Genomic DNA, 115,343 nt, shown 5'->3' with positions numbered 1-115,343 from the left:
TGATGCTCAACCATGATGATATGTCCCCTTTGTTATCCTGGTAGTCAATTATTTTATGCTAGCATTTGGCCAGATCCTAATGTTTATTTATAAATTTTTCAATGGCTTTCCTTTCGTGAGTTAAAACCTTGCTTAAATTTTATGTTGAGTTTTTAATAGCAGAGAGATTATGGATTATGCTTGCAAATCTTGCTTTCGCTATTAAAACGTATGAATTGATGGAAAAAAACAATGAAAATAGATTCTAACATTCAAAACCCTCATGAAGGTTCTGAAAATTCCGAAAATCAATCAAACCGCTTTTCAGAGCCCCCTTCTTACATCCCTAAAAAGAAGCAAAAAACCACAGCTATCGGTCTAAGCGTAGTGACATGTGTACTAATGGGGATTATTGGATTTGAAGTTATTCGAGGTGGTAAAATAAATCAGGAGCAACCTTCCCAATCCGATTTGTATATTCCCTCCCAAACAGCCATGTTAACTGCCGCAGAAAAAGAAAAGCTGGCGCGACAAAGTTTAATCATCCAGCAATTGCAAGAAGAGTCAAGCGATCGCCAATATCTGATTGCCAACCTCAACGAAGAAGTACAGGCCCTTTCATACGAACTATTGCACACAAAAGTCGACTTATTTGGTTATCAACCTAATCCTGAACAGCAACTAAAAATTGAAGCCTTACGAGCTCAAATTCAAGATGCGCGTCAATATCGAAAAGAGTTAGAAAACGCGTTGCAAGATAAACAACAGATTATTGTAAACCTACAACAAGATCTTGAAAAATCTAAAAATCTTTTGGAAGAAAAGAATCATGAAATCCTCGCGCTAAGCCAGATTCACGAAGCCTTACACACGCGCTTAGCAGCTGAAAAATTCCAAACACACAAATACTCGGATGAGCTGCTACAGTCAGACAACAAACTTCTAGAACTTGCAGATATCCAGCAAAGATTTGAATCTCTTGATAAAGAATTAGAAGCACGAGAGCTCGCATTGACATCAATGAAAGAAGAGTATGATCAACTGCTGAATTTATACACGCAAGCCCTGTCAGAAAATGAAAAATCGACACATTTTTTGCAGACAGAAATCCAAGCATTGCAACAGCACCACCAAGAGCAAACAGCTTTAATTAATCAGTTTTATACGGCATCTGAAGTAGAAGGTGCTCTTTTAGAAAATAAGTCTCAAGAACTGGAAAAGTTTCTGCGGGAAAAAAATGAATATGATCAAATTATCATTTCTCAGAATCAAGAAATTGAAAATCTTAAGACATTAGAGCTGTCTCTTCAAGAGAATATTGAAAATGAGCGCGCCCATTCTCAAACACTCGTCAAAGAATTATTTGCAACACTCTCCAATCTTGAAAATCTAGAAAAAGAACATACCAGTCATTTGCATTTGGCCGAAACATTGAAAAATGCCGAAGAAAAAATCGCCTTATTAGACGCAACTGTGCAAGCAGAAGAACAAGCAATAAAGCGTTTGCAAGAAGATTACCAATTGCAAATTGCTGCAAACGAAATGCTCAATCACCAATATCTCAAAAATGTAGATGAGCTCAATCAGCTCAGCACTCTACTAGCGGAAAAGCAAATGGGGATGGAAAATGTTGAGCAAGAAGTTGCACTGCTGCAAGGAAAATATCAAGACCTCCAAGAAAGCTATTTTGCAACATTGGAGACTAACGAAAATGCTTTAAGTCGCACTGCAGCACAATTAGAGATGGCTTTGATTTTACAAAAAGACAAAGAACTAGAGTCTCAGCAATTGCAAGCAGACCTTGAATCCTTAACAGCTGCCTTACAAGAAAAAGAAACATATGTCGGCCGCATAGAACAAGAATTGCAACTTTTGCATGAGCAATATCAAGAACTCCATACAGATTCTTTGCTAGCTGTTGCTCAGCACGAAGGTTTACAACAGGAATTATCAGCTCAAATTGACAGCACCCTTACCTTGCAAAAGGAAAAAGAAGCTGAGGCAATTCTTCTACAAGAAAAGTTAGAGCAATTAACTCTATCCTTGCATGAGAAAGAAACCAATAACGATCAGCTTGAACAAGAAATCCTACAATTAAAAGATGTCCTTGCTAGTCAAGAAATGTCACAGAAAGAATTTACTTTCCAAATGGAGCAAACTCTTACACGCCAACAAGAACAAGAGCAAGAAGCAAAGCTTCTTCAGGAAGAGTTCTCACACTTAACTTCCGTTTTGCAAGAAAAAGAACAAACGATTCAACTTTTGCAGGCTAAAAATGAAGAGCTTCAAAATAATTACCAGCTAATTGTATCAAAGCAAGAATCCTTACAGGTTGAATTACATCAACAAATTGAGAATAGTCTTGCGCTGCAAAAAGAGAAAGAAGCGCATGTAGCGGCTTTGAAAGATGATTTGCAATCCACAACACAATTACTCGAACAAAAAGAACTCTATGCTTTTAATGTAGAGCAAGAAGTCTTATTGCTTCAGCAAAAATATGGGGAATTACAGGATCACTACCTTGCAACTCGAGATCAACAGGAGAGTTTGCAAAAAGAATTAAGAAGTCAAATTGCGCAAGCCATCGCTCTGCATAAAGAGAAAGAGCAAGAAGCTTTTTTACTTCAGGAAGAATTTGAATATTTGGCTTCCGACCTCCAAACTAAAGAAGCCCACATCACTCATCTTGAGCAAGAAATGGATCTGCTCAAAACTTCTTATCAAGAGGTTTTGGCTGCTCAAGAAGAATCTAAACAAGAGCTTGCGCAAGCCATCGCTCTGCATAAAGAGAAAGAGCAAGAAGCTTTTTTACTTCAGGAAGAATTTGAATATTTGGCTTCCGACCTCCAAACTAAAGAAGCCCACATCACTCATCTTGAGCAAGAAATGGATCTGCTCAAAACTTCTTATCAAGAGGTTTTGGCTGCTCAAGAAGAATCTAAACAAGAGCTTGCGCAAGCCATCGCTCTACACAAAGAGAAAGAGCAAGAAGCTTTTTTACTTCAGGAAGAATTTGAGTATTTAGCTTCCGACCTCCAAACTAAAGAAGCCCACATCACTCATCTTGAGCAAGAAATAAACCTGATTCAAGAAACATACAAAGAAGCCTTGGCTGCTCAAGAAGAATCTAAACAAGAGCTCGTGAGTGTCTTGGCCCTCCAAAAAGATAAAGAGCAAGAGGCCCTACTGCTTCAGGAAGAATTTGAGTATTTAGCTTCCAATCTCCTAACAAAGGAAGCACACATTAGTCATCTTGAACAAGAGATCCTCCAGCTTAAAGAAAACTATCAAGAGATTCTGGCTTCACAAAAAGGCTCTGAGCAAGAGCTTATCCACGCTTTAGCTCTACAAAAAGAGAAAGAACAAGAAGCCGTTTTGCTTCAGGAAGAATTTGAGTATTTAGCCTCTGCTTTACAAGACAAAGAACATTTTATCCAAAACCTGCAGCAAGACTTAAACCATCTTAAAGATGATTATCAATTGGCGATGGCAGCACAAGAAAATCATCAACAGGATCTTGTCAAGGCTTCGGAACGCCAGAAAGATAAAGAGTTGGAGTTAAATCAAATTCAAGAAGAATTCGAATATTTGGCTTCCCTTTTGCAGGAAAAAGAAACGCTGATTAAAGATGCTGAGCAAGATATTCTATCCTTGCAAAATCAATATCAAGATCTGCAAGCAAGCTATCAATTGGCTTTAAATGCTCAGCAAGATTTTACTACACAACTTCAACAAACGATTGCTCAGCATGATCAAAAAGAACGAGAAGTCAAACAGCTTTCATTCTTATTACAGGATAAAGAGAGTTACATCAGCAATGTGGAAGAAGAAGTTCAGCTTTTGCAAGATAAACATCGTGAGTTGCTCAGCAGCTTCCATTCCGCTTTAGCTAGCCAGGAAGATCGAGAACAAGAAATACGTGCTTTAGATGGGGAATTGAAACACGTTTCTTCTATACTGCAAGGCAAAGAAACACACATTTCGCAAGTGGAAGATGAGGTTCAGCTTTTACAAGACAAACATCGTGAACTCCAAAGTAACTATTTGCTCGCCTTAGCTATTCACGAAAATGCGGAACTCGAGAAACACCAACAAACGAATATTCTTCAAAAAGAAATTGAACATCTCACGTCGCTGCTACAAGAACGAGAACTTAAAATTGCTTCAATGGAACACAACTATCAAAATCTAATGTCGCAAAAAGAAAGTGAAACGTTGTCATTGCAAGAAAAAATTGAAAAAATTGAACACGAATTTTCTGAAAAAAAACAAGAGCTGACAAATCTAATCAATCAGCTTGAAAGTAGCCATACAGCAACTATCGCTTCTGATGAATCTTAATTTTTAATTTTAGCCATATCTTCTCATGAAGAAGATATGGCTTTTATTAAGTTCGTTAGAGCATCATCTGCTTTCATTTTGTGAAAGCCATTATTTTTTGTTATGCCATAAACCCTCTCCTTAAGCTATTTTAAAAGCATTTTTTACTTTTTATTTTATAGAATAAAGCTTTATAGTCTTTCTTGTGGAAGCTGCGGCCTCCTTAGAAAATCCTCTTTAAATGAACTATGCATAAACCACAATCATGAGCAAGGCTATTACTAAAAAATTAAATTCATTAAAGGTACAACTTCTCAACAATGCCTCTTGTCCTCACTGCATCCTGAACAATAAAATAAGATGTTTTTAATTTTTAAAGTGGTTTAGGATTATTTTTTGTTTCTATTATTTCTCAACTCCTTTAAAAATAAGTAAAAGAGCTAATAATCCGAGTTTATAATGCCTATACTTGAAAATTTGAAAAAACAGTTCGATCAATTTGTAAATACTTCTAAAGACGATAACGAAGAAGATTTCATCCCTTGTACCGAACATCTCCAGATTTCGAATCCTCCTTATTTTCATGCCAATGCAGAAACGGTAGCAAAACAAACTTTAAGCCCAAATACACCTGTTCCATTTGCTGACATCTATAAAACAGCTTACACACATGGACTCGAAAAAACCTACGCGTTAGAAACCGTTAATGTAAATTCTATTCGAAAATTAAATACATCAACTCCAACTAAAATCTCTAGTTCTGTTTCAGAAACAGTTTCTGAAGTGACTATCCATGAAAAACAACAGCTAGAATTTGATTTTGGTCCCGGATTTCGCAATTGGATCTCTCCTATCTTTCTTGATGAACCTATCCATATTCTAGGGTTATCACAACATGCGGAGAAATGCTTAGAGAAAAATGGAAAATGCCTAATACAAGATCTTTTAAAAGCTGACACACAAGACCTCATTTTCTTGAAAGGCATGGGTCAAGGACATATTGATGAAATCCAACAAACCCTCAAAAAATATGTGAAAAACCGTTCAACTGAACGTGATTATTCTTTAGGGTGGGGTTCTTGGATCAAAAGTCTGGTAGGTGCTTATGATCGAAAAAAAAGCTATGTTTTCTTGGAGAAATTTGATCTTAACGAGCTTCTCTCGCTTTCCCCTGCTGAAAATGTGGAAGTGAGAAGATTAAATACTCAAAAAAAAGAAGAGTGGTACTTGGATGTAAAAAAATTTTGTACATCCCCTGCAAAAAGTGAAAGTGTTCATCAGCGCATGCAAGAAGTAGTGGAAGCATTTATCAAGCCTTGGATGCAAAATCGTTCGGGCATTGCAACTTTACAAGAATTGAAGGAGCGCTTTCAAAAGATCTCTTATTCATTCAAAATCGCTCATTCCGCTAGTAATTTCTTCAATGAACTTTTTTACGACAATCAATTTTGCTTGGCCACCTATCTACATGAAGTCGGTCAAGGTCTTTTTTGTGTGGATCAAAGGACTGCTGAGATCTATCTCCATTTAACAAAAAAAGCCCGCTCTTATTTCTATTCTCCTAAAACAAATTATAAACTAGATCACTTGATTCAGCTGCTTGAAAAAGAAGAGATGAAAGAGTGGAATCACTACGCCCGTCACGACATGCAAAAGATGTTAAGATTATCCCCTTTCTTTAGCGTAAGAAAAGGGATGTCACATCAATTGGAAATTCGTCTTAATTAACTTCTGATATAGAAAGAAATGCGTCTTGCCGCAATGTACAGGCATCGCATTGTTGACAAGGCTGTCCATTTGCAGTGGGATCATAACAGCTAGAAGTGAGTTCAAAAGGGACTTTTAAGCGATAACCTTCTTTTACAATCTCTTCTTTTGTCCACTTTAAAAGGGGTGTGACGATTTGAGGGGCTTTTCCTTCTACAGATTGCTTTGTTGCTTGATTAAAAAGTTCTTGCGCGGCTTCAAAATAGCCAGGACGACAATCTGGATAAGATAAAAAATCCATCGCATTAGACCCAAAATGGATCTGATCAGCCCCGTGCATTTCAGCTTTAGCCAAAGCATAAGCTAAAAAAAGGGTGTTGCGTGCAGGAACATAAGTGAAGGGAATGCTTTGCTTTAGAATATCCTCTTTGGACTTCCCTTTTTGGGGAGTTTCTGAAGATGTTAAGGCTGATCCACCCCGAAAAATTAAAGGATCGATTGGAATTACTTCATGTTCAATACCATAAAAATCCGCTATCTTTTTAGCAAATTCTAATTCAACACGATGTCGCTGACCATAATCAAAACTAATTGCAAGTGTTTCGATTTGTTGTTCGTGGAGACGAGCAAGCATCACAGCGGAATCTAATCCCCCACTTAATAACACAATAGCTTTCATATTAAACTCCACGAGTTGTTGCAGACCAAATAAATTTATGTAATTGCATGTTTAAACGCACTGGCAGTTTATCTTGCAAAACCCAATTCACTAGTTCTTTAGAATCCAACACATCAAATACTGGAGATAGTAAGACAGGAATTTTTCGTGAAAATAGCTGAAACTTTTCACAGACTTCTTTCGCATAAAGGTAATCTTGGTAGCCATTGATGACAAATTTGACTTCATCTTCCGGGCGTATAGCACTTAAATTTGGCCAAAAATTGCGATCACTCATGTTGCTATCTGGACATTTTATATCCAAGATAATATGTACTCGCGGATCGATTTCCTCAATAGACAAAGATCCTCCAGTCTCCACACTAACGATATAGTTTTTGTCGCAAAGTTGTGTCATCAAAGGATACACATTTTTTTGCAAAAGAGGTTCCCCACCTGTTACACAAACATTTCGACAGCCAAACTCATCGACTTTTTCCAAAATTTGAGGGAGCCCGAAAACATCCCCTCTTCCAAAAGAATAAGAGGTATCGCACCATGAGCAACGTAAATTGCAAGCCGCTAGCCGGATAAATGCCGTCGGTAGACCAGCGAAACTTGTTTCTCCTTGAACACTAGAAAAAATCTCAATGATATTTAATTGTTCTTTCGAAGCAAATGTGAGTGGTTGTGTCATCCCATTCCTTTTAAAGAGCGTTTAATCTATATCGTGCACTGAATAAGCATGAAAGGTGTGGATTATAACATTAATGAAGATTAAATTTGAAGAACGTAATTTTAAAAATGCAAAAAAATAAAGCTTTTTAAGGACGAACTTCAACATCCTTTCCCACTCAGGAAGAAATAAGGTGTTCATTTCTCCCTAAATCTCAAAAATTCTATCTTCTAAATGGGCTTCTCCGTCAACACATCTTGGTGAAAGCATCTTGCATTTGATCTGTTTCCTCTGACATTGATGTCTCGCCAGGTGTCACCATCAGGATCTTTTGCCGTTAATTGCTCTTCAATAACAACAAAACCCTCGGAAATTGCACATGTCAGTGCTGTTTGATCTCTATAACTCTTGACTTTGTCTATTGCTTCTTAACTCAAAAGCCGCGAACAATTCTTTATTTGGCTAATGATGACTGCCATCAGCGACGTATCTCTGAGAATTCCACCTTTTCCCATAAGTTGCCCATTTTAGAAGGATGTGTATCTTAACGGATCTTTAGGCCGTTTAAATCGATACTCAAGCGTGAAAGCATGCAATTTTTAATGATCGGTTCAAAATCAATTGGAATTTCTCCTCTCCATTCGAAGAAAGAAGTATGCCTAAGGCAATTTGTGTAAATTCTTTCATCCTCTAATTGAGATTTATTATTTAATAAATATTTCGAGTTAATTAATAAATTAAAAACATGTTTCAAGCTTCGAAAGTTTACGTTCTATATTTCATTATAAAAAATTTTCCATTAGAAATTAATGGAAAATATTTCGATTTAAATTACTATTTTTCTTTAATTTTAAAAATTCAAATTTTGATTTAATTCAAGATCATATCATCACGAAATACACCTCTTTTGCGGTAGTTAAATGATTCGAAATATTAGATGCTTTTTCGAGTTTATCAGCTGCTTTTTGTAAGCTTTCCGAAAAATTTCCCGGTTCAATTAATAAATAGCCATTCGTTGTTAATGTCATAAAATTCTTGTAATAGATGAACACAAAAAAATCAATAATTCAGCATCTCAATTATTTTAAAAAAAATTTAATGAATATTTAAATAATTTTATAGGCTTACTATCTGGCCTGAAAAATACAAATTAAAAATTAAATATATTCATTATAATTTCTTTCGGAATTTCTGCTGGCAATCGATATTTTTGAAATAACTTTTTTGAAATAATCACCGTTTCATCTTAATATGCAATCAAACGACCAGGAGGAATGCTATGTCGAAATCCATAAAGCGCATTGCGGTGACCGGAGGAGCAGGTCAAATTGCTTATAACCTACTATTCAGAATTGCAAGCGGAGAGATGTTGGGAAATGATCAACCAATTGCGTTACATATTTTAGAAATCCCTGAGGCCTTAAAAAGTTTAGAAGGGGTAAAAATGGAATTAGAGGATTGCGCTTTTCCTCTATTGAAACACATCCAGATTGGTTCCGATCCTTTTCAATTATTTGGTGAAATCGATTATGCCCTTTTAATTGGTTCTAAACCTCGTGGTCCGGGAATGGAACGTGGAGAACTACTCACAGAAAATGGGAAAATTTTTGTGGAACAAGGCAAAGCACTTAATGCATCTGCAAATCGAAATGCAAAAGTGTTTGTTGTGGGGAATCCTTGCAACACAAATTGCTTAATTGCCATGAAACATGCTCCCAACATTCCCCGCAAAAATTTTCATGCCATGACACGCCTGGATCAAAACCGTGCGGTTGCGGCTTTAGCAAAACATGCAAACACGGATGTTGAATCGGTTAGTCACATGACCATTTGGGGTAACCACTCCTCAACCCAAGTGCCTGATTTTTATCATGCGCGTATCCACAATAAGCCCTTGCTTGAAGTCATTAAAGATGAAGAATGGTTGAAAACCACCTTTATTAAAAATGTTCAACAACGAGGAGCTGCAATTATCGCTGCTCGCGGAAAATCTTCAGCTGCTTCTGCGGCAAACGCATTGATAGATGATGTAAAAGCATTGGTTTTTCCGACGCCTGAAGGTCAGTGGTTTTCTTCAGCTGTTTGTAGCGATGGAAATCCTTATGAAATCCAAGAAGATCTCATTTTTTCTTTCCCTTGCCGTTTAGATCAAAAAGGTGATTGGGAAATTGTCAAGGGATTAGAGCTCAATCCATTTTTAAAAGAAAAAATTCTCCTAACAGAGAAAGAGTTGATTGAAGAAAAGAATATCGTTATAAAACAATCCTAAAAGATCGATTGAGGAGAAAGTAAAAATGAGTAAGGTACTTTTTGAAATCACAGAAGATAATCTTGATACAGGTTTAAGAGGATATCCAGTCGGGTACTGCACGACATCAAATGTCGATCCCATCAAAGGTTTATTCTATCGCAATTATCCTGTTGCAGATATTGCTTACTGGGAACCTGAACGCGCCATCCATTTACTATATACAGGAAATGATGGTTCTAAAGGTGAAATTGAAGATTTTTCTAATTTACTTCAGCGGCATGCAATTTGTGCACCTAGAGTGATCGATCACATTCGGAAGCTTCCAAATGAAGGGCATCCGATGCAACTATTCTGTGCAGCGTTATTTACATGTGGAATGATTGAAGGGCAAAATGATTATCGAGCTGACTGCCTTGCATTAATTGCCAAAATTCCTGAAATTGCAGCTGCAGTCATCAACTACCACGCAGGTTGGGGAGAATCTAAACCTTCAAAACCTGAGCTTGGTTATATCGAAAATTTTGTGCATATGCTGAACGTTCCCAATGCTTCACCAGAAGAATTAATCGAAGTCTTTAAATTATTTAATGTTCTTCATCTTGACCATGGGGGTGGTAATCTATCTACCTTCGTAGGTAAAGCGGTTGCGTCTGGTCTACAAGATATGTATGGATCTATTGCTGCTGCGATGAGTGCATTGGCAGGACCGCGTCACGGTAGAGCCAATCAGGACTGCCTCGAATTTGTTGAAGAAATACAGAGTGAACTACAAAATGATGTCTCGCCTGAAACTGTAGAAGCTTTGATTCGTGATCGGCTAGCAAACAATCAACTCGTTTTTGGTTTCGGACATGCTGTTTTGCGTGTCGAAGATCCACGTGCTACCGTTCTTTATGCTTTGGCTGAAAAAAAGTATCCTGATAATCCACTTGTTAAATTAACACAGATTTTACGTACTATTGGACCTAAAGTCCTTGCAGAAAATCCTAAAATTTCTAATCCTTATCCCAATGTGGATGCAATTTCAGGCACAGTACTATCTGCCACTGGATTTCCTTACCCTGAATATTTCACCATTTTATTTGGCCTTGCGCGTACTGTAGGGATTGCTGTGCAAATTGTCCATGAAAGATGTATCGCACGAGAAGGCAAAGGCTTGCCTATTGTTCGCCCTAAATATTTATATAAATCATCCCCTACAACTTGATTTACAGACTTGCTGCTTTTAATGAGGACCTATGACCCTGAAAGATATCCAATTTATTTTTAATCGTGCTTTATCTTTGAGTTTTTGCAAAAAAAAATGGCTACTCACCTTTTGTGTTTTAGCATTGTGCGGAATTTTGGTCGTTTTTTTTCGGGGTCTCGCTTTAAATGCGGGTCAGTGGGTGGTGATGAGTCTCACTTTTCTTCCCATTTTTTTGTCAGCAGGAATTATCCTTTCATTGGGAATTTTTTTGACGCGCATTTATCACAACGAAATCAAGAAGAAAGAGATTAACTATGGGGAGGTATTCAATAAATCGTGGGAAGTGGTGATTGGCGCTTCCTATTTTTCTGTGCCCATTATTTTAAGTTATTTATTGCTCTGGGTTATTATGGGCATTTTTGTATTGCTCAATGACATCCCTGGTTTCGGAGATTTTTTTGGGGTCGTGCTTTCTTTTGCTCCTTTTCTCCTTAACTTGGGGTCATTAGTCCTTTGCCTATTGAGTCTTTCACTCCTATTTTTTATGGCCCCTTTGCTGGCACTCCGCGGCCTCAATCGATTTGAAATCTCTAAATTTCTCATTCACAGAGTGAAAGAAGATATTTTTTCCAATCTCCTTCTTGCCTTGGTGGCCTTGCTTCCAATTCTCTTTATCGTGGGTTTACTTGTTTTAGCAGCTGTTTTAACAGGAACATTGTGCGATTATTGCGATACGCCGACTTACACCATCTTGCAATGGTTTTTCATTATGATTCCTTTTACAGCGATCCTAGCCCCTGCCGTGATCTTCTTTTTCAATTTCGCTGCTGAAACACACGTTTTATTGCAAAAGGGATTGAGAGGAGAGGCTTGAATTTAATGTGCGTCTTCTTTGTAAGGCATAGGTTAAATTGTCCTACGCAACAACCAGCTCTAAATCATTTAGCTGGATCCTATCTCCACTCCATAATTTTATGCCAAAAAAAGACTCGTCTGAGTATTGAAGAGACGTTTTCAGTGCATTGCGTATTAAATTAAGCTCAGCTGTTAGGTCACACTTCGGGTGACGTGATAGATAATATTCTCCTTCCTTAAAGGCTAAGAGAGCATGTTGATTGAAGAGACAAGTACTTGGATTTTTATCGGCAAGAACATCTCCTCGGCACCCTAGCGTCAAATCTTTGAAAGGTTGACCTTCTGCTATTCCCTGCGGAATGACATGTTTTTTGCCCGATTTTGACTCAACGAGTATAAGCTGTGATGATCCCCTATTAAGAGGTCGTATATTAGATTTACTTTCTTTATGCTTAAGCGCTTCCTTTAAAGCCGGATAATTATCCGCTTCTTTATAAATACTGTTTTCTAGCCATTTCATGAAAACATTAGCAGCTTCAGTATTTCCCAAACGTTGGCAGATATGAATAAAGCATTCTTGCTGGTTGTTAACGACACAATTTCCAATTTTTTGAAATCCACGTGGAGGGAGGCTATAGTCTTCACATATTTGAGCATGTTCGAAGATTTCATAGAATTTATTAATTGCGCCTTCTTTTTCTTGTGTCACTGCTGCAAAAATAAGAACATTTTTAATGATTTCTTTAGCTGTTGCTTTGTCTGCTTTAAATGTTTTAATAACAATCCCCTTATCTATAGCAGCTATTCTCATTCCATTCGAATCTTGCTCAAATAGAGGCCGATGGATGTCGTTTGCTCCCTGACCAGCATTTGCAATGTGAAAGAGATAGTGATCACCTTCTCTAATAGCTTCGATGCTTATATAGTGTCCAGAATTTGGACTATCATACCAGCCGCCCCTGATCAGTTCACCAACCTCGCTATATTTGTCTATTTTTGCCAAGATTTTATCCGCTATGCTTTTTGCTTTCTCATCGATCTGTCTTTTTTCAATGCCTGCACATAAAGCCAAACACTTTAGAAAAGCAAATTCGTCATTATCCAGATCAATCTGATCTTGGATTCGATCCCGAATAGCCTCAAAAATTTCGCGATCCTTTTTATTAACTTCTGTTGTCAAAAACTGCTCAATCAGTGAATGCATTAATAAATGTCCTGGTTCACCATGATGCCCTTCATTTTTTGATTGTTTAATCTTTTGAATAAGTTCTTTTATTGTCGTTTCAGAATCGTAAGTCATATTTGTTGAATGATAAAAAAACAAAAACTCATTAATTTTTTCTGGCTGATAATCTTTTACCTTATGAGTGATTTCTAGGCCTTCCTTTATCGCTTTTAATTCAATTTCTAATGCACGAAAAGACACAGAACTTAACATACGAAGTGTTTGTGAATGACGTAAGTCTGAGAGTGCATAGCCACCATCTTTTGAGGTTTCATTTTCATCGAAAAATCCACTATTATTTTTAAGTAAAACCGTAATTTCATTACGTTTTAACTGTTCAAAATCCCATAAGGAGACAAATTTTTCTGAATGTTGATTCAACTTTTGTTTCAGAACAACAATGTTTTCTTCCATGTAAAGGCGAAATGTGTTTCCTTGTAAACCACGATATTCTGTGGTGACAATGAGTTCATCTATATTTTCAGATGCTGCAAATACGCATCTGACTTTTCCTTCTATCACTTCTAATTTTCCCTCTTTCGCTTCTAACTGTTGAAGCATTTTTTCTGTATCGGATAGAAAAGAGGAATTTTCAATGTGGTAGACATTCACTTTATGAGGAGAGTCTGCAGGAGTGCTTGCCTGAAAAGATAAATTCATGGCTTCTGAAGTACCGACTTGAATCATCAATACAGGTTCGGGAATCTTTAATACGCCTCTCCAGGCTGCAAGTGAACTCAATAATTCAATGGTAAATTGTTTAATTTTGAAGACAATTTTTCGAACAGGAAAATCTTTTTTGAGCTTTGTGTTTCCCAAAGCTTCTTGCATGTTTTTACGATGAGAAGATTTTTTGAGATGCTCGTATTGGCCTAGCTTTTGGTAGCTTTTTAATAATTTCAAAACAGCTTCTTGGGAAGAAATCGTTTTAAATTTAGTTGGATCTTGTTTCTTTTGTATTTTAACAAAGGAACCGCTGTAATTTTTTAATCCTTTTCTATATCGATCAAATTTTTGGCTGTGATATTGAAAGGTTTTCCCAAAATTTCCATTTCTATCAATAGAAGGGCTGGTCATCAAAACTCCAAAAAAAAATGTACTATCAATAAAAAAATTAATGAAAATTATAATAACGAAACTCAAAAAAATCAAATTAATTTACTATTAGGCACTTAATAATCAGCTATGGAAACCATTGAAAAATACAAAGGATAAAGGAATATATTTTTTTTCAAATTCCTTCTCGTTCTGAGAGCCTCCTTTATAAAGGGATTTTTCCTAAATCGACCAAATATTTTGATTATATTATCAAATAAAGAGGTCAAAATATGTTGGAATATCTTTTTGGGAATTCAATGATTGAAAAGGTTCTTTTCTATTTAATCGTAAATGCATCTTGCTATACTTCAGAAGGACTGTGAAAAAAAGACATAGATGCAATCTTGGTTTGAGAAGCTTTTGTGACAATCTATTCCGAAAATCGTTACCAAATTTTATGATTTAGACTACGTTACTTAAGAAGATATGAGGAAAGTAAAAAAAAAGCTCTCGGACAGCTTGGTTTTAGTGATTACGTTGTCCAGATTGATTGTCAATGGTTATGGAGTTTGTTTCTCCATCTGGTGCTAGAGGTAAAAAGTTGGTCAAAAATTTTAATAAACAAGAAAAATGTAAGATATTTATAAATGAATTTAAAGCTAGATTGAAAAAGATCTAAAGTTCTTTTGAGGCTAATAATTGAATATAGGCTATAAATTGACCTCCAAAAATTGTTGCCTTTATATGCGAAATCCAGGTTTCTTCTTTACAAATGATTCCATTGATTATCAGCTCCTCTAAAGCCATTGATTGAAAGATATCACCCATTGCATTGACATCTTTTTGAGATTTTTCATTAAATTTTCCACATGAAAAATCATATAAAAACTTCGTTTCATACTCTGAAAGATTGTCAAGACGATTCAAAAACTTTTCTTTCAAGGCAATGGGAAAACGGGAATCTCTGTCTTTGCATATGGTTTCTTCAAAAATACTTAAGATAAACCGAACTTTTTCTAATTCCCTAGCCTTTTGTCTTTCAAGTACTATTTTAGAAAAAAAGTCCCAAAATTCAGAGGTTTGCATATACTCCAAATCTAGTTTGGTTGTATCTATTTTTTTTAATCTTTCATCAAATTCCCTGAAGGTAATTTCTTTGCGTGCATTCTGATAACCTTCCCAAGCACCTATCAAAGGTCCCCCTACATATGGTATAGAAGAAATAAGTCCTTTTGCAGCTCCGCAAATGCCCCCCTTCATCTCTTCTTTGGTTAGTTCTTTATCAGCATCTATATTCAATTGTTCTAACATGTTAAATTCTTTTAAATTTGTGTGCGGCTTTGAAGAGTTTTTTTGCTAATTTGTTCTGCCTATTTCCACTCCAAGTTGCTTTGCATATAAAGCGTGATATAAAAGTCCCTTAGATCCCATCCCTGTGATGATCCACGTTTTTGCATCGATTTTTTCATAAAAAGGGAGATGATTTTTTGAAGCAATACGCACTCCGGCATATCCTTTCACAATTTTCATGGTTTGTATAGCAGGGAAAAAAGCAGCGGCTTTGGGAATGATCTCTTGGATAGCTTGTTCAAGATCTACTTGCAAATCAGTGAATTGCTTTTCAAAAGTCGACCCGACTAAACATGTTTTTCTATCTGGAGACATTGTTAAGTAAGCTTGCGAACTCAGAGGAAATGATAAAGGCGCTAATCCTTGAGGCCACTCTAATTCCAATAATTGCCCTTTAATTAATGTCAGAGAATAACGTGTCGCATCAATCAATTGCATGATCTCACCGCCTGCCGCTATAACCACACAATCAAACTGACTTACTTCATCCAAACGTTTGATTTCTTGCTGCAAAAATTCCGCACCTTTTCTTTTGCAGGCTTTCCATAAGCCTTGTAGATAAAGATCGGAATAAACAGCCATAGCGGTGTGAATAAAAATACCTGCTATCGCTTTGACTCCAGGAACATGTTGCTGACACTGCGCTTCAGAAAAAAATTGGACATCTGAATAACGAGTAGAACTGAGCGTAAAATCGCTCACCTGCTGGTCGTTCAAAGCTAAGCGAAGTAACCCGTTTCGATCTGCCACAGGCATACCTAATGCCTCTTCAGCGATTTCAATGAGATGGCAAGACTCTTCCCAACCTTCTTTTCCAAAACGATTAAGTTTGGCATGCGCGCCCGCATAAGGGTGCAGTAAACCGGCCGCCACACCTGAAGCTCCCCCTCCAATCCCTTTTTTGTCAAAAACTGTCACTTCAAAATGGGGCTGTTGCAAAAAATACCATGCAGCTGCGAGCCCACTAAATCCAGCACCAATGATCGCAATGCGCATCGTTTCTCTCACACTTTAAAATAGATGGCTGCTAATGCAATTGAATTAAAAGCAGCATGAAGGCCAAAAGGTGCCCAAATTGATTGCTGCCGTTCTTTTACATAGCCTAAAAAACAGGAAAGGACAAAAAGAGTCCCGATGAATTGAACATTTCGAATGCCTTGCTTATCTGCATAATGGAAAAAAGCAAAGATCAAAGAGGTTAAAACAATCCCTGAAAATCTTCCAAGTTTTTGCTTGATCCAGGTTTGCAAATAGCCTCGAAATAAAATTTCTTCAGCAAACGGAACAAGAAATAAAACGGACAAGCTTGTCACAAGGAAAAGAGAAGGATTATCTCTAATCGCAACAATTTTTTCCACCGGCACCTGTTCGATTGGTGGAATGTGAAAAATCTCAAATACGACTTCTAAGATTTCATTAAAAAAATTCACTAAGGGATAGCAAATCACAAGCGCTAGAACGCCCATTCCAAAATCACGCAGGCTGCGTTGGACTGAACTTAAGCCATTTTTTCCAGCTAAAGCGTCCCACATAGAGGGCCCCCAAAGATAGCTGTAAAAAAGGATACTTGCAACGCTACAAAAAATAAAGAGAAGATCCATCCAACCTAGAAAGGTAGGGCCCAACACTTCGTCAATAGCAATGTCTTTAAAAATGGGAATTCCCTTGTTGATCAAAAGATAGACTCGTACAAGCACCGTAATGACAGCGTTTATTCCTAAAAAAACCGCGAAAACGCCTAATAACTTTAAAAAAGAAAGAGAGGAATGGTCAGAAAAAAATGGATCGTCATCATAGGGTAGCTTATAAAATCCCCCTAGATAAGCGATCCAATTAATGATTACACCCGTCAGAAGAAAGAAGGTCATCACCCCCACATGGGGCAGAACAGCTTCTTGAATGATCCCTTCCACTTCTAACCTCGTTTAGTTTTGTTCTTTTTTGATGCTGATGATCTCAACAGTTTCTTTTGGGACATCTCCATGACCCGCATAAGAACCCGTTTTAACTTTGCGAATTTGATCTACAACATCCATGCCACTAATAACTTGCCCAAAAACACAGTATCCAAAATCACGTGGTGTTTCGCCATGGTGATCTAAAAAGGTGTTATCCGCAACATTAATGAAGAATTGCGCTGTTGCGCTGTTTGGTTCGGATGTGCGAGCCATCGCAATCGTCCCTTTTTTATTGGAAATATTATTTCCAGCTTCATTTTTTATAGGAGCTTTTGTTGGCTTTTGATCAAAATCTTTCGTAAAACCCCCACCCTGAATCATAAATCCATCAATGACACGGTGGAAAATGGTGTGATCATAAAATCCGGCTGCTACGTAATCTAAAAAGTTTTTCACAGTTACTGGAGCTTCTTTAGAAAATAACTCTAATTTAATTTCTCCAAGGGAAGTCTGCATGACAACCACATCTTTTTGTGCTTTATTTTCCATTGTTTTTAACTCCTCAGGTGTTGCGAAGCCTAATTGTGTGCAACAGATGAATAATGCCAAAGCGAATCGAAACAACTGCGTTTTCATAAAGGCTCCTATATGGTTTAATGGTTTGTTAGAAGACGTATTGTATTCAAATAGTGACATTTCTTTCCTCTAAAATATGGACTTGCAGCGAATTTTGACCTTCAAAATCAATGAAAAAAAAGTTATCCTCAACTTCTGGGTAAACAAGGAAGTAAAGCATGCCTAATTCAGATATTCCCTCTCTCGAAAATTTAATGGAGGAAAAACGTTTTTTCCCCCCATCACCAGAGTTTCAGAAAAAAGCCTGGATAAAGAATGCGAAAGAATATAAAGCGCTCTACCAAAGATCTTTAAAGGATCCCGATTCATTCTGGCTTGAGCAAGCAAAGTCTCTCACATGGTCAAAACAGCCAAAACATGCGGGAAAGCATATTTGGGATTCTGATCGCCGCCTGGTTGAGCATTCCTGGTTCGAAGATGGGAAACTTAACGTGAGTGTGAATTGCTTAGATCGACATTTGGAAACAGAGACGTCTGATAAAATAGCAATTCTTTGGCAAGGTGAAGCTGACGAGGAAGTTCGCCAAATCACCTACAAAGAGCTTCATCAAGAAGTTTGCCAATTTGCCTCTATTCTTAAACAAAAGGGTGTCCAAAAAGGTGATCGAGTTTGCCTGTATTTACCGATGATCCCAGAATTGGCTGTCGCCATGCTTGCATGCGCACGTATTGGAGCAATCCACTCTGTTATTTTTGGTGGATTTAGCGCAGAAGCGATTATCCACCGGATCAATGATGCCACATGTGAATGTGTTGTCACCTCAAATGTTTCCCTGCGAGGAGGCAAAGAAATTTTTCTGAAAAGTACCATGGATAAGGCTTTAGAGTTATGTCCAACTGTTAAGCAGGTCATTGTCGTGAAAAGAAATGAAACTGCTTGTGTCATGAAAGAAGGACGCGATAGCTGGTATCATGACGAAATGAGATCTGCTTCTGCTGATTGCCCTCCCGTAACTTTAAATGCAGAAGATCCTCTATTCATTTTATATACGTCTGGGTCTACTGGAAAGCCTAAAGGTGTGGTGCATACACAAGCAGGGTACCTCCTCTTTGCAGCTATGACACATCGTTATGTCTTTAATATTCACGAGGATGATGTCTACTGGTGCACAGCAGACATTGGTTGGGTGACAGGTCATAGCTATGTCGTGTATGGTCCACTAGCAAATGGATCTACATCGCTTATGTTCGAAGGAATCCCTACCTACCCGGATGCTGGCAGATTTTGGCAAGTGATTGATAAACATAAAGTGACTGTTTTTTACACCTCTCCGACGGCCATCCGTACTTTAATCAGTCACGGGCAAGAATTCCCTAAAAAATATTCATTGGCTTCTTTGCGTGTACTTGGAACTGTTGGGGAACCGATCAATCCAGAATCTTGGATGTGGTTTTACGAAAATATTGGCCGCGAAAAATGCCCCATCGAAGACACCTGGTGGCAGACCGAAACGGGAGGAGTCATGATTACCCCCTTTCCTGCATGTTTTAGCATAAAGCCGGGAAGTGCAGGACGCCCCTTTTTTGGGATTGATCCGATTATTCTGCGTCCCGACGGCACACCATGTGATAAACATGAGGGAGGGAGCTTGTGCATTCAAAAACCATGGCCGGGAATCATGCGAACCGCCTGGGGAAATCACGACCGTTTCATTAATACGTATTTTACGACTTTTAAAAATGTCTATTTTACTGGAGATGGCTGTCATATAGATTCGGATGGTGACTACTGGTTACTCGGCCGGCTAGATGACGTGGTGAACATATCAGGGCACCGGATTGGAACAGCAGAAGTAGAAAGTGCCCTCACAAGCTTTCCCTCTGTTGCCGAAGCTGCGGTGGTTCCATTTCCACATACGATTAAAGGTCAAGGTTTAGAAGCTTTTGTCACATTGGTTGAAGGAATCTCTCCTACAGATTCCCTTAAACAATTTCTGCGCGATCATGTCAAGCAAGTGATTGGGGCAATTGCAGTTCCGGAACGGATCCATTTTGCCAAAGCTCTTCCAAAAACACGCTCAGGAAAAATCATGCGACGCATCCTCCGCAAAATTGCGGAAAATGAATTGGATAGCTTAGGCGATATCTCAACACTATCAGATCCCCAAGTGATTCAAGATTTATTGAAGAATCGGGAGATCTAGCGCATGTCGATAGATGCTATATTCATGGATCGAGCCTTAGCACTGGCCACCCAGGCTCGATTGCTTTCTCCACCCAATCCTTGGGTCGGAGCTGTTATTGTTAAACAAGGAAAAATTGTGGGTGAAGGCTTTACGCAAGCCCCTGGAGAAGCACATGCTGAAATTATGGCTTTGCGGCAAGCTCTGCATCAGGCAGAAAATAGCACTCTTTATGTCACTCTTGAACCCTGTTCCCATTTTGGTAAAACTCCTCCCTGTGTAAACGCTATTATTCAAGCCAAAATCGCCCATGTTGTCATCGCTTTAGAAGATCCTGATCCACAAGTGAGCGGAAGAGGGATTCAAAAACTTAAAGAGGCGGGGATTTCAGTAACTGTGGGGGTTGAGCAGCAACGAGCCACGGAGCTTCTGGAGCCTTATCTTTTTCAACGCAAAACAGGTCGCCCGTTTTGCGTGGCGAAAGCAGCAATTAGTCTGGATGGACGTGTAGCCGCCTCCGATCATACGTCAAAATGGATTACAAATGAATTGTCACGGCAAGATGCACAAAGGCTTCGGGCAGAATCCCAAGCCATTTTGATCGGCAGTGGCACAGCAAAATATGATCACCCTCGTTTAACTGTTCGTTCTTTTTCCCCGCTTCCCTACCAAGCTCCCCTGCGCGTTGTTTTAGATAGTCGCGGCACCTTAACCGACCTATCTTCTCCTCTATTTAACACAAACTTAGCTCCGACATGCATTTTAACAACGGATCGCTGTTCGACAGAAATCCGAGATATGTGGCAATCCCATGGAATTGAATCGATCATTTTATCACAGGCAAAAAATGGAGAAGGGGTTGACTTAAATGAAGTAATGAAGACACTAGGAAAAAAAGGAATTCTTCAAGTATTAATTGAAGGTGGCGCAACTTTGTTGGGACAATTTATGCATGAACAACTCATTCAAACCCTCCATCTTTATATAGGACCTAAAGTTTTAGGCTGTGATGGGATTCCTCTATTCGGAAGCTTTTCTCCTCAAACCCTGATCAACGCTCCGCAATTCCAATTAAAAGAAACCAAACGTTTGGACGATTGCGTATATCTTCATTATCGGATTTAAGTTATGAAAATATTCTTTAATACGCCTCAGTTAGATGCTCAACTATTAAGAACCCTTTCCTACGCTTATTGCGAAGGCGCGGACATCGGAGAATGTTTGTCGACAGCTGAACGCATTAAAGAAAATGATTGGGATAGTTGGCACGAAAATTGGCTGCAAACTGCTCAGCGAGTTGAACAATCCGCAGAAGTTTCAAAGCAAGCTGGTAACGTTGTAAGCGCACGTCAAGCCTATCTACGCGCATCCAATTACTACCGCACAGCCTTTTTCTTCCTATTTGGTCAACCTATAGATCCTCGTTTAGTGCATGCCTATCAATCCCATACTGAAACATTTTCCAAAGCCGCAGAGTTATTTTCACATCCGGTTGAAGCTGTCCGTATCCCTTTTGAGGGGTCCTCTCTTCCTGGCTATTTTTACAAGGTGGATTCATCTGACGCAAAACGACCAGTTTTGATTGTAAATGGAGGCAACGATAGCACACAGCAAGAAAGCTATTTAGCTCTTGCCAATGCCGCTTTAAAAAGAGGATATCATGCCTTATGCTTTGACGGACCGGGTCAAGGAGAAGCCCTCATTAAAGAAAACCTCTATATGCGACCAGACTGGGAGAATGTCATCACTCCAGTTGTCGACTTTCTTATCAAACAACCTGAGGTCAAATCAGACGCCATTATTTTAGTTGGATTAAGCTGGGGTGGACTGATTACTTCACGTGCGGCAGCTTTTGAACATCGCCTAGCCGGATTGATTGCCAATCCAGGGCAGTTTGATGCTCTAGAAAATATTAAAAAAAGTTTCCCTGAAGTCACAACTTTGCTTGAACATGATGAAAATCGCTATCTTGAAAAATTTATGACTCAAGCTCTGACAAATCCTTTCATGGCTTTTAAATTCAAAAGCAAAATGTGGGTGCATGGAGCAGATTCCCCTGTAGAATTGTTACGTGCCTGGCAAGCCTATAATCTGGAAGGTATTTCTCAAGACATTCACTGCCCTTCCCTCATATTAAATGCGGAAAATGAACAATACTGTACGGGCCAAGCCAAAGAACTTTATCAAACATTGACATGTCCCAAAAATTACTTTTTATTTTCGAGTGCTGAAGGTGCAGGAGAGCACTGCGCTGCAGGAGCATTATCTACCTTTCATCAGAAAGCATTTGACTGGCTCGAACAACTCCTTGCTCCACATTGCCAGCTTCCTTCTCCTGATCATCTCTATTCTATGTGAAATTAGTTAAGTCTTTCTAAAATCAACTAATTGCAATCATTCCTCATTTATTTTAAATTATAACGTTTTAGTTTTTAAATAATATGATGAGAATGCAATGCAAGTTCCTGTAAATTTTTTCCCGCCTCAAAATATTTCTTCATTACCATCCCCTTTCCCAAATACCAATCCAATAACCATACATGCTACAGATAAATCATTCACTATCGACATTAAAACTTTGGAACTTTTTGGAATGTTCAAGAATGAATTATCTTACAAAAATTCGGACATCCTCTGTTCAAAAGAAGTGACTTTTACTTTCGATAGCGCAACGATTGAAGCGATATGTACTTATGTGAGTGATAAAGGAGGTTCTCTCTATTTAAGGGATTTATATAAAAGTTCAGATTTAATGCTTTTTATCAATTTATATAAATTTGCGCGTTGCTATTCCATGGATAATTTAGAAGAATCATTAAAGTGTTGCCTCTTTTCTGAAAAAAAATACATGGATTGGGAAGTTTTTTTTAATTTACTAGATGAAAATGCATTTAATTTCGATCAAAAAAAATTCATCTGCTTTTTTGGGCTTATAAGCTCAATAAACGAAAGTGAATCCATTATTGCGGATAAACTATTTAAGCATTTTCTTTTTGTACTGCATCACAATCAATTGGAAGAAGGGATTGATGAGTTATTTTCTTGGATGCCATATGAATCGACAAGTTACCATAATCCAACGTTTTTATCTATCTCTCTCAGTATTCTTTTTTTCATCCTTTCAGATGAAAAAATTGTAAATTCTAACAATGCGCTCGCAAAAATAATTTTTTCTTTAAGAAAACTTATCCCAAATATTTATGACAAAAAGCCAGAACATCTTTCTCGTATTCCTAGTGAAAAAATTGATCTTGCTTTTCCCATTTTACTCCACTTATTCCATATAGCGGGTAACATCAAAAATGCTGCACTTGCTAAACATCTTTTTGATGTTGTAAAGTCAACCGTCAATCGAAACCAATTATCCTTTAATAGTTTTAGTTTTCTGAGACCAAACAAAATCAAGTTCAAACTTCAAGAAAGTGTCGTTGCAACACTCATTCTACAAAAAATTTTACCTTTTGCATCTTCTATGCCTCTAGAAGAGTCTTTCCATGTCATCAAGGATTATATCGCCTGTATTCACTTTATTGAAATTAATGCTGTCATTCTTAACCCCAAACCTTCTGAAAATTTTTCTTCAACTGTTTTTTCGTTTGATCCTACATCTTTTCTATCTAATGCCATAGAAATTGTCCTCGAACTACCGATCTGTCAGGATCCCTCTATTAAAGCGATGATCCAAGAACGCTTTTCTTTTATCAAAAAACCTCAAGATTTTACTACAGATGCGGTGTCTGTAAGTGAGCGCATGGATGTCGCACACCAGGATTTTTTGGACTCTTTAAATCGTATAAATCTTAATCTAAATCAAGATGTCACCATACTACCCACTCTGATTGAGCCTAATCTAGGTAAAGCAAACCTAAAATCCCCCCCTTACTCTTATGATAGCGAGGCTATTCAACAGATTATTGCCTTTTTGCATGAAAAAAAAGCACATAAAGCAATGCGAGTCTTTCGCAAAGCGGAACAAAACACTCCCATAAACCTGCGTGAACAATGTCAACTTAATCTCATTCAAGAAATTTTAGCCATCAATCCAGACACTGGAATCCAACAAGCTTTTAAATTTATCCGATTGTTTGAAACAGAAGTGCGTAAAGTATTTTTAAAAGCTATCATGGAGCACGCTGAAAATAATCATAATTTTTTAGACATCTTTAAGTGTTTGCAAAAACAAAACGATAGCGAATTACTCAAACTTTTTTATGATGAATTGATTATTTACGCTTTAAACTTAGATGTTTCAGAAAAATTAATAATAGGGAAAACGTTTTTCACTATATTTAAAGAGAAAAATCAAGATATAAAAAAACTTCCTGAAAATCTTTCTAGCTTCTTAGATTCTCTCATTACCGATTCCCTGGATCTTGAAGTGATGCAATTTGTAGAAAGTTTTTTCCCTGTTTTGTTGATCACTAAAGATCCTAATTTTAAACGCAAAGAACTCTGTCATTTTACAAAGAAAATCAATCGATACAAACCCGCTATCTTTGCAGCAAAAATGATGCTAGGGAAAACCCATGAGATTCTTCATTACTTTGTAAAAACAAGGAGCTTTTTCAAAACTCTACGGCCTTTAAATAGAGCTATTCAATTATTGAGACACAATCCATCTTTTCACTTACCCGTGGAATCTTTTCATTCACTTAACGCATTTGTTTTAAAGCATGCTAAGTTTTGGGGAAACTGGGCAATAGCTCAATCAAATCAAATCACATTCAATCGTTTTTCTAAACAATCGATCGACATATTTAAATATTTAATTCATGAAAATTTAAAACAAGCAAAAGAGCTACAGAAAGAAAATCGGGATTATGAAAACTGCCTTATAACGGCAAAAATAATTCTCGATGAGGGAAGTTTCAATCAGTGGGATCTCCATCTTGACTATATCGAAACATTAGATGAATTCAACCTTGAACCAGAGGTGATAGAATGTATCTCAAACCTGTTTCCAAAATTTATTCAAGATGTGGAAGAGAAAAATTTGGCCCCTGAAAATCATATCAGAAAAATAGGTAGAATTTTAGGAAAGAGAAATCTTTTTAGCTTTATTTCAGATTTTTGTCACCATCTACTGACAGATACAAGCTACGTAGATGCTAAAAAAGTACGCAATCTACTTTTTATTTGTTTTTGTGTAAACATCCCTTACGGTCAACTTATGAGCCTTTTAAAGCTCTTTCCATTGAACTTTAATGTTCTCACGGCCATTGCTAATTCGAGAGCTGGAATACCTTCTTTATCTATAAACGAATTTTCAGATGCTATGAATTTTTAAAGGAAAGAGCTAGTAAAAGAATAGGAAAGCTTTTGGAAAAACCGAAGTCTGGAAATACCCTTTTAAGCCTATGTCGTGAATTACAAAAACATCCAAACAAGGATGTCAATGAGATCCGTATCTTCCTGTTTATTCACTTTTGTGCGAATTATCAAAAACCCGAAAAGTCTTTTAGATTAACTGGCTGTAACGAGAGCCTTGTCATTTGTTGACGAATCGGAATTGAGCTTCCTAAGCCCACGTTTACAATTACATAAAAATATAAGCACCCGCTGCAATGGCAGGTGCTTTGAATGTATCGACTTTAACTGATGAAAAGAAGCAGGCTTTTCAGATAGTCGCCTTCCGGATGAGCTAGATTGATCGGATGATCAGGAGCTAAATGGTGGCGTCCTATAATTTTTGCGCTTCTTTTTGCTTCTTCGCATGCCTGAAAGACCACTTTTTGAAATAAACTTTCGTCGACATAATAAGAGCATGAACTTGTCAACAACAACGAACCCTTAGGCATCTTTTGCATAGCTACGCGGTTGATGTCTTTGTAAGCTCTACAAGCAGAAATTTGATCACTTTTCTTTTTGGCAAACGCTGGAGGATCTAAAATCACTAAATCATAGTCAAGCGTAGAACTACGTAAAAATTCGAACACATCTTCACAATAAAATTCACTCTTGCACTGACTAGAATTGAGCTCCATATTGATTTTGGCTTCTTCAATCGCTTTTTCCGAAATATCCACTGAGTCAACACTTTCTGCTCCTCCGGCAACGGCGTATACGCTAAATCCGCCAGTGTAGCTAAAGCAATTAAGCACCCGTTTTTGAGCAGCTAATTGGCGAATTTCTTGTCGCATTTCCCTATGATCAAGAAAAAAGCCTGTCTTTTGCCCTTGAACAATTGATACTTTGAACCGAAGCCCGTTCTCAAAAATTTCGACTTCATCAGGAAGGTTCCCCATTAAAATATCTTGAAAAGGCTGAAGCCCCTCCTCTTTTCTAGAAGGAAGCAAAGATTTTTCATAGATTAACTGAGGTGCAAGAAGTCGGTTCAATTCTGAAACAATCAGTCCTTTTAATCTTTCCATGCCCATTGTTGAAATTTGAATGACCAAATAATCGGCATATTGATCCACAATTAATCCTGGAAGACTATCGCCCTCTCCATTCACTAAACGATAGGCCGTGGTATTCTTTCCATGAAACCAAGCTTTACGAAACTGGATGGCTTTCTCAAGATTTTCTCGAATCGTCTTTTCCGGATCCGACTCTCCAAAAGCAACCATTCGACCTGCAATAGATGATTGCCGATTAAAGTAAGCATGCCCTAATAACACATGATTGGAGGCATAGACTGGGAGTATTTCCCCATTTTCATAGGAAGGGCTCGAGGCTATTGCTCCAGAAAAGATCCAATGATGATGATGATGAACAGCCTTTTCTTTGCCTGGCTTTAAAATAACACGTTTTTGTTTCATACCCCTTTCCACACTCCTATCAAGAAAAATATCCAACCCACAAGGAATGTGATCCCGCCGATCGGCGTCACAGCCCCCCACCACTTTACTCCAGTGCATGCTAAAGCATACAAACTTCCACAAAAAAGCATCATTCCCAAGACAAAACACCAACCAGCTGTCATTAATGCTGCCTGAGGATAAAGCAAGCAAATAAGGGCCACTAAAACAAGCGCTAAAGCATGATACATTTGATAGCGCACACCGATTTCAAATGTCGTTAAAGCCTCGGTAGCTAAACGGTTTTTGAGATAATGCGCCCCAAACGACCCTATTGTCACGGCAGCTAAGGCAAACAAAGTCCCTAATACAAGCAAAATTTTTGGTGACGAAAAAAGATTCATGTCTGTTCCTCAAACCGGTGTTAGTAAATCGCAAAGTATACTTTTTCCTCTCAATATTCTCTACTTCATTTTCATCGATTTATAAATTTAATCTAGTAACAACAAAATCAAACAAATCATTAAACAATTGATTAAAAAGATAGTCTAAACATAAAATACAATGTATTTCCATATATAATGACACCGAAATTTACTATTTCAACCGAAAACTCAAAGGAAATTAAACATGAATTCTATTGGAAATTATCATACAACAAATCAATCCCAAATCAATCCACAATCTTCTTTTCAGATCCGTTTTTTATTTTATAAACTCGAAAATCTTTGTAAAAAAATCCCGCTTCATTCACCGGATGCAAAACAAAACATTTGCTCAAGAATTGTTGTCGATCTAACTAACCATTTTTCATCTTCTTTAAATATTCATTGTTTAGCTGTAGATAATCAGCCTATTACTCTAGAGTATACTGAACAGTCGAATCACAAAATCTTAACCATCGTAAATAAAAAATCTAAAGTCAGTTATAAACTTGATGCTGCAAAAGATCATCAAGTGAGGTTTCTATTGGCTGAAATGAGCAAGAAGATGATGAGTAAAAAGCATTGGAAACTTTCTGTATATTTTAAGTTGCAAAAATATCAAAAACGCGTACCAGTCTTTCTAGACCAATTTTCAAAAGGTAATTTTGAAAGCGTAACCTCTCTTGATTTGAGCTATACAGATTTACTAAGGCCCGAAGTTGAACTGTTAATGGAAAAGCTTCCTCACTTACACACTTTAATTTTAAAGGGTGCTAACCAAATTGATTGGGATAAATTAAAATTAACTAAAATCATAAAAAAATTAGATGTCAGTAAAACAAATATTTCTATGGACAAAATTGGGGAATTTTTCCAATCAACAGGAAAAGGGGAAATCATAGCAGATGACTGTAACAATTTTCCTCCAATTGTTTCAGTCATCACTCGATATACGTTTAAACTTCGTGAGAATCCTTGTTCGCCTGATTTATCTTTTATGAAAAAAAACTCAAAATACAATACCCCTGATTTCCTATCCAAATTTTTTAAACATGTGCTAAGCTTTCCTCAGAACCATAAGGATACGGTTTTTCGCTTGAATGGCTTTAATCTTAGTCCTGAAATCAAAGAAGAGTTAAAAAAAGCAAAACAATCGCAAAAAATTAAGGATTTTATTATAGATTAAAAATTTATCGCCCTCTAATTTTTTAGAGGGCTTGCTTCATTAATCAAGGCTTGTTAGAGTAGGTCTTTTATTCTAACAGGCCAATTATGGAAAAACCTCCCTTTCATCCTTTTACTGATATTCCCCAGGCCAAAATTGTTTACACAGGTAAACGATTTTCAGTCTATCACGCCGAAACGCCGAGCAAGAATGGAAAGCTAGCCAAGCGGGATGCAGTCATTCACCCTGGGGCTGTTGTAATTCTTCCCATTCTGGAAGATGGACAGGTGGTGATGATACGAAATGAACGGATTGTGGTAGGAAAAATCTTATGGGAGCTCCCCGCCGGAACTTTAGAACCAGAAGAACCCCCTTTAGAAACAGCCCATCGCGAACTGATCGAAGAAACCGGCTACCAAGCTTCAAATATGTCTTTTTTAGCCTCATTTTATACCTCTCCGGGTATTTGCGATGAAAAAATCTTCGCCTACATGGCATGCAATTTGAATTATCAAGGTCAGAAATTGGATGATACAGAAGATATCTCTGTGGAGATTCTCCCTTGGGCACAAATTCTGGCCTGGATCAAAGACGGTACTATTCAAGATGGAAAAACAATTTCAACACTTCTTTATTATCAAACTTACTTTCTTTAATCATCTTGAATCAAATGTATTCAACTTGATTTTTAAATAAAAATATGCTATTCTAATAATTGGAAAGGCCCTCAAGATTAAGGAGGAGCATATGTCAAGTTCTGTTAATAATGATAGTAATAATACTAGTTATCAAGCTTATATAGATCAGCTTTATCAACAAGATTTGCAAAGTGCTAATGATCCTAATAATCCTGATAATAACACAGATGATGGTCCTGATTTTGGTTTAAGCAGCACCACTGCAACGTCGACATCAAAATCTTCAAAAAATGTTGATCCTCAGGATGCGGCTGTTGAAGCTGCCATTGCTGGAATTAATGCAGCTCAAGTCAACTCGCAAAATAATTCGGTATCAAGTAACACAAAAAATGCAAGTGATTTAGCCTTAGCTAGTGAATTAGGCATTGACGTGACTCAAAATAATGTAACAGATACGCAAGTTCCAACTGTTTCGAATAATAATTCTACACAAGACCCTAATAGTTTGGCGGATACGGCAACAAGACCTCATAAACATACACGTTTTCTAGAGAATCAAGGAAAATGGATTTAGGGGGCTTCGGCTCTCTAATTGGCTACCAATTCTTTGTATGAAGGGTTGGTAGCCTCTCGTTTTTTTAATCAGATGAAAAAACATGAAAAGCTTGAGCAAAGCAATTTTTGATGGTTCGGCCTAACAAAGCTAGGGCACGATACATCAATGCTCCAGTAGTCATACCTATTAAAGCGTAAACGCCACCTTCTATCGTTAAACTCACGCCAAAAGTAAAGTTTTCTAGAGTCCCCTCTGCAATGCCCATATCGATCTGGGAAAAGAAGATAAAAGGACGACTTAAAGCTGTGCTTGTATAAAGATTACTGAGAGCAGTACTTAAGTAATGAAAACGCACCATTGCTTGCTGCATAAGCTCACCTTGGTGAACAAAATCCAAATCTCCACTCGTTAGAAACTTAGAAATTAACTGATCAATTGTTTTACCAGAAAATTGAGCAGCTTCTGCAAGAGTTGTAGCTTGAATTTTGAGCTCCGCCACATGCCCAGCTAAACGTTGGCTATATTGCTGAATAAATTGGGGAATTTGAGAGAATAAAAGGGCCCCACTTACCACACAAAGGCGATCAATAATTCCTCCAATCCATTTATGCATGTTTGCTTTTCCTTTTTATTGTCTCTTTCTAAGCAAAACGTAACAAAATTAGAAAAAAGAGAAAAGCTTAATTAGACATGCCCTTTGCAATTAGTCGTGACATAAAAGGTAAATTATGCTATATTCCAATCAAACAAAGGTCATCTCATGTTCAGCAATTTAATCAACAGCTTATCCTTTTTGCCTGTTGCATTTATTGCTCCTGTCGTGTTTGTCGTCGTGCCTTAGGGCACATATATTTTCTTTTTTTTACCTCCTATTTTTTATTTAATTGACATGTGAAAAAACCAAGCATGTTTATGCCCTTTAGGGATATGATTTTTGATTCACTCTTTCAAGACAGGATAATATGAATATTCTTTTCAGCCGAACAACCTGGATGACGGGATTGGCTATTTTTTCGATGTTTTTCGGAGCCGGAAACGTTGTTTTCCCCCTTGTTTTAGGACAAATGGCTGGTGACGAGATTTTTTCCGCTTTACCAGGCTTACTCTTAACTTCTATTGGTGGCCCTTTACTTGGCTTATTTGGAACAATTTTATATAAAGGCGATTATAAGGCCTTTTTCTCAAGGACCGGCAAAGTTCCCGGCTATTTACTCATGCTCGTGTGTGCTGGCTTGCTCGGACCGTTTGCTGTGATGCCTCGTTGCGTTGTTTTAACTTATGCGTCTTTTCATACCTATTTTCCAAACCTTTCCCTATTTAATTTTAGCCTTTTGTTTGGAATCGTTGCATTAGCTTGCATTGCTAAGCGGGATACCGTTTTACCTCTGCTTGGCTATTGGCTAAGTCCAGTCCTTTTGGGCTCTCTCACTTTAATTATCTACCTTGGAATGTCTTCTTCTGAAGGAAGTCTGCAGCCCTCTACCCAAAACTCCTTAGAAGCTTTTGGTAACGGTCTTTTAGTTGGATATGACACAATGGATCTGATTGCCTCCATTTTCTTCGCCTTCACTGTCTGGAAACTTTTGCGCGAACAATTTCAGGATGCAGAGATCAAAGACTCTCGCATTGTCAAGCAAACCACCATTGCAGCTGGATGTTTAGGTGGCATATTTTTAGGCTTAATTTATGTTGGACTTAGCTTAGTGGCAGCTTTACACAGTCCGGTGATTGATAATATTCCACCAGAATCGCTTTTGACAACACTATCCTTTCATTTGTTGGGTCCTCTTCAGGGAGGAATTGCAACAATCGCTGTTGCACTGGCTTGTTTAACAACAGTGATCAGTCTAGGAGTGACTTTTGCCGAGGTTCTGCAAAAAGAGCTATCTCGATTCCAAATGCCGTACTTTGTTGCGATCATTCTCGTGATGCTTTGCACAACTATTTTTGCTAACTTGGGATTCAGTCAGTTGATGTCCATTATTCATCCGATTGTGTCAATTTGTTATCCATCCATTATCGTTTTGACGCTTTGCAATATCATGCATGAGTTATATGGATGGAAAACGGTGAAGCTCCCTGTTTTTATCACGTTTGCTGCAACCCTAGCTCTTGACTTTTTCACTCGGCTAGGATAGGATACTAGGCTTGTATTTAATTTTTTAACACTAACTACAAGCCTACAGTTGAAGTTTTCACATTAATTTAAAAAAACTCGACGATAATCATAGCGCGCAATTGTCATGAAACTACAAAAAAAAGCCGTTGTAATTCACTCTGGGGGAATGGATTCAAGTATTTGCTTAGCCCTAGCGATTCGCACCTTTTCTGTAGAAAACGTGCTAAGTTTATCTTTTATCTACGACCAAAGACACTCTAGCGAATTGGAGCAAGCAAAGAAAATATGTCAATCTTGGAACGTCGATCACATTATTTTATCCATTCCTTGTTTAAAAGAAATCACGACAAACGCCTTAACAGACACTTCTTTACCCATTCAATGTGGGAATGGGGAGGCCCCAAATACTCTTGTTGTCGGAAGAAACGGCTTAATGGCACAATTAGGAGCTATTCATGCGCATGAGTTAGGAGCTCATTGTATATACATGGGAATTATTGGCGTTGAAGGAAACCATAGCGGTTACCGCGATTGCTCACGCGCTTATATGGATCTCAAACAAACACTTTTGCGCTTAGATCTCGATGATCATCTTTTTACAATTGAGACACCTTTAGTAGATATGAGTAAAAAGAAAACGCTTGAATTAGCACAAGAAATGGGTGTTTTAGAATTTCTTCTGAATGAAACCATCACCTGCTATGAAGGACTTGAAAAACTTGGGTGCCAGAAATGTCCGGCCTGCATTCTAAGAAATGAAGGAATCCGACAGTTTAGTGCCGAAAATCCTTCATTCAAACTTCCTTATCCTGTGACTTGAAAATTACTCCTCAAGAGGAAGAATAAGCCCACAAGCAACACGTTTGCCTGAATTACCTGCGGGTTGACTTTTAAAGTCATCTTCATCTTCATGAATGACAATCGACTTCCCTACAATGCTGTTTGGACCATTGAGAGTTATTGTTTTATCCAAACGCTCATAAAGAGCATGCCCATTTTCATTGGCCTCTAAATTGCCAAGATCCCCCACGTGCCTGTCCAAATCATCTGGGCCACCATGTTTGTGGTGGGTCGGATCATAATGTGCTCCTGCCGAGGAAGCATCTGGAGCACTACAATCACCAAATTCATGGATATGAAACCCATGCTTTCCCGCGGGTAGACCTTGCACATTTGCGACAATTTGAACACCTTCTTTAGTTTCCGTAAAGGTGATATTTCCCCAGGTTTTATATCCTTCTGTGGGGTTTACAACTGCATTTGCTTTTTTAATATGATGTGGATCTTCAGCTTTTTGCTCTGACGAATTACATGATGTCAAAAGAAAAAGGCATAATCCATAAGCTAACAGCTTTCTCATGGTTTTTTCCTCCAATTGATCTCCGTTTCTTACTCATGCCATTGTTTCTAGATTTTCAACAATAAATTAATCCAACATCGCTTGAAATTCTTCTTCTGTGAGAATTCTCACCTGCAACGATTTTGCCTTATCTAACTTAGATCCTGGGTCTTCTCCTGCAAGCAAATAGTCGGTTTTTGAGCTAACAGAATTGGTCACTTTACCCCCACGTTCTTTAATTAAGGTGGCAGCAGCCGGCCGGGTATACTGCTTTAAAGTTCCTGTTAAAACAAAGGTTTTAGCATCAAAAGGATGTCCCTTATGAGAGATAGACTTCACTTCCTGAGGCAAAACACCTCTTTGGAGAAGCAATTGAATTTCTTCTTGATTGCGCGCATCTGCAAAATACTCAACGATCGCGGTTGCTACTTTTTCCCCAATCCCTTCAATTTGCAAAAGTTCTTCAGTAGTCATCTGCATCAAAATGTGTACATTACCTGCACGCTTTGCCAACAATTCAGCTGTTCCTTCACCCACATGTTTAATACCTAAAGCCATAATGAAGCGAGAAAAAGAAACATCTTTTGATTTTTCAATACTGGTGATGAGATTTTCGACCGATTTAGTTTTGAATCCTTCTAATTGAAAAAGTTGCTCACTTGTTAAAGCATAAATGTCGGAAGGACGTTTTACAAAGCCAAGTCGGACTAACTGCTCGACTACTTTTTCCCCCATATGCTCGATATCCATCGCAAATTTTCCTGCAAAATAGATCAAACGGCGCAATTGTTGTTCGGGGCAATGTAAAGTATTAGGACATTTGACGGCAACTTCGTCTACAGATCTTGCCACCAAGGCGCCACAACTAGGGCAATGCGTAGGCATTTTCCAAGGATGGCTATCCGATTTGCGTTTGTCAAAATTCACCGAAACAACCTTGGGGATCACATCGCCCCCCTTTTCGATGATCACAGAATCTCCCTCTCGAATATCTTTTCGCAAAACCTCTTCTTCGTTATGCAAAGTGGCGCGGGCGATCGTGCTTCCTGCGAGAAAAACGGGCTTAAGCTCAGCTACAGGCGTTAGAACTCCTGTACGACCCACTTGCACAGTGATTGAATAAATGTCTGTTTCTGCTTGCTCAGCTGCAAATTTATAGGCCACAGCCCAACGGGGGTTTTTCCCTGTAGATCCTAAACGTTTTTGTTCGGCTAAGGAATCGAGCTTAACTACCACTCCATCAATTTCAAAAGGGAGAGATGCCCGAAGGGTTCGCACTTTTTCAACAAATTCCCAAATTTCTTCTAGAGTATGACACTTTTCAACTTGGTGTAAAATGGGCAATCCATAACTTTTTAAAAGAGCATGACAAGCAAATTGACTTGTTAGGGCATCCTGAGAATCTTGTCCTATGCCGTAAAAGACAACATCCAATTTTCTGCGACGTGTTTCATTAGGATCAAGCAACTTCAATGAGCCAGCTGCCGCATTTCGAGGATTGGCCCACAGATCTTCCCCTTCAAGCTCTTTTTCCGCATTGAGTTTTTGGAAGACTTGTTTTGGCATAAAAATCTCTCCTCTAACCTCTAAAAAGTCAGGGGCGGAAGGTCCGATCAACTGCAAAGGGAAAGCCGCAACGGTTCGCAAGTTTTGAGTGATGTCGTCCCCTTTTTTTCCATCACCTCGCGTAATACCACGCACAAAAATGCCTTTTTCAAATTGAGCAGAAATGGCAATTCCATCCATTTTTAACTCACAGGAAAAAGCAACGTCTTGCGATCGGGTCAATTTTTTGACGCGATGGATAAAATCTTGTACTTCATCTTTGCTATAAGAATTTGCTAAGGATAGCATGGGAGTACGATGAGCAACTGTTTGAAATCCTTCTGTAAGCATTTCCCCAACACGTTGGGTCGGAGAAGCGGAAGAGATCCATTCTGGATGCTCTTTTTCCATTTGCTCCAACTGATGCATCAAGTGATCAAATTCTTCGTCGCTAATTACAGGGCGATGGTCAACGTAATAAGCTTTATTATGCGACCAAATTTGATTACAGAGCTCTTGATAGCTTTGGTGGCTTGAGGGTTTTGTCATTGGATAGCTTTGTCATTATTTTTCGTTTTCTTCAAGACGGAATTTGGTAGTCAATTGCGAAATAAAATTACGAAAAGCGGCGGTATGGCGAAGCCCTTCTAGCCATTCATCGTGCATAATATCGTCAATTTCAGGAAGCGCATCTTCTTCTTCTGCCTTTTGCAGATAATGTAAAGCGATTGCGTGATTTCCGATTAAAGAATAGAGGCAGGATAGATTATAGTAAACAGGAAGATGACCGAGAGCTACAGCTTGCATAAAGGCATGCCCTGCTTTTTCATATAGGGCAGAACTTGAATCCGCTGTCGAAACATCATCGACTAATAAGGCCCAATGCACGTATGTTAATCCCAAATCATTCCAAGCCATTTCATCTTCTGGATTTTCATTCACAAGCATTTCAAAATGCTCAACGGCTCTTTGGAAAAATTCAAAATCGTCAACCAATTCTCCTAAATGGGAATATGCTAGTGCTAAATTGTAGCGTGCATGGGTATAGGCTGGATGGACTTGTAGAATTTTAGATAAAACTTGAATGGCTTTTTCATAACAAGCAGCGTCTTGATTGAAATCACCAAGAAAATCTAGTGCACAGCCATAATTGTACCAGAATTCTAAATCTAGCGGTTCGTGGGTATAATTTTCCCCATACATTTCAATGGCATGCTCAAATTTCTCTATGGCCGATTCAATGTATCGTTTGTCGCTTGTCATTTCAGCCAATTTCATCAAAACGACTCCCCAATCATTCCAAAATTGTGGGAAAGGCGTATCTGTAAATTCGATGACACGCGAGTAAAAACGTACAGCTTTTTCAATAACATGCTTGTCTTGCTTGAGCTCTCCCAAGGAAAAATGAGAAACAGCTAAGCCATACCAAAAAATAGGATTGCTTCGATTCAACGACAAGGCGTATTGAAACTTGCCAATCGCCTGAATGTAGTAAACCTCATCATTAAAGTAATGGCCGAGTTCATTTAGACACTCTCCGTATACAGCCCAATAATGGGGATTTTCCGGCTCAATTTCCACGCTTTGTGCAATTTTATCTTCAGCGCGCTTCAAAAGGTCCAGGTTCTCTGTCAAAGACCCGATAGTCATGAGAGTGTCACCTAGCTTATTTAGAATCAAAGGATTACTAGGGTCTAATTCATCGGCTTTAGAAAATTTATTGCAACCTTGTGCTAACAAATTGAGGTCTTTACGGTTTTTCCCTGAAAATAAAAATAGCATTCCCCATTTAAACCAAAGGATGGGGTGGGTCGCATTGATTTCAGAGGCTTGTTCAAAACATTTTTGCGCATCTTCAAAAAAAGCTTCATCACCAGAAATTTCAAATAAATGCTGAAGACAACTCGCCAGATTAAACCAACCTTGGAAAAAGTCGTCGTGATTTTTAACAGCTTTCTGGTAAATCTCGACTGCTTCTAAAAACATATCTTGACGGCCAACCAAATAGCCTAAATCGACAATAGCATTTCCGTAGTCATTCCAAAATTCTTTATAATCGATTCCAAGCTCAACGGCTTTCGTAAATTTTTCAATGGCGTCACGATAATCAATTGCTTCTCCCGAGATTTTACCATGCTGAGCTCCGCATAAACCCCATTCCCAATAAAATGCGCCCAATTCATGCTCAGTACATGTTCCCGTAACTTGCGAAGCTTTTTGAAATTTTTCTTCCGCTTCTTCAAAATGAGAGGTATCATGATAAAAAGCTCCCATTTCCATTAAAATGGCACCCCAAGCTCGCCAGGCGTGAAAAAATGAAGCATCTAATTCAACAGCTTTGCCATATGCAATGCATGCTGCTGCGAGATCGTTTAAATTGTTGTGCTGGGAAGCATAAGCAAGACCTTGCTCATAATAAATTTTAGGAGATCGCGGAGCAACTTCAGCTGCAAGCCTTAAGGAAGCCTCTCCCTCTCTTTTACCTTCTTTTAACAAAGATTTCCCTTCCATGATAAAAAGTGAAGCAAGCTGTTCTTTTTCTTGGTCTGCTAAGCAGCTCCATGCATCCGCATTCCGGAAAGGATTCAAACGCTCAAAAGCTTTAGTATTTAAAACTTCTTGCAAAACTTTTTTGATTAAAAGAGAATTTTTCATAAGATCTTGAGAGGAAAACCTAGTAAATATTGGTTAATCTGAGATACGTCATTACATCTCAAATCATAGAAAAAGCAACGTTTTATTACAATATTTAAAAGTTGATCGTAATTAATTACTTGTAGCAAATCATCTACAACATTTTGAATATAGATTTTACATTTGATCTAAAGAGGTTTTATGACATTTAAAAAATGGACAATTGGAATCGACGTTGGTGGAACAAAAATTGAAACGGCTTTAGTAAATGCAGATGGCACCATCCTTTTTCGCTCAAAAACGCACACAAAAGCAAAAGATGGTTTAGATGCTATTATTCATCAAATTGGAAAAGTCATTCAAGACCTTCAGAAGCAAACGAGCGATTCAATTGCGGGGATTGGCATTGGGATTCCGGGACAAATTGACCCAGCCTCAGCTACAATTCTCTCAACCCCTAACCTCCCTTTTAAAAACACACCACTAAAGAAACGTTTAGAAAGTTTCACATCCCTGCCTATTTATATAGATAATGACGTACGCACCGCGACAAGAGGCGAATGGATTTTTGGAGCCGGAAAAGGATGCGCCAATTTTGTTTGCATGTTTTTGGGAACTGGCGTCGGTGGTGGAATTGTGATCAACAATCAGATCTTTTCGGGTAATTCCTATACAGCCGGAGAAATCGGACATATGACGGTTGAGTTGAATGGTCCTCTTTGCACATGTGGAAATTATGGATGCGTGGAAGCTTTTAGCGGCGGATGGGCAATTTCCAAAAGAGCGCAAACAAAATTAAAAAAACACGGAAAACTGACGCCGCTTTTGGAACTAGCTCAAGGAAATGTCGATAAAATCGACGCTGCTCTAGTTTTTGAGGCGATGAAGCTGCATGATCCTATCGCAATCGAAGTGGTTAGCGATGCGGCCAACGCGCTTTCTGCCTGCGCAAGCTCTATCGTGAATGCCTTAAACCCGAAACGCCTCATTATCGGCGGAGGAATTTTATCTGGATACCCTCATTTTCTTGAAGAAATCCGAGCCGGGATCCAAACGCGCGCGCTTGCCGCCTCCACTCAAAGATTAGAGGTTGTCGCAACTGCCACACAAGGAAACGCGTCACTTCTTGGAGCTGCTGTCCTTGTGCTTGAAAGCCAATTCCCAAACTTGATTCATGAAGAGAAAATAAAGTGTTGATCCACTGTGTAAAGATGTGCTATAGTAAATGCTCATAATGACCATGAGGAAATCGTGAGAAAAAACACACGACGCATCCCAAAGGACTACGACGGAACCGAAGTCACGACTCATCAAGTCAGCGATGTGTTAACCGCTGTCCTAGCACGGATTCATGAAAAATATCAGGAACATCCCGATCTAGTCCTTGCTGCTTGGCCAGGTGTAATCGGACCTAAGCTAGCTGGAATGACCCAGGCCGTTTCTTTTTCTGACGGCATTTTTGTCGTCAAAGTCAAAAATTCTACCTTGCACAGTTTGCTAAATCAAAATGAAAAGCCTAGAATTTTACGAATTTTGAGAGAAAAGTTTCCAAAAGTCATGATCAAAGGAATTGTGTTTCGAATGGGTTAAAATCCCCTCAAGCATAAGACTAAATCATTTATCAAGGTTGTTGAATGGCTAACGATACGTTAAATTCAGAAGATAATATAATAGCCCAAAAAGCTTACGATGCAAGCTCTATTACTGTTTTAGAGGGACTGCAAGCTGTGCGTGAACGCCCAGGTATGTACATTGGCGACACAGCAAGCAATGGATTACATCAACTTGTTTATGAAGCTGTAGACAACTGTATTGATGAAGCCATGGCTGGTTATTGCTCCGCCATTTATGTCACTTTGCATAAAGATGGCGCCGCAACAATTGAAGATAACGGACGGGGAATTCCGATCCAAAAACACGAAAAAGAATCGCTCAAACAAGGACGCGATGTCTCTGCCCTCGAAGTGGTCATGACCATTTTGCATGCTGGTGGTAAATTTGACAAAGACACGTATAAAGTTTCGGGTGGATTGCACGGCGTAGGAGTATCCTGCGTATGCGCCCTTTCCAAGAAATTGGTTGTCCAGGTTTACAACCAAGGCAGCACCTACGAAATGGAATTTTCTAAAGGAAAAGTTGTTCGCCCACTTTCTATTGTTGGCACAACCACCAAACGCGGCACCAAACTCACGTTTATTCCTGATGACACCATCATGAATGTAACAACCTTCGATTATGACATCCTAGCCAAACGATTGCGAGAGCTTGCATTCCTCAATAAAGGAATCAATATTTACTTCCATGATGAACGCGATGCCGACAAAGATGACGTTAACTTCTGCTACAGCGGTGGATTGCTCTCTTTCGTTTCTTATCTGAACGAAAATAAAGAACCCCTTTTTCCGACGCCCATTTACTTTCACGGATCACGCCAGGGTGATGATGGACCGATTGAATTTGAAGTGTCCATGCAATGGAATGATGGCTATAACGAAAACATTTATTCCTATGTTAACAACATTGCCACTCGCAGCGGTGGAACGCACTTAACAGGATTTTCGACTGCTTTAACACGCGTTTTAAATACCTACATCAAAAATCATGGACTGCTCAAGAGCGATAAATATTCAATCACGGGCGAGGATATGCGCGAAGGTTTAACGGCTGTTATTTCCGTTAAAGTCGCCAACCCCCAATTTGAAGGACAAACGAAGCAACGCTTGGGAAATAGCGATGTGGGATCTGTTGTTCAGCAAATCGTCGGTGAAGAGCTTGTGATCTATTTAGATGAAAATCCAGCCATTTCAAGATCTATCGCAGATAAAGCGATGTTAGCAGCACAAGCACGTGAAGCTGCACGAAAAGCGCGTGAGCTCACTTTGCGAAAATCCGCTCTCGATAGCGCACGCCTGCCAGGAAAACTCACAGACTGCCAAGAAAAAAATCCCGCTCTTTGCGAAATTTACATCGTTGAAGGTGACTCTGCGGGCGGTTCCGCCAAATCTGGAAGAGATCGTCGCTTTCAAGCGATCCTCCCCATTCGAGGTAAAATTCTAAACGTCGAAAAAGCCCGTTTAGAAAAAGTCCTAGGTAACCAAGAAGTGGGAACCATGGTAGCTGCTCTGGGATGTGGAATTGGACGCGATGGTTTTAATATTGATAAACTGCGTTATCATAAAATTATTATCATGACTGACGCCGACGTTGATGGATCTCATATTCGTACGCTCTTGCTGACGTTCTTTTATCGTCACATGCCCGGACTTGTTGAAAATAATTACATTTATATTGCTCAGCCTCCTCTTTATCGTGTCACACGTAAAAAGACGAGCCGTTACATCCACTCTGAAAAAGAGATGGATGACTACATGCTCGAACTAGGACTTAGCGACATCAAAATTAAACTAAAAGATACAGAACTTGATGCAGAAAGAATGCAAGAACTTATCCGTACATTGCTCGAAGTTGAATCTTTTGTTTCTCGCATCGAACGAAAAGGGGTTTCCTTTAGAGAATTCCTCGCTTCGAAAAATGAAGAAGGAAGACTTCCTCGCTTCCAAGTGAACTTATTAAAAGGCTCACAATTCGCCTACTCCATCAAAGAATTCGAAGTCCTTAAACAAAACGATGAAGAAGAACAGCAACAACGCCACAAAGAAACACTCGCTTCCATTCCTGAATCTGAAATTACAGAAGAGATGCGTACTTTCCGGCCAACGCGCTTTAATTTCATTGAATTATATGAAGATATCTCTTTGCAAGGTCTAGTCGGTCGCTTAAATTCTTTTGGATTCGACCTCAACCACTATCTCATCGCAGATGGCCATCTACTGGACATCATCGAAGATGGAGGAAAAAGCACACCTTTTTCCACACTAGGAGAAGTTCTTGCTTTCATTCGCGAAAATGGAAGAAAAGGGATCGAAATCCAACGTTATAAAGGCTTGGGCGAAATGAACGCCGATCAACTCTGGGAAACAACAATGGATCCGGAGAAGCGTACCCTTCTACGCGTTACACTGCCTGATATGGTAGCTGCAGACCACATGTTTACAATGCTAATGGGCGAAGCTGTACCACCTCGACGTGCGTTTATTGAACAGCACGCCTTATCAGTCAAAAATCTAGATGTTTAATCATTGGTTATACTCCAGGAGAAGTAATGTCTTACACTGAAAACGAGATTATCGTTCCTCGTAATGTTGAAGATGAAATGAAAGATAGCTATTTGCGCTATTCCATGTCGGTGATTATTGCCCGAGCTTTGCCAGATGCACGCGATGGCTTAAAACCCTCTCAAAGGCGAATTCTGTATGCAATGCGCCAGCTAAATCTAAGCCCCGGAGGGAAGCATCGTAAATGCGCCAAAATCTCAGGTGATACATCTGGTGACTACCACCCGCACGGCGAACAAGTCATTTACCCTACGCTCGTCCGCATGGCTCAAGGCTGGCTTATGCGCTATCCTCTGGTCGACGGACAGGGAAACTTCGGATCAGTAGATGGTGACCAACCTGCTGCGATGCGTTATACAGAAGCCCGTTTAACACATGCTTCCGTACAACTCATGGAAGATTTAGATAAAAATACAGTCGAGATGGTTCCTAACTACGATGAAACCAAAAAAGAACCGACTGTTTTTCCTGCTAAATTTCCCAATTTGCTATGCAACGGCTCTTCAGGTATTGCAGTGGGAATGGCGACCAATATCCCCCCTCACAACTTAAATGAGCTCATTCAAGCAACTTTGCTCGTCTTGCAAAACCCTGCTGTATCGATCGATGAAATCATGGGCGTCATGCCAGCTCCAGACTTCCCAACTGGCGGTATCATTTGCGGATATCGTGGTATCAAAGAAGCTTTCCACACAGGACGTGGACGCCTGCTTTTGCGCGCGGTCATTCGTGTAGAAGAAAATGAGGAAAATCCGGATAAGCAACGCTTAATCGTAGATGAGATCCCCTACAACGTCAACAAATCCCGCTTAATTGAACAGATTGCCGATCTGATCAACTCTAAAACCATCACAGGTATTGCCGATTTACGCGATGAGTCCGATAAAGATGGAATGCGTATTCTAATTGAGCTAAAACGGGGCGAAATTGTCGAGGTTATTCTTAACCAGTTATTTAAATATAGCGACCTGCAAATCACCTTCGGCTGCAACATGCTTGCCCTAGATAAAGGCTTGCCAAAAGTGATGAACGTCAAGCAACTTATCGCTGCTTGGGTCGATCACCGCATCGAAGTTGTTCGTCGCCGTACACGCTTCGAACTCAACAAAGCTGAAGCTCGCGCGCACATTCTGGAAGGTTACCTCAAAGCCATCCAGCACATGGATGAGGTAGTGCGTGTCATTCGAGCAAGCAATAACCGTGAAGAAGCACGCGATGAACTCATTCAACGGTTTGACTTAACAGAAAGACAAGCCAACGCGGTTCTAGACCTCAAACTTTACCAGTTGACAGGACTAGAATATGAAAAAATCAATGAAGAATATCGTGAACTGCTTCAAAAAATCGATTATTTGCGTGCCGTTTTAGCTAGCGAAGCAATGGTTCGAGACATCATCCGTGAAGAATTGCTAGAGATTCAAAAGAATCATCGCTCTGGACGTAAAACACAGATTATTGCGGCAGAAAGCGAAGTGAACATGGAAGATTTAATTGCCAACGAGTCTGTCATCATCACGATCTCAGAAGATGACTACATCAAACGGATGCCAGTTGACACCTTCCGCGAACAACGCCGTGGTGGACAAGGCATTGCCGGTATGCATTTAAAACGGGAAGAAGATGCAATTAAAGGTCTTTATGTGGCTTCAACACATGATTACCTCCTGATTTTCACAAACCTGGGTCGTTGTTATTGGCTCAAAGTTTGGCAAATCCCTGAAACAGGCCGAAAATCAAAAGGGAAACCATTAATCAATCTTCTCGAAGATATTCGTCCCGATGAGAAAATTGCAACGGTGCTACGTGTCTCCAATTTCGAACAACAAGCTTATATCCTCATGGCAACCAAAAAAGGGATTGTCAAAAAGACAGAACTTTCTGAATTTAGCCATCCAAGACGAAAAGGGATTTGGGCACTCGATATTGTGGAAGGCGATGAAGTCGTCACAGCTCGTTTGGTCTCTGATTCCCAACAAATTATGCTATTTACCTACCATGGGATGGCTGTTCGCTTTGATCAAGGCAAAGTACGGCCGATGGGACGTACGGCGCGCGGCGTAAAAGGGGTTACTCTTAAAGATGACACCGACTATGTTGTCGGCTGCGAAGCTGTCAATGGAACAGAAACCATCTTAATTGTTTGTGAAAACGGATTTGGTAAACGCTCCAACGTCGAAGATTTCCGCCAAACAAACCGAGGTGGTGTAGGTGTACGCTCAATCATCACAAGTGAAAGAAACGGAAATGTGGTCGGTGCTCTTTGTGTAACGGACGAAGATGGCATGGTCATGATGTCTGCTCAGGGTCAAACTGTGCGAATCACCATGAAGGATCTGCGCGTCATGGGTCGTAACACACAAGGTGTTAAACTTGCTAACTTGAAAGAAGGAGACTACCTTGTCGCCATCCAAAAGTTGGAAGTGTCCGATGATGTGGATAACGCCAAAGTAGACACTCAGCCTTCTGCTCCTCCTCTAGCGAAAGAAGAAGGCTCAGATCTCGAAGAGCCAGCTTTTGAAGAAGTCATAGAAGAGGAAATCGAAGAAGAAGAACTCGACACGCCTTTTGAAGAAAATGAAGAATAAATGACTGATAGGCTGCAGATTATTTCTGCAGCCTTCTAAATTGCCACAAAAAATGCATATGACTACACTGAAAAAGTGCCCTTGTTTCATCACCTTTGAAGGGGGTGAAGGGGCTGGCAAAACAACGCTTATTCAACAAGTCGAGGCCGATCTTAAACAACTTGGCTATGATGTTGTATCAACACGTGAACCTGGCGGCTCCTCCTTGGGAAACACCATCAGGCAATGGCTCCTTCAGCAAAATACTAAAACTTCCATTAGCATCAAAGCAGAGCTTCTACTCTTCTTGGCTGCTCGTGCCCAGCACATTGAGGAACTTATCCTCCCCTCGCTTACTAAAGGAAAAATTGTTTTGTGTGACAGATTTAATGATTCCACAATTGCTTATCAAGGTGTCGCTCGCGGTCTTGGACTAGAAGCTGTTCAAAATTTATGCAAATTTGTGTGTGGCAACGTAGTTCCTGATTTAACGATTTACCTAGATATCGATCCACACGTTGGTCTAACAAGAACTAGACACGCAGCCAAAGAAGATGCTCCCATGGGTTCCATCGATCGAATTGAATCCGAAAAGTTAGAATTTCATGAGCACGTTCGCCAAGGATTTTTTAAACTGATTCATCAAAACCCCAGTCGCTATCATGTCATTGATGCAAGCATGTCCCCCGAGCTTGTTTTGCGCGATGCCCGTGCGACTATTGATCGTTTACTTAGCTTATGATACTGGAAACCTATTTCTCTCACATTTGTGGAAATGATCCCATCAAGCACTATTTGATTAAGATGATCGAAAAAAATGCGATTGGACAATCCCTCCTTTTTGCAGGACCCGAGGGAATAGGGAAGAGTCTTTTCGCCAAGGCCTTTGCCGAAATTCTCCTAACAAATGGTTCCGCAGATCAACGTAAACAAGTTAAAGCCGAAACGCATCCGGATTTACATATCTATCGACCTGAAGGTAAACTGGGCATGCATAGCATTGATGCGATGCGACAACTCACTGAGGAAATCTACCTTGTTCCCTATCAAGCCAAACGAAAAGTCTTTATTATTCATGAAGCGGAGCGAATGCTCCCCTATAGTGCCAATGCCCTTTTAAAAACTTTTGAAGAACCTGCTCTGGATTGCGTGATTATTCTTCTCACTTCGCTACCAGAAAACCTACTGCCCACTATTCGATCTCGTTTTCAGACAATTTATTTTCAAGAAGTTGAAAAAAAGTACCTGGTTAAATTTGTTCAAGAGAACTTCCAAAAAACAGAACAGGAAGCTCAAACGATTGCAGCCTCTTCAAAAGGATCCTTTGTCCAGGCAGCGCGCCTTTGCTCACAAAAAAAAACCTATTACCAAGATATTCTTCTTCCTCTTTTAGCTGCGGGTCGATTTTCTTCCTACGGAGCTCTTTTGGAAACCGTCCGTCAACTAACCGACCAATTGGAGCAATCCAAAAAGCAAGTGGAAGAGGAGATGCGCCAGGAATTATCTAGTCATCTAGAAAACTTAACAGCCGTTCAAAAAGAATCTCTTGAGAAGGAAATTGAGGGTTTTGTATCGGTGCAAACAAATCGAGAAACCACCCATCTTTTGGATTTTATCCTGAGCTGGTATCGAGATTTAGAACTGATTCGCGTCAAAGGTGATCCTACTTTTCTGTTTCATAAGGATGCTTACAATCAACTCGAGCAATCGATTCAGCAAGGAAATCGACTATCTATTGAACTCGTACAAAAAGCCATTAGCGATGCTAGAAAAGCACTAGAACGATCTTCCTCTATAGGCATAACGCTGGAAAATTTATTTCTAAAACTGCATTTTTATTAAGTAGATCTACTTTTATCAAATTTATTCAAAACCATCCATTAGCATCCAAACTCTACAAGTTCTCCATATAAAACAACGTTTTTAATTTTTAATTTGATTATAAAAATTAAATCCATGTTATTATAAAGTTATTATTTATTCTTTTCAGTTTGTATTTTTACTTCAAAAAGAATAGGTAAACCATGGAACAACAACAAGGCTTACATTCTGGCGGCTATATTCCCTATGGCCAGCAGCTTTCTTCTGTAGAAAAAACAACAGATAAAAGCCAAGTCGAGAAACAGAAAAGCGAAGATACAAGATATTCCCCTTCTCAAAGCGCTTCTCCTGACTCAAATAGTCTTGAGAAGCAGAAATCAGCTTTTTTAGATCAAGAAAAACGGAAGCGTGAAATTGATCAATTCGATCAAAAAGAAAAAGAAGAAGAGTCGTCATCACCAGTAAAAAAAGTAATCAAAATAGAGGCTTCACCTGATTTACAGGAGGCGGCACGATTAGATGATCATCACTTTACGGCTCCTCTTATCGCTAACATTCGCCAAGCATTTGACGAAACAATTAGCCAAAATGCGGAAAAAGAAATTAAAGAGGGAATAATTAAAACACGTGAAGACCTCATCCATTTTGTATTTAAAAGTGCGAGTGAACTCCTAAATTCACCGAATCCTATCTCCACAGCAGCCATTGAAAATATTCATCAACTGCTTTTTACCCCCCCATTAGAAGATTTAAGCGGTAAAGGCTTAGAAAATATTAATTTGATTCAGCCACATCCTGCATATGTTTTCCAAAGTCTAAGGAATTGTCTTATCGCAATGGATGGCAAAGCGTGCGCAAGCATAGCAGATGAATCCGCAAAATATATCACATCAGAGAGTGTACAAAAGATCTTCACTATCGACTCCAAAAGTATTGACGCAATAAAGAGGGAGGTGACTAGACTTCAGGAGAAATCCAAATTAGAAGGAGGGCTTAATGCGAAAGATCAATCAGATCTTGAAGACTTTCAAAATTTTTTAAATGAAATCCATGAAATCCATGCAAAAATTGATGCGTTTCCTGTTATCGGGACAAGACAATATCTACAAGCCCTTGGTTCGCTAGAAGCTAAAAATATCAATCATGCGTATATTTTGCGTGATTCAAACAGTAAAGAACAATGGATTTTCAAACCCGAAATTTCTTCTTTTGAAGATGAAGCAACATGCAATCCCTCCAGGCTTGTAGAAAGAGAACATGCAGCATCCTTGGTGAATATCGATGGCCGATTTCCTATTCCCAAAACAGTCTATGTGGAAATGAACGGTTGGACTGGATCTGCTCAAATGTTTATAGATGGAGCGATCAATATGGACAGACTCGATAATGCCCCTGTCTCACGAGATGGATTGCACCGCTTAGTCATCTTTGATCTGCTCTTTTCTAATGAAGATCGTCATTCAGCAAATATTCTGTTCAAAAAAGAATCTGGAAGCAATGTATATGCACCCTATGGAATTGACCACGATAGTTGTATGCCTAAATATGGCAACGCCTTAAAACTAGACTATATTGCTTTGATATCTCAAGACGAGCAATTCAACCAAAATTTAAAACCACTTGTTTCAGAAGAAGCTTTGCAAGAATACGCAATGGAAATGAAAAAGAAAGAAATGCCTGAATCTGCTATTAACTGGATGATGGTGGCGGGAAGAAAAATTCGTGAAGATATGGATACAAGAAGTGCTAGAACAATCATTAGAGATCTAATGGAATCATGGGAAAGGGGACACGATGAAGATTATTAATTCTGAGGTCTGCTTAATGTAAGGAGTATGTATGACTAAGCTTTTAATGAGTCCTTCTAAAACTGAGCCGGTTGCAGAATTAATACCAGGAAAAGAAATTATCGTTAAAAATAATTTTCTTCTAAAACTGATTACCGAATCAGGAATTACTGTAACACCCGAGTTTAAAACTAAGCATCAGATGAAAGAATGGCAGATTTTCATCACAGACAATGATAAAGCCTTATTTGCAAAAGCCTTTGAAGAAGTTTATTTCGTTCATGGTTTGCAACAGCAAGGGTACTACTGGAAGGATAAAGGATAGGTAATTTAAAATTTATCTATAATTTCAAAAGCCTTTCAATCCAAAATATGATAAAGACAAAAACTCTTTTTATCCCCAATCTCGGATACAAAAAAGTGTTGGTAAGATTTTCATCATAAATAAATCGGATGAAATTCCTTAAAAAATCACACTAAAATGTGTCCAATCATGCTTCCTAAATAAATATTTTTTTTCGAATTTGGTCTAGCTCTTCTTCACCTAATTTCTCAACTGCTATCAGCTCATTTTCTGCTTCTTTAATAGATTTTATAAGTCCATCAATTTTAAGATGTAAAGCCTTGCTTTCTCGGTTTTGAGTATTTTGAATAATGAATACCATTAATGAGGCATTAATAGTAGCAATTGTATCAATGACTAAAAGCCAAGTATTACTGAATCCCCAAATCAATCCTACAATAACCCAAACAAGAACAAAAGTTAATGCCACGACGAACGTAAGAGGTTTTCCAGCCATTTTACACGACCAGGCTAAAAATATTGACAGATGTGAATAAATATTGTTTCGCATTTTAACTCTCATTGTTTTGAACACATTTAAAATCCCAAGCTTATTGACAAGTTAATTAGATTAAAAATCTTAGTGATAAAATAAAAAAAAGCTAGTTATTTTAATCTCTAAACCAAAAGAATACATTTATGCAATCCCCCAAATCTTTTAGCTTTGCCGAATATACTTCTTCTATGAGATACAGCAAGGGCAGAGGTTTCGAAAAAATAATTAAGCTAAAGCGTATATTAAAATGGTTCCTCGACTCATTAGCAATTCTTTTGTTGCTGATAATCTTCTCCTTTGGTTACATGAATTGATGTAACCAAAGGAATTCTGATGCAAAGTAGCTTTCCCATGCTTCCAACTTCCAATCGCTTTACAGAGCTTGCAAAAAGGGACCAATGGGATGAAATTGTCAACGAAGGACTGCCAAAATTAGAAAACGCCCTAAAGAACAGACATCTTTATGAATCTGCTATTCTTTCTGTTCAATTAACGACGGCTTTTTTTTCTCAAAAAAAATATGCAGATGCAATTGATTATTCCGAACTTTCTCTCGATTTATCTTCCCATTTCGAAAACCCTGCTTTTAAGATTAGGGCTTTTTTCTTACAAGCGGTGATTTATCGCTCTTTAGCAGAAAAAAGCCTAGACAATGACCACCAACTATTCTTATACAGCAAGGCGATCGAAATCGCAGAAAATGCACTCCATATCTTTACTGAAAACGATATAGCTAATCAAGGGCTCAAGGCAAAAATATTGTCTAATCTTGGTAGACTATATGTGGAACAACCTAATCCAGACTTTTCAAAAGCTATTCATTATTACTCGTTAGCTATCTCAAGCTTTGTAAAGGCAGAAAAAATGATAGCTGCAACTCGAGTAAAAATTCGCCTTGCGAAAGTATACTTAGCACAAAAAAATTATGCCGCAGCAAAGGATATTCTCAACCAGATTGCGATTAAACCGCTAAACTTCGAACGTCCACCTACGCTTAATCATTTAAGTATTCAATTTCTCAATGCTTTAAATGAGATTGAAATCAGTTTGCAATCCATTCAAAATAAAACTGGACGGGAGCCCTTTTCAGAACTTTTACAAGCTATTGCGGAAAGGCAAAAGACTCTAACAAAATAGATGGTCGCTTTAAAATCTGGTGCCTATTCCAGCTCCAACTTTGATCCCTCCTATATCTATAGTCCTATGGAAGTGGATGGGCTGATATAGATAGTCTATAAAAACATCTAAAAATAGATTCTGACACAAATAGAAATTCATTCCACTTTTAAAAACGCCTCCAGCAGCCATTTTATATGCGCTATTCGATTCGCAGTGAACTTTATTTTTAATGCATATTCTCGCAATACTAGCTCCTAACCCAACATATAAGTTGACACGGGAAGAAAGTGGATAAATGAGTTTTGGTCCAAAGCTTAAGTTAACAAGCTTAACTTTTGATGGTCCACATTCTCTTATCCTTCCGTGCTTAATAAACAAATCGGTATTGGCCCACAATGCCACATTTGAACAAACGCACTTGGAAGCTTCAAGCTGATAATTGGGACCCAGGTCCCCATATATATGTCGAAACAGGTGGTTTGAAGGAAAGAATGCCGCTGTCCGGTATTCAATTGCCATCTCGGCATGTGCCAAAAAAGGCATCAACAAGTAAATCAAAAAAACGAGTTGTTTCCTAAAAGTTTTTTTATTCATTACCCATCCTCACCTTTACACGAAGGCTTTCTGCGTTATTCGGATAGACAGCAGTTATTTCAAATGCTTGTATGGATTTTTTTGATCTTAAGCAAGTTCGGTAAATTAAAGGTGAATGCACGTCCACTTTAGCCACGATTTTACTTTTATGATAAATGCGATAAAATAAGACATTTTGAGAATTTGCCGCTTCCCATTGGACTTTGCAGCAATAATCCTTTCGATTAATTGATTCGCATTTTTTTATCACTCCGGTAGCTGAATTTGGTGGGGGAGTTTCAGGAACAACAGGAGTAAATGGAGGAGGTGGCGGCGGTGGAGGTGGCAAAGAAAAATTGGTACGAACCGTATTTGAAGTCGTAGAAAGACCAACAGGTTCACTTGGAAATGGAAGATATTGAAAATCTGCGTTTGCCGTATACGAATAAGCATTATTTTCGGGCGGATAATCATTAATGGAAGCTTTAAAAATAACCTTTGAAGTCTTCCCTGAAGAAATATTTCCAATTAAAATGCCGTTATGAAGATCTGGGTCTGAATCTACAAGAACGTCATCCACAACAACGCTATTCGAAATAAGCGTATGCCCTTGTGGAAGAGGATCTTTTAATACAACATTTAGAGCTGTTCCTAATCCACATGAATCAATGTTCAACGTAAATGTCACAACTTCACCCACCGAAGCATCAATAGACTCTTCTGAATTCACAAGTTTAAAGACTGTTAGATTTGGAATATCTTGCGATGGTAATATAATTGAAACCGTATTTGTGATGGCTTCGAGATCCAATGTGGCATTCAGGCAGGTTTGTGATTGGTAGTCGAGAATACCCTGATTATAAAAAATATTCCCGAAAGAAGGATAGTCGGTGACGAGAACCTTAAATTCAAACATCGCTGCCTGACCGATTAATAGATTTCCTAAAGCAAAGCCCTCAACTAAATCCGGATCATTCTGAAGAACTTCATTAAATTTAAAACTGCCAGGAACATATTCAAGACCTGATTCCAAAATATCTTTAAAAGTCACCGCAACAGCATTGCTTGTTCCATCATTTTGAAGCTTACAAGTAAAGGTCAAGGTTTCCTCTAAAACAGCTTCGATGGAATTTTGTGAATTCACCTGCATTGTCGCTGTAATGATGGGAGCTCCGACTTGAATTTGGATTCCCAAAGCATTGATGGTATAATCATCCCCTGTTGTTGTTCCAAGAGCGTAAGCAGATGTTTGGTTGTAGTTAATGATATCGGAAATATCAATGCTCGTAATGTCATACCCTTGCCTATTACCTGCTGAGACAATTCCCCTCACGGGATCAGAATTATGATTACCGAAGCTACCGCGTGTATCTAAAAGACCGGACCCGTTATCGACTAGCTTCGTTGATATGGCTGTTTTGTTTAGCGGAAGCAATGTATTAATCTGGGAACCAAAAAAATTTCCGGCTGGATTATTCGTCCCTTCTAAAGAATTGTTGTTGATTGTAAGAGGCAAGCCATCCCCAAATAGCATGTGATCGCCCATTTTGTTTGCGTCTCCCTCAATTGCACTGATAAACAAATTGCCTTTTAAAGCGCCAGAAGGAGGAGCGCAAAAACCAGAAACTGACGCAGGAAGATTTGTCGTATATGAAGCTTGCTCACAGCCAACAAAAAGAGTCATGTTATAGGTCAACATTAAACCATTTCGAAACACGACAGCAAGTGTCCAGCCTGCAGCATTGTGGGTATCATCATGGGCGGAAATGGTTGCCGGAATGCCTCCAACGGTGTATTTGCCACCTCCACCCTCCTGCACAATGCTCGTGACATCTGCACTTCGCATATAATTTCCAGAAGTGGAATATCCAGGAGTTATCGCGGTTTGGCTTGTCGTGGGATCGGGAGTAACTTGAAAACGAATGTGTTGAGGTGTTGAAAGAGTGATAGGAGTATTCGGTTCGCTACCGGTGATTTCATTTTGAAATCCATAACTTCCAGACCAAATGAGTTCAGCATAGAGTACTGTGCTGTCTTGAGGGAGATCTAAGAAAGCTGAGGAGCTATTTTGCTGCCAGCTTAAAGTTGTACCTGGCAGATAATTTCCAACTTTCTGAGTGGTATCAGCTGTAATAAAGGCTCCAGCTGAATCACATGTTCCGGGCTCATTCTTATTCGCAAGCTTGCTTAATCCTAGCGTATTGCCCGTAAAAAGAATACCGCCATTGTCTGTTGTTGTATAACGCTTTATATAAGTCGCTTCTATAGGAGTAAGACAAACAGAAAGCAAAATCAAAAGGAAAAGAGTGATTTTAAAGGAAAAGGAACCCCTACATCGCGAAAATGGCGATATACACATGTTGAAAGCCTCGTTATGAAAGTGTCGTTTAGGAAATGCTGGAAGTCAAAAGCTGTTTTTTTCGCCCAAATTTTCAAAGTAAGCAATCCATTCTTTTTTGAAAATATTTTTCAAACATTGCTAAGAACAGATCGAAAGATGCTTATTTTAAAAATTTTTATCTATATGAATCAAACTTCCATATTTGTTCAAATTTTGCCACTGGCATTTTTTTAAGTATCCATTTTAGCGGTCTGCTTTTATAAATCCTAAATCGGTTTTTCTTCCTTGAAGGCAGCAATCATAAACTTTGTTTTCCAGCGAGCGAAAAATTGGCATCTATTTTGCAGAAAAATCTTTAAAAATGACAAGGAATTTCCGGCAAAAATTAAGCTAATAATCACTGAAAATAGTTCAGTACAACTTATTTATTTAACAAAAGAAATATTCGATAAATGTGTTAAAAATTAAGTTTCCGGTCCTTTAAAATTTTCTTCAGATGAAGAGGTACAAAATTACTACCTAAATACGCAATTTTAACCATCCTTACTAACAGACATTGCGATTTGCAAATCTTGTATCGCAATACCTGTTAAATCAACGATCGTCAATTGATCGTCTGAATGTCTTCTCTTCTGAGGATTGAGAATCGCCTCTCCTAGCTCAAATATTTGACTTGATTTGAGCCTTCCCTCTTTGAATGCATATGAAGTATCTCCAAATTGAAGACATTGTTCTCGGCTATCGACAATGATCCGATCTGCCATTGAAAATAGCCTCGGATCGAGCTCTTGCTTTCCTACGTCGTCTGCACCAACTGCAGTAATGTGAGTTCCCTTTCTAATTTGGCTCGCAAGTAACAAAGGGCTTGAGGCTGAAGTTGTTGTCACAATAAGATTACACTCAGCACATAATTGCTTTAAATTGAGTTCTGCTTGAAGTTGAAATTCCGCAAGCTCAGGATTTTCACAAAACTTTCTAATTTTAGATTCATTGCGTCCCCACACCTTAACTTTGCGGCAATTCGTCACGTATGGGAGCAATTTGAGCTGCCAATAGGCTTGCATTCCTGTGCCTACGATTCCAATGCATGAGATGTTTTTAGGCGCAAAATACTTAGCTGCTATACAGCCTGCCACTGCTGTACGGAGATCTGTTAAAAACCCTTCATCCAGCAAAAGGACCTCTGGTTTTCCTGTGGCTTTATCAAACAAAAGCATTAAGCCATTTCCACTTGGAAGACCCAAGCTTGAATTTTCATAAAAGGTGGAAGCGACTTTAACAACGTAGTATCTCCCCTTTTTGGTATACCCATATTTGATATGGCTATCTCCGGGAGGATGATCAAAATAGAGAGTGCTTACAGGAGGAACCACGGCTTCCCTTTGGCTGTAAATCACAAATCCCTCTTCAATCGCATTTAAAATGGTTGGAATGTGAAGTACCTTTTGGATGTCTTGTTTAGTCATGATTTTCATGTTTCTATCTCGTCAAATACACCTCGAGCAACCATGCAAACATCCCCACCAACTTTCACCGAGATGATCTGATTCGTCTGGCCACTGACTTGCACAAAAAGCTGACTTGGACGTTTCAAAAAACGCCCTTGATTAATCACAAATTGATTATTGATTGCTGTAATACCGTGTTGAACTAAATAAGCTCCAACGGGTCCTGCTGCGCTGCCTGTTGCAATATCTTCTACTCGTCCATCATTATCCCAAGTTCTTCCTTCAAGTGTCGACACTTGTAAAATGTAAGCAAATTTGGCTTTCACCGAAGCGAGCAATTCAGCTAAATTGCGCGAAACAATGCATATTTTCTGAAGATCACATGAAACAGGAACGATCAAATAAGGCAAGCCCGTCGAGATAACCTGCATAGGTAAGTTAGGATGAATATCTCTTGCTGAAAGATTTAATGCCTTTAAGATTTCCAACGTGTGTGATCGCTCTAAAGGAGGGTAAAATTGTGGCTGTCCTTGTTCCATGGTTGCATGGTAATACCCCGCTTTTTTGACTGTCTCTACCTGGACTTGTTTGTTTGGTAAATCAAAAGTCCATGCACAAGCTTCTCCATTTTGCAATTCATGTAAAAAACAGGCAGCGCCAAGGATAGGATGACCCGCAAAATCTAATTCTTCTTCCATGGTAAAAATGCGAGCCTGAAATCTTGTGGGGTCATGTGTGCCAGACAAAAATATGGACTCGTATTGCCGCAATTCTTGTGTCAGCTTTTGCATGAGTTCGGAATTCAACGGCTCATTATGCATAAAGACCGCTAAACCATTGCCTGCTAAAGGAACCTTACTGAAAACATCGATTAATCGATAATGGATCGGATGTGATTTGAATGTCATGGCTATCTCAAGTTACTTTGAATGTATTCTTCTAATCGATTTAATGCTTCAGGCATATTTTTTCTGCCAAAACCCAAGCGAAAATGATTTCCTGGATACTCATAAACGGATCCAGGCAACAATAAAACGCCAGCTTCATGGATAAGATCTTCTACAAAATTTTCTATTTTAATCGGCTTTAAAAGTTCTGGAAAGGCGGTTGAGCCTGCCACAGGTCATTTCCATCGAAAAATATCTGAATAGTTTTGAAAAAATGTGTCCAGAAGACTGAGATTTTCTTCGATAATCTGCATGTTACGCTGAATAATGCTATCTTTTGCGCGTAAGGCAATAACCGATAGAATTTCACTAGGTCCACTGTTACAAAGCGATGTATAACACTTGAATTCCATGCATCTTGCTAACAATGATTGATCTTGCGTTGCTAACCATCCTATCCGCGTGCCTGCTAAACCAAAAGTTTTTGACATCACGCCTATACTGATAGCTTTCTCATATAAATCCGCAGCAGGAGGCATCGCAAGAGGAGATCTTTCAGAAAATCGGTATACTTCATCAGAAAGCAGATAAGCCTGCACAGCTCGGGCACACGCCACAATTGCCTCAAGTGTTTCTTTATCAATCGTTAAACTTGTGGGATTATGCGGAAAGTTAATGATGATTAAGCGCGTGTTTGGCCTGATGAGTTTTTTGATGTCATCCACATCAAACACCCACTCTCCCTGTATGTCCTTAATTGGAAAAAGGGAAACCTCTGCTCCTAATGCTTTTGGTAAATCATAAAAGGTTTGATAAGACGGAGTCGGAGCAATGACATGATCACCTGGTTGTAAAAGAACATGTATGGCAGCAAAAAGGGCTTCGCCTGCCCCGGCAAATGTTCCGATGCCACCTTTTTTAACCCTTGTATAGAGATGCGAAATCTCCTCCTTAAGCAAAGGATGACCTGTAGAGTGTGTATAGCCTAGATTTAAATTTTCCCATAAATGTTTTGATTCACAATCGCAAAAGCTTAAAAGTTCTTGTAACGTTAAGGCTTCATTATCAGAAGAGCAAAGCAAATAGGGAGCTTTAAATTCCCACGTATTGAAAAAATTTTCCAATTTAAAAAAAGGAAGACGCATATTACCTCAAGTAATTATACAGGGTGGCTCTTGAAATCTCTAAAACATCTGCGATGTAAGAAGCTGCATTTTTAGCTTGGAAAGCCCCTTCTATATGCAGAGCTTCAATCAATTTTTTCTTTTTTTCCTTTGTGAGGGTTTTCAAGGATTCACCATGCTCCTGCAGATAAATAAAAACATATTCATTAATCTTTTCACGCCAATCATCTTTAAAAAGAGCCTCTGGCTTAGTGATTTCCCCTATTTGTTCCATAAAGCCCTGCAGAAATTTTTGCATGTCTTCCCATTTTGACAAGTCCACATTGATGCATAGTAATCCTATTGGATTGCCCTTCCGGTCTCTAAGGGTTGCCGTCACACAACGCATTCTTTTTCCATCCCAGTTCGTCTTAAAGTAAAGGGGAAAAACATCCGGAATTTCTGAAAGATTTTTTATTTCATCAAGCAAAGATTCATCCCCGACTTTTCTTTTTGAAAGATTATTGACAATGTGAGCAATACACCCCGTTTTTAAATCATGAATAACCACTTCTCCGTGTGGATGAAGAAGTAATCCAATCGCTTGTGCGATGGCAAAGAATTGTTTTAAGTTCATGATATTCCTCCTGTAAATATACATTTATGTCTAAATTAGATTTTTTTGTCTATTTTTAAATAAAAAAAGACACAACTCCCTAAAAGCTATGTCTTTTTTTTAAATTTAAATACTTTGAGGAATCTGTTCAAGAACTCCACTGCGAATATTCGATCCAGCTATAAACGCTTGTAGACATTCCACAAGTGCTCCTTTTATATTAAGTCATTTCGTAATGACATTAGGATTAGATATAGAGAATTATTCGTTTAAACATCAATATTCTCAAATTTGCAAAGAGCTTTAAGAATATGTTTTTAAAGCATAATTATGAAAAAAAAATCCATTTGCTTTAAGAAAAAAAGTTTAGATAGACAGGAAAGAAAAAAATCAGAAAAATAAAGGCTAATCATGGCAAGGATGTAAAAAATATGGATTCGAATCAAAAAAAAGACATTTCAAATCTTTTGATTGTGATGACATCGGCTATCGGATGCGCTGTATTAGCGCTGGGTTACATGATGTATACGTCACAATCTGAAAATCAATACCTCCTAAATCACATTCTCATTTCTCCAGATGTTATCCAAACTCTTAACTATCCCCTCGCAGAAAATCGCAATAAAAAAGCACCTGCATTATCTTTCAAACGAATCGAATATTCTTACTTCGATTCAGAGAAACACCAGTGGATCACAAAAGAAATTTCGTCGGCAAAATATGCGGATCTTTATGCTTACATTGCGTCTGATAAAAGTATAGAAACACCTTCCGACGACATGATTGACGCCTTTTTACACCCCCAACCAATAAAGCTCACTCTTTTTGTCGAAGAACGGTCCTCAAATCAAGCCTCTCCTCTTAAGAGCATATTTCAAGAAGTCGATTTTTCGGCTAAAGGAGATTTTTTTCGTGTTCAATTAAGAGAGCAAACCTTAAATTCTCAACAAGCTTATTTTTATCATCCGCACATTTATGCAATTGTGCAAAAAATACTTAATGAATCGCCATGAAAACTACAGGTCAATTTACTTTTTTAGGAACAGGCGGATCCATGGGAGTCCCTGTCATCGGTTGCCATTGCGCAGTCTGTTCCTCTCCTTCTCCATTTAATAAGCGGATGCGTCCTTCCGGATTAATTCAACTTGGAACTGAAAAAATCTTGATAGATGCAGGACCTGATCATCGCAATCAAGCGCTTATCAATCGAATTGACCGCTTAGATGGGGTGATTTTTACTCACGCCCACCATGATCATAGTGCGGGAATTGATGACTTACGCGTTTATTACATGCATACCCACAAAGCTTTAGAATGCCTGATGTCAAAAGCAACATATGATGAACTTAAGTATCGCTACGCCTACATCTTTCAACCGCAAGAACACTACAAGCTCACCACAAAGATGCATATCCACTTGTTAGAAAATGAAAGAGGCAAAGTGAATTTTCTGTCTGCCAAGCTTCGCTATTTCACCTATGAGCAGGGTGGTATGGCTGTCAATGGTTTTAAATGCGGAAATCTAGCCTTTGTTTCAGATATTCGACATTATCCTGAATCCATTTTTGAAGACTTGTCTGGCACGGAAATTTTAATTATTAGTGCCTTGCGCTTTACTCCTTCCCCTTTACATTTAACTGTGGACGAAGCTCTCGCTTTTGCTGAGAAAACACAAGCAAAACAGGTATGGTTTACGCATATTGCGCATGAGCTTGATCACGAAAAAACAAATGCCTATCTTCCAGAGCACGTCCGCCTGGCTTATGATGGCCTCGCATTCGATTTTTTACCCGAATTTGCATAAACAACCCGCATTTTCATGTATTCTTGGACATCTTTCATCGAAACATATACCCCAATACCTGCGTGAGAAAGACTTTGTAATTTTTTACTGCGCTCCGGCATGAAAACTGCATTAAATATTTCTGAAAGCGTATAGCTATTAAAAAGCTCGCTAGTTAGAGTGACAGAGTTAAATTGGCGATTATTTTTTTCATAAAAACTTTGGACATAATTGATTATTAAAAGTTCTCCTGTTGCTTTAACGGCTGTCGGTATAAATAGTGCCAAGTTATGTGTTCCTAGATGATAGGCTCTTCGAAAAAATTGCTCGTCCGTTAACTCATCGTAAACATTCATGGCACGCAAAATTCTGACAAATTGGTCAAGGCTACAACTTGGATTTTTTCCAGGACAACTTGAACAATAGGCATTTTTTAGATGTATCGCTTGAGTCAATTTATTGATTGTCGAAACCATTTGATAAGAAACATAATCTGAACTTTCAATCTTTGCTTTTAAGCTATAAATCCTTTCTGAAATACATGTTGAATAGGGATCTTGGGGTTGATTGGGCACATCAAATTGACTCAAATCTTTCACTCGTTTTTTCCGAATGAGTGAAACACATTGATATCCAGCCCAAGAAGTTTTGGCAACAGCATTTAGACTTTCATCATCCAGTTGTTCTAAGGGGAGAAGAATTTCTTCCATGCCACCCCAATTAAAAAGTGAGAGATTTGCAACTTCCATAAAGCACCTACTAGAAAAAATATGAGAAAATGTTTAAACTTCTTTTCTGCTATCCGGGAGGAAAAAAGTGCAAAAGGGGACTAAAATATCAAGTGAAGAAGAGAATGCGCAAGAGAAAAGAAAAGCTTTGCTTGTTTCTGCATTCAATGGAAATGATCAGCGCGCAATTTGCGAAGAACATCTAGACGAACTAGAACTACTTGCTGAAACATATGGGGTCGAAATCGTGGCAAAAGTCCCCTGTCTAATTCGTAAGGTTGATGCGGCGACTTTCGTTACTCAAGGTAAGCTTGAGGAATTAATCACGCTCAGTAAAGAATGCGCTGCTGATCTTATCATTTTTGACGATGAAATCTCACCCAGCCAACAACGCAATCTCGAAAAAGCCTTTCAGTTAACCGTTATGGATCGAACTGAAGTGATTTTAGAAGTCTTTGCGCAACGTGCCAAAACCAAGGAAGCACGTCTACAAATTGAATACGCCCGCGTTAAGTATCAAGCGCCAAGACTAAAACGTCTATGGTCTCACCTATCTCGCCAGCACGGATCGGGAGGAGCTGGTGGAGGAGCCTATCTGAAAGGAGAAGGAGAAAAGCAAATTGAAATCGATAGACGCTTAATCAAAAAGCGTTTAGAGCAATTGCAAAGTGAAATCCAAGAAGTTAAAGAGCATCGTGAAATTCAACGTGTGGCGAGAACCCGTTCTGCAATCCCAGTCTTTGCCTTAGTCGGCTATACGAATGCTGGTAAATCCACACTGCTAAATGCCCTAACTGATGCTGATGTATTTGTAGAGGATAAACTTTTTGCCACATTAGACACAACAACTCGAAAATTTCCTTTGTCAACGGGACAAGAAGTCTTAGTCACTGACACTGTAGGCTTTATTCGCAAGCTCCCACACCTTCTAGTCGCCGCATTTAAAAGCACACTTGAAGAGGCCATTCAAGCAGATATCTTGTTGCATGTGATTGATGCGACACATCCCATGGCTCTTGAACAAGCCAGAACGACAATCCAAGTGTTGAAAGAGCTAGGCGTTGGAGATAAACCCATTATCACCGTTTTAAATAAAATTGACCAAGCAGAGCAAAATGAGTTGACCACACGCTTAAGGCTAGAATATCCACGCACCGTCCCTATTTCGGCTTTGCATCGGCGGGGATTTGAAGAGCTGGAAGAGATGATGCTGCGTGAACTCAGCCAGCAAAGAAAAACTTTAAATCTACGTATTCCACAAAGTGAGTATGCCCTTGTGAGCGAAATTCGTCGAAGCGGCAATGTGATTAGTCAAGATTACGAAGAAAACGATGTGCTCATTGAGGTAGATCTTCCTGTAGCTCTAGCCAATAAATTAAAAAATTATGTGATTTCATGAATGAAACGCAGGCTTTTTATTCTGTTTTAAGCCTTCCTGCCGCTGAAAGACCAAGAGAAAGACTTTTACAGCATGGAGCTGATGTGCTTTCCTCGGTTGAACTCATTGCTGTCCTACTAGGAAGTGGAATGAAAGGCATGCCCATTTTGCAACTATCTCAAGAGATTATGAGCCGTTTTGGCTCCTTGCAAAATTTAGCTGACGCAACCATTGAGGAACTGTGCCAAATCAAAGGTTTGGGCACAGCCAAAGCCATTCAACTAAAAGCAGCATTAAATTTAGGAAAACGTTTATCTAGAACCCAAGTTTCTGCCAAATTTCAAATTCGAACGCCTCTACATGCCTACCATTTAGTGAAAGATGATCTGGAAAAGGCTATGCAAGAGCATTTTTTGACAATCTTACAAGATGTCAAAGGCTATGTCATCTGTTCCCCAACTGTTGCGCTGGGAACACTAACAGCTACCGTTGTGCATCCGCGTGAAGTTTTTTATCCAGCCATTCGGCATCGCGCAGCGAGTCTGATATTGGTTCATAATCATCCAAGTGGCGATCCCACCCCTTCAAAAGAAGACCTTGATGTGACAAAAACCCTTGTTGCAGTTGGTCGGCTTGTGGGAATTTGTGTAAACGACCACATCATTATTGGGAGGGACAGGTACGTTTCGCTGCGTGAAGAAGGATTTGACTTCTCCCGCTTCCCTAAAACTTAATTACTGAAAGATCACTGAAATAGTGGTCTGAATAAAAAATCTTTCGATCTTAGCCTGCTTTTTTCTGTAATTCTTTAAATAGCTTTCGTAATGGACTGTAAGGATAATTTTGTAAATCTTCGGGACGCGACTTCAAGATCTGATTTTTGAAATAATTCTCCATTTCAAAAGGGTCTTGTTCAGAAAGCCAAACGATAAGCTCTCTAAACTCATCTTCGGGATAATGGTCATGCTCTCCATTAAAGAAGCGTATTTGAGCCAGAAAACGGTTAAATCTAGGTTGGATTGAATCAGAATTAGTCAGTAAAGGTCCAGAAACAAATTTTTTCAAACGCAAATCATAAATGCTCTGTGATTTATCAGGCTTGCTAAATTCTTTAAAAAAATCTAATGTATCTAGGATAACCAATTGCAGCTTATCTTTCCAATTGATCTTCACCCTAATATAGTGCACGGGGTTTTGCAAACGATCGAACAATTGTCTTTGTTTCGATAATTCATTCCTATTATAAGGGAAAAAATTCTCCGAAAAGCTGATATTCCGATCAAAAGCTTTATGAAACTTATTAAGAGCATGCTTGTCAGGATAATTAATCCAACTATAGTATTCACGAGATGCTTGACTTTCTATCTCTATTTCAACTTCAGTTTCGGTTTCAATTTCAGTTTCTGTCTCAATTTCAACTTCTTGATCTAATAGCGGACTACTCCCTCCAAATACTTTTATGGGTAATCGTAGAAGCAACTCTGGTGGATAGCTAAGTTTCGATAAACGTTCTCTCGCTTTGGACAGCTCTAACTCATTCACCATTTCCAGATAACCATCCTGCAAAGTTTTCAACTCGGTTTCCGGATCTTTATCCATACGATTAATCATCGCATTCATGGCAAAGTAAGAGCCGGGGATAGATAGATCGCCCTTTTTTTCTGTGACTAAAATCTGATGTTCCACAAAGTCTTCTCGATATCGGCCTAACATGGCTTCTAACCCAATATTCTCGGCTCGTGCTAATAAATCTGCAATCATCTCACTGCGCACAATGTCGCGCAATTCGTGTTTTTTTGCGCGAAACAAATCGTCCGCTTCTCTTTCAACACTATTTTGAAGAGACTTCTTAATCAGATCTGATACATCCTGAACTGGATCTTCCTTCGGAACAATGTAACAAGCGCGTTGATCTGCCCTTCTTAAACGGCCCACAGTTTGAAGTACTTCCTCAAATAGCTGCTTACTATTCGCTGTAATAAGGGCTCTAGCTCCAGGTGCCATTTTAAAATCAGCCCCTCTTGCACGGCTTTCGTCAAAAAAACCACCCAATTCACTAGGCTTTAATCCCGCTGCTTCAGGAGCAAGAATCCCTTTTCGCGTATGTACTTGCTGACGATTCCCAGCACCGCCTAATAGAACCCCTTGGATGCGAGAACTAGAAGGTTGTCCATCTAGCAATTGCTGAGAAGGAACTCCAAACGGCATTCCATGGAGGGCCGCCACGCCAGCTCCATCAATAACAACCTGAATATCTGAATCTGTTTTCACAACCTCAGAAATTAATGTTTCAGGATGTTCAGGATTATAGCGTAACATTTTTGGAATTGAACCATCACACGCTCCACTTTTTAGCAGCATTGCTGTCACCATTTTGCCTGTTGCTCCTTTATCTTCCGCGCCTTCAATTTGCATAGAAGAAGGGAGCGCATGCAATGAGCCTAATGTCGCAGACGCACCAGCGGTGTGTTTAGACATGGCCACTAAATTATGGCCGTCGCAACTAATTTTGCCTGTTGAAACTTCTAATTTCGCCAAACAAAGCTCTAGAAAACGTCGAATACGAAGAGGATCTGCATTGACTTCACGGATTAAATCGAGGATTTGGCTTGGCAATGTTGCGCTAAGCTTTTTCCCAGGGAAAAAGCTTTCAAACACTTTAGCTTCAGGGGTTTCATCCATACTTTCATAAAATCCATTCATGACGGCAGCTTCAGCCGTATTTTTCTTGGAAAAAATCCATCGATGAATAAACTCTTCCCTTTCCCCTGTCTGGTAATGATCTTGAATGGTGTAATTAACACGTTCAAGAATTTGCTCAAATTCAGAGCTTTCACGCGGAATGTCACTTGCAAGGCAAGGCACTGTATGTTCACCATCCTTGGAGCGAATATATCTCACCTGACAAGTTTTAGATAATGTCAGAGGTAAATAAGTGCAAAACTGATCTTTAAGAAGAGCTATCTTGTCTTTCTCTTGTGGCAACCAATGTTGAACTTCTGCAAGAAAATCTTCACTCTCTCCCAAAAAGTAATCTTTTAAAGCATCTATAAAAGCTTCTTTGCTTTCGTTTTGAATGCCTCGCTCATTGGCTATTTTTTCTGCCATTTGTGCTGCGACTCGCTTAATTACCTTATCTCGTTGCACTTCTGTTAACGATTCGCCTTGCAAGTTGCGCTGTAAACCTAGCTCAGGATCTGCTAAAAGGAGATCATATAATTCCAGGCTTGTTTGCCAAATAAATGGTGGAATGGGTTGAGCTACACCCACTTTTAAATGCCTTTCTTCCCGCTGATTCAGAGCTTTATCGAACTCATCCAGAATGGTTGATTGATGTTTTTGCATGAGCGCTCGAATTTTTGTTAAATAAATTAGGTGCTCTTTTTCAATGGGAGAAATCTCTTTTGGTGATTGCCTGGATTGTTGATCAATCAGACGAATCCATTTTTGCTCTAAAGCCTGTTGACTTTCAATCGTGGAAATCACCACGCCCTTTTTCATGATGGTATGCAATAAATCTTCGTACATTTCTTTAAAAAGAGAGATCTGGCCCAATGGAGAATGATTGTCTGGAATTTGTATGGGAGTAGACATGTTAAATTGAAGCGGATAAATACTTCTTTGACAGATTTTACCCAGCTTGTTTTTTAGATCGTGCAAATTCTCTTCAAAAAGTTGTTTAGGAAAGTTGACTGTTACAAGATTCGTACCGTTTGCTAGCATCAAGGCACTCAAAACCAGAATAACAGTAGTTTTACCCGCCCCAGTTACGGCTTGCCTTACACTGTCAGGATTTTGGATAAAGTCTTGAACCATTTTGAGTTGACCTTCACGCAGAAGAAGATTAGACATATACTCAAACAATAGTAGCTGAGGGCTTTCTTGAGGATTATATTGTCTTTCTGCTGTCAAAAGCTCGTACAAAGAAGCTTCAGCCATAGGGGAAGATCCCTCTTTTTTATCACTGAGTTGTTTGATTTCATCCAGAGCGGCATCGATGCGTTGAAGATCGGTTATAATTAAGAGATAGTCTCCTAAGGCATTCTTAAGTTTATCGAATTCAATCCCCTCGGGTAAGCTTTCCGTCAAACTTTCTAAATCATTTTGCAAAAAATGTTTTAATAAAAGTTCTAGATCAATATTTATCACAGCTTTAGCTTTTTGCTTTAAAAGATAGACAGGAACACTTTTTTCTTGCACAAGAGTCAAAATAAGTGTACGGGCAGCCTTTTGCTTTGCATCCCATTGAGCTCTTTTTTCCCACAGATTTTTTTCTAATGTAGCACGAGAGTCTTCTCCTTTTATAAACATCATGGGCGTTTGCGCTTGTATACGCTCTTTTGCTAATCGCATCTCGTTTTCAAGCTCCATTGCCGCCGCACTTAAAGCAGCGTTTGATGCCTGCTTTAAACTGGAAAGATCGAGAACCGGAATGGGAGGAATCACGGTATTTTCAATAAAAAACTCTTGAAGCTGCTCTTTCGAGTAAATGGAATGTCCAACAGAAGGATCAAGTGAAACGAGACTCATGAGAGGCTTTTTTATACTTAAAGCTTGTTCTAAATCATCTAAGCTTAATTCGTCATATATAAGATCCGGATTTTTAGATTTAGCCTTCGCTAAACACTCATCAAATTCTCTCTTTAATTGCATAACATCATATTCAATCGCAGACACTTTCACATTTTCATCTGAACCTGGATGCTCTTGCTCAAAATTTTCCACAAGATTTTCCAACTCGCTAAGGAATGTCTGTAAATTTTCCACGGTTTCTTCATATTGTCCTTTCTCTTCTTCATAAAATCTACTCGCTTTTAAATAGAGATCGGGGACTTTTGGAAAAGGAATTGAATCACCCGTCTTTCGTATATCGAGAACTTTTATCAAGTATTTTTGCAAAGTCTGATAAAATTCAGGCCGACGGACATGCGCTCCTGCTCTGGGATCTTTTAAATCTGGTAATGAACGCAAGGTGAGTTCTAGACGCCGAAAATTTTGGCTTGTAACATCCTTGTCAAGGATCGTTTTGTAGATCTCAATAAACTGAGTTCCCAGCTGCGACGCATCTTTAGAAAGAAATTTGTAGGTAGAGTCTTCTTGTCTCTCCCTCAATTCACGTAACAAATCATTACTAAATTTGGAAATTTTTGTTTCGATTTTGGAATCTTGAAAATAAGCTCGCTCAGCCTTTAAAGGTTTCATCTTACGAGCTTCCTTCCTTTGTAATAGCATAGGAGCATTGGCAAGATAAAATTGCTCATCATATTCTTCCAAAGCTCTCAAACAAAGCAATTCGTGCTCTGCAGAAATTCTTTGCAAACCTGAAATTTTCCCCCCATATTGCAGATATTCTTTGTAAAGCTCCGCCATTGCCCTTGTGAATGCATGCTTATGGGCTCTGGGCGCTAATTTTTTCCCAATTAAGGCTGCCTGAAGCTTAAGAGCAATGTTATCTGGTGTCTTAATCGAATCATCTGTTATGAATTTTTGAAGGGCATTAACGTCTCCCTGAACCCATTTTTTAGGATTTATGGTTAACGAGAGAAGAAATTCTAAGCTTCTTTCTGGCTGATTTAGCAAATGAGCGACTCTGGCAAGATATGTATAAGGCTCTATCGATTGCTCGGAGATTTCTTTTAGATTTAAACTAATAGGGTCTATGTCAAAAATCCAATAATCTTGCTTTCCTTCTTGAGCACTCAATTTCCAATCGGATCTTACAGGATCTTTCTTATCTAAAGAAAGGAAGTGCCCCTTTAATGTACTTTTTATCGCATTAAAGAATAATCGATAGGAAAACTCAAGTATATTAGGTTCGATTGTTAATTGAGGGACAATGAGTCTATGTTGCGAAGCGATCTTTGGATGAGTTAGAAGCAAAGCATGCGGAAGACCTTTTTTTAAGGTACTTTCAGAAGGGGTCACTTCTAAAATCCAACCATTCAAAGGAGAACTCGCACACACAACTTTTCCATCTCTCTCAATAAAATCTAAGCCGTAGCGCGTTAACTCAACTTTTTGAATTTTGCTTTTTGTCTTCCAAACTAAAATATTTGAAGGCGAATCCAAGCTTTTTAACTGTTGCCATACGGGATGCATAGAATCGGTCAAGGACCCCACTTTCGCTTCTTTTTGTTCGTTCTCAACTCTTAAATCTATGACATGATCAATAATTTGTTTGCTTTTGCCTTGTTTTAGAGAGATCCAATAAAGAGCATTTCCCTTGTCATCCATCACAAAAAAATGGGAAGGCTTTCTGGAGTCTACCCAAAAACTGTAGTTTGGCTGATCTAAAAATTCAGAGAGTTTTGACTCACTTTTTGCCTTTTTATATTGCTTAATCGCTTTTAAAATGGATTTTAAACCAACTTCTGCGAGTTCTTCTCCCTTGTCCGACGAAGAAGATAAGGCGAATAGGCTTTCCTTAGGAACATATCGCAACCAATATTTTTTCTCTCTGCTTGTGATTTCCCTGTACACACACACATCTTTCTGTGAAGAAGCAACAACAACCACTGCTCGATTTTGAGGATCATCTAGATGGTAAAAATCTGCTGCATCACGTTGCGTATGCTTAGAAGAAAAGCCTACAATACTCATTTTAGCTAAAGCCTGACCAACCACCGGATTTTCTTTAATTTCAAGAGGCATACTTTGCGTGGACCAGCCTTCTTTCTTATTATTCAAAGTTCCTTTGAGCAAATCAATTTGGTAATCGCCGGCCATATAAAGCGGGAAGCTTCCTACCCATTCTTTTCCTGGTGGTGGAGAGTTTGTTAAAAGACAGATTGAATCCAAAACTTTTTCAAGTACGGGTTTTGATTCCGCTTTTTCCAAGAATAATTTAATCGGATTTTTCCATTTTTCACGCAATGTACGGACACGAATTTGTTGTAGTGGATCCAATTCATATATTTCGGCTGAAGTACTATTTAAAATAGCATTGCCCTCTAAAAATTCCACAATTTGCTCTGTACTTAGTTGATCTAAATTCTCATACATCAGCAAAAGATGGGTCCAAAGAATATGGCGATATTCAAATTCCGGATTTTTATGATCTAAAGATGCATAGGCCCATTCTTTAATTAACGGAGTATAATCAGGAAATTCAAAATCAATGCGATGATTTTGAATTAAATCAGGAGAAAGATTTTCAAGGCTCTGCGCTAAATAAATCATAAAAAGAGTTTCCGGAATCTTTCCACGATTACTAAAAAGTTTAAATTGCTCTTTGATCCAATCAGCTAAAAGTCGTGCGAGTTTTTCATTATCTTTCAAATGATTGTGAAGTGTATTTTTTTCATAATCATATTCATCGTGATACCCACCAAAAATGACGTGCTCAAGTAACGCCCGTACATCAGGAATTTCTAAAAGATAGGGTTTTTGCTTAAGTAACCCCATTGTTTCAATAATGCCATTTTTACCTACAGCAACAAGTAAATCTGCAAGATCAGGCTTTGATAAGCTCGGTAAGTTTTTTGCTTCTCGAGGAAAAGGGAAATCTAATCGTTTGAGCAAATCTGCAAAAATTTTTTCGGGATTGTCTCTAATCGCTTCTTCCGTTTTAAGGCTACGTCCTCTTTTATCTGGAAATTGACCATATTGAGCTGCCGCACGAACAGGAGCATATTGATATTTTTTATTCCTTGCAGAATGAGCCACTTCGCTCGCTTCATTGGCAATAAATTCTACCCCCAACATTTTAACTTGAAAAATCCTTTGGAAAAGTTCCATTTGCTGATCCAGAGCTAAAACTTGTAGAGGAATACCAACTTTATTTGCAAATAACTGTAGTGGACGTTGATACCTAACAGTGTCTTTTTGGTCTTGTGATTTTCGACTTCTTTGATATGGATAATCTCTACTTTCTATTGTTAAAATTTTTTGTGAAGGCCTTGCATTGCTAGAAAAACTTGAGATATAGGTTGTGTATCCATATTGATCAATAATTTCGTTTCTTAATTGATCTTCTCTGATGGAGTAACTTCTTAAACGCGCGCTAAAATTTCTTAGATATTCACTTAGGACTTGAGGCCAAAAAGTTATCACAACACTATCATTGATTCGCGTTCGATCAGAATCAAGCCGAACCAGATATTCTTGCAAAATCCCAACTTTGATAACCGTCATCAGTTTTTCGGGATTTACTGTCTCTGTTTTAAGTGCAGATTCAACTAAAAACTTGCTTATTTTTCCTAATTCGACGCAACAAGTTTGCCGAAGCTCTGGGGACATTTCATCCCAATTAATGGATCCTCCTTGATAGTCATATAAATGTTCGGTTTTTTGCGGCTTCGTGATTTTAGGAAGTTCAATCGCATAGACAAAATCAAGGATGCGATTTTGTAAGTCATAATCCTCATTTTTACTGTTTAGCTCTTCGCATTCTTTACATAAGCCAGAAAGTACTTTCGGAATCGAATCGATGTTCAGCTTATAAGCATATTCATTTTTTTCTTTTGAAATACTCTTTTGAAGGATTTCTTCTGGTATATCTATCCTTATTTGAGTCTCAGGCATAGTGGAAGAGCTTGTTTTAAGACTAGTAATCCACTTGGAATTGAAAGGTTTAACATTCAATTCCTTCTTGTGAAAAACAAAAGGGGTAATCCTGCTTTTCTGCAAAAAGGGATTTTTTTTAGAGGTTCGCACCTTTTCGTTTTTAGCCTTTGCAATCGTCCGCTCGATTGCAGCGCATTCTCTATTTAATACGGCTATTTCAGCTTCCGACAATTGTCCTTCTGCAAACATTAAGCTTGTTAATCGACTGACATTTTGAACCCCTTCTTTTAGAAGAAGTTGATTAGTCAAATTATTCGATAAATCTTTTTTTACGACTTCGAAAAATTCGAACAAGGTATTAACCTTGATTTGCAGTTTGCGCCGCTCCTTAGCTGGTAGTGACACTTTTCCTCCCATTCCAATCATATCAACCAACATCCAAACATTTTTTGTTTGCAGTGGGTTCTTTAGAAATGATTGATAGTTTTCGATGGGCTTAGGAGATTGATCTATTCGATCGGCAAAAGGTAAAAATAGCTGACTTAATGAATTAAAGTCTGGGGAAACCGTATTTGGTTTAACTTCCCTGCCAATTCCGGAGGCAAGGGGAAGCTGCAAAGATAAAAGAGCATTTAACCAATCTAGGTTTGAAATTTCTTCGGCTGTTAGATCATCGAAAGTTGTTTCCGGATATATTTTCAACTTTCCAGCAGAAGCAAGCGTCGCATGAGGATTTACGGACAAATCCCGTGATAAAATTCTTATTTTGTAAGATCCCGATGGATTTTTTGTTATTTCATATAAAGCTGGATGAATTTGCAATCCTTGTCCCCATCCTCCAGGCAAAATACACGATATCCCAGAAGGAAGATCCTTAATTGTTTGACTAAGATTTTTACAGAAAACATTTAAAAGCTCAGCTCGTTTCCCCGGGTTGGAAAAAGTCCCAATTTTTTCTAATTCTGATGACCACTTTGCACATTTTTGAAGCGACTTAATCAAACCCTTAGGAGGTGCCATTTCTCCTTTTTGAGCTTTCAAAAAAGGGATCATGTACTTCAAAATTTGACTTAAGGGCGCTACCTGCAATCCAGGATATGCTGCTGATATTCGATCTGCATGGATAGCAGCCATTAAGCGTTGATCAACTTTTGGTGAACGCTTTGGCCAAAGTTTTCTTAATATAAATACGGATTGTTCAAAGAAATTAACAATTCTTCCCATTACGGTTTCATGCCGCCAGACTTGCTGAGACGGGAGTGAACGTTTTGGGAGAGTTGAAATAGGTTCTGTTTTCGGGGATCTACCAATGATTGGCTTATCACTTGTTTGAGTCGCTTCCTCCGAAACAACTTTAGCGTGAGGAACTCCAAACGCATCCCTTGTTGCTTCGATCCATCGTTCAGGTTGACCATTGTCCGTTCTTATCATTATATTCTCCCGATTTAACGCTCTTATACTTAGCCAAACTTTTGAAAATGAATAAGTTAAATCTGCGCGCAACTAGTAATTTAAATTAAATACAATTAATTTTAAATCAACGAAATTATCATGTTTTACAAAAAACCACATAAATTATAACAATATTATAATTTATAATTACTTTATCGTACATTCTCAATTGGGATAACTTACTGCAGATATGCATGGAATGAATCAAATCGATTTACGAGAGATTTCGTCTTAACTTTTATTAAATTTAAGCCACCTATCCATTATTGTTTTTTATCGAAATTTAAACTGATTTTTTACTATAAATAGAGAACCAGAACTCGCTTAGAATACCCGCAATCGGGCTGTGGGATTCCTCTTTCAAAGGAAGACCTTGTGTTAGTTGGTTGGCTTGTGGAAATTTGTATGTTTCGCTTCGTGTGGAAGGATTCGGCTCCTCCCTACTCACCCAAACTTTGTTATTTAGGAGAACTCCAAATACAAAGATTACGGAAAACTTTTTTTACTTTCTCAGAATTTACAGAAGAATCAGAGTCCTCCATCGCAGAATTCGTATATAGGGTAAACTTTCTTGCATCTGTCTCAAAATATATTGGAGCATCTTCTTTTTTGGAATTTTTTATCCATAGAGCCAAAGTGGCAAGCTGCTCGGGTGATTGCGCATACTTGTATGCCGCACGTTTATATAAAGACATCCCTGGACGGAGCAAAAATTTACCCGCTATATCACAAACTTTTTTGTGCACTTCTTTGTCTTCAACTTGAAAATCGTAATGCCACAAATAGCGACATACGTCATAAAGATCGAACTTCGTATGTGCTAATTTGCCTTTTCCAAACCACGAGAGAATCCTATTTTTAATGGTATAATCATCTTTATTGATATGTACCAGCGATTGCGACTGCGTTTTTTTATCTTTTTTTATACCCAACAATTCTTTGTCTGCATCAAATTCATGTAAAGTTTGGACCACTTTATCACTCTCATCAATCTTGTCAGTTGTACGGGTAAAATCGGGATAAAAATCTGTATATTGTGGTGTTAATAAAAACATGATGGTCTCCTGCATAAGCCTATTTTTTAATTATAACCATTAACATTATTATAAATAATAATATTAGAACAGACAAGAGTAATTACGCTCCATTCAAATGAATTAATTATTTTTAAATAGATTTATTGCAAAGTTAACCTATTGTGGATATGTATAAAATTGAATCAAATTGACATTTTGTGAGACAATTTGTTATAATTTTTATTTAAAATTTAATCTTTCTATCAATTATTGGTTTTTCATGCGTACAAAAAAAGCAATTATCGGGATTTCAACTAATTTTTTATTAGAAACAGCGGGACCAGAACTCGGCCAAGAACGTGTATACGTGAATTGTTCCTATATTGATGTGATCATCCAGGCTGGCGGAATTCCTTTAATGCTGCCTTTCGTGGAAAATGAGGAAATTGTCCGCGAACAGATGAATCAGATTGACGGACTCATCCTCTCAGGTGGCATTGATGTGAATCCTTTGCTTTATGGAGAACAACCCCATCCCATGATTGGGACTATTTTTCCGAGACGAGATACCCACGAACTGCATCTTGTGCGAATTGCACAAGAAACGAACAAACCAATTTTAGGAATTTGCCGAGGTTTGCAATTATTAAATGTCGCATTTGGGGGAACTCTCTATCAGGATATTCCACACATGGTGAATACAGGGATTCAGCATTGCCAAAAAGCGCAAAAGCATGTCCCTACACACCAGGTTGATTTAATGTCTGGCACCATTTTAGAAGAAATCTTTGAAACATCGTCTCTTTTGACAAATAGCATTCATCATCAAGCAATTAAAGAACTCGCGAATGGTTTTACTGTCAATGCTAAGACAAAAGATGGAATGATTGAAGGAATAGAGAAGAATGATGGGCACTTCATGCTTGGTGTCCAATGGCACCCTGAAATGATGATCGCATCAGATACCAACATGCAAAAAATATTTAATTACTTTATTCAAAAAGTGAAGGATTATGGGTCTATCTAACTCGAAAAGGCTCGGTCTTTTAAGTATCATCCTGCTGGGAATTAACAGCATGATCGGTACCAGCATTTTTATTCTCCCCGGAAAAGTGATGGCTCTTGTCGAAACGTGGGGACCTTTTCTTTATCTTTTAGCCACTCTTTTTATTACATCTATCGCTCTTTGCTTCGCAAAATGTGCCTCTCTCTTCAATAAAAATGGGGCTGCTTATCTGTATGCCCGTGAAGCCTTTGGAGATTTTGTAGGATTTGAAGTTGGAATGATGAAGTGGGTAATTAGTATTATTGCATGGGCCACTTTAGCTGTAGGTTTTGCAACAGGATTAAGTACTCTAATTCCCATCCTGGCTGAAGAACCATTCCGCAGTTTTTTAATTGTCGGGCAGATCACCTTTTTCACAACTTTGAATCTACTGGGAATTCATTCATTTAAGTTTTTGAATGATATGATTACCATTACCAAACTGATTCCCCTGTTATTTATTGCTCTGATTGGCCTGTTTTTTTTAAAAAGCGAGCATTTTGTCTTAACTCCCATTCATGAAATTGAGCAGACCAATTTTAAAGAAGCACTCCTCATGGTTTTTTATGCCTTTACGGGATTTGAAACATTAGCTGTTGCAGCCCAAGAAATGAAAAATCCTCAAAAGAATATTCCTATCGCTTTAGTGATTGTGATTGGTTTTTGCTCCTTGCTCTATTTTTTAATTCAAATTGTCGCCATTGGTGTTTTAGGACCTCAACTTGCCGAAAGCGTAACTCCTATTTCTGACATCGCACATGCATTAGGCGGACAATGGGGCAAAAATGTGGTAAATATTGGGATGCTGATTTCAATTGGTGGGATTAATTTAGTCGCTTCATTTATGAGTCCGAGAGTAGCCGTTGCTTTGGCAGAAGATCAGCTCATTCCATCGTTTATCGGAACTAAGAATCGGTATGAGTCCCCTTATGTAGCTGCATTGCTAACTGCATTATTTGCATGTGCTATCGCTTTATCTGGGAACTTCTATCAGCTTGCGATTTTGAATGTTGTCGCGAGATTTACACAATATATTCCCACCTGCTTAGCTCTTTTAGTTTTGCGCAGACGTGAAGAGTGGAAACCGTTAATCAATGGTCCATTCTATGTGATTATTCCTGTCGCTGCCTTAATCTTGAGTTTTTGGCTACTTTTACAGGTTTCATGGATTCAGCTCAGCGCTGGGCTAGGTGCCCTTTTAATGGGGGTCCCTCTTTACCATTTTTTCAAGTGGAAAGAGGCTTCAGAAACTTTACCTCAAACGGATTAGTCCATTGAGTAAAAATCTCAAAAAGCAACTTCCAATTGATATCAAGATTTGAGTTTATCTAATTGTTGTTTCTCAATTAGATAAACTCAAATCTTGGCTTATTTCACCGTTACAGCAATTAAGCTGAAATCATCCGGCTTTCCTGCACGATATCCAAGCCACAAATGCGCTTCTTCAGGAATTACATCCCAACTTGCAAACAAGTGTGTGAGTTCTTCACTTTCTTTATCAAGACCAGTCGTTTGAATCGCGAAGTCTTTATATGTTTCCAAATTTTCTCTATACAATTTATCTAAAACCTGGGCTTTTTCTAGTTCTTGCTGTGCTTTTAATGTAGCAGAAAAAGGGGAGATCTTCTCATTGACCATTCCATCAATTTGCAGTTTGAGCTGTCCAGCTTCTTCGTAACCCGGTCTATCTTTGAATTTATCAGAAAGTCTAACATCTTTACTAAACCATTCATGTGCAAGTTTAGGATCTTCATCCCAACTTTTAAATAATTGTGTGAGTTCTTCACTTTTTCCATCAAGATCGGTCAGTTGAATAGCAAAATCTTTATATTTTTTTAAATTTTCAATACATAGCTCATCCAAAATTCGATCTTTTTCCTGTTGATACAAAGATTTTAGTCTTTGATCGATGTCTGCGGCTTTAGCTTTCGCAGATTCCTCCATCTTTAATACGAACAAACTCGCCTCAATAAAAGGTGATTTTGTACAATGCGTGTATATTGTATCTGCAATGTCAGCTCTATCCATTTCTTCAAGTAGATGTTCGGAATAAAGAGTATGCAACTCCTGAAGAAGGGCTTTAGATTCTTTGCTAAGAGAGCCCTGCCATTCTCGAGCTTTTGCTGCCTCCTCAGAATCATCTCTCCTTGTGTTGAAGGTCCAATCGCTGGGAGAAGTAGCCTGTAAAATCCATTCTTCAGGATTTTTAGCAAACGCTTTTAATTTAGGATGATTGTCCAGCTTGCCAGCTAAATCTAGCTCTTTAAGCACCTGTATGGGCGTTTTCCCCAAAGATTTAGCCTCCATATTGTCACCAAAGCCATCGGATCCTAATAAAATTGTATCCCCATTCCTAAGTTCTTGGAAGATGGGAACAATTTTCTTTATACCAGCTCCAAAAGTCGGTCCTGGATCAGAATAAGGGCTCTCAAAATTTGTTGGAGTCAAGTCTTTTGCGGTGCCATCTTCTTTTTTAAGCATTACACGTGCATCACCAAGACCAAATCCGATTGCATATCTCTTTTCACCGGAAGGTATAATAATTGTGCATGCCATTGTGGAACCGACCATTTGTCCCTCACTCCTTGTGACAAGTTCTGCTCGAATGATAGCCTGAGTCAGAGCCTCACCAATATCTTCCGATGAAAGATTTCCATTTTTTTGAAGTTTGACTAATTGCGTCGTAAGGATTTGTCTAAACCGATTTGTTAATTCTAAAGACCCATCATGAGAGGACTTTTTATTTCCTGCAGCATCTGCTACAATAGCAATTGTCATATCCCCAATATTGTCTAAAGCAACCCAATCCGCGCAGTATTCTCCTTCAGGTAAATAGCCTTTTGCTTGAAGGATAGCCATCCCATTCATTTTATCATGCGTTAGAGCCTGAACAAATCTTTCATCTTTATTCGCTACAAAACCAGATTCCGATGCCTCGAGAGCATCGTCAAGTGTTGCTATGGACTTTCCTTGGCCAATTGAAAATTTGAATTGCAATCCTTGTCCTGACTCTGCTATTTTTTCTTTTAATTCTTTTGTAGCTTTTAGGAGGGATTCGTTATTTCTCCCATTCTGAGGAGATGGATATTTTTTTCCTTTTAAATCAAGCACAAAATCTTTCTGCAAAAATTCTAATTCTACTGTATCAACATCTACAAACTCAAGCTCATCCTCTTTGACGCTTTGTGGTTCCATAAGAGGAGGAATTACTTTCCAGCCTTCTTGATCCTTTCGTACCCACACTAATTTATCCTGATGTTTTGCAAGAACTATCCCTCTTGGTAGATCTGCAAGACGTGTAATATGTTCGACAATTTTTACATATTCTGCAGGATGATTGAATAACCGCAAACTTGGATCCAATTTTTCTATGATGGCTATCTTTCTACCTTGTAGATTGGCCATTTTCACTTTAGTGCGTTGTTCGAAAATCAAATTTTTAATAATTTTATTTGTTGTTGCTTTGTAAATTTTATCAAGAGTATCGCCATCTAATATTTTAAGTTTATTAGCTACTTTTTGATCATTAATCCATACTTGTTTAGTAATACCTAAAATAATACGGTTAACAGTTCTCCCTAGGAGATTGCCTCCTACACATGACTCAACTTGTTTTACTGTTAGCTCTTTATTTCCAAACATTATTTTGGGTGGATCAATCTTACTTGTCATAGCAGCACCTTTGTAAATTACACATTATTAAAATAATTCTATTCATTCTAAATTTTAAACAAAAAAAAATAAAGAGAAAGAAACCTTATTCCTGAGTGGATAAATCAAATATCCGCTCTATACTTTATTTTATTGTTAAAGCAATTAAGCTGAAATCATCCGGCTTTCCAACTTTGTTTAAAAGCCACTTGTGTGCTTCCTTAGGATCATTTTCCCATTGTTCAAACAATTCTTCTTGCTTTTCACTTTCTTCATTCAAGTCTAAGATTTTTGTTGCGTGTTCTTTATACTTCCCCAAATTACTTCTGTAAATCTCTTGAACTTCAAGGTCATGTTTTTCTTGAATATCACTGTAAAATTGGGATGTGTGCTCATTCACATGATTTTCTACTTCTAATTTAAATTTTCGAACATCTTCCAAAATTGTTTGAGGAATCTTATCCTCGAACTCTCTCCAATAATCTTTCAACCAGTCACTAGCCTTCAAAGGTTCAAGATCCCAACTCTCAAACAAATTTTTCATCTTCTCTTTTTCGACCATTTTTTCAGCAAAATTTTTATAACGCTCTAAATTTTGTCTGCAAAAGCCTTCTAAAACTTTTTGCCGCTCTTCTTGACCTATTTTCGAATACTTGTCGTCGATTAATTGTATCTTAGGGACATCATTTTTTTCTGATTCAAGCATGAATAAGCCGGCTTGAATTAGAGGGGAATTTGTGCAGTGATCGTAAAGGTCCTTTGCAAGGTGTGTATTTGCCATTTTCTCAAGAACATATTCTGAATAAAGAGTATGTAATTCTTGAATGAGAGAAGATTTATCATCCGAAGATGTGAAGGTAAATCCAGTCCAATCTTTGATGGATGTGGCACGTTGAATCCATTCTTCAGGATTCTCCGCCAAAGCTTTTAATTTGGGATGATCGTCCAGTTTACGTGCTTCATATAATTCATGGAGGGCTTGTAAAGGTGATTTTCCTAGCGTTTTTGCTTCCATATTATCGCCAAAACCATCAGATCCCAAAAGAATAGTGTCACCTCTTTTAAGCTCTTGAAAAATAGGCTGTATTTTCCTTATTCCTGCACCGAAATTTGCACCTGCAAAGGAATAAGAACTAAAAAATTCCGTTGGCGATAGATCTTTGCCCGTTCCATCTTCTCGTTTGAGCATCACACGAGCGTCTCCTAGACAAAATCCAATTGCATATTTCTTTTCCTCTGAGGGAATAATAATCGTACACGCCATTGTAGAAGCGATGACTTTAGCCTCGCTCCTTGTCGCAAATTCTGCTCGAATGATGGCTTGAGTTAATGCCTCTGTAACGTCTTCTGTTGTGAGATTTCCATCTTTTTGAAGCTTGATGAGTTGTGAAATCAGAATTTGTCTAAACCGGTTTGTTAGCTCCATGGAGCCTTCGTGAGAATTTTGGTTATTCTTTGCTGCATCAGCGACAATCGCTATCGTCATATCACCAATAGTATCTATTGCAACCCAATCCGCACAAAATTCTCCTTCAGGTAAATATCCCTTTGCTTGCAAGATAGCCACACTTTCTAAATCATCATGGCTTTGCTCTTGAATAAAGCGTTCATCTTTGTTTGAGGAGAAATTTGTTTTCGCTTCGGCCTCTTTAAGACCTTCATCAAGGGTTGTAAATGGCTTTGATGAATCAACTTTGAATTGGAATTGTTGACCATCTGCCAATTCTGTCAATTTTTCTTTGAATTCTTCTATAGCCCTTGATAACTCCTCGTTATTTAAGGCATGTTCAGGAGAAGAGAATTTTTTCCCATCTATGATAACAGCAAAGTCTTCTTCCAAAATTTCTAAATTGACTGTATCAAGATCAACAAATTCAAGCTCGCTTTCATTTACACTTATTTTAGATTCAGAGTATGGAGGAATGATTTTCCACTCTTCGCTATCTTTACGAACCCATACAAGCTCATTATCATGTATTGCCAAAGCAGTTCCACGCGGTATATCTGAAAGGTGAACAAGATGCTCAATCAATTTTAGATACTCGTCGGGCTTACCTCTAAAATTAGAATCTAAAAGGTCTCTAGCATGTCCTATAAATTTCGCGTTGACTTCTGATTGATGAAATAATTTTGCTTGTGGATCAATAAGACCCGCTAGGCGACCAATAAATTTCGCATACATTTCAGGTTGCGTAAGGAATTTCGAATCAGTATCTAGCGTTTTTAGAACCTCCACTTTCTTATTTTGTAAATTCGCCAATTTGAATCGTTGCTCGTTAACAATAAGAGTTTTTAAATAATTCGTCTTCGATGCTTGATAAATATTATCAAGGGTCTCCACATGCAGAGATTTCAGTTTATTGGCGACTTTTTGATTATTAACCCAAATGCCTTTTCTCGCTTTTAGAATAATACGATTAATCGTCCTTCCAAAAAAATTGCCGCCGAGGCAAGACTCGATTTCTTTTATGGAAAGCTCTTGATTTTCAAATGTTATTTTAGTTGCATCTACTTTAGTCATCTTTATACTCTTTTTAATATCATTTTAAAGATCAGCTGACTTTGAGGCCCCACGCTCCAGTAATAGTTTTTCAATCTCAGAACCTTGTTTTACAATATCTAGAGGGGTGTTCCCTTCTTTATTTAAGGCATTTACGTCTATGCGAGGATCCTTTATCAAAAACTTTACGCATCCCAATTCCACATTGTCTAAAGCATAATGAAGCAGGCTTCCATTATTTTTATCTGTGTCGTAGTTAATCCCCCTCTTTTCAATCAAAAAGGCTAAACCCTCATAGTTCTTTTTACGCTCAAAAAAATCTAAAAGTATGGCCATAACAGGTAATCTTTTATGCGTCGGCTGATTGACCAATTCACTTCCGGGCAAAGCCAATAGCTCCAAAACTAAATCCAATTGCTCAAATTCGCATGCTGAAGCCAATGTAGCAGGATATTTTTGTGGAAGCTTGACATTTTTAACTAAATCAAACTTAGGATGATTGATTAGAGCCCTAGCCATCTCAGCTGCTCGTGTGGGTGGCTTTCTGGCTAAGAGCTGTAAGGGTGTTAAAGACTCCGGATTGCGTGCATTCACATTTAGGTCTGGATTATCTATCAGTTGAAAAAATGTTTGCTCTAAGCCATTTTCAGCAATTAAGGATAAGGGGGTATCCCCTTTCTTTGTTTCTTTATTAATCAGGCTAGGTTGAGCTTTTAAATAGTCTAATAACTTAAAGACTTCTTGCAAGTGGCTTTTGTAACGGGGATTTTCAAATCTTTTTTCCCTCTCTGTTTTTTCATAAAGAACGGCGTAATGTAAAAGGGAATAACCTTCATTATCAATTGTCTGAACATTAAATTTGTTCTTTTCAATTTCTTGTTTAATCTTGTCAAACGACTTAGTCGCTAAGGAAAACCGCAGTTCTTTTAACACATGTTTCTGAATAAATTCTTGCTCGAAAGAAGCTTGGGCTTTTTTGGCTTGCTGTGCCACGGTGGAATTTTGAACTGCATTCAATTTTGTTATTCGATTGGCAATGTTGTCCCAATAATGGGTTTTGCGATAAGCAGTCAGAAAATAAAAGACTGGCAGCAGACCTAATGTAGCAACTCCGCCGACAAGCATCACGGTGCTCCCCGCCAATTTCCCTTGTAGAGAGGAATGACCCACCTCATCTTTATCAAAGGGCTTCATCACGTGTTCGATGTCTATGGCAGTTTTAAGCATGTTAAGCATACCTAGTCTCCTCGCAATTCGTTAAACAGCCCATGCAAAGGACTATGCGGGTAATTTTGTTGATCCTCTGGTCTATTCTTTAAAATTTTCGATTTGAAATAGCCTTCTAATTCATCTATATTCAACTCAGATAGCCAATCTTTCAATGCTGCAAATTCTTCATCAGAATATTGGTCATATTCTCCATTAAAGAATCGAATTTGAGCTAAAGTTCGGTTCAACAAAGGTTTAAGGTGCTCCGGAAATTCTGCTTCAGAAAAAGGTCCCTTAATGAATTTCTTTAAGCGCATATCGTAAACGTTCGCTTCTCTTGCAAAAGCATCATCTCCATGAACAGATTGTCCCACAGGAAAATTGATAGAAAAATCCTTTGTATCCAATAAAATGGCTTCTTCGAGTTGAACGCTTTCAGGGATGATCGTTGGTTCGGGCATTGTAACGGGAAGACCTGCTTTCTTATCCTTAAAATATTTTTTCATATCTATTTCTTCATATTCATACGTAAACCCAAGCTCTACGTAGTGCACAGGATTTTGTAAATGATCGAAAAGTTTTCTTTCCCTCGCCCTGTTATACTCGAAAGGAAAGAAATTTTCTGTCAGCTTAATGTGGGCATCAAATGCAGGATGGACTTTTTGCAAATTATTAATTTTAAAATAAAAATCGTTCACATTCAGCCACTGTAGATAGGTACGATCAGAAACTTTAGTATCTCCTTCCACTTCAATTTCCGTCTCTACTTCGGTTTCAACTTCTGTCTCTACCTCAACTTCTTGGTCGAGTAAAGGACTGTTGCCTCCGAATACTTTTCTTGGCAAAAGCTGAAGCGTTTCAATCGAATAAGTGAGACCGCTAATTTCTTCTTTCGCTGCAGATAATTGGACTTGTTCAGCAATCTTTAAATAACCCTCTTTGAGTTTTTGCAGTTCTTTCACAGGATCTTTATCCATTCTGCTGATGGGTGCATGCAATCCAAAATATGATCCTGGATGATCTAAATTTTCCTTGTTTTCGCTCACTAAGATGTGATGTTCTGCAAATTCTCTATAACGAGCCAGCATATGATCAATTCCATAATCCTCGGCTTGTTGCAAAAGATCTTGAATCATACCGCTTCGAACGATATCGCGTAATTCATGTTTTTTTGCTCGGAAAAGATCATCAGATTCTCTCTCTAAGCCATTTTTTATGGATTTTTTATACAATTCTTTGATGTCTTGAATTTGATCTCCTTTAGCGATTGTATAGATTGCCCGTTGATCATCTCGCCTTAGACGACCAATCGATTGCAACAACTCTGAAGATTTTTGCTTGCCACTTACCGCAATGAGAGCCTGTGCTCCTGGAGCCATCTGAAAATCAGCCCCTCGTGCGCGACTTTCGTCAAAAAATCCGCCTAGTTCTGAAGGTTTTAACCCCGCGGCTTCTGGTGAAGAAATGCCATTTTGTGTGTGAATCTGTTGCAGGTTGCCTTCTCCCCCCAAAATAATCCCTTTGATGGATGAATTGACTGGTTGACCATCTAAAATCTGTTGGGAAGGTGTGCTAAATGGCATTCCATGAAAAGCTGCGACGCCTGATCCATCAATCACGATTTGAATATCATTGTTAATGGCTAAAGCTTCTGGAATGATGCGTTCAGGATGCTCTGGATCATACCGTATCATCTCGGGAATAGACCCATCCTTTGCCTGACTCTTGATGAGCATCTTCAAGACCATTTTGCCTGTCGCCCCCTTATCTTCAGCACCCTCGGTTTGGATGGAGGAAGGAAGTGCATGCAGAGAACCTAAAGTCGCGGAAGCTCCTGCCGTATGCTGCGACATCGCGACTAAATTATGTCCATCGCAACTAATTTTTCCGCTGGAGACATCAAGTTTAGCTAAAGCCAGTTCAAGAAATTTGCGAATCCGTTTTGGATCCTTATTCATTTCATTTACCATATCGGGAATATGACTGGGCAAAACGGTACTGAGTTTTCTTCCTGGAAAATAGCTAGCAAAGACTTGTGCTTCTACAGTTTCATCAATCGATGCATAGAACCCCTTTAACACGGCACTTTCGGCTGTTTTTTTCTTGGATGAAATCCATTTTTGCACATACTCAACCGTTTCTCCCCGTTGGTAATGATCTTGAATCGTGTAATTGACACGTTCGAGAATTTGTTCAAATTCTGACCCTTCACGTGGGATGTCGCTTGCTAAACAAGGAACGGTATGCTCGCCATCTTTTGAACGCATGTATCTCACTTGGCAAGTTTTAGATAGTGTCAGGGGCAAATATATGCAAAATTGATCTTTCAGAAGGGCTATTTTATCTTGTTCTTGTGGAGACCAATTTTGAACTGTTTCTAAGATATCCTCTTTCTCACCTAAAAAATAACTTTTCAACGATTTTTCCAATCCAGGAATCTCTTTTTCTTGTGCTATTTTTTGCGCCATTTGACCTGCCGCGCGTGCAATTGCTTCACTTCGCGCTTGATCATCTAGAAGCTCGCCTTGCACATTACGAAGTAATCCCAGTGCAGGGTCTGCTAAAAGCAATTCATAGACATCCAAAGTTGTCTGCCAGATAAATTCTGGGATAGGTTGCGATCCGATCTTTAAGTGCCGCTCTTCTCGAGGATTCAAAGCTTTATCAAATTCATCAAGCATGGTGGATTGATGCTTTTGCATTAGCTTCAGAATTTTTGTTAAATAAATGAGATGCTCGCGATCCATTGGATTGATGTTAGCAGGGTTCTCCTTGGATTGTTGATCCAGTAAACGGATCCATTTTTGTTCTAACGCCTGCTGACTTTCGATTGTAGAGACCACAACCCCTTTTTCCATAACTGTTCGCAGAAGATCTTCATACATAACTTTAAACGTTGAGACTTCTTGTACAGCAGTCCGATCGCCAAGCTTTTTGGATGGGGAAATTGTCAGGGGGCTGGACATATTAAATTGGAGAGGATAAACACTTCTTTGAAAAATTTTGCCCAGTTTATTTTGGAGATCATTGAGGTTTTCGTGGTAAAGATGCTTAGGAAAGTTAACAGTCACAAGGTTAGTCCCATTGGCTTGCATGAAAGCAGTCAGCACCAAGATCACAGTCGTTTTACCTGCTCCCGTCACTGCCTGTCTAATGCAATCAGGATTTTGGATAAAATCTTGGACCATTTGGAGTTGCTTTTCTCGTAACAGCAGATTAGACATGTATTCGAATAAAAGTAGTTGAGGATGTTCCTCAGGATTATATTGCCGATCTGCGGTTAAAAGTTTGTAAAGGTTCGCTTCTAAATCCACATTTTGATGACTTAACTGATTGATTTCTTCTAACGCGGTTTCTATGCGTTGCAAATCCGTCAGTATGAGAAGATAGTTTCCTAAAGCACTTTTTAATTGATCATACTGAATGTTTTGAGGAAGTTTATTAGCCAGACTTTCTAAATCATTTTGCAAAAAATGCTTCAATAAAAGTTCGATATCAAGCGTTTGCACAAATTTTGCTTTTCGTTGCAAGATTCGCTGTTGTAGATCTTGTGCAGATAGATTTTGATCTTGAATGAGTTTGAATATTGCTTCTCGGGCAACTTGTTGCTTTACTTCCCCGGCTGTTTTTTTACTGGCCAAATCTTTTTCGAGGTCTATTCGTGATTTCTTTCCATCAATCAACTGCATTGGAGTTTCGGACTCCATGGATTGTCTCGCTATGCGAATATCCTCTTCAAGAGAAGTTGCAGTAGCACTTAAGGCTGGATTTGATGGGTCGACTAAGTCAGAAAGGTCTAAAGTTGGAATAGGTTTGCCAGAGCTTTGCGTAAAAAAGGCTGTGAGTTCAGCTTCTGTATAAAGGGCATGGCCTATTGCAGGATTTAGAGAAATAGGGCTCATGATCGAACTTTTACTGTCCAAAGCCGCTTCTAAATCTTCGATTTCCAATTCTGCAAGGTTGAGATGAGGATTTTTTGATTGCACAATTGCCAAAGCGCTCTCTAAATCTTCGGCAAATGTCGCTTCAACATATTCAGCCTGTGTGACCTTTATCTCCTTATCTCTTTTAACTTGGGTGGCATTTCCCGCAATTTTTTCGAGTTCCTGCAAAAATTGATGTAAATTTTGCCAGTTTTCTTGATGTTCTGTCTGTAATGCAGCCCAGTCTTTATTCACTGAAAAAGTGAGGTCAGGAGCTTCAGGAAAAGGAATTGCATCTCCTGTTTGACGGATATCCAAAACTCGGATGAGATAATATTGGAGAGCTGTAAAAAATTCAGGTTCACTAACATCCGTCTCATACAAGTTTGGTAAAGCCCGTAACGTCATTTCTACTTGCCTGAACTTCTTGCTATTCACGTTTTCTTTCGCAATGGTTTGATACAATTCTAAAAATTCAGAGCCTAATTGAGACACATTTTTAGAGAAAAATTCAAAAGAAGAAGCCTTTTTTTGTGTTTTTAAAACCCTTAACAAATGTTCACTGAACATGGAGATGTTTTTTTTATCAACTGAAGAGAAATAAGGTTTTTCGATGATTTCTGCACGCATCTTTTGGAGTTTTCTAGAAACAAGCAAAGGAGCATTCGCATGATAAAATTGGGGATCTACCTTTTCTAAGGCCTGCAAGCAGACAAGTTTGTCTTCGTCGCTAATACGTAAAATTCCAGAGATCTTTCCACCAAATTGAAGATAAGATTTATAAAGTTGAGTAATTTCTGCATCGAAGAGGTGCTTGCCCTCTTTTGGAAGGGCTTGCTTACCGATTAATACGGCCTGCAACATTAAAGCGATTTTATCCGGAGTGTGAATGGTATTGCTTTTGATGTATTGCTTAAGAAATCTCACATCCTCCTCTTTCCAGGTGTTCCCTTTGCTTGCGAGAAGGAGAAATGCTAAGCTTCTTTCAGGCTGATGTTGCATATAGGCTAAATCGGAAAGATAAAGAAAAGGTTCGATCTGAATAGCGTCTTCTTTTTGTGCGACTTCTCTAAGATTTAAAGTAAGCGGATCCACATCAAAAATCCAAAAATCTTGCTTTTCTTCTGCTGTCGATAATTTCCAGTCTTTCGCAGGATCCTTAGAAAGCATACGACTTTTTAGTTGGTTTTTCAGCGTGCTTAAGGAAGATTCCAAAAGCTCGATTTTTTGATTTGGAACAATTAAACGATTTTGAGAGCCTCGAGTGGGATGACGCAAGACTAGAGCGTTGGGAATATCTTTTTTTACTAAATCTGCAGAAGACGTTTCCTCCAAAATCCAGCCTTTAAGAGGCGAGCTCGCACAGACAATTTTTCCTTCTTTTTCGACAAAACTTAAGCCAAATCTATTTAATTCAACTTTTTGAATGTTGTTATCTGCTTTCCACACCACAATGTTTGAAGGCACATCTGCATTTTTAAATTGCTGCCACACGGGGTGCATGCTTTCCGATAAAGCCCCTATTTCCATTTTTTGATGGGAAGCAGCGCCTTCTCTCAAATCTACAAGACCATCAATCTCTTGCTTTTTATGACTTTCCTTGAAAAAAATCTGAAAAAGAAGCTCCCCCTTTTCATTTGTCACAAAAACTTCTGAGGGCTTTTTCGTATTGATCCAAAAGTTGTAATCTGAACGATTGAGAAATTCAGGGAATGTGCTTTGCATGGCTTTGTTTTTTTTGATTAAGCCAAACAGGCTTTTCAAAGATGTTGGAGACTTCTCTATAGGTTTCTTAAATAAGTCTTCCTTCGCGATGTATTGCCCCCAAATTTTTTCTTTTTCTAGGTCAATTTCTTTGTAAACGCTTATGATGTCTTTTTCTGCAGCGATAGCAAACGAATGATTTTTAGATTCTTGGATGAAATAATAATCTACATCTTTTTTTCGCACATGCTTTGATGATAGTCCCTTTGCATTGGCTTGCGACAAGATTTTTTCAACTTGAGGTTTTTTAAGAATTGCGATGGGTATTCCCTGACTTGACCAGCCCGCTTTTTTGTTAATTAGAGATCCCGCATTAAGATCAACTTCATAATCGCCTGCACTATACACCGGAAAAGTCCCTTTCCATTCTTCTTTTGAAGGTTCCGACTGAGTGAGTTGGCAGATGAAATTCGCAGCTTCCTGAATAAAAGGCTTTGCTTCTGCTTTTTTAAGAAAATCCTCTATCGGTTTTTTCCATTTTTCGCGCAAAATATGCAGGCGAGCCTGTAGCATGGGATCCCATTCATAGGCTTCTGGAGTGGCGTTTTTTAACACCGCATTGCCTTCTAAAAACTCCACAATCTGCCGGCCATCTAAGTGTTCCGCATTTTCGTGTAAAAGTAAAAGGTGACTCCAAAGAGTATGCCTGTTTTCAAATTCAGGCTTGGTTGGATCTAAAGAAGCATATGCCCACTCTCTAACAACTTGGACATACTTTGGAAACTCATCATTAATAGGATGATCTATGATAAAATCTGGAGCCAGATTTTTCAGATTATGTGCTAGATTGATCAAAAATAACGTTTCATGGATACTTCCCCGATTGCTAAAAAGCTGACATTGCTCTTGAATCCAGTCTGCAAATAGTAAACATTCTTTTTTATCTAAGTCATCGGTAAAAAGATGGTGTCGTATAAATTGAGTAGGATAAGGAGTCTCCTCTTTTTGTCCTCCAAAAAGTGTATGCTCAATTAATGAACGCACGTCAGCATATTCTAAAAGGTGAGGTTTATCCCGAATAAATCCCATCATTTCAAAAAGAGATCCTTCTGAAACCAGCATTAAAAGATCGGCTAAATCTCGCTGATCGATCGGTGGCAAAGTTGTTTTTTCTCCTTCAATTTTGCTCATAAGGCGTATTCCTTGTAACACCTTTTCCGCATCGTCTCGAATCATTTCTTCAGTTGGTTCTTCTCTTCTAAATGCACTCACCACTTCCATTTTCTTTTGCGCAGCAGCCCTAAAAAGTGTGAATTCATACCGTTTGTTCCAACTCGCTTGGATCATTTCACTAGCCCCTTTAGGAAGAGAGTGATAGCCCATTTTGAATGGAAAAATGCTTTCGAAAAGCTGAATTTGTTTTTCCACAGCGATAAACTCTTCTGGCATTTTCTCTTGTGAAAAAAAATTGGATGGGCGCTGAATCTTATAGGGATATTCTTGACCTTCATGCCGATATTCTTCGGTGATACTGCCATATTGGTCTTTCGCGTCACATTGATTGATTAATTCGTTGATTAAATCGTTTTCACGCTTTGAATAAGTTCTTATTCGGGTGTCAAGTCGATCGAAGAATTGATTAATCACTTCAGACCAAAACGTGATATCGATTCGATTAATCGTGGTATCTCCTGCTTCAAGACGTGCTAAATAGTCCTGCAAAATCCCTACTTTAATCAAAGTCATGAGCTTTTCGGGATTCAAAGTCTCAGTTTTTTGACTGGATTCGACTAGTATTTGGCTGATTTCTCCCAATTCGAGACAACAAGCTTTACGCTCTTCAGAGGACATGTTAGCCCAATCAATGGATCCTCCTTTGTAGTCAAAATATAATGAATAGCGCTTACCTCCAAAAAATATTGGGGGAGAAATTTCGGGCAAGGCGATGCCCTGGACAAAGTCCAGAATACCTGACTGCAAGGCATAATCTTCCCCATTGAGAGCAAGAGCTTTGCACTTCGCACATAAATCAGATAGAGTGTTTGCAATCGTGTCACTGGTTAAATGAGGTATTTCAACCATTTCCGGTTCATTAATGCTTAGCCCTTCACTTGGGATGTTAACTTGAGCTTTTATGAAAGGCCTAAGCGTTGACTCCTCAACGCCCCTAACATCTAACGGTTTTATTGTGACTTTTGGAATTAAAAAGGAAAATTTTGCTAAGGTCTTTTTTTGCTCAAAAGGATTTTTTTTTGATGTTTTTATTTTAGCATTTTTGGCTGATTCTATTGCTTTTTCGATGATCCTACATTCTCGAATAATAATTGCAGCCTCAGGTTCAGTCAGATAATTTTCTGCCAGCAATAAACCGGTAATACGACTGACATTTTGAATACCTTCTTGAAGAAGAATTTGATTAGTGCGATTGTTCGCCAAGTCTTTCTTTGCCACTTCAAAAAATTGAAAGAGAGTGTTCACCTTTAGCTGCAAGTTTCTTTTTTTACGCATGGCTTCCCCGCCCGGCTTTTCTACTCCTAAAAGGTCAACAACCATCCATATATTTTTAATTTGGGCTTGTTGAGATGCCGTTTTATATTTTTTTATAGGCTTTGCTGATTGATCAATTTTGTCTGCCAAAGGGGAGAATAAATTACTTAAGGAAGAAAAATTTGGGGAAACAATTTCCGCATTTTCCTTTGGTACTTTAGGTAAAATCTGGAGATTTAAAAGGGCCTGTAGCCACGCTGAATTGGTTAGTTCATCAAGGGTTAAATGATTAAAAATCGTTTCTGGATAAATTTTGACTTTTCCTGCAGAAAAAAGGGAAGCTTGAGGATTGATAAAGGGATCGCGTGAAATAATCTTTAATTGATAATCCCCTTCAGGATTTTTTGTGATTTCATATAACGCAAAATGCTCTTTTCTTCCTCTTTCAATCCAGCCGCCAGGGATTAAACATTTCTCTCCAGGAGATAAGGATGTTATTTTTTTGCCGATTTGTTTAGCTAAGTTTTCAAGCGAGGCATTACGTTTTTTCGAGCTTTTAAATTCCCCTATTTTTTCTAAATCAGCAGACCATTTTGCACATTGTTGCAAGGAATGAATCAGTTCTTTTGGAGGAGCCATTTCCCCTTTTTGCGCTTTTAAAAAGGGAACGAGATAATTTAAAACTCGGCTAAGAGGGGCTATTTGAAGTCCGGGATATGCAGCTTCTATGCGATTGCCATGAATGGCCGCCATCAAACGTTGGTCCACTTTTTTTGAACGTTTAGGCCAGACTTTTCCTAAAATATGAGCAGCTTGTTCAAAGAAGTTCACCATTCTCCCCATAACAGTCTCTTGACGCCAAACTTGTTGAGAAGGAAGGGAACGCTTGGAAGATGTTAAAACAACAGATTCAGGAGAAGTCGTAATATCAGAAGATAGAGGGGTCTCTTGACTCTGAGAAATGTCAATAGGTCGTGCATGGGGAATGCCATAAAAATCATATTTAATTTCAATTAAACGATGAGAATCTTCAAAAAAGTTAACCATAATCTTCCTTCCCATTCTGCAATTACTATACAATAATCATACCATTTACTTATTTAATTTCGAATTTTTAATTATTAAAAACCTAAAGCAAACAAATAGTAAAATTTAAATTATACACACCTAAAATATAGAGATAGTTAATTATAACTACCATTGTTATAAATTAAAATTAATGATAAAATAAAATTGTTAATATTAGACGTGTTTTTAGTAAGGAAATTTAAGATTATGAAAAAAATTCAGTTAGATAATCATGGAGACTTTATTGAAAGATCGTGCAAAGTAAACAATAACGAAGAACTCCTGCATTACCTGAAAAAAGAAAACTCCCCAAAAATTAAATCGATTGCACTATTTTTTTCTAGACTTGGGCATTTTTTGACAAGCCTTTCATGGGTTAATGAAGAAAAAATCAAGAAAACTTATAAGCCCTTAGCGGATGAACTTGAGTCAAAGCTTATTGCTTTTGAAGAAAAGACCGAGCCTTATACTGAAGAACAAGATAAGGAAATCAAGGAAACAGCAAAGAAAGTTTCCACGATTAGCGAGCTATATTTAGGAACACGATTTAAAGCTAAGCTTGAAGAATTCATGCATGTTGATCGTTGGAATAAACTTTCATCTGGTCCATCGTCTCGACCTCCAGCACCTCCTCGCCCTCCAAGGGTTTATGGGCAAATAGGCGCGACAGATCACGCTCCTGATTCCGCTAAAATTGACGACAATTCTGATCAGCCATCCTCTCAAACTAAACCTCCAGCACCTCCTCGCCCTCCAAGGGTTTATGGGCAAATAGGCGCGACAGATCACGCTCCTGATTCCGCTAAAATTGTTGACAATTCTGATCAGCCATCCTCTCAAACTAAGCCTCCAGCACCTCCTCGTCCACCGAGGGTTTATGGGCAGCCCTTGAAGACAGATAATGCTACCGATCCCACTAAAATTGATAGCAATCCCGATCCCCTGCCAGCTAGATCTAGAGAAGCTCCAATTAGACAAAATAATGCCAATAAAGATGAAGATTTTCTTAAAGCCTTAGAAAAAAATCGTCGAAGAGCTGTTGGGGATGATGGAGATATTGACAATGAAGAGGAAGATGAGGTTGAAATTTCTGTAAATCAGGATAAAGAAGTTAAGCAGCCATTAGTCAAGAAAGAAGGTCAAGGTCAAAACCCCATCGCGCTAAAGATTATAAAAGAAATGAAAAAAGAAATGAAAGCTAGAAATCTAGTTGACTCCCAAGGCCAGCCGGAAGAAGTTGAACCAGAAACAGAAAATGATGACTGGAAAGTTTGATCCCACTTGCTTACTAATTTAGCTAGAGCTATAATATAAATAAGATCAGTATTTGGGGGTGTCACGGTTTCGACTGAGAAGTCAAGTATTGATTGCATGCGGAGGATGTCGGTTGGCCTCCTAAAAAAGCCGATAAAACAATAAATGCTAACACAAATAGCAAACTAATTAGTGGTGTTGATTTTGCCGCTGCTGTAGAAGCTGATTCAGTTTCTTACGCTGCTGCTGCTTAACCTGACTAATTGGTCGCTGTATAAAGCCTAACAGCTTTATCAGCACAGCAGTCTGAGACTGGACCAAGGGTCGAGGAGTCTGCTGTCATTGACTTGGTACGGAATAAAGTCCGCCGCTTCTAGGGTTTTATTCTAAGATAAATGAAGCAAGTTAATCATAGTGTGGTGGCTGCAATGTGATTGACTTATTTTCAGCACACTAAGCATGTAGATATTAATATGTAGATTTGCCCAGGACGAGAGTTCAATTCTCTCCACCTCCATTCAATTTTAAGGCTTCAGTTTAAGGACTGAAGCCTTTTGTTTTTAGTGGCTTACAACACAAAAATCACATCGAAAAATTTAGCTGCGTAAAGCTCATTTACGCAGTATTTACGCACTAGACTGGATAAAACTGCAGTAAAACGATTCTCTTTTTTATAAGTGCATGCTATGATCATAGCTCGTAATCCTAACTAAAATCATAAAACCAGCTAATGCGTCCGCAAAAGAATAATTATGAATGAAACAATTTATTTAAACATTGAGCCCTGGATGTATTCAGTTATGGAGAGATTTTGGGTTGGCCAAACATGGAACCAAGCAATTGGAAACGATATCGAGAAGTTAAACAATCCCCAAATGCATGGTCCTTATTCCATTGGCAAAATTCTCATTCCTGAGCAATGTTCTGTCTGCCAAGGATCCATTGGAGGATATTTTGCAAGCCGAAGTGAATTTAAAGAAGGGTTAAAATGGAATAGATCTGCAACCTGCATTGGATGTGGGCACAAACCTTTTGCGCTGAAATGTAATTGCTCACCATGCTTAGCCTTTCATCGAATCGAAAAAGAGCGCTTAAAAAAAGAAGCGCAAGAAAAAGCATTTTTAGAAGAAGCTCACCGAAAGGAACTTATCAAAAATCGGGTTCAAAACCACAATCAAAACGTGAATTCGTTAGAATTTGGTACATATGATGATTGGGCAATTTTATTGGCCATGCTCGTACAGTCAACGAGTGAAGATCCTTTTATTATTACACCCCTTAGGGACTCAGAACTTTCTTTGGGAACAAGTCCTCATAAATCAGCGGAAGCAATTCAAAAAGTAATATCCTATCTTCAGTTTTTGGATGACAGTCCTCGTACAGCAGTGCTTAAGGATGATTCCCTTAATTGGAATGGACAAAGCGAAAGCTATAAAGTAATTAGCCATGCACTAAATCCCAAAGAGCATCTCTTAAATACTCTCAGAACTTGCTCGTTTGACTGCGGAGACGCCGAATGCATTGCTTTAGATATCCGAGCACTGATGACTGATGAGGCATTGGAATTTCTTGAACGAACAAGGGAAGAATATGGGTTACCCCATCAAGTTGGAGATAAAACAAAATTTTTATTTAATCAATTGATTATAGAAAGGCCTCTTGGTGAAATCTTCTTCTTAATTTGGCGTAGCTGTGTAGATTCTGCGGCTGCCGTTCAGAAAAAAAGTATCAGTCGAGCCCAAGCCTCAAATCGTGTGATTGGAGAAATAGAGCGGCTCCATATCAGAGCCAAAGAAAATGGATGGCAATTAAAAATCTACAAGAGATTTAATTTCGGAAAACAAAATTGGTTGTCCTATGTGTATTTTAATTTAGTACTAAAATTATCTGGAGAAGGACTGGAGTATAGCTGGATTGATGTGTTACAAAAACAGCAACTTCTTGTGAACTTAGATCCTGAATCACCTATTTTGGGGTCTTATATCCCTGCTATACTGGAGGTCTTGAAAGAACGAGATCTCCTCAACACATCCAATCCGAACGGTCAATGAACCTTCTCCATCTCTTCCAAGCTGCTCAAATTGAAGAAGAAAGACACCCGCACAAACCCGACCAAACCGAGTTTGCAATACTTTATCTGTGACGATTGTGACATGTGTGAATCCTGGCAAACTCCTGTCACACTTCGATATCATTGTCACAAATTCTAAAGTTATGAGTAAGGCTGAGAAGATTTTTGAATGGTGGGCGGCTTTTGGGGAGGGATTGTGAGCTTAGCTTTATCATCCGACACGCTGCTCTGCAAAGCATTGATAGCATGCATCTCAAGATTATATCTCTCACTCTGCAAACGTGAAGGATCAAAAACTACAAAATATCTAACCATCCAACAATAAAAAACTAAAAGTCCAATCATGATAGTAGCACTCAAGATTTGAATCCAAAGACTAGGTCCCGCTACAACTCCGGTTCCAAATAGTAACTGACAAAAGCCAATGACCCAATTTACTGAAGCCATAACATTGCTTTTATAGCCATCTCCAGTAATCTTTTTTCCAGTAAGTGTCGAAAAAAAATTAGGCATTTTTTTGACCTTTAAATACTGAAATTGTTAAACACAAACAGTCTGACCCCGAGGCTGTTCCATAAAATTGTAAAAAAAATTTATCTTCGCCAATGCAAAACTCCAAGGGATTAGTCAATGAAGCGCCAAAAGAACCGAGAAAATTGGTAAGAATAAGAGTTAACACATTTCCGTCTTGAGAAGTTGCGCAGCCTTTTTTAGAGGGGTCAGAATCTGATTCAAATCTAAAATGAAATTGAGCCGTCTTTTCGGAAGTAACAGGTATGTGGACTTGGAGACCGTGTTTTGGGTTACAGCATACCGTTTCCGAAAGAACGAGCTCTAAACTCCCATTAAATATCTTTGGCGTGATCTTATTCATGACAAAGAATCTAGCAAAAAGTGCAGCTGTAAGTCAATAAATTTCACAAAAAGATGCTATTTTTGTGAAAAGCGAACAATTAAGTTGCTTGATTTCACAAAAAGATGCTATTTTTGTGAAAATCAGGGGATGATATAAAATGCATCAAAGTATTGAAATCTTGGTAAAGGATAGAATTATCGATCATGGTCGCGGTTGGTGTTTTACCACTATGCACTTTTCGGATCTAGGTAGCGATGCTTCTATTCGAAAGGCTCTTTCACAACTTCAAAAACAAAACATCATCCGGCGGCTTGTTCAGGGTGTTTATGATTATCCCAAAATGCATGACCTATTGGGTACCATTCCACCTGATTTGAACGAAGTCGCCAAGGCAATTGCAGAAAAAAATGGAGTTCAAATACAACCTGCTGGAGCTTATGCTGCCAATTTAGTTGGCCTTTCTGTGCAAGTGCCTGGTCGGGTTATATTTTTGACCGAAGGCCCATCCCGAAAAGTTAAGATTGGAAATCAAGAAATCATTTTTAAAAAGACCACAAAAAAAATTATGTCTTCTGCAGGGACTAGAGAAGGTCTTCTGATTCAAGCTTTGAAAAATCTAGGAAAAGATCATATTGACCAGATAGCGCGTGCGCAAATTTCAAAATTCCTAAAAAATACAACTGAAGAAGAAATTAAAAAAAACATGAAATTTGCTCCCGCCTGGATCCGCGCTCTTGTTTTTGAAATAATGGGACTCAAGCCATGAATGAAATTTATCTTTTATCCAAAGATGAACGAGCACTTTTCTTTAGAACTGCTACTGATATCCAAAATATGCCTTTTGAAATTATAGAGAAAGATTATTGGGTTGTATGGGTTTTAGAAAGGCTATTTTCACTTGAGAAGATAAAGCCGTATCTTACCTTCAAGGGAGGCACGTCTCTTTCAAAAATATATGGATTAATTGATCGTTTTTCAGAGGACATTGATCTTTCAATCGAAAGAGAATTTTTTGGTTTTGGGACGCCTCATGATCCTGAAAATGCACCGTCCAAGAAAAAACAGAATGCTATAATTGACAATCTTTCAAAAGCTTGCTCTGTTTATGTGCAAACTCAGATGCTGGCTGATCTTAAAGATGCCTTTGCAGAAAAACTTGGGGTAACCGATGGATGGCAAGTATTCCTTGATCAAGAAGACCCTGATGCTCAAACCTTATTATTTGAATATCCAAGCGAAACTTCAAAAGCTGGATATATTAGACCCCTTGTAAAAATCGAAATTGGGGCAAGGTCAGAACATTGGCCGGTCAGTCAACATAGAATACAAAGCTACGCTAAAGAAGCATTAAAAGAAAAAATTCATGAATCTGAAATAGTCGTTCGGGTGTTGAATGCCGAGCGAACTTTTTGGGAAAAGGCGACTATCCTTCATCAATATGCACATCTACCCCAAGATAAAAAGCTTCCACCACGTATTTCGAGGCACTTCTATGACTTTTTCCGATTATTAAATTCTCCGGTAAAACAAAAAGCGCTGAAAGAAGCTGCTTTACTTGAAAGGGTGGCTAATCACAAAAGCATTTATTTTGCATCTGGCTGGGCAAGCTACAGCACTGCTAGACAAGGAACTTTGAAGCTTTCCCCTCCTTCGCATACCTTAAAAGAACTTCAAAAAGACTACAACCTAATGAAATCCATGTTTTTTAGGGAGGTTCCTGAGTGGGAATTGATCTTAAAAACCATCAGAGAATTCGAAACCGAATTCAATTAAGTCGGTATCGCTTTAATGCCTTTAAAACAAATTAAAATGTGCCAAAACATTCCTCAAATGCGTAAAAATTGCGTAATTTATTCAAAACAGTCTCATTTACCTGTTAATGTGCTAGGGAATTGATAGTTTTAGTGGGGAGATTGGTCGTCTCTTAGTTGCATTTTATTGCGGTTTTATCTAGAATATCCCACTTTACAAGGGACTTTCAATGGGTACAATTAGAATATGCTGAGTCTCCATAAATTTCACTACCCTTGGGCAAATTACGAGTCATCACTTTGAAAGGAACAGAGTCATGTTCACTTCCCGGACAAAGTATCACTCTCAAAGGACAGCCATCCCGAGAAGCAATTACTGTAACTTTTAGTCCGTAAAACCATTCACGTTTGCTAAAGTTATATCCTCTGAATTCTTCTCCTTCATAAATTCTGCAGTTTCGAATTCTTATATTCCTGCAAACAGACACAGGAAAGGCGTCTACAATATATTCAAGAGGTAATTTACCTTGGTTTCTCATTTTTTGGATAAACTCAAGAATCTCTTCCCACCACTCCATAGGAATTTGGTGAGTCCTTCTATTCAAAGCACTTTTACTCAGACATTTTAGAATGTATTTATGCTCTGTAAGAAATGTTCGTGCAGTCTCAATATTCCCATAAAAAAATCTCATTCCGACTATGTTTATCAACATCACTTCCGCAGTAGAAAGTTTGGCATTTGGCCAATCTTTATGCCCTTTCGAAAGGATGTAGTCGTCCAAAAGGCAGTAAATTACTATAATCTGTATTTCCATGGCTTCGGTCCCTATTTTTTGTTTGTGCAAAACAATTTAAGGATTCGAGGCCTTTTTTATTGAGAGCTAAAATTTATTTTAATTTAGTTACTTACAACTTACATTAGTTAACTAAATAAACAACATTACTTAGTTAACTAAAAAAACAAATGAATTTTATATAAAACATTTGTATAATAAACAATAAAACATATTATTCATTTAAATCATTAAGAGGTGATTTATGCACCCTACGGAATCAGCAAGGTCATCCACTCATCATATTGAAATTTTTACTTGCTCATCTATTCAAGCTCCTTCCCATTCAAATAAAAAAATTAAGAAAGCTTCGATTGGAGTTATAAAAGCGTTAAGAGAGCACTTTGGGAAAAAAATTGGCAATAAAATCCTAAAATCTAAAATTAACGATACAAAAGAGAATATAGCAGCAAAAAAAAAGAATCTCGAAGAGGCTGGATTTGGATCCTCAATCAAAATTGAATCTGCCGACAAAAAAATTGTTTTAGATTCCTTTGCACTTCATCCGAAATTTGAATCGGATAAGTGGATCGTGATATTTAATGGCATGAACTCTCAATACGAAAAGCATTTAGATGCCTTAAAAAAGCTTGCAGAAGATACCAATGCCCATGTTTTAACTTTTAATTATCGTGGTGTTGGAGATAGTCAAATTTTAGATAATAAGGGGCACAAAGGAAGAGCCAAAAATACGAAAGATTTGGTGCAAGATGGTGAAATGCTTCTTGAATATTTGCATAGCAAAGGTGTTAATTCTAAAAATATTATGTTATATGGCCATTCTATGGGTGGGGGAGTTGCAGCAGAACTACATGATAAAATGCAGCATAAAGGCCCTCTGCTATCAGAATCTTCTTTTAGTTCATTTGCAGCTGCCGTCGCAGCTAAAAAAGGGAAACTCATGTCCTTTTTCATTCGCCTTTTTGGATGGAATTTGAAGTCCATGAAAGCTTTTGAAAATCCCCAAAACAAGGGAATTATTACAAATAAAAGAGACCCAACCATTCATTATGAAAAAGCATCCCTTTATAAACGGGTCAAAATGGGATTAAAGGAAGAAGAAGTGCTTTTACGGGTAAAAATAGGAAAACATCCAAAAAAAGAAGTAAAATTCGGCAAAAAAAAGAATAAAGCAAAAACAGCGTTGGAAAAACATATTGTAAACAGTCAACTAGTCGAATATAGACAGACGATGCGCAAGATTAAAGAGAAAAAATTATTACATCAAATCCAACATCCCCACCAGCGAGTCATGGATAGAATCATTAATCAGGAAAAAGATTCAGACACACAACAAGATCAAACCGTCCTTCGATTAAGACAAGACATCCACCAGGAAGATCTAGATGCTTACAGAAAAATATTACAATTAATTGAGCTATTGTGGGTCGAAGGAGGTGGAGAAAAAACCGATAATATTTAAAAAATTACTGACGTTTCCGAGACACATGCTTTCTTCCGAATAATTGACTATCCCTCTTCAATTTGCTTATGTGTGCAATCAGAAATGCAAAAATTATGCAGTCAAGAAACTACCAATGAGAAATTTCACCATAATTCACCTTGATCTAGCATACGCAGACGGCTAAAAATCCATTGATGAAACTGATTGGTCCACTGCCCCTTGAATTTCCATTTTAATGAGGGTGGTTTCATCCCCTCCCCTATCCATACTTGACAACCCTCTAAAAAGGTTCTGTTATGTTTAAAATTTGAAGCAGGCAGAATCCAGATATTTTCATTTAGGAGAACTTTTTGAATCATTTTCTTTGATAAGTTGTAACCAATTCTACTCGCAGGACAACTTCTGGAATCAAACCCCCAGGATATCAATTGAGGATGATCCTCTAAATTCCATCTTTCAGGTTTGAAATGATCTGGTTCACTCCATCCGCTTCGATTAAGTTGGATGAGGGACGCAATCCAGCCTCTTTCACTTTCCTCAGGTTTCCTTGTCCAAATATCTGTCAGAGGATATAGGCGTAAAGTTTCATGGATACAATTATCCAAGTTAGCTTTAAAAGCCTCTGGATAGGATGAATAGAGCAAAAGTAGGTGACAGATTAAGTCTGAGCATTGAATGCAAATGCTAGTCAAAAGATCTTCCACAACAATCGAAACTCGATCAATTTCACTGAGGGTTTTAAATTCATTCGAATCTGAAAAGATAAATTTTTTATTCTCTTCTGATAGAAGAATCACAACACGATGATATAATTTCCAACGGACTCCAATGTCAGGAGAACCTGTATGTCTTTTAATCAGACGATTGATATCTAGAATACCTAGATACATATCATCAAATTCTAGTGAAGTGGCTGCTCGCCCAAAAATCAATTCAAATCCAATTTGAAATAATCTTTCAAAAACATCCCAGTAGATATCTCCCTTTTTGAGAGGCAGATCGAACTTGAAATCTTTATCTATGTCAATTTTTCTAAGTCCATCTGTAAGAATTTTCCGGCGTAACTTCCAAGAAAATCCATTTAACGTCAGAAGAGGGATGAAAGGAGAAAATGCTGTAGTAAATTCATCAAGAGAGTTCTCACTTTTTGGCAAGGCTATGAGGGTTTCAGTATCACAGATCAAATCCCTCGACATTAATCGAATTTTTCCCTTTTTATTTTTAAATAATTTCCAGGCGAGAGTTCCTGGTGAAAAAGGACAAAGTAATACACCACCATAAAACAAAAAGGTGTGGTAAAGCGTTTGGATACTCTTAAGCATGGGATATCATGTTGCGTTGTGTATAACTGAAAGTCAAATTTTCATTATTAGCGAATGTAGCATACTTTGCCAAGAAAGGTAAAGTGGCATGAGTGATCAAGCTCAACATCCGGTATTTGGGTATAGCTCACGAGGTGATATAGTCTAAACCAGTGGACATTCAGCTGATAGAAGGAAAGTTGTTCGCTGTACCTTTTGATTCATTCTCACGAATAACCTCGGAATTTATTAAGTCAAAATTGAGGTCGCATTATTTTTATCTGGAACGAATCAAGTGTAAGCATTCCAACCTAAATGATTCATTAGGAATGACTAAAGGCACAGGCGTTACTGTCAATTCCATACCTGGTCTTACAAACTTTGAGGGAACAGAAGAACTTGTAGCCGATGTTGCAATATCACTCAAAAGCAAATTGAAGATGACTTTTTTTAAGACCATTAGACCTGGCTCACTGATTCAACGCTTTGCGAAAGTTGATGAAGTGGGTGCATTAGCAGACTTCATAGGTAGTAAGCTGTGCTTAGCAATCAACAGAGCCCGTTGCGAGTTGAAGGTGGATTATCCATTCAGTTCTTTTTAAGTTCTAAAGAATTTCATTAGCTACGCTGTTAATACAGAATAATCATGTTCCTTTTTAACAACTCTTATATATCCAGGATCTCTATGCTTGTACATGCTGTCTAAAGATGAAGCATTAACAAAAATTCGACCATCGAGGGCAACATATCCGGCGCCCTCATGCACATGTCCAAAAATATGGAGTTTTATTTTCATTTGAACAATTTTTTCATATAAGTCTTCGCAACCAACGTGAGCGGTAAATTCATCCTTACTTTTAACTTCGTCCTGAACTTTATAGGGAGGACCGTGAGTAATCAAAATTTCTGTATTTTTTGGGATCAAATTCCAATGTTTTTTGATATCAGAACCTCTCTGACGATTAAATGCCCAATCACAAAACCAAGGTTGGACGGGACTTCCCCATATTTTAATACCCTCTATTTCACATCCTGAGTCATTTAAAAGGATAATATTGCGTTTTTTACATTCTTCATCCATCAACTCTGGTATCAATTCGAAAATAAAATCATGATTACCAGCAACCAATATTCGATACGCATAATTTTGCGCTTTATACCAATCTAAAAACTCCAAAGCCTCATCTAGTTCACCATTAGATGTGCAATCACCCGCATGAATGAGAATATCACCACCTGGAAGTTGAAGTTTTTCATGTTGGCCATGTGTATCTGAAATACAATCGATTATTAAGCCTTCTTGTTCTGTGAGATGACCCTCCAATAATTTTTTCCATTCTAGGCCTGAAAATTCGCAATTGCCTGATTGTATTTTAACAAAAGAAAGGTCCGAAAAAATGCTCATTAAGGCACTCCACACGTTTTGTAGCTTTTCATCCATATTTACAAAATGAAATGAAATAACCTCTTCTTCCTTTGATAAATGTTGAATAAAGATACCTTCTGAAGATTCAGCTATTCTATCGGCTATTTGAATGAAATACCCAGTGTAATCAGGATAAGGAAGTTCCTCTGAATGCATAGCAGGCCCTGCATAATAGCGAAAAATGATTGGATAGCCTAATGCATCAAGCTTTTGTTTCCAAAAAATTGGTTTTGGAATTTGATGCATCTCAAAAGAAACGAAGATTTCACGATCACTTAGCCAAGGTTGAAACGTTGTCTTAATAATCTCTGGTTCAGTAATAGTCAAGCGGTCAGTTAAAAGCGTCAATATTCCAGGCACTTTTAACCCTATGCCTCCTTGGAATGCTAATGGTTGAATGGAATCAATGATATATTTTTGGGAAGGAGTAAAATCCTCATGAAGACAAGTCCATTCTAAGATTTTGCCGGGGATGAGTTGGAATGCCACAATCTCCTGTTCAGAATACGCTTTATAATTCCCTTTTACAGTATAACCTACATTGATTTTTAATGGTTGGAAATCAACACGCAAAATATATCCGTCTTCGAAATAATCATGACTTGCAAGCCATGCATCGAGTTCTTGATCGGTGATAAATGTCTTCATAGATATCATATTATATGAAATGGCGGATGCCTTAAAGAGCCAAAGCAAGTTAGGAGACAATATGGAGAAATTCGGGATTTATTGGTCTCAAAACATAGCCCCAGCTAGGAAATTCAGAATTCAATTTATTCATTATACATTGAGCTAAAGCAAGCCGAGCATTGACTTTATCGGCAGAATCCAAGGTTAGATAATACGTGAAAGCCTCTTCTTCCGTGTGCAGGTTCTCCCGAGCAATAATAGCGTCATCAATATAAAAAAAGTCCATCAACGCATCTTGTGCTTTCAGAGCTCGAAAGCTATGATTTAATGTTGACCACTCCGCGGAAGTGTGCTTCTGTAAGTTCTCGTCTCGCATTTCGTAAAAAAAAAGAGACTCTATCATCCGATAAATACCAGGAACTGTCTGCCCTTGTTGAGCAATATGTTGATAGGATTCGATCAAACATTCTTTTAAAACTTGCATCCCTTGAATGCAATTAGGATCGGTAGATTGGTGATCAAACAAATGGGCCATACATACACACATACGATCCCATGCGAGATAGAGAATTAGATCGCGCATCGTGCGAGAAGTATTCTCCCTTAATGCAACTTCATATGAAGCTAAAGTTGGTAAAAGTAATTTCTCCACTTCTGGAAAAGAAGATTTTTGACGCTGTTCTTGCATTTTTTGAAGGAGGAAAGCAGCTTTAATTGATGGAAGATCCTGGATTTGACTCAGATTTTCTGCAAAAAGACGATCATACATATATAAAATTTCTTTTGCTTCATTGCCGAACAAAACCGAAATACATGCCTTGAAAACAGGTTGAGTTTGGTCGAATACAGGAAGACTTGAAAATATGGATCCAAGCTCTAGATATTCAAGCAAAGAAGACCATCCAAAATGGATATAATTGCCCGAACTGGATAGAAAGGGATCTTTGACGATTTTGGCGGTATCATGAGCCAAAAATTTTACGATTTGATTATCCACAACAATTTTCATCTGACTTATCCTACGTCTTTTACTTCTGTCGTGAAATCATAAGGAGATTCCCGAATTTTTCCTAGTGTAAAGGGAAACTAATATTCACGTTTTGTGCTTATGATCCTCAAGTACTTCTTCTATGATATGCCAACATTGCTCGCCTTCGATAGCATTTGTGCGCGTGAGGCCGGATGCAACGATCAAAGCTTTCCATAGAACCCAAGCACGACCGCGTGCCCATGTTTCGGAATCGAGTGGAAGCATTGTGCGGAAAGCTTCACGACTTTCACCTTCAAATAAGGTCCAGGCAATTGCCAAATCACAGGCAGGATCACCAACCGAGAGCTGTCCAAAATCGATAACGGCGCTCAATTGCCCATTTTTCACTAACAAATTTCCTGCACTCACATCACCGTGGACCCAGACTGGCGGACGATGCCATCGAGTCGCAAGCGCCGTCTCCCACACATCAAGTGCAGCATTGATATCGATCTTCCCTTTTAAGGAGATGATCGCCTTCCGAGTTTCGACATCGTAGATCGCTAGCGATCCTCCTCGATAAAAGCTATGGAGCCCTGCCAGAGGACCCCCCTTCTGTTCAATACATTGTAAAGCTAGGAGGAATTGAGCAAGGCTAGCAGCAAAGCCACAAAGATCCGTTATATGTGCAGATGCAGCGGTATCGCCTTCAAACCAATTGTAGATGGACCACTTCCATGGATAATCATCTGTGGGCTCTCCAAGTGCTAATGGGACGGGAATTGGAAGGGGAAGACACGAGGCCAGTTTGGGCAACCAATGCTGCTCCTTTTCCACCTGCATAGCATAGCTCACAGCGCTTGGTAAACGCACAAGCATATTTTCCCCCAAGTGAAAGATTCTATTATCCCATCCACTGAGTGTAACAGGCCTAATAGAATAGGTCTTCCATTGCGGAAACTGAGTGGCCACCAAACGGCGCACAAGTGTGACATCAATTTTTAATTGTTCATCCATAATTCAAGAATAACATATTTGACTAAGGCTTGAAAAGTTTATATGGTTGATTTACGCTGAATTTTTATTTTAAAATCTTTAATTTCACGAGTTTTCCTTGTATCCAGATATTCAACAAATCTTAACCTTGGCAATAGAAGCTCACAAAGCTGGAAAGTTAGAAAAAGCCAAAGAACTCTTTGAAATGATTGTTCTGGCAAACCCATTGAATCCTGTACCACATAGTTTTCTCGGACTCATTGCCATTCAAAATAATCATCCTGGAATTGCCATTCAGCATTTTACCGAGGCTGTTCGTTTAGATCCTAACAATCCCCTTCATCATGCGAACTTGGCAGCGACTCTTCTTCAAACGAAACAATTTGAAGAGGCCCTTACAACAGCCAATAAAGCCTTAGCTTTAAATGCAGATTACCCTGCAGCGCTACTTAGTTCGGGTGTTGCCCTTCTATCGCTTGGCAGAATTGACAAAAGCCTCATCCCCTTACAACATTTACTTACACTTTATCCAGATCACATTGAGGGATTATATAATCTTGGTATAGGGATGTTGCGACTTAAAGACTTCGATGCCGCCGAGCAGTTACTTCGCAAAGTAATCAGCCAGGCTCCCTCTCACTTAGAAGCCCTTCTAAATTTAGGCATTTGTTTATTTCAAATTCATCGGAACGAAGAAGTTGTAGCCATTTGCGAACGCATTCTTACAATTCATCCAAATCACATCGCAGCACGCTTTATTCTCTGTTTTGCCCATCTTCCCTTTATTTATGAAAACGAAGAGGAAATTACTCTTGTACGCACAAGATATGAGCAAGAGCTCCTCGAACTACACGATCTATGCATGGAATCAACAGCCGAGGAACTGTCACAAGCCATGTTTTGTGTTGGATTAAGTCAACCATTTTTACTGGCATACCAGGGAGAAGATGATCGACTATTACAAACCATTTACGGAGACATCATTGCGAAATTCGTCGCCGCACGTTTTCCTAAATGGGAACTAGAGCATCCTTTTATCAAGCATTCTTCCGATAAACGTATCCGCGTAGGAATTGTCTCTGGCTTCTTTAAATTCCATTCGAATTGGAAAACGCATATCCAGGGCTGGATTAAACAAATCAATCACAAATATTTTGCACTCTTTGGCTACCATACAAGCGGTGAGTGTGATAAAGTTACAGAGGAAGCCCGCACATACTTGGAACGCCTCACAGTGGGGCCTAAAACACTCAAAGAATACTGTGCCAGTATTAAAGAGGATAAGCTCGATATTCTCATCTTTCCTGAGATTGGTATGGACTCCATGACTATGCGTCTTGCTGCATTGAGACTAGCTCCCGTGCAATGTACGTCGTGGGGACATCCTGATACCTCAGGGCTACAAACAATTGATTATTTCCTTAGTTCGGTGCTTATGGAACCTCCTCATGGAGATGACAACTATACGGAAAAACTTATTCGTCTTCCTAATTTGTCCATTTATTATGATCCGCCCACCATTACCTACGAGAAACGCTCACGCACAGACTTTGGTTTACGTGAAGAAGCCATTCTCTATTGGTGCTGTCAAGTACCCATTAAATACCATCCTTGCAATGATGAAATATTTGCGAAGATCGTGCGCGATGTGCCAAATGCACAACTTGTTTTCGTTGAAAGTATGCCCATGATCGCACATCAATTTCGCAATCGCCTAGAGAAAACTTTTGCACGTTTTGGTCTACGTGCGAACGACTATTGTGTCTTTTTGCCAAAACTGAATGGTAAAGAGTTTGAAGATGTTACACATTTAATGGACATATTTCTAGATAGTGTAGGCTGGTCAGGCTGCAATTCATCCCTAGAATCTCTTGCCCATAACTTGCCAATTGTGACCCTTCCAGGTTTATTGATGCGTTCACGGCATACAACAGCCATTCTCTCTTTGATGGGTATGAGTGATTGCATCGCTAAGTCAGAAGATGACTATATAGCACGTGCCGTTTCTCTGGGACGTCACCCTGAAGAACGCTCGCACATGCGTAAATGCATTGCAATGCAGAAACACCTCGTCTACCGCGATGAAACTACAATTATTGGTTTGGAAAACTTTTTGAAGAGTGCAGCAGGAAAAAGATTAAAATAATATCTAATCTTCTTTGCTTAAAAATCGAGTTTTCTCAAATAAAATCAGAGGTAATGAGGGGAATAATCTTGCGATTGAGGCAACAAAACGAAATGCTAAAGGAGTGGTCAATAATCGATGTAATAGATGCCCATAAGTAAACACCTCCTTATATTTAGTATACCAGGCATTTTGGAATCCCAAGCTATCGCCGCGTGCGGCGTAGTCGGCAGCCATATAACCTGACGTAATGGCAATAGAAAGCCCTAAGCCCGAAGCTGGAGGAATCGTCCCGGCTGCATCCCCTATAAAATAAGTATTAGCCCACTGGGGTGTTTTTTTTATGCCAAAAGCAGGGATTTGACATGTCATCCAGTTATCAAATGCGAGATGTCCATTTTGCAATCGACGTTGTAAATGAGGGGCCATTTCAAAAAGCTTCTGAAGGAGATCCTCTTTACGATGCATATTCATAGACATTAGACATGTGAAATTGGAATAATCGTCATCAATGGAAGAAAGTCCAGCATAGCCTCCTGAAAATGGATACATTTCTAAACCATTCTTTATTTCTATGCCTTTCATATGCCCCTTGATACCGATGTAGCAAGGAATAGAAGAAGCTCCGAAAAAACGTCCAGAACTTATCAACAGATCACTGTAAGAAAGCTCTTCTCCACTATCCAAAACGATGGAGCTCCTTCCAATATCCTTGACTTTTGTCTTCGTGAGGATTTTGGCTCCCTTTTCTTCCGCTCTCCTCACAAGGCTTTGATCAAAATCAAAGCGAGATTGGCTTCTTGCATGAATAGGTAGAGAAAAGGACAGAGTATGCCTATCTGTCACAAAAGAAACGCACTCAATTTTTTTAGCTGGTGCAAGATTCCATTTATTTAAAATGGGCAAACATTCAGGAGAAAAAAATTCACCACATATCTTATGGGAGGGATAGCTTCCAGCCTCAATCAATGTTGCAGAAATCCCAAGATCGATGAGTCTATTTAGAGCGCTTAATCCTGCAACACCTCCCCCTACAATAATAATTTTCTTCATTGTGCATCCATTGTCAAAATCCATCGAAAGGGCCAATACCATGAAAGATGACCTTGAACTTGAAGTACCTGTAAATAATATCTCCAATCTTTTCGTTTGAAAGCTCTTTTAACAGAAAGAGATCCATCGTGAGTGATTAAACGATTTTTAAAAAGGATTGGCGCTAAGAGTGAAAATCCCAACCAAGCAAGAGGATGCCGATGAAGATCGTTAACAATCACTTTTTGTTTAGCCACACGTAAGCATTCTTTAAGAAATGCAATTAAGTCTGCATCGGAGAGATGGTGACAAACAAGCGTAGAAATCACAATATCATAGCTTTTTGTTGGTATTTCACTCAGATTACGACATTCAAAGACAACATTTGGGCATCTATTATGTTCTTGTGCAGATATAATAGCCTCATGAGAGATATCAATTCCTCTAACAGTCGCTTCCTTGTAAAAACGTCCCAATTTTTGCGTAAAACCCCCACCTCCACAGCCAACATCGAGAATGGACGCGGGAGAAAAAGATAGTTGTTGCATGGCACAAAAACTAGCATGGTCCCCTCCTAAATATTTCCCGACCTTGTTTAGCTTATCCAAACAATCTCGATATTCTTCCGAAGAATAATGGGATGGCCCCAAATCAATCAGTTCTAGTTCCATCGATCTTTTAGAAAAGAACATTTTAAGATCTCATAAGTAGGCCTTCTATAGAAAGTCCGGGACCAAATCCAATCCCAACGGTCCATTTCTGGCGATTTTTCAAAGATTTTTCTAGGACAAATAAAAAAGTAGCGCTAGACATATTTCCATAAAGCTTAAGAGTTTCCCAAGAACTTGTTGTTTGACCAGGGAGAAGATCACATTCTTTTTCAATGGCCTGAATAATGGCCTTTCCTCCGGGATGAATGGCCCAGTGGCACTCTTCGAAAGAACAATTTTGCTTCAAAAGCCCATTGGCAAACTCAACAATGTGCTTTTTTATGAACACAGGAACTCTCGACGAAAGCTTCATAAAATACCCACTATTTCCTACTTCCCACGACATGGCATGATCGGAATCAGCCAATACAAGAGAAGAGCGCTCGACTATTTCCCAAAGATAATTTTCGGATGCCTCCCCACCTACAATACATGCAGCCGCTCCATCAGCAAATAGTGCATTGGCCAAGAGAGTATCTGAAGAAAGGTCTGTTTGCGCATGTAACGAACAAAGCTCCGTACAAACAAGCAATATGCGATGCTTAGGGTTTTCTTTCGCCAGCGCTTTAGCCACTGAGATACCATTAAAAGCCCCAAAACATCCCATAAAATTGACACCTACACGTCCGACCGAAGGTCGAAGCCCTAGCTCTTTGATTAAATAATATTCAATTCCAGGAGCCATCATACCTGTGCACGAGACGGAGATAACATGAGTGATTTCAAGAGGATTTTTTTGCCAAGCCACCAAAGCCTTTTTAGCAGCTTTTATAGCAAGTTTAGGAGCTTCTTCTTTATAAATCTCATTGCGTTGTTTCGATGTAGGTTCTTTATAAAGAGAATCGAAATTGTGCATGACAGAATAACGTGTCTGAATATCAGAATTGCGATAAAGCCTTCTCAAGTTTTCTGACTGTTCAGAAGACAAACGAAGTCCTTTTACCATATTTTCGGCAATAACTTCTTGCTGAAAGCAGTAATCGGGAGACTCGGTCGCAAGAGAAAGGATATAAGCCATTTTTATTTCCAACAAAGAGATTAGTTAAGAAACACTACCTAAGTTTTTTGTCGTTAACAGCATTAAATAAAACTTACAAAATTTTTTAAGATACACAAGCATAAACTTTTTACACGAAAAACTAAATGAGAATCTGTTGCTGCTGAATCAATGAATTGAGCAAAAACGAACGCTTCACAAATCACATTGAACATACCATGACTAATTCATGCTATTCCATTTTACATTGGCTTGTATAAATTTTATTTTCGTTCCGAGCAAAGAGATATCGTGCCAACAGACCTGAGGGTTGGCTGGGCTTGGATGCATCAAAGATGTCCATATCGCCGAAAACTAAAAATGACCTCTTCGCCCGGGATACCGCCACATTCAACATGTTCACTGATCGATCAAAGAAGAAGGTCCCTTGCCCTTCAAAAGTAGTATACACCGATGAAAAAATAATAATTGGCCGTTCTGCACCTTGTAAAGAATGAATTGTTCCAACTTTGTCAATTTTTAATCCATGTGCATAAAGCGTCGAACGAATCTCGTTCCCCTGCGCAGCAAAAGGAGTTACAATTCCAATGCAATCACTCAAATTAATTTTTTCATTTTTTTTAGAATCCTCACGACACATCGATAATATTTTCACTTGATTTTCTTGAATCCACTGCACGATTTTTAAAGCTTCTTCAGGATTAGAACGGCTCGTCCCGATTTTTTTTCTCGACCTTTTACATGTAGGTATCCCATTGGAGGGTAATGTGAAAATTGCTGGTTGGTCATTGGAATTAGCTGATTGTTATAACAGAGTTCGTTGCAATAGCTGATGATTTCCTTGGCACAACGACGATGCTCCTTAAGAAATAAGCCTGGAACAGGATCTTCCTTTAAGTGATATTTTGATTTTCTCTGACCGACAGTGATGAGATTACCATATGCGTGTCCAGTAGCAGCATCGCCCGAACACAAAATACCGCTAGTTTTTAAAGAATGATATTCATCAACATTAGTACATAGACCGTATTTTTTTGTATTTGAAAAATCCATTTTTTCACTGATTGAAAAAATAGGCTCAATCTGTTTGGCATCTCCAACTAATAGTAATCTTTTTGCAATGGAAATCATCCCACCAGCAATGGCCGGCATCACTTGCCCGGCTTCATCGATAATAAGCAGATCAATCACATCTTCTAAGGTTTCAAATAGCTGAAAATTCGTTTTGTATTGAAAAAAACCTGGACCAGAATGCAATGTAGTCACAAAGCAAGGCGTTAACATCGCCTGAATACGCCAATATTTTTCTCTGTCATCACGATGGTAATCAAGCTGATCTAATTTTCCACTTTCCTGTAACCACTGAGCTTCCCAATAATGCGTTGCCAAAACAAATAGGTCATATCGAAGAGTTTGATCCATTTGACAAAGCACGTTCGAATTATCCGTAAAATCTGATGCATTATCCGTATTGAGGTTAAACCCTAATTGTTCTTCCAGCTTTACTTTTTCACCATATAATTTTGCGAACAATTCTTTATCCGACTGCAAAACCTCTTTGTCTTTTTCCAACTGCTTTAACAGCGAAGCATGAGAGCTCATTCGGTCTTCAATGACTTTTTCGACGTCATCAATGTTGAAGTTTCTACTTTGAAATAGATCATGCTGCAATGTAAAAAGTCGAATGCGATCCATTAAAAGTTGTTTGATAAATGGTATCCAAGAAAATAAGCATAACCATTTGAGATCTTTGATTTTGAATGAAAACCAGCTAACCGCAAGCTGTTTAAGACTTTTTAATTCTTCTTCTATTTCCAAAATAGCGCGGTTGTTTTCGATAAACAACTCTTCAATGGCTTCTAATCGATCATAACGATGGCTTAGTAATTTCTCCAAACTGTGAAAATCATTGACACAACGAATACAATTTCGAAGTAAAGTATTTTTTAAAAGCAATTCGTGATGAATAAATTCCTGACAATTCCTTAAACTCGATTCTGATTTTAGATAATGGTTATTAAATTTTTCTAAAAAATACCGCGTTGCATAATCTCTATAGTCTGCATTGTAAAATTCTGCAATTGAACCCGAATTTTTCCTTCGTAAACGAAACTCATAATTATTTTTCTTAGCTTGTTCTATTTGATGGCTTGGGGCTAGATAAAGCCCATAAGTGTGGAAGTTAGGCAGCCATCGAATCGTTTCTTTTCCAGCTTCATTCAAACGATCTAAAATATTAGTAACGGCAAGATTGTTGGTCGAAGTTGCAACTTGAATTGGAGGATTCTTTTTTTCTAACGCGCATTCGACCCAGTTGGAAGCAATAATACTTTGGAGTAAAGTTGTTTTTCCTGTACCAGGAGGACCATGAATAGTCACGATTTCATTACGTTCTGGATCAGAAAAATAGCTAATGCTCTCACGTTGAGAAGCGGATAGAGGATAGCCCATCTGCATTTGTCCCAAATGTTCACAACTCGCCATAAAACGTTCTTTGGGGGATAAATCGTCACAATAAGGTTCGTCGCTAAACGAAGAAAACTTTTTCAGTAATGCAGGAATGGTCTTACGAGTTAAAAGATATTGATCATAAGTAGCAATAATGTTTTGAGATGGTTCTGCAATGCTATTTTTTGGTAGCACAAAACTTTTTTCAGTCAATGTATAATCTTGTTTCGAAAAAACAGATCCATCGCATAGAGAAAATAATAAATTATTTGCGTAAGAAAAGAATGTTCGCCATTCCAATGTCGTATCAAGTGAAACCGCATGTTTGGCATAAAACGCATCTGCATCAGAAACGTCACCAAGAATCGGATATCCCAACCCTCTACCACATTCTTCTGGAGGAGCTAGACATCTTCTATCGATCCATGGATAAACACTCCCCTCATCCACTGTCAAAATACCTTCTCGATTAAGATTTGCCATCATCCAAAGTGGAAATATTTTATCCGTCCGATATTCACCTACAATCTGTTGGCCATGCCTATAATTCTTTACGGCAACATAGGGCGCTATAATGACTTGTAATTGTTTTATTTCGAAATCATCATCAGTAAAAGGAAATTTTTTCGATGAATATTTTGGTTTGTCGCGAGCTCTTTTTTCTGCCTCTTCAAAAAAATGTTGAATTTTTTCTCGTGAGAGATGCCCACTTAAAAGTTCATTTAAGGGGAATATTTCCGCCTGATCCATATCTTTGGCTGAAAGACTTATTCTGTCTGCATCTGCTAATGAATTTCTCCAATAGTCGATGATTGCATGGGTTTTATCTAACTTTGAATCATTCATGAATTTCGCATTAATTTAGTTGTAAAGTTTCGAGAGGGTAGCTTACTGCAAAGTTTTAACTTTTGACAATCAAAATTTTTGGATGTCTTTTTCTTGTGTTCTTTAAAACAGAAATTATACATTTGATTTCCATACTTTTTGCCACTCATCGTCATCCTTCATGTTATTCTCTTAATTCACACTCAACAGTTTTAATAAATGGCAAACACACCCTTAAGTGTACCACTTTGATTTGCCTGTATTTTTATAGCTTCTTCAGCACCTTTTTTATTCTTCCTCTCCTGAATAATGTTAATGAGCATTTCCATAATGAGGTGAACCATCAAAAAAAACTTGTTCAAAAGGGTTAAAAATGGCTCTTGTTGCACCCAAAATTTGCTCAAAACATGGATTCACATAAAGCACCCTTATTTTGTGCTAGTATGTTTGTCACTAAAACGCAAATATCTGACGCAAAACGATCTTTTTGATACAAAAGTTCCCAATAAAAAAGTCTTCATAAAAAAATGGTGTAGACAAATAGGTTTTAAATAATTATTTATGAAAAATTGATCTATTTGAATTATCGGCATGAGGAATTTCTTCAATGATGGCAAATCATTCTCTCTCTAAAACAGTTTCTTATGACTTAATTGCAGGTCTTGTCGTTTTTCTGGTCGCGCTCCCTTTATGTTTGGGTGTTGCCTTGGCATCAAACGCCCCTCTTTTCTCTGGCATCTTAGCTGGAATTATCGGGGGGATTATTGTCGGTTTCATCAGTGGATCGAGCACGAGTGTAAGTGGTCCAGCTGCAGGATTAACAGCTATAGTTGCTGCTCAGATCCATCATCTAGGCTCTTTTGAAGCTTTCCTCGCTGCCGTTGTTTTAGCAGGAATTATTCAAATTATTCTAAGTATTAGCCAGCTGGGTTTTATTGCCGTTTTTTTTCCCTCGAGTGTCATTAAAGGCTTGCTCTGGGCGATTGGGGTCATCCTAATCTTGAAACAAATCCCCCACGTCATGGGTCACGATGTCGATCCCCTCGGAAATAAATCTTTTTTTCAAGCAGACAACCAGAACACTTTTACAGAAATTATCGAGACTTTTTTTGATATTCATCCAGGAGCAGCCTTAATTGGCATGCTTTCAATTTTTTTACTAGTATTCTGGGATAATTTTCATATTTTAAAGAAATCATTAATTCCTGCGCCTTTGGTTGTGATTGTTTTAAGTGTTTTAGCTAATTTATTATTCAGACAGTACGATGGCTATTGGGCACTCGACACCACCCACCTGGTTCAAGTCCCCGTAGCAAAATCCACGCAGGATTTTTTCAATTTTTTGACGTTTCCAGACTGGAATATTTTAAAAAATTCTGCTGTATACATGGCAGCAATAACAATTGCTGTAGTTGCCTCTCTGGAGACCCTCCTCAATTTAGAGGCTGTGGATAAGATCGATCCCATGCAACGTATCAGCCCCCCAAATCGGGAGCTTCTAGCACAAGGGTTTGGTAATATTGTGGCAGGGTTAATCGGAGCATTACCAGTTACAAGTGTCATTGTGCGCAGTTCGGTCAATATCAATGCGGGTGGAAAAACAAAGCTTAGCACCATTTGGCATGGTTTTTTGATCTTAGGCAGCGTCATACTCATTCCAAACGTGTTAAACCAAATCCCCCTGTCAGCTTTAGCCGCTATCTTATTAATTACAGGGTTGAAGCTTGCTAGCCCTGTTATTTTGATGCAAATGTGGAAAGAAGGAAAAAATCAATTTCTTCCATTTATCATCACCGTTGGCGCAATTGTTTTTACAGACCTTTTAATCGGGGTCTTGATTGGTTTAGCAACTTCCATTTGTTTCATCTTACACAGCAATATCAGGCGTCCCATTAAAAAAACGATGGAAAAACACGCAACAGGAGATGAAGTTTTACATATTGAACTTCCCAACCAAGTGAGTTTTTTCAATCGAGCGTCTCTCGAAACAACATTAAAAAATGTTCCTGCCGGAGGACATGTTTTGATTGATGCCAACAATACGGACTACATAGATCCTGATATTTTGGATTTAATCACAGATTTCCAGAGTACAACAGCAAACACGCATAAAGTTGTGGTTAGTCTCCTTGGATTCAAAGATAAATACCCTCAGCTAGAAGACCGCATCCAATATGTGGATTTTAGCAGTCGCGAAATGCAGGAAAATTTAACACCAAAACGTATTCTAGAAATTCTTCAGGATGGCAATTTACGTTTTCGTGAAGGCACTCGGCTTACACGCAATTTAGACCGACAACTCAATGCAACTTCTCGAGGACAATTCCCCATGGCAGTCATTTTAAGTTGTATTGATTCCCGCTCTCCAGTCGAATTAATCTTTGATTTGAGCATAGGAGATATTTTCAGTGTACGAATAGCCGGTAATGTCGCAAGCCCTAAAGTTTTAGGCAGTATTGAGTATAGTTGTGCAGTAGCCGGAGCTAAGCTAATTCTTGTGATGGGCCATACTTCCTGTGGAGCCGTTAAAGCTTCTGTTGATTTTGTATGCAACCACAAGACAGCATCGGAAGCGACGGGTTGTGTCAATTTGGATTCCTTGATTGTTGAAATTCAAAAGTCCATAAATCTTAATGATTGCAAAGATTTTACTAACTGGAATCCACAAAAAAAAGAAGAATATCTAAATGAAATTTCCTACCAAAATGTTCTACAAACCATGCAAGAGATTCGTAAAAATAGTTCGATTTTAAATGACATGATCACACAAGGCAAAATCGCTCTTGTGGGAGCAATGTATGATATCAGCACAGCCGAAGTTTCTTTTTTCCAAACTGCAGATTCAGAAAATTTACAGGCAGTCCAAGCCAATCGAAAACCTGAAAAAAGTTAATCTACTCGCTTGAAAAAGCCAAAAATTATTTGTTTGAAGAAAAAAATGTGCATTCCACAATCTTTGAATGCAAGAATAAGCCTGCTATTAAATGATGCATTTTATATCGCATCAATTTTAATGACGATTAGGACATGTTCATACGCTGGCAATATTTTTCATTTATCACAATATTTTTTTTATCATTGTTTACTGAAAAGGAACGGATATGAAGTTGCAAGAAATGATTCATTCATTGAAGTCTCTTTTTTTTACAACACATAATACGGTTCAAGAAACGGATAAAAAAATTTCATCGATCCTTCTCGCCTATTCCAAGGTTTCTTTGGAAGATATTTACAAAGAACTGGAAAGCTCGATAACCGGACTAGTTCAAAAGGAAGCTGAAGAACGATTGCTGAAATATGGTGCTAATGAAATTGTCCATGAAAGGCCTCCGACTTGGTACTCTCTAATGCTCGGTAACTTTAAAAATCCTTTTGTTGTTTTAATGATTTTTTGGGTGTTGTTTCATTCTTTCTCAAGCAATACGATTCTGTAGTCATCATTACATTTATGGTCATTATCAGTGTTTTAATGCGGTTCATACAGGAATATCGATCTAATAAAGCGGCGGAAAAACTTAAAGCCTTAGTCAGTACAAAAGCAACAGTCCTTCGGCGCCCATCTCCCGACTCCGAAACAAAAAGCTATGAAATCAATATGAAATCCATTGTTCCTGGTGACATTATTCATCTCTCTGCAGGAGATATGGTTCCCGCTGACTTACGGTTAATTGCTGCCAAAGAATTATATATTAGTCAGTCTTCCCTAACTGGAGAATCATTTCCTGTGGAAAAAGATGGAGCTTTAAAGCCCAAAGAAGACGCAGCTAACCCGCTAGAAATGCCAAACCTCTGTTTTATGGGAACTAACGTCCTTAATGGCTCCGCCACAGCCATTGTTCTGAAGACTAATCAAAATACATACTTAGGAACATTGTCTGCAAACATCACAGAGAAAGCCCCTTTAACGAGCTTTGACCTAGGAATTAACAAAGTCACCTGGTTATTAATAAAATTTATATTTGTCATGGTTCCCTGCGTCTTTCTTCTCAACGGCTTAACCAAGGGGGAATGGCTAGAAGCCTTACTTTTTTCTCTCGCCATTGCGATTGGTCTAACCCCCGAAATGTTGCCAATGATTGTAACCGCAAACTTGGCAAGAGGGGCTGTCCAAATGTCACGCAGTAAGGTAGTGGTAAAACGATTGAATTCCATACAAAATTTTGGGGCCATGGATATTTTATGCACAGATAAAACAGGAACGTTGACTCAAGATCACATTATTCTTGAACAGCATCTAGATGCAGAAGGAAATGAAAATGAAGAAGTGCTTTTCTATGGCTACCTAAATAGTTTCTATCAGACAGGATTAAAAAATCTTTTAGATGTGGCGGTTCTACAGCATACCGAAATAGAAAAAAAAATAAATCTCAATAAGAATTTCCGAAAAGTTGATGAAATTCCTTTTGACTTTGCTCGTCGTGAATGTCTGTTGTCGTGCAAAAAGATCCAGAAACACAACTGTTAGTTTGTAAAGGGGCAGTAGAAAAAACTCTAGCCATTTGTAATACAGTTAGAATGAATGGCTCTAAAGTGCCCATCACTGCTGAAGTCAAAGAAAAAATAGATTCTATTAAAAACGATTTGAGTGGTGATGGCCTGCGCGTGCTCGGAGTTTCCTACGGGGAATTCCCTGTTGTAATAAATAAAGAATATAAAGTTGGTGATGAACAAGACCTTGTTTTTATGGGCTTTTTAGCATTTCTTGATCCTCCTAAGCTCTCAGCACAAAAAGCGATTGCTTATTTGAATACGTATGGAGTGAATGTCAAGATATTGACCGGAGATAATGAATTAGTCACCCAAAAAATTTGCAAATGGGTCAATTTAGTGAATGAAGGCACCCTACTGGGAAGTCAAATTGATAAACTCAGTGAGGAGGAATTAAAGATTGCCGTTGAGAAAACGACGGTCTTTGCAAAATTAAC

At 38.5% G+C, this 115,343-nt stretch carries 78 protein-coding genes, 1 other RNA gene and 2 pseudogenes (2 of these 81 running past the window's edge); 39 read left to right on the top strand and 42 right to left on the bottom strand.

Features of this window, described 5'->3' with window-relative positions; translation table 11 throughout:
* A protein-coding gene (locus tag AOM43_RS01130) for a thioredoxin domain-containing protein (RefSeq protein ID WP_006340259.1) crosses the window boundary here: on the bottom strand, positions 1-14 show its 5' portion. Its footprint begins 2,065 nt before the window's first position; only the first 14 of its 2,079 coding nucleotides appear in the window; its start codon is at positions 12-14; its stop codon lies beyond the left edge, outside the window.
* Positions 15-231: 217 nt separating this feature from the next.
* Between AOM43_RS01130 and AOM43_RS01125 the strand changes: the two genes are divergently transcribed.
* Positions 232-4,320, top strand: coding sequence for a coiled-coil domain-containing protein (locus AOM43_RS01125; protein ID WP_059358693.1), 4,089 nt, complete (start codon positions 232-234; stop codon positions 4,318-4,320).
* Positions 4,321-4,758: 438 nt separating this feature from the next.
* On the top strand, positions 4,759-6,027 hold the full coding sequence (locus AOM43_RS01120) for a DNA-directed RNA polymerase subunit alpha C-terminal domain-containing protein (protein WP_006340261.1): 1,269 nt from the start codon (positions 4,759-4,761) through the stop codon (positions 6,025-6,027).
* Here AOM43_RS01120 and queC (AOM43_RS01115) read toward each other — a convergent pair.
* From queC (AOM43_RS01115) to AOM43_RS13485, 3 genes are all read right to left on the bottom strand, one after another.
* Positions 6,020-6,685, bottom strand: coding sequence for a 7-cyano-7-deazaguanine synthase QueC (gene queC, locus AOM43_RS01115; protein ID WP_059358692.1), 666 nt, complete (start codon positions 6,683-6,685; stop codon positions 6,020-6,022). The two genes, AOM43_RS01120 and queC (AOM43_RS01115), sit on opposite strands and share 8 nt — an antisense overlap.
* A gap of 1 nt (position 6,686) precedes the next feature.
* The gene (locus AOM43_RS01110) at positions 6,687-7,361 is read right to left on the bottom strand and encodes a radical SAM protein (RefSeq protein WP_006340263.1); all 675 of its coding nucleotides are present in this window, start codon (positions 7,359-7,361) and stop codon (positions 6,687-6,689) included.
* Positions 7,362-8,221: 860 nt separating this feature from the next.
* Positions 8,222-8,368, bottom strand: a complete 147-nt coding sequence (locus AOM43_RS13485) for a hypothetical protein (protein ID WP_193374852.1) — start codon at positions 8,366-8,368, stop codon at positions 8,222-8,224.
* A gap of 251 nt (positions 8,369-8,619) precedes the next feature.
* On the opposite strand from AOM43_RS13485, the gene AOM43_RS01105 reads away from it, so the two are divergent.
* From AOM43_RS01105 to AOM43_RS01095, 3 genes are read left to right on the top strand one after another with little or no spacing between them, the layout of a single operon-like run.
* Entirely contained in the window at positions 8,620-9,609 is a 990-nt protein-coding gene (locus AOM43_RS01105) for a malate dehydrogenase (protein ID WP_059358691.1), read from the top strand.
* Between the two features lie 25 nt (positions 9,610-9,634).
* Positions 9,635-10,798: a citrate (Si)-synthase gene (locus AOM43_RS01100; RefSeq protein ID WP_059358690.1), complete on the top strand. Its 1,164-nt coding sequence runs from the start codon at positions 9,635-9,637 to the stop codon at positions 10,796-10,798.
* 31 nt (positions 10,799-10,829) lie between these two features.
* Complete coding sequence (locus tag AOM43_RS01095; RefSeq protein WP_059358689.1) at positions 10,830-11,654, top strand: hypothetical protein; 825 nt, start codon at positions 10,830-10,832, stop codon at positions 11,652-11,654.
* Positions 11,655-11,696: 42 nt separating this feature from the next.
* Here AOM43_RS01095 and AOM43_RS01090 read toward each other — a convergent pair whose 3' ends face one another.
* From AOM43_RS01090 to AOM43_RS01065, 5 genes are all read right to left on the bottom strand, one after another.
* A complete protein-coding gene (locus AOM43_RS01090; protein WP_059358688.1) occupies positions 11,697-13,937 on the bottom strand; it encodes a hypothetical protein in 2,241 nt (746 codons plus the stop codon).
* 636 nt (positions 13,938-14,573) lie between these two features.
* Complete coding sequence (locus AOM43_RS13600; protein WP_226987346.1) at positions 14,574-15,209, bottom strand: hypothetical protein; 636 nt, start codon at positions 15,207-15,209, stop codon at positions 14,574-14,576.
* Between the two features lie 45 nt (positions 15,210-15,254).
* A complete protein-coding gene (locus tag AOM43_RS01075; protein WP_059358686.1) occupies positions 15,255-16,244 on the bottom strand; it encodes an FAD-dependent oxidoreductase in 990 nt (329 codons plus the stop codon).
* A gap of 8 nt (positions 16,245-16,252) precedes the next feature.
* Positions 16,253-17,161: a CPBP family intramembrane glutamic endopeptidase gene (locus tag AOM43_RS01070; protein ID WP_013924956.1), complete on the bottom strand. Its 909-nt coding sequence runs from the start codon at positions 17,159-17,161 to the stop codon at positions 16,253-16,255.
* Positions 17,162-17,173: 12 nt separating this feature from the next.
* Positions 17,174-17,782 (bottom strand): peptidylprolyl isomerase, encoded by a 609-nt coding sequence (locus tag AOM43_RS01065; protein WP_006340276.1) that lies wholly within the window; start codon positions 17,780-17,782, stop codon positions 17,174-17,176.
* Positions 17,783-17,940: 158 nt separating this feature from the next.
* Here AOM43_RS01065 and acs point away from each other — a divergent pair, with 158 nt between their 5' ends.
* The 4 genes from acs (at position 17,941) to AOM43_RS01045 (ending at position 25,192) form a co-directional block, all read left to right on the top strand.
* Complete coding sequence (gene acs, locus AOM43_RS01060; RefSeq protein WP_059358685.1) at positions 17,941-19,926, top strand: acetate--CoA ligase; 1,986 nt, start codon at positions 17,941-17,943, stop codon at positions 19,924-19,926.
* 3 nt (positions 19,927-19,929) lie between these two features.
* On the top strand, positions 19,930-21,030 hold the full coding sequence (gene ribD / locus AOM43_RS01055) for a bifunctional diaminohydroxyphosphoribosylaminopyrimidine deaminase/5-amino-6-(5-phosphoribosylamino)uracil reductase RibD (protein ID WP_013924958.1): 1,101 nt from the start codon (positions 19,930-19,932) through the stop codon (positions 21,028-21,030).
* A 3-nt stretch (positions 21,031-21,033) separates the two neighbouring features.
* Complete coding sequence (locus tag AOM43_RS01050; protein WP_059358684.1) at positions 21,034-22,263, top strand: alpha/beta hydrolase family protein; 1,230 nt, start codon at positions 21,034-21,036, stop codon at positions 22,261-22,263.
* 97 nt (positions 22,264-22,360) lie between these two features.
* Positions 22,361-25,192: a hypothetical protein gene (locus tag AOM43_RS01045; protein WP_059358683.1), complete on the top strand. Its 2,832-nt coding sequence runs from the start codon at positions 22,361-22,363 to the stop codon at positions 25,190-25,192.
* Positions 25,193-25,496: 304 nt separating this feature from the next.
* Here AOM43_RS01045 and AOM43_RS01040 read toward each other — a convergent pair whose 3' ends face one another.
* Together AOM43_RS01040 and AOM43_RS01035 are read right to left on the bottom strand one after the other, a co-directional pair.
* Positions 25,497-26,666 carry a class I SAM-dependent rRNA methyltransferase gene (locus AOM43_RS01040; RefSeq protein ID WP_013924960.1) on the bottom strand — a complete coding sequence of 390 codons (1,170 nt, stop codon included), beginning with the start codon at positions 26,664-26,666 and terminating at the stop codon, positions 25,497-25,499.
* Entirely contained in the window at positions 26,663-27,049 is a 387-nt protein-coding gene (locus AOM43_RS01035; RefSeq protein WP_006340283.1) for a DUF423 domain-containing protein, read from the bottom strand. The genes AOM43_RS01040 and AOM43_RS01035 overlap by 4 nt, the downstream gene beginning before the upstream one ends.
* A 226-nt stretch (positions 27,050-27,275) precedes the next feature.
* Here AOM43_RS01035 and AOM43_RS01030 point away from each other — a divergent pair, with 226 nt between their 5' ends.
* The 3 genes from AOM43_RS01030 (at position 27,276) to AOM43_RS01020 (ending at position 29,447) form a co-directional block, all read left to right on the top strand.
* Positions 27,276-28,256, top strand: a complete 981-nt coding sequence (locus AOM43_RS01030; RefSeq protein WP_059358682.1) for a hypothetical protein — start codon at positions 27,276-27,278, stop codon at positions 28,254-28,256.
* 86 nt (positions 28,257-28,342) lie between these two features.
* Positions 28,343-28,891 carry an NUDIX hydrolase gene (locus tag AOM43_RS01025; protein ID WP_013924962.1) on the top strand — a complete coding sequence of 183 codons (549 nt, stop codon included), beginning with the start codon at positions 28,343-28,345 and terminating at the stop codon, positions 28,889-28,891.
* Between the two features lie 91 nt (positions 28,892-28,982).
* Positions 28,983-29,447, top strand: a complete 465-nt coding sequence (locus AOM43_RS01020; protein ID WP_059358681.1) for a hypothetical protein — start codon at positions 28,983-28,985, stop codon at positions 29,445-29,447.
* A 64-nt stretch (positions 29,448-29,511) separates the two neighbouring features.
* Here AOM43_RS01020 and AOM43_RS01015 read toward each other — a convergent pair whose 3' ends face one another.
* Positions 29,512-30,042, bottom strand: a complete 531-nt coding sequence (locus AOM43_RS01015; RefSeq protein WP_006340287.1) for a DUF2937 family protein — start codon at positions 30,040-30,042, stop codon at positions 29,512-29,514.
* A gap of 349 nt (positions 30,043-30,391) precedes the next feature.
* Here AOM43_RS01015 and AOM43_RS01005 point away from each other — a divergent pair, with 349 nt between their 5' ends.
* Both AOM43_RS01005 and queC (AOM43_RS01000) read left to right on the top strand, forming a co-directional pair.
* Positions 30,392-31,567 carry a branched-chain amino acid transport system II carrier protein gene (locus AOM43_RS01005; protein ID WP_006340288.1) on the top strand — a complete coding sequence of 392 codons (1,176 nt, stop codon included), beginning with the start codon at positions 30,392-30,394 and terminating at the stop codon, positions 31,565-31,567.
* A gap of 105 nt (positions 31,568-31,672) precedes the next feature.
* Positions 31,673-32,368 carry a 7-cyano-7-deazaguanine synthase QueC gene (gene queC / locus AOM43_RS01000; protein WP_006340289.1) on the top strand — a complete coding sequence of 232 codons (696 nt, stop codon included), beginning with the start codon at positions 31,673-31,675 and terminating at the stop codon, positions 32,366-32,368.
* 3 nt (positions 32,369-32,371) lie between these two features.
* Here queC (AOM43_RS01000) and AOM43_RS00995 read toward each other — a convergent pair whose 3' ends face one another.
* From AOM43_RS00995 to AOM43_RS00985, 3 genes are all read right to left on the bottom strand, one after another.
* On the bottom strand, positions 32,372-32,908 hold the full coding sequence (locus AOM43_RS00995) for a superoxide dismutase family protein (RefSeq protein ID WP_013924963.1): 537 nt from the start codon (positions 32,906-32,908) through the stop codon (positions 32,372-32,374).
* 66 nt (positions 32,909-32,974) lie between these two features.
* Positions 32,975-34,981 (bottom strand): NAD-dependent DNA ligase LigA, encoded by a 2,007-nt coding sequence (ligA, locus tag AOM43_RS00990; protein WP_006340291.1) that lies wholly within the window; start codon positions 34,979-34,981, stop codon positions 32,975-32,977.
* Between the two features lie 15 nt (positions 34,982-34,996).
* Entirely contained in the window at positions 34,997-37,087 is a 2,091-nt protein-coding gene (locus AOM43_RS00985; RefSeq protein WP_006340292.1) for a tetratricopeptide repeat protein, read from the bottom strand.
* Between the two features lie 180 nt (positions 37,088-37,267).
* Between AOM43_RS00985 and AOM43_RS00980 the strand changes: the two genes are divergently transcribed.
* From AOM43_RS00980 to AOM43_RS00945, 8 genes are all read left to right on the top strand, one after another.
* Entirely contained in the window at positions 37,268-38,263 is a 996-nt protein-coding gene (locus AOM43_RS00980) for an ROK family protein (RefSeq protein WP_006340293.1), read from the top strand.
* A gap of 54 nt (positions 38,264-38,317) precedes the next feature.
* Positions 38,318-38,656 (top strand): DciA family protein, encoded by a 339-nt coding sequence (locus AOM43_RS00975; protein ID WP_006340294.1) that lies wholly within the window; start codon positions 38,318-38,320, stop codon positions 38,654-38,656.
* Positions 38,657-38,700: 44 nt separating this feature from the next.
* The gene (gene gyrB / locus AOM43_RS00970; protein ID WP_006340295.1) at positions 38,701-41,202 is read left to right on the top strand and encodes a DNA topoisomerase (ATP-hydrolyzing) subunit B; all 2,502 of its coding nucleotides are present in this window, start codon (positions 38,701-38,703) and stop codon (positions 41,200-41,202) included.
* A gap of 26 nt (positions 41,203-41,228) precedes the next feature.
* Positions 41,229-43,826, top strand: coding sequence for a DNA topoisomerase (ATP-hydrolyzing) subunit A (gene gyrA / locus AOM43_RS00965; protein WP_013924965.1), 2,598 nt, complete (start codon positions 41,229-41,231; stop codon positions 43,824-43,826).
* A 58-nt stretch (positions 43,827-43,884) separates the two neighbouring features.
* Positions 43,885-44,547 (top strand): dTMP kinase, encoded by a 663-nt coding sequence (gene tmk / locus AOM43_RS00960; RefSeq protein ID WP_036745906.1) that lies wholly within the window; start codon positions 43,885-43,887, stop codon positions 44,545-44,547.
* The gene (locus AOM43_RS00955; protein WP_013924967.1) at positions 44,544-45,647 is read left to right on the top strand and encodes a DNA polymerase III subunit; all 1,104 of its coding nucleotides are present in this window, start codon (positions 44,544-44,546) and stop codon (positions 45,645-45,647) included. Before tmk ends, AOM43_RS00955 begins: the two co-directional genes overlap by 4 nt.
* 182 nt (positions 45,648-45,829) lie before the next feature.
* Complete coding sequence (locus AOM43_RS00950; RefSeq protein ID WP_059358680.1) at positions 45,830-47,434, top strand: protein kinase family protein; 1,605 nt, start codon at positions 45,830-45,832, stop codon at positions 47,432-47,434.
* Between the two features lie 31 nt (positions 47,435-47,465).
* Positions 47,466-47,738, top strand: a complete 273-nt coding sequence (locus tag AOM43_RS00945; RefSeq protein WP_006340300.1) for a hypothetical protein — start codon at positions 47,466-47,468, stop codon at positions 47,736-47,738.
* Between the two features lie 175 nt (positions 47,739-47,913).
* On the opposite strand, the gene AOM43_RS00940 is transcribed toward AOM43_RS00945, so the two are convergent.
* Positions 47,914-48,213, bottom strand: coding sequence for a low affinity iron permease family protein (locus tag AOM43_RS00940; protein WP_161792747.1), 300 nt, complete (start codon positions 48,211-48,213; stop codon positions 47,914-47,916).
* A 372-nt stretch (positions 48,214-48,585) separates the two neighbouring features.
* Here AOM43_RS00940 and AOM43_RS00935 point away from each other — a divergent pair, with 372 nt between their 5' ends.
* Complete coding sequence (locus AOM43_RS00935; RefSeq protein WP_059358679.1) at positions 48,586-49,389, top strand: tetratricopeptide repeat protein; 804 nt, start codon at positions 48,586-48,588, stop codon at positions 49,387-49,389.
* 9 nt (positions 49,390-49,398) lie between these two features.
* Here the strand turns inward: AOM43_RS00935 and AOM43_RS00930 are convergent, their stop codons facing one another.
* The 7 genes from AOM43_RS00930 to AOM43_RS00900 all read right to left on the bottom strand — a co-directional run bounded on the left by AOM43_RS00930 (position 49,399) and on the right by AOM43_RS00900 (position 56,360).
* Complete coding sequence (locus AOM43_RS00930) at positions 49,399-49,965, bottom strand: hypothetical protein (RefSeq protein WP_013924971.1); 567 nt, start codon at positions 49,963-49,965, stop codon at positions 49,399-49,401.
* Entirely contained in the window at positions 49,958-52,303 is a 2,346-nt protein-coding gene (locus tag AOM43_RS00925) for a COG1361 family protein (RefSeq protein ID WP_059358678.1), read from the bottom strand. Before AOM43_RS00925 ends, AOM43_RS00930 begins: the two co-directional genes overlap by 8 nt.
* A 515-nt stretch (positions 52,304-52,818) precedes the next feature.
* A complete protein-coding gene (locus AOM43_RS00915) occupies positions 52,819-53,751 on the bottom strand; it encodes a Rossmann-fold NAD(P)-binding domain-containing protein (RefSeq protein WP_226987345.1) in 933 nt (310 codons plus the stop codon).
* Positions 53,752-53,756: 5 nt separating this feature from the next.
* The gene (locus AOM43_RS00910) at positions 53,757-54,641 is read right to left on the bottom strand and encodes a PhzF family phenazine biosynthesis protein (RefSeq protein WP_013924975.1); all 885 of its coding nucleotides are present in this window, start codon (positions 54,639-54,641) and stop codon (positions 53,757-53,759) included.
* 2 nt (positions 54,642-54,643) lie between these two features.
* Entirely contained in the window at positions 54,644-54,853 is a 210-nt protein-coding gene (locus AOM43_RS13595; RefSeq protein WP_226987344.1) for a hypothetical protein, read from the bottom strand.
* Positions 54,854-54,856: 3 nt separating this feature from the next.
* Positions 54,857-55,765 (bottom strand): aminotransferase class I/II-fold pyridoxal phosphate-dependent enzyme, encoded by a 909-nt coding sequence (locus tag AOM43_RS00905; protein WP_226987343.1) that lies wholly within the window; start codon positions 55,763-55,765, stop codon positions 54,857-54,859.
* Between the two features lies 1 nt (position 55,766).
* Positions 55,767-56,360, bottom strand: a complete 594-nt coding sequence (locus tag AOM43_RS00900; RefSeq protein ID WP_059358676.1) for a helix-turn-helix transcriptional regulator — start codon at positions 56,358-56,360, stop codon at positions 55,767-55,769.
* Between the two features lie 410 nt (positions 56,361-56,770).
* Here AOM43_RS00900 and AOM43_RS00895 point away from each other — a divergent pair, with 410 nt between their 5' ends.
* A complete protein-coding gene (locus tag AOM43_RS00895) occupies positions 56,771-57,352 on the top strand; it encodes a hypothetical protein (protein WP_013924978.1) in 582 nt (193 codons plus the stop codon).
* The gene (locus AOM43_RS00890) at positions 57,349-58,143 is read left to right on the top strand and encodes an MBL fold metallo-hydrolase (protein ID WP_006340313.1); all 795 of its coding nucleotides are present in this window, start codon (positions 57,349-57,351) and stop codon (positions 58,141-58,143) included. Before AOM43_RS00895 ends, AOM43_RS00890 begins: the two co-directional genes overlap by 4 nt.
* Here AOM43_RS00890 and AOM43_RS00885 read toward each other — a convergent pair.
* Positions 58,101-58,871, bottom strand: coding sequence for a hypothetical protein (locus AOM43_RS00885; protein WP_013924980.1), 771 nt, complete (start codon positions 58,869-58,871; stop codon positions 58,101-58,103). The two genes, AOM43_RS00890 and AOM43_RS00885, sit on opposite strands and share 43 nt — an antisense overlap.
* Before the next feature lie 67 nt (positions 58,872-58,938).
* On the opposite strand from AOM43_RS00885, the gene hflX reads away from it, so the two are divergent.
* Entirely contained in the window at positions 58,939-60,249 is a 1,311-nt protein-coding gene (hflX, locus tag AOM43_RS00880; RefSeq protein WP_013924981.1) for a GTPase HflX, read from the top strand.
* Positions 60,246-60,962 (top strand): RadC family protein, encoded by a 717-nt coding sequence (radC, locus tag AOM43_RS00875; protein WP_006340316.1) that lies wholly within the window; start codon positions 60,246-60,248, stop codon positions 60,960-60,962. Before hflX ends, radC begins: the two co-directional genes overlap by 4 nt.
* 49 nt (positions 60,963-61,011) lie before the next feature.
* Here the strand turns inward: radC and AOM43_RS00870 are convergent, their stop codons facing one another.
* Together AOM43_RS00870 and AOM43_RS00865 are read right to left on the bottom strand one after the other, a co-directional pair.
* Positions 61,012-70,164, bottom strand: coding sequence for a DUF3638 domain-containing protein (locus tag AOM43_RS00870; RefSeq protein WP_059358675.1), 9,153 nt, complete (start codon positions 70,162-70,164; stop codon positions 61,012-61,014).
* Between the two features lie 479 nt (positions 70,165-70,643).
* Complete coding sequence (locus tag AOM43_RS00865) at positions 70,644-71,240, bottom strand: hypothetical protein (protein WP_006340318.1); 597 nt, start codon at positions 71,238-71,240, stop codon at positions 70,644-70,646.
* Between the two features lie 241 nt (positions 71,241-71,481).
* Here AOM43_RS00865 and AOM43_RS00860 point away from each other — a divergent pair, with 241 nt between their 5' ends.
* Complete coding sequence (locus AOM43_RS00860; RefSeq protein ID WP_006340319.1) at positions 71,482-72,228, top strand: gamma-glutamyl-gamma-aminobutyrate hydrolase family protein; 747 nt, start codon at positions 71,482-71,484, stop codon at positions 72,226-72,228.
* Positions 72,215-73,516, top strand: coding sequence for an APC family permease (locus AOM43_RS00855; RefSeq protein WP_013924985.1), 1,302 nt, complete (start codon positions 72,215-72,217; stop codon positions 73,514-73,516). Before AOM43_RS00860 ends, AOM43_RS00855 begins: the two co-directional genes overlap by 14 nt.
* A 98-nt stretch (positions 73,517-73,614) precedes the next feature.
* On the opposite strand, the gene AOM43_RS00850 is transcribed toward AOM43_RS00855, so the two are convergent.
* The 4 genes from AOM43_RS00850 to AOM43_RS00835 all read right to left on the bottom strand — a co-directional run bounded on the left by AOM43_RS00850 (position 73,615) and on the right by AOM43_RS00835 (position 88,767).
* On the bottom strand, positions 73,615-75,918 hold the full coding sequence (locus tag AOM43_RS00850; RefSeq protein ID WP_059358674.1) for a protein phosphatase 2C domain-containing protein: 2,304 nt from the start codon (positions 75,916-75,918) through the stop codon (positions 73,615-73,617).
* Between the two features lie 124 nt (positions 75,919-76,042).
* Positions 76,043-78,418 carry a protein phosphatase 2C domain-containing protein gene (locus AOM43_RS00845; RefSeq protein WP_059358673.1) on the bottom strand — a complete coding sequence of 792 codons (2,376 nt, stop codon included), beginning with the start codon at positions 78,416-78,418 and terminating at the stop codon, positions 76,043-76,045.
* Between the two features lie 24 nt (positions 78,419-78,442).
* Complete coding sequence (locus AOM43_RS00840) at positions 78,443-79,633, bottom strand: ankyrin repeat domain-containing protein (RefSeq protein ID WP_013924988.1); 1,191 nt, start codon at positions 79,631-79,633, stop codon at positions 78,443-78,445.
* Between the two features lie 2 nt (positions 79,634-79,635).
* The gene (locus AOM43_RS00835) at positions 79,636-88,767 is read right to left on the bottom strand and encodes a DUF3638 domain-containing protein (protein ID WP_059358672.1); all 9,132 of its coding nucleotides are present in this window, start codon (positions 88,765-88,767) and stop codon (positions 79,636-79,638) included.
* A gap of 228 nt (positions 88,768-88,995) precedes the next feature.
* Here AOM43_RS00835 and AOM43_RS00830 point away from each other — a divergent pair, with 228 nt between their 5' ends.
* The 3 genes from AOM43_RS00830 to AOM43_RS00820 all read left to right on the top strand — a co-directional run bounded on the left by AOM43_RS00830 (position 88,996) and on the right by AOM43_RS00820 (position 92,093).
* The gene (locus tag AOM43_RS00830; protein WP_059358671.1) at positions 88,996-90,063 is read left to right on the top strand and encodes a hypothetical protein; all 1,068 of its coding nucleotides are present in this window, start codon (positions 88,996-88,998) and stop codon (positions 90,061-90,063) included.
* Between the two features lie 54 nt (positions 90,064-90,117).
* Positions 90,118-90,562: a transfer-messenger RNA gene (gene ssrA / locus AOM43_RS00825) on the top strand.
* A 232-nt stretch (positions 90,563-90,794) separates the two neighbouring features.
* Positions 90,795-92,093, top strand: coding sequence for a hypothetical protein (locus AOM43_RS00820; protein WP_059358670.1), 1,299 nt, complete (start codon positions 90,795-90,797; stop codon positions 92,091-92,093).
* 161 nt (positions 92,094-92,254) lie between these two features.
* Here AOM43_RS00820 and AOM43_RS00815 read toward each other — a convergent pair whose 3' ends face one another.
* Both AOM43_RS00815 and AOM43_RS00810 read right to left on the bottom strand, forming a co-directional pair.
* On the bottom strand, positions 92,255-92,626 hold the full coding sequence (locus AOM43_RS00815) for a hypothetical protein (RefSeq protein ID WP_036746633.1): 372 nt from the start codon (positions 92,624-92,626) through the stop codon (positions 92,255-92,257).
* Complete coding sequence (locus AOM43_RS00810; protein ID WP_036746635.1) at positions 92,619-92,987, bottom strand: DUF6864 domain-containing function; 369 nt, start codon at positions 92,985-92,987, stop codon at positions 92,619-92,621. The genes AOM43_RS00815 and AOM43_RS00810 overlap by 8 nt, the downstream gene beginning before the upstream one ends.
* A gap of 139 nt (positions 92,988-93,126) precedes the next feature.
* Here AOM43_RS00810 and AOM43_RS00805 point away from each other — a divergent pair, with 139 nt between their 5' ends.
* The gene (locus AOM43_RS00805; RefSeq protein ID WP_006342583.1) at positions 93,127-93,735 is read left to right on the top strand and encodes a DUF6088 family protein; all 609 of its coding nucleotides are present in this window, start codon (positions 93,127-93,129) and stop codon (positions 93,733-93,735) included.
* Positions 93,732-94,742, top strand: a complete 1,011-nt coding sequence (locus tag AOM43_RS00800) for a nucleotidyl transferase AbiEii/AbiGii toxin family protein (RefSeq protein WP_006342584.1) — start codon at positions 93,732-93,734, stop codon at positions 94,740-94,742. The genes AOM43_RS00805 and AOM43_RS00800 overlap by 4 nt, the downstream gene beginning before the upstream one ends.
* Positions 94,743-94,950: 208 nt before the next feature.
* Here the strand turns inward: AOM43_RS00800 and AOM43_RS00795 are convergent.
* Positions 94,951-95,535, bottom strand: a pseudogene (locus AOM43_RS00795) (transposase); the annotation flags it as partial.
* 223 nt (positions 95,536-95,758) lie between these two features.
* On the opposite strand from AOM43_RS00795, the gene AOM43_RS00790 reads away from it, so the two are divergent.
* Entirely contained in the window at positions 95,759-96,976 is a 1,218-nt protein-coding gene (locus AOM43_RS00790; RefSeq protein WP_013925013.1) for a serine aminopeptidase domain-containing protein, read from the top strand.
* A gap of 125 nt (positions 96,977-97,101) precedes the next feature.
* Here the strand turns inward: AOM43_RS00790 and AOM43_RS00785 are convergent, their stop codons facing one another.
* On the bottom strand, positions 97,102-98,280 hold the full coding sequence (locus AOM43_RS00785; protein WP_059358668.1) for a cytochrome P450 family protein: 1,179 nt from the start codon (positions 98,278-98,280) through the stop codon (positions 97,102-97,104).
* 308 nt (positions 98,281-98,588) lie between these two features.
* Here AOM43_RS00785 and AOM43_RS00780 point away from each other — a divergent pair, with 308 nt between their 5' ends.
* The gene (locus AOM43_RS00780) at positions 98,589-98,861 is read left to right on the top strand and encodes a Rossmann-fold NAD(P)-binding domain-containing protein (RefSeq protein ID WP_059358667.1); all 273 of its coding nucleotides are present in this window, start codon (positions 98,589-98,591) and stop codon (positions 98,859-98,861) included.
* A gap of 20 nt (positions 98,862-98,881) precedes the next feature.
* Here the strand turns inward: AOM43_RS00780 and AOM43_RS00775 are convergent, their stop codons facing one another.
* From AOM43_RS00775 to AOM43_RS00765, 3 genes are all read right to left on the bottom strand, one after another.
* Positions 98,882-100,333, bottom strand: a complete 1,452-nt coding sequence (locus tag AOM43_RS00775; RefSeq protein ID WP_059358666.1) for a metallophosphatase domain-containing protein — start codon at positions 100,331-100,333, stop codon at positions 98,882-98,884.
* 49 nt (positions 100,334-100,382) lie between these two features.
* Positions 100,383-101,324 carry a hypothetical protein gene (locus AOM43_RS00770; protein WP_013925018.1) on the bottom strand — a complete coding sequence of 314 codons (942 nt, stop codon included), beginning with the start codon at positions 101,322-101,324 and terminating at the stop codon, positions 100,383-100,385.
* Between the two features lie 84 nt (positions 101,325-101,408).
* On the bottom strand, positions 101,409-102,302 hold the full coding sequence (locus AOM43_RS00765) for an aminoglycoside phosphotransferase family protein (RefSeq protein ID WP_006341742.1): 894 nt from the start codon (positions 102,300-102,302) through the stop codon (positions 101,409-101,411).
* A gap of 97 nt (positions 102,303-102,399) precedes the next feature.
* Between AOM43_RS00765 and AOM43_RS00760 the strand changes: the two genes are divergently transcribed.
* Positions 102,400-104,427 (top strand): O-linked N-acetylglucosamine transferase, SPINDLY family protein, encoded by a 2,028-nt coding sequence (locus AOM43_RS00760; protein WP_059358665.1) that lies wholly within the window; start codon positions 102,400-102,402, stop codon positions 104,425-104,427.
* Between the two features lie 3 nt (positions 104,428-104,430).
* Here the strand turns inward: AOM43_RS00760 and AOM43_RS00755 are convergent, their stop codons facing one another.
* The 5 genes from AOM43_RS00755 to AOM43_RS00735 all read right to left on the bottom strand — a co-directional run bounded on the left by AOM43_RS00755 (position 104,431) and on the right by AOM43_RS00735 (position 110,439).
* On the bottom strand, positions 104,431-105,459 hold the full coding sequence (locus tag AOM43_RS00755; RefSeq protein WP_006341744.1) for an NAD(P)/FAD-dependent oxidoreductase: 1,029 nt from the start codon (positions 105,457-105,459) through the stop codon (positions 104,431-104,433).
* A complete protein-coding gene (locus tag AOM43_RS00750; RefSeq protein WP_036746354.1) occupies positions 105,456-106,130 on the bottom strand; it encodes a methyltransferase domain-containing protein in 675 nt (224 codons plus the stop codon). Before AOM43_RS00750 ends, AOM43_RS00755 begins: the two co-directional genes overlap by 4 nt.
* Position 106,131: 1 nt before the next feature.
* Positions 106,132-107,166: a type III polyketide synthase gene (locus AOM43_RS00745; protein ID WP_059358664.1), complete on the bottom strand. Its 1,035-nt coding sequence runs from the start codon at positions 107,164-107,166 to the stop codon at positions 106,132-106,134.
* A 211-nt stretch (positions 107,167-107,377) separates the two neighbouring features.
* Positions 107,378-107,824: an AAA domain-containing protein gene (locus AOM43_RS00740; protein ID WP_059358663.1), complete on the bottom strand. Its 447-nt coding sequence runs from the start codon at positions 107,822-107,824 to the stop codon at positions 107,378-107,380.
* A gap of 5 nt (positions 107,825-107,829) precedes the next feature.
* On the bottom strand, positions 107,830-110,439 hold the full coding sequence (locus tag AOM43_RS00735; protein ID WP_059358662.1) for an AAA domain-containing protein: 2,610 nt from the start codon (positions 110,437-110,439) through the stop codon (positions 107,830-107,832).
* A 586-nt stretch (positions 110,440-111,025) separates the two neighbouring features.
* On the opposite strand from AOM43_RS00735, the gene AOM43_RS00730 reads away from it, so the two are divergent.
* Entirely contained in the window at positions 111,026-113,311 is a 2,286-nt protein-coding gene (locus tag AOM43_RS00730; protein WP_013925024.1) for a bifunctional SulP family inorganic anion transporter/carbonic anhydrase, read from the top strand.
* A 208-nt stretch (positions 113,312-113,519) separates the two neighbouring features.
* A pseudogene (gene mgtA / locus AOM43_RS14160) lies at positions 113,520-115,343 on the top strand (magnesium-translocating P-type ATPase); it runs 847 nt beyond the window's last position.

The sequence above is a fragment of the Parachlamydia acanthamoebae genome (genome assembly GCF_000875975.1).
Taxonomy (GTDB): Bacteria; Chlamydiota; Chlamydiia; order Chlamydiales; family Parachlamydiaceae; genus Parachlamydia; species Parachlamydia acanthamoebae.
This window is presented reverse-complemented; position numbering and strand designations above follow the sequence as displayed.

Coding starts and splice junctions, on each gene's coding strand:
- AOM43_RS00835 (WP_059358672.1), bottom strand. CDS start 88,767: ATGGTTAACTTTTTTGAAGATTCTCATCGTTTAATTGAAATTAAATAT.
- AOM43_RS00750 (WP_036746354.1), bottom strand. CDS start 106,130: ATGTTCTTTTCTAAAAGATCGATGGAACTAGAACTGATTGATTTGGGG.
- AOM43_RS00755 (WP_006341744.1), bottom strand. CDS start 105,459: ATGAAGAAAATTATTATTGTAGGGGGAGGTGTTGCAGGATTAAGCGCT.
- AOM43_RS00950 (WP_059358680.1), top strand. CDS start 45,830: ATGGAACAACAACAAGGCTTACATTCTGGCGGCTATATTCCCTATGGC.
- AOM43_RS00955 (WP_013924967.1), top strand. CDS start 44,544: ATGATACTGGAAACCTATTTCTCTCACATTTGTGGAAATGATCCCATC.
- AOM43_RS00930 (WP_013924971.1), bottom strand. CDS start 49,965: ATGAATAAAAAAACTTTTAGGAAACAACTCGTTTTTTTGATTTACTTG.
- AOM43_RS00730 (WP_013925024.1), top strand. CDS start 111,026: ATGATGGCAAATCATTCTCTCTCTAAAACAGTTTCTTATGACTTAATT.
- AOM43_RS00805 (WP_006342583.1), top strand. CDS start 93,127: ATGCATCAAAGTATTGAAATCTTGGTAAAGGATAGAATTATCGATCAT.
- AOM43_RS00785 (WP_059358668.1), bottom strand. CDS start 98,280: ATGCTTAAGAGTATCCAAACGCTTTACCACACCTTTTTGTTTTATGGT.
- AOM43_RS00900 (WP_059358676.1), bottom strand. CDS start 56,360: ATGAACTTAAAACAATTCTTTGCCATCGCACAAGCGATTGGATTACTT.
- ribD (WP_013924958.1), top strand. CDS start 19,930: ATGTCGATAGATGCTATATTCATGGATCGAGCCTTAGCACTGGCCACC.
- AOM43_RS00980 (WP_006340293.1), top strand. CDS start 37,268: ATGACATTTAAAAAATGGACAATTGGAATCGACGTTGGTGGAACAAAA.
- AOM43_RS00745 (WP_059358664.1), bottom strand. CDS start 107,166: ATGGCTTATATCCTTTCTCTTGCGACCGAGTCTCCCGATTACTGCTTT.
- AOM43_RS00885 (WP_013924980.1), bottom strand. CDS start 58,871: ATGGAAGTTGCAAATCTCTCACTTTTTAATTGGGGTGGCATGGAAGAA.
- AOM43_RS13600 (WP_226987346.1), bottom strand. CDS start 15,209: ATGTTAGAACAATTGAATATAGATGCTGATAAAGAACTAACCAAAGAA.
- AOM43_RS00935 (WP_059358679.1), top strand. CDS start 48,586: ATGCAAAGTAGCTTTCCCATGCTTCCAACTTCCAATCGCTTTACAGAG.
- AOM43_RS00905 (WP_226987343.1), bottom strand. CDS start 55,765: ATGCGTCTTCCTTTTTTTAAATTGGAAAATTTTTTCAATACGTGGGAA.
- AOM43_RS00890 (WP_006340313.1), top strand. CDS start 57,349: ATGAAAACTACAGGTCAATTTACTTTTTTAGGAACAGGCGGATCCATG.
- AOM43_RS01020 (WP_059358681.1), top strand. CDS start 28,983: ATGTCAAGTTCTGTTAATAATGATAGTAATAATACTAGTTATCAAGCT.
- AOM43_RS00895 (WP_013924978.1), top strand. CDS start 56,771: ATGGATTCGAATCAAAAAAAAGACATTTCAAATCTTTTGATTGTGATG.
- AOM43_RS01035 (WP_006340283.1), bottom strand. CDS start 27,049: ATGAATCTTTTTTCGTCACCAAAAATTTTGCTTGTATTAGGGACTTTG.
- AOM43_RS01095 (WP_059358689.1), top strand. CDS start 10,830: ATGACCCTGAAAGATATCCAATTTATTTTTAATCGTGCTTTATCTTTG.
- AOM43_RS00870 (WP_059358675.1), bottom strand. CDS start 70,164: ATGATAAGAACGGACAATGGTCAACCTGAACGATGGATCGAAGCAACA.
- AOM43_RS00865 (WP_006340318.1), bottom strand. CDS start 71,240: ATGTTTTTATTAACACCACAATATACAGATTTTTATCCCGATTTTACC.
- ligA (WP_006340291.1), bottom strand. CDS start 34,981: ATGACAAAACCCTCAAGCCACCAAAGCTATCAAGAGCTCTGTAATCAA.
- AOM43_RS13485 (WP_193374852.1), bottom strand. CDS start 8,368: ATGACATTAACAACGAATGGCTATTTATTAATTGAACCGGGAAATTTT.
- acs (WP_059358685.1), top strand. CDS start 17,941: ATGCCTAATTCAGATATTCCCTCTCTCGAAAATTTAATGGAGGAAAAA.
- AOM43_RS01025 (WP_013924962.1), top strand. CDS start 28,343: ATGGAAAAACCTCCCTTTCATCCTTTTACTGATATTCCCCAGGCCAAA.
- AOM43_RS01045 (WP_059358683.1), top strand. CDS start 22,361: ATGCAAGTTCCTGTAAATTTTTTCCCGCCTCAAAATATTTCTTCATTA.
- queC (WP_006340289.1), top strand. CDS start 31,673: ATGAAACTACAAAAAAAAGCCGTTGTAATTCACTCTGGGGGAATGGAT.
- AOM43_RS00995 (WP_013924963.1), bottom strand. CDS start 32,908: ATGAGAAAGCTGTTAGCTTATGGATTATGCCTTTTTCTTTTGACATCA.
- AOM43_RS00820 (WP_059358670.1), top strand. CDS start 90,795: ATGAATGAAACAATTTATTTAAACATTGAGCCCTGGATGTATTCAGTT.
- AOM43_RS00810 (WP_036746635.1), bottom strand. CDS start 92,987: ATGAATAAGATCACGCCAAAGATATTTAATGGGAGTTTAGAGCTCGTT.
- AOM43_RS00845 (WP_059358673.1), bottom strand. CDS start 78,418: ATGACTAAAGTAGATGCAACTAAAATAACATTTGAAAATCAAGAGCTT.
- gyrB (WP_006340295.1), top strand. CDS start 38,701: ATGGCTAACGATACGTTAAATTCAGAAGATAATATAATAGCCCAAAAA.
- AOM43_RS00945 (WP_006340300.1), top strand. CDS start 47,466: ATGACTAAGCTTTTAATGAGTCCTTCTAAAACTGAGCCGGTTGCAGAA.
- AOM43_RS00910 (WP_013924975.1), bottom strand. CDS start 54,641: ATGACATTCAAATCACATCCGATCCATTATCGATTAATCGATGTTTTC.
- AOM43_RS00985 (WP_006340292.1), bottom strand. CDS start 37,087: ATGAAAAATTCTCTTTTAATCAAAAAAGTTTTGCAAGAAGTTTTAAAT.
- AOM43_RS01110 (WP_006340263.1), bottom strand. CDS start 7,361: ATGACACAACCACTCACATTTGCTTCGAAAGAACAATTAAATATCATT.
- AOM43_RS00925 (WP_059358678.1), bottom strand. CDS start 52,303: ATGTGTATATCGCCATTTTCGCGATGTAGGGGTTCCTTTTCCTTTAAA.
- AOM43_RS00765 (WP_006341742.1), bottom strand. CDS start 102,302: ATGGATGAACAATTAAAAATTGATGTCACACTTGTGCGCCGTTTGGTG.
- AOM43_RS00780 (WP_059358667.1), top strand. CDS start 98,589: ATGACTAAAGGCACAGGCGTTACTGTCAATTCCATACCTGGTCTTACA.
- AOM43_RS00735 (WP_059358662.1), bottom strand. CDS start 110,439: ATGAATGATTCAAAGTTAGATAAAACCCATGCAATCATCGACTATTGG.
- AOM43_RS00850 (WP_059358674.1), bottom strand. CDS start 75,918: ATGACAAGTAAGATTGATCCACCCAAAATAATGTTTGGAAATAAAGAG.
- AOM43_RS01120 (WP_006340261.1), top strand. CDS start 4,759: ATGCCTATACTTGAAAATTTGAAAAAACAGTTCGATCAATTTGTAAAT.
- AOM43_RS01015 (WP_006340287.1), bottom strand. CDS start 30,042: ATGCATAAATGGATTGGAGGAATTATTGATCGCCTTTGTGTGGTAAGT.
- AOM43_RS01030 (WP_059358682.1), top strand. CDS start 27,276: ATGAATTCTATTGGAAATTATCATACAACAAATCAATCCCAAATCAAT.
- AOM43_RS00855 (WP_013924985.1), top strand. CDS start 72,215: ATGGGTCTATCTAACTCGAAAAGGCTCGGTCTTTTAAGTATCATCCTG.
- AOM43_RS01090 (WP_059358688.1), bottom strand. CDS start 13,937: ATGACCAGCCCTTCTATTGATAGAAATGGAAATTTTGGGAAAACCTTT.
- AOM43_RS00860 (WP_006340319.1), top strand. CDS start 71,482: ATGCGTACAAAAAAAGCAATTATCGGGATTTCAACTAATTTTTTATTA.
- AOM43_RS00800 (WP_006342584.1), top strand. CDS start 93,732: ATGAATGAAATTTATCTTTTATCCAAAGATGAACGAGCACTTTTCTTT.
- gyrA (WP_013924965.1), top strand. CDS start 41,229: ATGTCTTACACTGAAAACGAGATTATCGTTCCTCGTAATGTTGAAGAT.
- AOM43_RS00770 (WP_013925018.1), bottom strand. CDS start 101,324: ATGAAAATTGTTGTGGATAATCAAATCGTAAAATTTTTGGCTCATGAT.
- AOM43_RS00940 (WP_161792747.1), bottom strand. CDS start 48,213: ATGGCTGGAAAACCTCTTACGTTCGTCGTGGCATTAACTTTTGTTCTT.
- AOM43_RS01050 (WP_059358684.1), top strand. CDS start 21,034: ATGAAAATATTCTTTAATACGCCTCAGTTAGATGCTCAACTATTAAGA.
- AOM43_RS00790 (WP_013925013.1), top strand. CDS start 95,759: ATGCACCCTACGGAATCAGCAAGGTCATCCACTCATCATATTGAAATT.
- AOM43_RS00840 (WP_013924988.1), bottom strand. CDS start 79,633: ATGCTTAACATGCTTAAAACTGCCATAGACATCGAACACGTGATGAAG.
- AOM43_RS00830 (WP_059358671.1), top strand. CDS start 88,996: ATGAAAAAAATTCAGTTAGATAATCATGGAGACTTTATTGAAAGATCG.
- AOM43_RS01040 (WP_013924960.1), bottom strand. CDS start 26,666: ATGAAACAAAAACGTGTTATTTTAAAGCCAGGCAAAGAAAAGGCTGTT.
- AOM43_RS00815 (WP_036746633.1), bottom strand. CDS start 92,626: ATGCCTAATTTTTTTTCGACACTTACTGGAAAAAAGATTACTGGAGAT.
- radC (WP_006340316.1), top strand. CDS start 60,246: ATGAATGAAACGCAGGCTTTTTATTCTGTTTTAAGCCTTCCTGCCGCT.
- tmk (WP_036745906.1), top strand. CDS start 43,885: ATGACTACACTGAAAAAGTGCCCTTGTTTCATCACCTTTGAAGGGGGT.
- AOM43_RS01100 (WP_059358690.1), top strand. CDS start 9,635: ATGAGTAAGGTACTTTTTGAAATCACAGAAGATAATCTTGATACAGGT.
- AOM43_RS01105 (WP_059358691.1), top strand. CDS start 8,620: ATGTCGAAATCCATAAAGCGCATTGCGGTGACCGGAGGAGCAGGTCAA.
- AOM43_RS01075 (WP_059358686.1), bottom strand. CDS start 16,244: ATGCGCATTGCGATCATTGGTGCTGGATTTAGTGGGCTCGCAGCTGCA.
- AOM43_RS00915 (WP_226987345.1), bottom strand. CDS start 53,751: ATGACTAAACAAGACATCCAAAAGGTACTTCACATTCCAACCATTTTA.
- AOM43_RS00775 (WP_059358666.1), bottom strand. CDS start 100,333: ATGAAGACATTTATCACCGATCAAGAACTCGATGCATGGCTTGCAAGT.
- AOM43_RS01065 (WP_006340276.1), bottom strand. CDS start 17,782: ATGAAAACGCAGTTGTTTCGATTCGCTTTGGCATTATTCATCTGTTGC.
- AOM43_RS01125 (WP_059358693.1), top strand. CDS start 232: ATGAAAATAGATTCTAACATTCAAAACCCTCATGAAGGTTCTGAAAAT.
- AOM43_RS01005 (WP_006340288.1), top strand. CDS start 30,392: ATGAATATTCTTTTCAGCCGAACAACCTGGATGACGGGATTGGCTATT.
- queC (WP_059358692.1), bottom strand. CDS start 6,685: ATGAAAGCTATTGTGTTATTAAGTGGGGGATTAGATTCCGCTGTGATG.